Raw genomic sequence first — 87,264 nt, 5'->3', positions numbered from 1 at the left:
CCACACATGGTGCGGTTGTCAGTTTCATAGTGTTTCGGTGGTCATAGCGTAGGGGAAACGCCCGGTTACATTCCGAACCCGGAAGCTAAGCCTTATAGCGCCGATGGTACTGCAGGGGGGACCCTGTGGGAGAGTAGGACGCCGCCGAACTCCTTTTAGAGCTCTGGCTCTTGGGCATACAGCCCGAGGGCCAGAGCTTTTTTGCGTTGAGGTAAGGTCGGGGGCATCGTCGACACATTTCCCCACAGGAGGATCCCGGGTGGAGGTCCAGGAGACGCGGGTGCAGACAGACCGCGTCCTCACCATCCCGAACATGCTCAGCATGGCACGGCTCGTTGGCGTTCCCCTGTTCCTGTGGCTGATCCTCAGGCCGGAGTTCGGGGGCCCGAAGAGCGACGGGTGGGCGCTGCTGGTGCTGGCCTTCAGCGGCGTCACCGACTACCTGGACGGCAAGCTCGCGCGGCGGTGGAACCAGGTCAGCAGTCTCGGCCGGCTCCTCGACCCGGCCGCTGACCGCCTCTACATCCTCTCGACCCTCGTCGGTCTCACCTGGCGTGAGATCCTGCCGCTCTGGCTGACCGGCATACTCCTGGCTCGTGAGCTGGTGCTCCTGGTGATGGTGGGGATCCTCAGACGGCACGGCTATCCGCCGCCTCAGGTGAACTTCCTGGGGAAGGCCGCCACGTTCAACCTGATGTACGCCTTCCCGCTGCTCCTGCTCAGTGACGGAAGTGGCTGGATCGCGTCACTCGCTGCTATTTTCGGCTGGGCGTTCGCCGGATGGGGTACAACCCTGTATTGGTGGGCAGGAGTGCTTTACGTGGTCCAAGTCCGCCGTCTGGTTCGTGCGGACGCTGTGGCCGATAGAACTCGCTGATTCGTACGCGCAACGTGGCGCGAGGACCCGCACTGCAGAAGTGCCGGTCGCTCCTGGCGGGTGAAGTCGGTCAGACCGTCGTCTCTTCGAGGAGGACGCTTCCGACATGAAGGCCGTCGTGATGGCCGGAGGCGAAGGCACCCGCCTTCGCCCCATGACCTCAAGCATGCCCAAGCCGCTCCTGCCGGTGGCCAACCGCCCGATCATGGAGCATGTTCTGCGGCTGCTCAAAAGGCATGGGCTCAACGAAACTGTTGTGACTGTCCAGTTCCTTGCGTCACTGGTCAAGAACTACTTCGGTGACGGCGAGGAGCTCGGAATGGAGCTCACCTATGCCAATGAGGAGAAGCCCCTCGGTACCGCCGGGAGCGTCAAGAACGCCGAGGAGGCACTGAAGGACGACGCCTTCCTCGTCATCTCCGGCGATGCCCTCACCGACTTCGACCTCACCGAGCTGATCAATTTCCACAAGGAAAAGGGTGCCCTGGTCACGGTCTGCCTGACCCGGGTCCCCAATCCACTGGAATTCGGCATCACCATCGTGGACGAGGAAGGAAAGGTCGAGCGCTTCCTCGAGAAGCCGACCTGGGGGCAGGTCTTTTCCGACACGGTGAACACCGGCATCTATGTGATGGAGCCCGAGGTCTTCGACTACGTCGAGGCCGACGTTCCTGTGGACTGGTCCGGTGATGTCTTCCCGCAGCTGATGAAGGAGGGCAAGCCTGTCTACGGCTATGTCGCCGAGGGCTACTGGGAAGACGTCGGCACGCACGAGAGCTATGTGAAGGCGCAGGCCGATGTCCTGGAGGGCAAGGTCGACGTCGACATCGACGGCTTCGAGATCTCCCCGGGCGTGTGGGTGGCCGAGGGCGCCGAGGTGCACCCCGACGCAGTCCTGCGCGGGCCGCTCTACATCGGCGACTACGCCAAGGTCGAGTCCGGCGCGGAGATCCGTGAACACACTGTCGTCGGTTCCAACGTCGTGGTGAAGAGCGGTGCCTTCCTGCACAAGGCCGTCGTGCACGACAACGTGTACGTCGGGCCCCACAGCAACCTGCGGGGATGTGTCGTCGGCAAGAACACCGACATCATGCGGGCCGCGCGCATCGAGGACGGCGCCGTCATCGGTGACGAGTGCCTGATCGGTGAGGAATCGATCGTCCAGGGCAATGTGCGGGTCTATCCGTTCAAGACCATCGAGGCCGGCGCGTTCGTCAACACCTCGGTCATCTGGGAGTCCAGGGGCCAGGCCCATCTCTTCGGGGCCCGGGGAGTCTCGGGGATCCTGAACGTCGAGATCACTCCGGAACTGGCGGTGCGGCTGGCCGGCGCGTACGCGACGACGCTCAAGAAGGGCTCGACCGTCACCACGGCCCGCGACCACTCCCGAGGCGCCCGTGCGCTGAAGCGGGCGGTCATCTCCGCTCTGCAGGCCAGCGCCATCGATGTACGGGACCTGGAGAACGTACCGCTGCCCGTGGCGCGGCAGCAGACCGCGCGGGGCAGTGCGGGCGGCATCATGATCCGGACCACGCCCGGAGTGCCGGACTCCGTCGACATCATGTTCTTCGACGGACAGGGCGCCGATCTGTCGCAGGGCAGCCAGCGGAAGCTGGACCGTGTCTTCGCACGGCAGGAGTACCGGCGCGCCTTCCCCGGCGAGATCGGTGATCTCCATTTCCCGGCGAGCGTCTTCGACTCGTACACCGGGTCGCTGTTGCGCAACGTCGACATCACCGGGATCGCGGAATCCGGGCTCAAGGTGGTCGTCGACGCGTCCAACGGCAGTGCCGGCCTCGTCCTGCCGAGCCTGCTGGGCAAGCTGGGTGTCGACTCCCTGACCATCAATCCCGGGCTCGACGAGTCCAGGCCGACCGAGACGGCCGACATGCGGCGCTCGGGTCTGGTCCGGCTCGGAGAGATCGTGGCGTCCTCCGGAGCCGCCTTCGGTGTCCGGTTCGACCCCGTCGGCGAGCGGCTGTCCCTGGTCGACGAGAAGGGACGGATCGTCGAGGACGACCGGGCGCTGCTCGTGATGCTCGACCTCATCGCCTCCGAGCGGCGCAGCGGCCGTGTCGCCCTGCCGGTGACCACCACCAGGATCGCCGAGCAGGTTGCGGCGTATCACGGCACGCAGGTCGAGTGGACGACCACCTCGCCCGACGACCTCACGCGCGTGGGCGGCGAGGAGGGAACGATCTTCGGCGGTGACGGCAAGGGCGGCTTCATCGTTCCGGAGTTCAGCAGTGTCTACGACGGCACAGCGGCCTTCGTACGGCTCATCGGGCTGGTGGCCCGCACCCAGCTCACGCTCAGCCAGATCGACGCGCGCATCCCGCGGGCGCATGTGCTGAAGCGCGATCTGGCGACCCCGTGGGCGGTCAAGGGGCTGGTGATGCGGCGCGTCGTCGAGGCGGCCGGAGACCGCTCCGTGGACACCACCGACGGCGTGCGTGTGGTGGAGGCCGACGGCCGCTGGGTGATGGTGCTGCCCGACCCGGCCGAGGCGGTCACCCATCTGTGGGCCGAGGGCCCCGACGACGCCTCCGCGCAGGCCCTCCTCGACGAGTGGTCGGCGGTCGTGGACAGCGCGGGAAGGTAGGTCCGCGGCTGCGGACGGCAGACCGGGCGGTACGCGTGCGTGCCGGACAGTTCCCAGCGGGTCCTGTCCGGCACGCCGGTAGGGCCGTTTCGGAGGTAGTGTCCGCGGCGTGCGACGATGTGCGGCATGCCGCAGCAACCCCCCGTTCGGAGCACACCCGCGCGGCCCGCGCGCCCGGACGCCTCCATGTCGTTGCTCACCAACGTCATGGATCACAGCCTCGACGACGGATACGCCGAGGCCGCCGCGCGGAAGAAGTCCAACGGGGACGGTGGCATGCCCAAGACCCTCAGAGCGAGGCTCGGTCTCGCCGGGGGGCTGGTGCTGGCCGCGCTGATCGTGACCGTCGGTGCCGCGCAGGCCCGGGTCGAGGCTCCCGTCGTCGCCAAGGAGCGCGAGGAGCTGATCGACCGGATCAATCGCGAGACCGAGGCCGCGGACAGGCTCGAGGACGCCGTCGACGAGCTGCGCGCGGATGTGAGCGCACGGCAGCGCGAAGCGCTCCGGGACAGCGGCGAAGGCGACCGGTCCACCCTGGTGGGTATCCTGTCCGGCGCCACCGCGGTCCACGGGCCCGGTGTGCGGCTGGTGGTGGACGACGCCGAGGACGCCGGCGGGGGCGGCGACGGTGACGCGCGGTCGGCCTCCGGCTTCTCCGACACCGGGCGGGTCCGCGACCGCGACATGCAGCGTGTGGTCAACGGCCTGTGGGAAGCCGGCGCCGAGGCCGTTTCCATCAATGGACAGCGACTGACCGCCCTGTCGGCGATCAGAGCCGCCGGGGACGCGATACTGGTCGACAACAGGCCGCTGGTGCCGCCGTACACGGTGCTGGCGGTGGGGGACGGCGGGCGGATGAGTGACGGGTTCCAGAACGGCGCGGACGGGCTGTATCTGCATGCCCTGCAGGAGAACTACGGCATCCGGACGGCCATCTCCACAGAGGACGACATCCGGCTGCCCGCCGCACCGAGCGTGATCGTACGTACCGCACAGCCGATAACCGAGAAGGGCACATCGTGATCGCCGTACTGGGCCTCGTCGTGGGAGTCGTGGCCGGACTGTTGGTCCGGCCCGAGGTTCCGGCGGTCGTCGAGCCTTATCTGCCGATCGCCGTCGTCGCGGCGCTCGACGCCGTGTTCGGAGGGCTCCGGGCCATGCTCGACGGGATCTTCGACGACAAGGTCTTCGTGGTCTCCTTCCTGTCGAACGTCGTCGTGGCCGCCCTGATCGTGTTCCTCGGTGACAAGCTCGGCGTCGGGGCCCAGCTGTCCACCGGAGTCGTGGTCGTCCTCGGCATCCGCATCTTCTCCAACGCCGCGGCGATCCGCCGGCACGTGTTCCGGGCGTGAGGCCGATGAATGAGCGCGAGTACGAGTACGACGGGTCCACGCGTCCGGCGGTGCCCCCGCCCGGTACCGCTCCCGTGGTCCGGCCCACCTCCGGGCTGCGCAGGGAACTGCCCGCGGAGGTACCCGCGAGCGTTCCCCCGGCCGTGGAGCAGGACAGCCCGCGGGAACCTGCCGGGCCCGCGCTGACCGGGCGGCAGCGGCTGGTGAAGGGGTTGTGGCCACCGCGGCTGACCCGGGCCCAACTCATCGTCGCCCTGCTGCTGTTCGGTCTCGGCTTCGGCCTGGCCGTCCAGGTGGCCTCCAACAGCGAGGCCGACAGCGCGCTGCGCGGGGCACGGCAGGAGGATCTGGTGCGCATCCTCGATGAACTCGATGACCGCACAGAGCGTCTTGAAGACGAGAAGCAAGATCTGGAGAAGCAGCGCGACGAGCTGGAGAACAGCTCCGACCAGGCCGAAGAGGCCCGGAAGCAGACGATCGAGAAGGAACGTCAACTCGGTGTCCTGGCGGGCACCGTGGCCGCGCAGGGGCCCGGCATCACGATGACCATCGAGGACACGAAGGGGACGGTCGAGGCGAACATGCTGCTCGACGCCATCCAGGAGCTGCGGGCGGCCGGTGCCGAGGCGATCCAGGTGAACGGTGTACGGGTGGTCGCGGGCACCTATCTCACGGAGTCCGGGGACGGCGTCGACGTGGACGGGAACAAGATCACCGCGCCCTATCGTTTCAAGGTCATCGGCAAGCCGCAGGACCTCGAGCCGGCGCTCAACATCCCCGGAGGCGTGGTGCAGACTCTCGAGAAGGAACAGGCCACCGTTACCGTGGAGCGGTCCACCAAGATCGTCGTGGATGCCTTGCGGGCGGCGAAGCGGCCTGACTACGCTCGGTCGTCCTCCCGGTGAACCGGGGGTGCATGGGGGCCGTCCGGCGAGGGCATGAGGTTGCGGGGGGTCGGCGCACCGAATGGGTGGTGCGTGGTGGAAACTGTCTGGCGGAGGCGGACGTTGTGAAGATGTCCGGGTCGGCCAATGTGTTCAGTCAGGGTTCGTCCTGCCCCACGGGCGGGTCTGTTTCGGTCAAGGGGAATCGCCCGTGAAGTTGTTTGGGAAGTTGTTCGGCAAGAGCGCGCGGCGAGGGGACGGCGACAACGCGACCGCTCGCCATCGCGCACAGCCTGACGCGGAAGGTCAGCGTCCGCTGTTCCGGGACCAAGTGGGTCAGGGCGCGCCGTCCGTTGACCCCGCACAGTCGGGCGGCATAGGTTTCGGGCAACCGTCGACCTCAGGTACGGGTGGTGGGTACTCCGACCCGTACGCGTCCCCAGCCCCAGGTGGGCAGCCGCGGCAGGAGGATCCGTCCATGTCGGCCCTGGTATGTACGAGGTGCGGTAACCGCAACGCGGAGAACAGCCGCTTCTGCTCCAACTGTGGCGCGCCGCTGAAGCCCGGAGTGGCGCCGGAGCGCCCCTCGGAGACGACGTCCACGATCTCGATCTCCGGTCTCGAGGCGTACGACGCCGAGGCCACCGGCCAGACGCAGATGCCGACGCTCTCTCCCGAGGCGCAGGCGGCCGTCGACGCCCTGCCCGTGGGGTCCGCGCTCCTGGTCGTGCGCCGTGGCCCCAACTCGGGCAGCCGTTTCCTGCTGGACGGCGATCTGACGACGGCGGGGCGTCACCCGCAGAGCGACATCTTCCTGGACGACGTGACGGTCTCCCGCCGGCATGTCGAGTTCCGCCGCAGTCCGGACGGCTCGTTCACGGTCGCCGACGTCGGCAGCCTGAACGGCACCTACGTCAACCGGGAGCGGATCGACCAGGTTGCCGTGTCCAACGGTGACGAGGTGCAGATCGGCAAGTACCGGCTGGTCTTCTACGCGAGCCAGCGGGGCTACTGACGGCCCCGGCTCCGGCCGGGGGACCACAGGGAAGGTCCATGCTTCAGACACCGAGCGGTGGTGCCGGCGACGGCACCGCCGCCGCGGACACCGGACTGATGAGCATCGGCGCGGTGCTGAGCGTGCTGCGTGAGGAGTTCCCCGAGGTCACCATCTCCAAGATCCGCTTTCTGGAGTCGGAAGGGCTGATCGAGCCGCAGCGGACCCCCTCCGGGTACCGCAAGTTCAGTGCCGGGGACGTCGAGCGCCTCGGCCATGTCCTGAGGATGCAGCGGGACCACTATCTGCCGCTCAAGGTGATCCGGGAGCATCTGGCGGCCATGGAGCGCGGCGAGGCCGTCCCGTTGCCGGCGCTGAGCCGGCCGGGGGACGGCGAGGCCGCTCGTGAGACCGTCGCCGACGGGCCCGTGCCGGCCCGGATCGGCCGCTGCCAGCTGCTCGCCGCCGCCGGTGTCGGCGAACCGGAACTCGCCGAGTGGGAGTCGTACGGTCTGCTGGCCCAGGTGGAGGACGGGGTGTACGACGCCGAGGCGGTGACCGTCGCCGGGCTCATCTCCGAGCTGGGGCGGTTCGGGATCGAGCCACGGCATCTCAGGGCGATGAAGGCCGCCGCCGACCGGGAGGCCGGTCTGGTGGACCAGGTGGTCGCCCCGCTGCGACGCCACCGGAACCCGCAGACCAGGGCGCATGCCGAGGCCCGTACCAAGGAACTGGCCGGTCTCGCGGTGAGGCTGCACGCGGCGCTGGTGCAGTCGGCACTAGGGGTGCGGCTGCCCTGAGCGCGGGGTCCACGGAGCCGGATCGGCCACCTGATCGCTGCCCGACTACCCAAACGTCCCGGGCACGGCCTAGGGTTGCTGTGTGAACGAGCTCGATGTCGTAGGTGTCCGGGTCGAGATGCCCTCCAACCAACCGATCGTGCTGTTGCGTGAAGTGGGCGGCGACCGCTACCTCCCTATCTGGATCGGACCGGGGGAGGCGACGGCCATCGCCTTCGCCCAGCAGGGCATGGCGCCGGCACGGCCGCTGACCCACGACCTGTTCAAGGACGTGCTGGAAGCCGTCGGACAGGAGCTCACGGAAGTGCGCATCACCGACCTGCGCGAGGGTGTCTTCTACGCGGAGCTGGTCTTCGCCAGCGGGGTCGAGGTGAGTGCCCGCCCTTCCGACGCCATAGCGCTGGCACTGCGCACGGGCACGCCGATCTTCGGCAGTGACACGGTGCTCGACGACGCCGGGATCGCCATTCCGGACGAGCAGGAGGACGAGGTGGAGAAGTTCCGCGAGTTCCTCGACCAGATCTCGCCTGAGGACTTCGGAACCAGCAACCAGTGAGGCCGCGAGTGCCGCGGCGTCGGCCGGACTCAGGGCCCGCGCGGCAGGCATTCGGCTAGCCTTACCCCGCGACGGGGCACGGGAAACCACTCTTAGGGTGATTATCACTCGGCGTGCCGAGTGTGGCGATCGTTGACGCACCCTTGGTGACTGCCTACCGTCGGGGAGGCAGGTCAAGGACGGAGGTCGGCGTGAGAAGCAGCGGCGACGGTACGGCTGGGGGTGCCCCCGGACACGGGTTCGCGGCGGGCGGGCCGTATCCTCCTCAGAGCTCCCGGCTCCGCCCGGGCGGGGGGTATCCCGTGCACGGCGGGGCGGTCGAGCGCGCGCCGCAGCGGCCGGCGGCTGTGCCGGGCGGCGGAGGGGCGGCGGCCATGGCGTCCGAGGAGATCGGTTACCGGGGGCCCACGGCCTGCGCCGCAGCCGGCATCACCTACCGGCAGCTCGACTACTGGGCCCGCACGGGACTGGTCGAGCCGAGTGTGCGACCTGCCCATGGATCCGGGACACAGCGGCTGTACAGCTTCCGCGATGTCGTCGTTCTGAAGATCGTCAAGCGGTTCCTGGACACCGGGGTGTCCCTGCAGAACATCCGCACCGCCGTACAGCATCTGCGGGAGCGTGGCTTCGGCGACCTGGAGCGCATGACGCTGATGAGCGACGGCGCCACGGTGTACGAGTGCACCACGTCCGACGAGGTGCACGCCCTGCTCCAGGGCGGCCAGGGCGTCTTCGGTATCGCCGTGGGCGTGGTGTGGCGGGACGTCGAGAGCGCGCTGTCGCAGTTGCACGGGGAGCGCGTCGACACGGGGGAGACCCTGGTCGGTCACAATCCGATGGACGAGCTGGCCCGGCGCCGGAACAAGGCCGTCTGAGACCGTCCGAAGCTGCCGGGGCCCTTCCGGAGCCCTCCGGGGAGGGCGTTGTCAGTGGCGTAGGGCAGCATCGGAGTGTGAGGTCCGCGCCCACCATCCTGCATCTCGACATGGATGCCTTCTTCGCCTCGGTGGAGCAGGCGTCCAAGCCGAGCCTGCGCGGGAAGGCCGTGATCGTGGGCGGGCTCGGACCGCGCGGTGTGGTCGCCACGGCCTCGTACGAGGCCCGGGTCTTCGGGGTCCATTCCGCGATGCCCATGGCGCAGGCCCGGAGACTCGCGCCGAACGCCGCGTACCTGGTGCCGAGGTTCGCCTTCTACCGGTCCATCAGCGAGCAGGTGATGGGGTTGCTGCGGTCCCTGTCACCGCTGGTGGAACCGCTGAGTCTGGACGAGGCCTTCGTCGACCTGGAGGCCGGTGGTGCCGCCTGGGACGACCGGTCGGCCCGCCTGGCCGGGACGAAGCTCCGCGCGGACATCCGGGCGGTCACGGCGCTCACCGGATCGGTGGGGCTGGCCGCCTCCAAGATGCTGGCGAAGATCGCGTCGGAGCAGGCGAAGCCGGACGGACTGGTGGTGATCGAGCCGGGCACGGAGCGGGCGTTGCTGGGACCGCTGTCCGTCCGGACCCTGCCCGGTGTGGGCCCCGCGACCGGTGATCATCTGCGCCGGGCGGGTATCCACACGGTCGGGGAACTCGCCGAGGCGGGAGAGGACGAACTCGTACGGCTGCTGGGCAGGGCCCATGGGCACGCGCTGTTCGCGATGGCGCTGGCGCGGGACGAGCGGCCCGTGGTGGCCGAGCGGGAGACGAAGTCGGTGTCGGTGGAGGACACCTACGACGTGGACATCCACGACCGGGTGCGGGTCGCCACGGAGGTGCGGCGGCTCGCCGAGCGGTGTGTGCGCAGACTGCGGGGGGCGGGACTGTCCGGGCGGACCATCGTGCTCAAGGTGCGGCGGTACGACTTCTCCACCCTCACCCGGTCCGAGACCCTGCGCGGACCCACGGACGATCCCGCGGTGGTGCGGGAAGCCGCGGCACGGTTGCTGGACTCGGTGGACACCACGGGTGGCGTGCGGCTGCTCGGGGTGGGGGTCAGCGGACTGGCCGACTACACGCAGGAGGACCTGTTCGCGCAGGCGGCGGGCATGGACGAGGAGGCGTCCGCCTCCGAGGAACCCGAGGCCTCGTTCCCGGCGCGGGACCGTACGCCTCCCGAGCGGCGCTGGCCCGCGGGACACGACGTACGGCACGCCACGCACGGTCACGGCTGGGTGCAGGGCAGCGGACTGGGCCGGGTCACCGTGCGTTTCGAGACACCCGGCTCGGCGCCGGGCCGGGTGAAGACCTTCCGTATCGACGACCCGGCCCTGGAACCGGTGGATCCGCTGCCGCTGGTGTCACGAGGACCGGGGGAGGACGAGGGAGCGAAGGCCGACGGAGGGACGGGGGCGGAGAGCCGGTGAGCGGGCGCCGGGGTCAGACCGGCTTGTCCGGGCTCGCGAGCCTGCCGAAGTCGCGGTCCTTCAGGGGAGGAGGCGCGGCGATGTCCAGACCGTAGTGGTGGTAGAGCTGGAGCTCCTGCTCGGGGGACAGATGGCGGCCCACGCCGAAGTCGGGTGCGTCCTTGATCAGAGTTCGTTCGAACGGTACGTGGAGGGCGCCGTCGATCAGTTCGCTGGGCTCCAGGGGGACGAAGGCGTCCCTGCTGAACAGGCCGGTGCGTATCGCCGCCCACTCCGGTACGCCGGTGGCGTCGTCGAGGTAGACCTCGTCGATGGTGCCGATCCGGGTTCCGTTGCGGTCGAACGCCTTGCGGCCGATCAGGTGGCGCGGATCGATGTCGGTCTGCACGGGCCCTCCACAGGTCGCAAACTCATTCGTCAACACCACAAAACGGCACAATCGGCGGTGCGGCCACTCGAAGACCGGTGCTGTGCTCGCTGGTACGCTGGCAATCGGCCGCTGATCCCGTGCGGGAGAGTCCTCCAGGCAGCACCGGAGGCGCCGAAGGAGCAAATCCTCCCCGGAATCTCTCAGGCACACGTACCGCACGGACGAGGTCACTCTGGAAAGCAGGGCGGGTGTCGACGGCTTCCGCTCTCACCGACGGTGAAAGCCGGACCGCCCCCGGGCGCTCCGGTGAAGCTCTCAGGTTGAGATGACAGAGGGGGAGGCCGTCCGGGCACCTGCACCGTGGTGCCCCTCGAAGGTCGTCGGACCAGGAGGCCTCCTCAATGACCGCCCCTCGCACCCCGCTCTCCGAGCTCGAACGGGGAATCCCCTTCGAGCAGCGCCACATCGGCCCCGACCACGAGGCGCGGGCCAAGATGCTCGCCCAGGTCGGTTACGGCTCGCTCGACGAGCTGACGGCCGCCGCCGTGCCGGACGTGATCAAGAACGCCGAAGCGCTGGATCTGCCCGATGCGCGGAGCGAGGCCGACGTACTGGCCGAGCTGCGTTCGCTGGCCGACCGCAACGAGGTGCTCGGTTCCATGATCGGGCTCGGCTACTACGGCACCTTCACCCCGCCCGTCATCCTGCGCAACGTGATGGAGAACCCCGCCTGGTACACGGCCTACACGCCGTACCAGCCGGAGATCTCCCAGGGCCGGCTCGAGGCGCTGCTGAACTTCCAGACCGTCGTCGCCGAGCTCACCGGCCTGCCGACCTCCGGTGCCTCCCTGCTGGACGAGGGCACCGCCGCCGCCGAGGCGATGGCGCTGTCGCGGCGCATGGGCAGGAACAAGAAGGGCCTGTTCCTGGTCGACGCGGACGCGCTGCCGCAGACCATCGCGGTGATCGAGACGCGCGCCGAGCCGACCGGAGTCGAGGTCGTCGTCGCCGATCTGAGCGACGGCATCCCCGCCGGGCTCGCCGAGCGCGAGATCAACGGCGTACTGATCCAGTACCCGGGCGCCTCCGGTGCCGTACGGGACATCAAGCCGCTCATCGACCAGGCGCACGGGCTCGGCGCGCTCGTCACCGTCGCCGCCGACCTGCTCGCCCTCACCCTGCTCAAGTCCCCGGGTGAGCTGGGCGCGGACATCGCGGTCGGCACCACCCAGCGCTTCGGCGTACCCATGGGCTTCGGCGGGCCGCACGCGGGCTACATGGCCGTGCAGGAGAAGATGGCGCGCAGCCTGCCCGGGCGGCTCGTCGGCGTCTCCGTCGACGCGGACGGTCACAAGGCCTACCGCCTCGCCCTGCAGACCCGTGAGCAGCACATCCGCCGCGAGAAGGCCACCAGCAACATCTGCACCGCCCAGGTGCTGCTCGCCGTCATGGCTGGCATGTACGCCGTCTACCACGGCCCCGAGGGCCTGCGGGTCATCGCCCGGCGCACGCACCGGTACGCCACCGTCCTCGCGGAGGGGCTGCGCGCCGGGGGAGCCGAGATCGTGCACGGCTCCTACTTCGACACGCTGACCGTCCGCGTCGCCGGGCGCGCCGACCAGGTCGTCGCCGCCGCCCGTGACCACGGCGTCAACCTGCGTCTCGTCGACGCCGACCATGTCTCGATCGCCTGCGACGAGACCACCACCAGGGCGCAGCTCGCCGCGGTGTGGAGCGCCTTCGGTGTCGAGGGTGACGTCGAAGCCCTGGACGCGGCCGCGCGGGACACGCTGCCGGACGCCCTGCTGCGCAACGACGAGTACCTGACGCACCCCGTCTTCCAGCAGCACCGTTCCGAAACCGCGATGCTGCGCTACCTGCGCCGCCTGGCCGACCGCGACTACGCGCTGGACCGGGGCATGATCCCGCTGGGCTCCTGCACCATGAAGCTCAACGCCACCACGGAGATGGAGCCGGTCACCTGGCCCGAGTTCGGGCAGCTGCACCCCTTCGTGCCGGCCGAGCAGGCGCAGGGCTACCTGACGCTCATCCGTGAGCTGGAGGAACGTCTCGCCGAGGTCACCGGCTACGACAAGGTGTCGCTCCAGCCCAACGCCGGTTCTCAGGGCGAGCTGGCCGGGCTGCTCGCCGTCCGCGGCTACCACCGGGCCAACGGCGACGAGCAGCGCACCGTCTGCCTGATCCCGTCCTCCGCGCACGGCACCAACGCCGCGAGCGCGGTGATGGCCGGCATGAAGGTCGTCGTAGTCAAGACCTCCGACGACGGCGAGGTGGACGTCGACGACCTGCGGGCCAAGATCGGGCAGTACCGCGACCAGCTGGCGGTGCTGATGATCACGTATCCCTCGACGCACGGTGTGTTCGAGGAGCATGTCGCCGACATCTGCGCCGAGGTGCACGAGGCCGGCGGCCAGGTCTACGTCGACGGCGCCAACCTCAACGCCCTGGTGGGGCTCGCCAAGCCCGGCCACTTCGGCGGTGACGTCTCGCACCTGAACCTGCACAAGACCTTCTGCATCCCGCACGGCGGCGGCGGTCCCGGGGTCGGCCCGGTCGGCGTGCGGGCGCACCTGGCGCCCTACCTGCCGAACCACCCGCTCCAGCCGGAGGCCGGTCCGGAGACCGGCGTCGGGCCCATCTCGGCGGCGCCGTGGGGTTCGGCGGGCATCCTGCCCATCTCCTGGGCGTACGTCCGGCTCATGGGCGGTGAGGGCCTCAAGCGGGCCACTCAGGTGGCCGTGCTCAGCGCCAACTACATCGCCAAGCGCCTCGAGCCGCACTACCCGGTGCTCTACACCGGCCCCGGCGGCCTGGTCGCGCACGAGTGCATCATCGATCTGCGCCCGCTGACCAAGGCGACCGGCGTCAGCGTGGACGACGTGGCGAAGCGGCTGATCGACTACGGCTTCCACGCGCCGACGATGTCCTTCCCGGTGGCCGGCACGCTGATGATCGAGCCGACCGAGTCCGAGGACCTGGCCGAACTCGACCGGTTCTGCGAGACGATGATCGCGATCCGCGCGGAGATCGAGAAGGTCGGCTCCGGCGAGTGGCCCGCGGACGACAACCCGCTCCGCAACGCTCCGCACACCGCCGCCGCCCTCGGCGGGGAGTGGGACCACCCGTACGACCGCGAGGAGGCCGTCTTCCCGGCCGGTGTGAGCGCCGCCGACAAGTACTGGCCTCCGGTGCGCCGTGTCGACCAGGCCTACGGCGACCGGAACCTGGTCTGCTCCTGCCCGCCGCTGGACGCGTACGAGGACTGATCCCTGAGCGAAGGGCCCGCTCCGGCGCCGGAGCGGGCCCTTCGCCGTCCGCGGCGGCCATACCGGGGACGCTTGCCCCGGGGGGTGTGTTCCTTCTCGTACCGCGCACCCACCAGGCCTTCTCAGGTGAGGTCGATATGGACGTTTGTCGATTTGACCCGTGCGATGGCCTCCACGCCGACCTCCAGGCCGAGTTCCTCGACGGCCTCGCGGGTGAGCAGGGAGACGAGACGGTGCGGACCGGCCTGGATCTCGACCTGGGCGGCGACATCGCCGAGCTTGATCGCCGTGACGATGCCGGGAAAGGCGTTGCGGGCGGAGGTGTACGGGGTGTCCTCGTCGGTGCTGCCCGTCTTGGCGAGTTCGACGGAGAACGCGGCGAGATCCCGGCCGTCGATGAGCCGCCGTCCGCCGTCGTCGCGGTGGGTGGCGACCCGCCCCGCGTCCGCCCAGCGGCGGGCGGTGTCCGGGCTCACTCCGAGCAGCCTCGCTGCCTGGCCGATCGTGTAGGACTGCATGCCGGTCACGATAAGGCGCGGGCAGGCCGCGGGTGCCGCTGGGCAGGGACCGCGGTCCGCTTTCGCGGGTGAGGCGGAGCGCCGTACGGACCGCGAGGTGGCCCGTGCAGACCGGGCGCGGTCACGCCTTCACGTGGGGCGGACTACGGTGAGTGACGCGCGCCGGACGCGCGTCGGGGCCGGTTCGCGGAGGATCCTGCGGTCCGGCCCCTGTTTTGCCCCGGCGGCCCGTTCCGCCCGGTCGTGCTCAGGCGGTGGTCAGGCTGGCGCCCCGGGGGCGCTGCGGGGCGATGACCCTGCCGTCGGGCAGGAGTTCACCGGTGTCCTCGAAGAGCACGACACCGTTGCACAGCAGGCTCCAGCCCTGCTCCGGGTGGTGCGCCACGAGACGGGCGGATTCCCGGTCGGCGGAGTCGGCTGAGCGGCACGGTGGCTGGTGCTGGCACATGGATGGGATCTCTCGCTCGGTGGTGACCGTTGAGTCGGCTGTCGATGCAGTTCCGCGGCGTGAAGCCTCGTTCATGACCGTCCCCCGTTGTGATAAGTCGGTCGGAAACCAGTGTTGCCCCACGGACGACGATCCGCAGGGATTTCGCGGCACCGTTCCTCATAGGTTGAGGACGCGTCACCCGCGCGGACGGTTCATCTCAACTGCACTGTCAATTCGGGTGGTTCGCCGTGGCCGAATGGGGCTAGTCCGCATGCGCGGACCCCGCCGCCCGGGGTGCCGGGCGGCGGGGTCCGCGAGGGTCTGTCAGGCCGGTGAGCCGAGCAGACGGGTCGGGGTGGCCCGATGCGTCAGCACCGGGAGCAGGTCGGTGACCCGGTGCGCGCGGTGGGCGGCGATACCGGGCGGAGCCGGGGCGAGCGGGACGAGCAGATCGGTGGCGGCCGGGTGGGCGGTGGCACCGTCCGCGGTGGGATCACCGTGCAGCCAGAGCGCCAGCATGTAGAGGCCGGGCACCGACAGCAGCCGTGGCTGGTACGGCTGTGCCATGGCCTCGGCCTGGCGCAGTGCCAGCTCGGTGGACGCGATGTACGGGCCCTCGAAGAAGCGGGAGAAGGTCCAGCCGTCGGCGGTGAGCACGGTGTCCGCGGCGGCCACGGCACGGTCGCCGGTGCGGATCAGGAAACGCCAGCCGGCCAGTCGGGTCGCGGTGCCGCCGTCGGCGGTGACCCGGTCCAGCACGTGCACGGGAAGGGGGAGTTCGGGTGAGGCGGGTCCCTGGACGCCGAGCAGCGAGGGAGTTCGCGCCTCACGGACCGCGGTCGGTGAGGAGAGCGCGGTCAGGACGGAACGCAGTGCGGACGCGGGAGCCGGGGGGACATGCAGCGGCATGGTGGGTCGCCTCTCATTCGAAGGCACAGTGGCGCGAGGGCGGGGCGTGGCGGGGCGGACGGCGCTGTCAGCTCGCGAAGGTCAGAGAGGCAGGGGCCAGGGGTCTGGGCGCGAGAGGTGGGGGCGAGCACTGCGGCACGCCACCTCCCGGCTGGATCGCTCGACCGTGGGCGCCAACCTTCTGCCTTGTGGGCGAAGTTTATACGACACGTGTTCAGGCTATGTTTCGTCTAGCCGTTTCCGGTCCGGTCGGCAAGAGCATTCCTGGCCGTTGAAAAGCGGGAATAATCCCGATTCCGGACCGGGTGCACCTCGATGACCTCGGACAATGCCCGCGAAGCGGTCGGCCAATTGTCGTCGGCGTTTTTCACGAGTTCGCAACCGGCGTGCCACACGCTTCCGCGCCATGCCCCGTGAATGTGCCACTGGTCACTATCGACCAGACTAGCGGCCGAAGGGCCCGTCCGGGACGTTATCGATCGCATCCGCGGGGCATCCTCCCTTGTGGACCGGGACCCCGGCGGCCGAGATCGGTCCGCCCATCCGAGGAGGGACACTTCGATGGGGGAGAAGGTGATGGCAGGCCGCTTCGACCTGTCCGACCGCCAGCGGTACCGCGAGAAGCTCCGCAGTTGCCTGACGGGGCTGGAGCGACTGCTGGCGGAGAAGCGGTTCGACCGCCCCAGGAACCTCATGGGGCTGGAGATCGAATTGAATCTCACGGGCGCCGACGGCATGCCGAGAATGTTGAATGCGCAAGTCCTCGAACGGATCGCCAGCCGGGACTTCCAGACAGAACTCGCCATGTTCAATCTGGAAGTGAACATTGCTCCTCATCGATTGAGCGGGCGGGTATTCGACCGCCTCGACGAGGAACTGCGCACCTCGCTCGCCTATGCCGACCGGAAAGCCGGTGAGGTGGACGCGGGGATCGTGATGATCGGCATCCTGCCGACGCTGGACCGGGACGACCTGGTCTCCTCGAACCTTTCCGACGTCGACCGTTACGCATTGCTCAACGACCAGATCGTGGCCGCGCGCGGTGAGGACTTCACCCTCGACATCGACGGGGTGGAACGCCTGAGCTGCACCTCGAAGTCCATCGCTCCCGAAGCCGCCTGCACCTCGGTGCAACTGCATCTCCAGGTCACCCCGGAGCGCTTCGCCGGGGTGTGGAACGCGGCGCAGGCCGTCGCCGCCGCGCAGATCGCCGTCGGCGCCAACTCGCCGTTCCTGTTCGGCCGCGAACTGTGGCGCGAGTCCCGGCCTCCGCTGTTCCAGCAGTCCACCGACACCCGCCCACCCGAGCTGCAGGCGCAGGGAGTGCGGCCGCGCACCTGGTTCGGGGAGCGCTGGGTCACGTCGGCATTCGACCTCTTCGAGGAGAATCTGCGCTACTACCCGGCCCTGCTGCCCCTGTGCGACGACGAGGACCCGCTCGAGGTGCTGGACCGGGGCGGCATCCCCTCACTCGCCGAACTCGTCCTGCACAACGGCACCGTCTACCGCTGGAACCGCCCCGTCTACGGCATCGCCGACGGCGTTCCCCACCTGCGCGTGGAGAACCGTGTGCTGCCCGCCGGGCCCACCGTCACCGATGTCCTCGCCAACGCCGCCTTCTACTACGGAGTCGTCCGCGCCCTCGCCGAGGACAGCCGCCCGGTGTGGACCCGGCTGCCCTTCGAGGCCGCCGCCGCCAACTTCGACGCCGCTTGCAGGTACGGCATCGACGCCCGTCTCACCTGGCCCCGGCGCGGTCGTCTCGGCGGTCTGGGCGAGGTGGACGCGGTCACCCTGGTCCGGGACGAACTGCTGCCGCTCGCCGAGGCCGGACTGGACGCGTGGGGGATCGAGCCCGCCGACCGCGACCTGTACCTCGGTGTGATCGAGGAGCGGTGCCGCCGCCGGGTGAACGGAGCGAGCTGGCAGGCCGCCACCTTCCACCGGGCCGTCGACTCGGGCCTGGGGCGCGACGCAGCCCTGGCCGCCACCACCCGCCGCTACCGTGAGCTGACGCAACAGGGAGAGCCCGTGCACACCTGGCCGGTGGGACTGCCGGAACCGGCGCCCCTGGGCTGACCCGCGCGGCATCCCCCCGGCCTGGTCCACAGCCGCTGCCCTCATACTGATCGGACCGATCGGTGATGTGGAGGCAGGTGTGCAGGCGGAGGCGGGCCCGGGGGACGATTCCCTTCCTGAGCGGAGGCTGTCGCGGACGACGCTCCGCAACGAGACACTGCTGGTGCTCGCGCTGTCCCTCGGCGCGAGCGCGGTGTCGGCGCTGATCAGCTTTGTCGGCTCGGTCACCAGGCCGGGTGGGCTGAAGGACCAGGCGGCCACCCTGAACGCCTCGGCAGCGCCGGGCCGCCCCTGGCTGGACCTGGCCTGGCAGCTCTTCGGGATCACCACGGCGCTCGTCCCCGTCGCGCTGGTCGCCCACTTCCTGCTCCGCGAGGGTGTCGGGCTGCGTGTCCTCGGCTTCGACCGCACCCGTCCCTGGTTCGACCTCGGCCGCGGAGCGGCGGTCGCGGCGGTCATCGGAAGCAGCGGCATCGCGTTCTACCTGGCTGTCCGCGGGCTCGGCTTCAACCTCACGGTGGTGCCGGAGGCGCTTCCCGAGGTGTGGTGGAAGTACCCCGTGCTGATCCTCTCGGCGCTGCAGAACTCGATCGTCGAAGAGGTCATCGTCCTCGGCTATCTGCTGCGCCGTCTCAACCAGCTGGGCTGGTCCCCGGGCGCCGCGATGGCGGGCAGTTCCCTGCTGCGCGGCTCCTACCACCTCTACCAGGGCATCGGCGGCTTCATCGGGAACGTGGTCATGGGCATCGTGTTCGTCCACCTCTACCGGCGCTGGGGCCGTGTCGGACCGCTGGTGGCCGCGCACACGCTGCTCGACATCGGGGCGTTCGTGGGATACGCGCTGCTGGCCGGCAAGGTGGACTGGCTGCCGACGGCGTGAGACGGAAAAAAGGGGGGCGTACGGCTGACCGTACGCCCTCTCTGCCGTGCCCGGGTCAGACCAGCAGGTCACCCTCGATGACGGTCACGGCCCGTCCGCCCAGCAGGGTGCGCCCGCCGCGGACCTCGGTGCGGACCCGGCCGGAGCGGGGCGAGGCCTGGAGGCCGGTGAGTACGGAGCGGCCGAGACGCTCGGACCAGTAGGGGGCCAGCGCGGTGTGCGCACTGCCGGTGACCGGGTCCTCGTCGATGCCGACGTTCGGGAAGAAGCAGCGGGAGACGAAGTCGTAGCCGCGGGCGGGGTGCTCGGCGCGCGCGGTGACGATGACGCCGCGCTCGGAGAACGCGGCCAGTGCCCTGAGATCGGGCCGCAGGGCGTGCACGGTCCGCTCGTCGTCGACCTCGACCAGCAGGTCCCCGATGTCCGGGCCGGTGTCGAAGGCCGTGAGCGGCCGGGCGCCGAGCGCTTCGGCGACGCCCTCGGGGACGGCTGCCGCGGTGAGCGGTGCGGTGGGGAAGTCCAGGGTGACGACGCCGTCCTCGCCGGGGGTGGCGATCAGCACGCCGCTGCGGGTGGCGAACCGTACCGGGCCCCTGTGCGCGCCGGTGGTGTGCAGGACATGCGCGGTGGCCAGGGTCGCATGGCCGCACATCGCGACCTCGGTCGCGGGGGTGAACCAGCGCAGTGCCCAGTCGGCGTCGCCGCCACCGGGGAGTGGGTGGGCGAAGGCGGTCTCGGCGTGGTTGACCTCCAGGGCGATGTTCTGCAGCCGGTCGTCGTCCGGGAAGGCGTCGAGGAGCAGTACCCCGGCGGGGTTGCCGGTGAAGGGCCGGTCGGTGAAGGCGTCGACGATTCGCATGCGCATGTCCCGACCGTACGGGCTGCGTGGTGGCGCGGGCCAAGGCCAATTCCCGGGTGCCGGCCCGGTCGTGGGGAGCGGCGGCCGGTGCGGCAGGGGTTGGCAGAGAGAGGCTTCCGATATATCGTTGAAGCATCGCGACAGATCAACGATGGAATGGAGTGGTTGCGATGCGCACCCATGGATACGAGCACGAGCACGGGCACCGTCACGGTGGGCCGCGCGGCGCCCGGGGCGACTTCGAGCGGCTGCGTGCCGCCTTCGGTCCCTTCGGGCCGGGGGGCCAGAGTGGTCCCGGCGGTCCCTTCGGCCCCGGATTCGGACACGGCGGCCCCTGGGGCGGACGAGGGCGCGGCGGGCCGAGGGGGAGGGCGCGGCGCGGTGACGTCCGAGCCTCGATCCTGGCTCTGCTGAAGGACCGTCCCATGCACGGCTACGAGATGATCCAGGAGATCGCCGAGCGCAGCGGCGGGGCGTGGAAGCCCAGCCCCGGATCGGTGTACCCCACCCTTCAGCTGCTGGAGGACGAGGGCCTGATCGTCAGCGCGTCGGAGGGCGGCAAGAAGCTGTTCTCCCTCACCGAGGCCGGCCGCACGGCGGCCGGGGAAGGCCCGGAGGCTCCGTGGGAGGAGGCATCCCGCGGGGTCGACTGGGAGGCCCTGGGCGAGATCCGGCAGGCCGGCTTCGGACTGATGGAAGCCTTCGGCCAGGTCTGGAAGACCGGTAGCCAGGAGCAGCGTGAGAAGGCGCTCGCCGTCATCAACGAGACCCGGAAGAAGCTGTATCTGATCCTCGCCGACGAGGACTGACACGGCGGTCGGGACCGGCCGGAGGGCGTGCGCAAGAGGGCGCGCGCCCTTCGGCGTGAAACGCCCTGATCTCGTTCGCAAGGAGGAGATTCCGGCCGGGGGTGTCCCCTTCCCGTGGGACGCGAAGATGCTTCCCGCCGGGGATGTCCGAGGGGCGCGGGACTGATGAGGTGGGCAGGTGCAACCCCGTATCCCCCGGCAGCAGGGCCGCGAGCAGCGGACGCAGGGCATTCACCGCGCGGACGGTGATGCCGGGCTCAGCGCCGAGCTGGCATCGGTGGTCGACGGTGCCCGTCGCAGGGCGGTCCGGGACGGCGACCGCCAGATCGACACCGCCCATCTCCTGCACTCGCTGCTGGAATCCGACGCCGAGGTGAGGGCCGCCGTCGGCGAGGGCACCCGGATCGCGCGGCTGCTCGGCTATCTCGTCCAGCGGAGCATCGGCTACGGCCTGCGCTGGCAGGGCTCGGTGGAGGACTCCGGAGGCGTCCTGGTGGTGACGGCGACCGCGGGCTTCTCGCCTCTGGCGGCGAGCTGTATGGAGTACGCCCGCGAACGCGCCCTCCGGGCCGGCGCGGGCGTGGCGTGCGGTACGGACCTGCTCGCGGCGATCGTCGCGGACCCGCAGGCGCGCGCCGTCGAAGTGCTCCGGCGTGCCGGAATCGACCACCATGAGTTGTTCATCCGGCTCGAGACGCCGTCCAGTCGGTGAGACAGGTGTCATAGGGGATGACGCTCCTGTCCGCGCCTGCCATCATGTGCCGGTGCCTACCTCTGTCAGTACTCGGAACCACCAGGGAAGGGGCGTCGGGCTCGGGCTCGCGCTGCTGTCCGCCGTGGCCTTCGGGGGATCCGGTGTGGCGGCCAAGCCGCTGATCGAAGCGGGCCTCGACCCGCTCCACGTCGTATGGCTGCGGGTGGCGGGCGCGGCACTCGTCATGCTGCCGCTGGCGGTGCGGCACCGGGGGCTGATCCGCCGCAGGCCGGGACTGCTCGCCGGGTTCGGCCTGTTCGCCGTGGCCGGCGTCCAGGCCTGCTACTTCGCCGCGATCTCCCGCATCCCCGTCGGTGTCGCCCTGCTGGTCGAGTATCTGGCGCCCGCGCTCGTGCTCGGCTGGGTGCGGTTCGTGCAGCGGCGGCCGGTGACCCGCGCCGCCGCGGTCGGCGTGTTCCTGGCCGTGGGCGGGCTCGCCTGTGTCGTGGAGGTGTGGTCGGGCCTCGGCTTCGACGTCCTCGGACTGCTGCTGGCGCTCGGCGCAGCCTGCTGTCAGGTCGGCTACTTCGTCCTGTCCGACCAGGGCAGCGACGGTGCGGAGGCCCCCGACCCGCTCGGCGTGATCGCCTACGGGCTGCTGGTCGGCGCCGCCGTCCTGACCGTTGTCGCCCGTCCCTGGTCCATGGACTGGTCGGTGCTCACCGGACAGGCGGAGATGGACGGTACTCCGGTCGCCGCCCTCGTCCTGCTGGGCTGGATCGTTCTGATCGCGACGGTCGCCGCGTACATCACCGGCGTGGTGTCGGTGCGCCGGCTCTCGCCGCAGGTCGCCGGTGTGGTGGCTTGTCTGGAGGCGGTCATCGCCACGGTCCTCGCGTGGGTCCTGCTCGGCGAGCATCTGTCGGCGCCGCAGATCGTGGGCGGCGCGGTCGTGCTCACGGGTGCCTTCATCGCCCAGTCCTCGGCTCCGGCGAAGGGCTCCGGGAAGCCGGTGGCCGGCAGCGGGCCCGAACGGGAGTTGTCCACGCCGGGAACCACCGCCTAAAGTGCTGATCATGCATGCGCGCGCACTCGTTCTTCCGCCTCCGGCCGCCTGAGGCGGGCCCTCCGGTACATCCGCCCGGCCGGTCGCCGGGCGTAACGGTGCTGCCCGCAGACGAAGTCCGCGGATCCCGCCGCCCCGGCCCCGGCCGGGACTGATCCGGGATCCCTTCCCGAACTTCCGCGCCCACGCCGCTGCGTGAGGTGCGTGTATCTGCGGAGAGAACACGTGTCGAATGCCGTCTCCGGCCTGCCCGTCGGGCGAGGCCTCCTTTATCTGATCGTCGCCGGTGCCGCCTGGGGCACCGCGGGCGCGGGCGCGTCGCTGGTCTATCTGACCAGCGACATGGGGCCCGTCTCCCTGTCCTTCTGGCGCTGTGCGCTCGGGCTCGTGCTGCTGCTCGCCGCCCGGTCGCTGGCGCGGCGCGCGCGGAGCACCGCCCTCGAGCCGCTCGGCCGACGGGTGCTGCGGGCCGGTGCCACTGGGATCGGGCTCGCCGTCTTCCAGACCGCCTACTTCGCTGCCGTCTCCGCCACCGGACTCGCCGTGGCCACCGTCGTCACCCTCGGTGCCGGACCCGTGCTGATCGCACTCGGTGCCCGGCTGACCCTGGGGGAGCGGCTGGGGCGCGGCGGAGCGGCGGCCGTCGTGGGCGCGCTCGCCGGACTCGTCGTGCTCGTCCTCGGCGGAGGGGAGGCGACGGTGGACCCGTGGGGTGTCCTGCTCGCTCTGCTGTCCGCGTCCGGATACTCGGTGATGACCCTGCTCACCCGCTGGTGGGGACGCGACGGCGCGGTGGACTCGTCCCGTGCGACCGTGGGGGCGTTCGCCGTCACCAGCCTGGTGCTGCTGCCGTTCGCGGCGGTCGAGGGACTGATGCCGCACAGCGACGTGCCCGGCGTGCTGCTGTGCCTCGTGGTGTACGTCGCCTCCGTCCCGACGGCGCTCGCGTACGGCCTCTACTTCGCCGGTGCCGCCGTCGTGCGGTCGGCCACCGTTTCCGTGATCATGCTGCTGGAACCGGTGAGCGCGGCGGTGCTCGCGGTGACCCTGCTCGGTGAGCGGCTGACCGCGGCGACGCTGGCCGGCACCTTGCTGCTGCTGGGCTCGGTCGCGGGGCTCGCGGTGGGCGAGGCGCGGGGTGCGCGGACCCGCAAGGGTGAGCAGGCGGCCGTACCCGTGTGACGGGGCGTGCCCTCCCCGGCCGGGAGGGCACGCGGTTCAGCCGGGTCGCCGGCGCAGGACGTGCGCGCGTGCCGCCGCGTCGCGCGCGCCGTCCCGGTCCGCCAGCCCGGCCGCGATCCGGTCGCGCACCGCCTCCGACCGCTTGCCCGCGTACTTGAACTTGGCCCGCACACCCGTCACTTCGAGCCGGAGGCCGCGGATGCCGGACAGCAGCCGTCCGTACGGTGCCTTGCCCACCGCCGCCCGCGCGGAGCCGCCCTCCGGCTGGAAGTGGCCCGTCTGCCGGTTCAGTAGCGCGGCCTTCTCCGCCGGGTCGTCCACGATGTGGGCGCGGCAGCGCAGCTGGACGGCGGCGTAAAGACTGGTCGGGACGCCGTGCTCCGGCGGGGTGCCGGGCTCGGCCTGCCAGGGACCGGGGACGAACACGTAGTCGTCGACCACGCTCAGCAGGACGTCCGGATTCGCCTCGAGCGCGTGCCAGAGGGGGTTGGGCCGGGCCAGGTGGGTGACCGCCTCGCCCGCGTCGTAGGCGAAGTGCAAGGGCTGCACGTACGGAGGTTCGCCCGGTGGGCCGTTGACCGCGAGCTGGCCGAAGTCGTGTGTGGCCAGCCACCGCTGCCACTCGTCGTCGGCGCGGGGCGCGTCCCAGGGGTGGATCAGCATCACCGGGCCGCCAGATAGCCGGGCAGTTCGGTGCCGGGCGCCAGGCCCGGGTCGGCGAGCGGGGTGCCGTACCCCTTGTTCAGCGGGACGACGCCGGCCCAGTGGGGGAGGGAGAGGTCCTCGGGCTCGTCGTTGACCCCGCCCGTGCGGAGCTTGGCGGAGACCTCGGCCAGTTCGAGACGGATCACCGCGGTGGCGGCCAGCTCCTTCTTGTCGGCAGGCCGGGAGTCGGCGGCGCGGCCCGGTACGACATGGTCGACCAGGGCGTCGAGTGCCTGCCGCTTCTCCTCGGGGTCGGTCACGTCGTACGCGAGGCCGTGCACCACCACGGAGCGGTAGTTGATGGAGTGGTGGAAGGCCGAGCGGGCCAGCACCAGCCCGTCGACGTGGGTGACGGTCAGACAGACCGGGAGGCCGGTGCCGGCGCGACCGGCCGCGCGCAGCGGGCGCGATCCGGTGGAGCCGTGGACGTAGAGGACGTCACCGATCCGGCCGTACAGCGTGGGCAGGACCACCGGCGCGCCGTCGCGGACGAAGCCGAGATGGCAGACGTAGCCCTCGTCGAGTATCGCGTGCACCAGTTCCTTGTCGTACGCCGCGCGGTCGGGGGAGCGGGTGGGGACCGTGCGCTCGGTGGGGGGATAGGTGTCGGCGAGCCGTCGCCGCGGTGGCGGGGTCCCCTGCATGGCGCTCTCCTTTGTACTAGTGCATAATTGGGTTTGTGCTAGGAGAGTATCGGATCAGTGGGCGGCGTGCGGCGGAGATTTCGTCGAGCATCGAGCGGGCGGTGGGCGAAGGGGAGCTCAGGCCGGGTGAACCGCTGCCTCCCATAAGGGAGTTGGCGGAAGGGCTCGAGGTGAACCCGAACACCGTCGCGGCCGCGTACCGGATCCTGCGGGAGCGGGGTGTCATTGAGACCTCGGGCCGACGGGGCAGCCGGGTGCGGCCCAAGCCGGCCACCACGGCACGCGACCTCATGCGGGTGGAGGTCCCGGAGGGTGTGCGGGACGTCTCCGAGGGCAATCCGGACCCGGCGCTGCTGCCGGCGCTCGCCGGGGCGTTCGCGGCGGCGGCCGGGCGGGGCGACCGGGAGCCGGTGCTCTACGGGCATGCTCCGGTGGAGCCGGAGCTGGCGCGTCTGGCCAGGGCCGGGCTGGACGCCGACGGGGTGCCTGAAGGCCCCGTGGTCGTGGCGTCCGGCTCCCTGGACGCCATCGAGCGGGTGCTGGCGGCACATCTCAGACCCGGGGACGCGGTCGCCGTGGAGGACCCCGGCTGGGGGAGTCTGCTGGACCTGGTCCCGGCACTGGGGCTGCGGACCGTCCCCGTCGGCGTCGACGACGAAGGGCCGCTCCCCGACGACGTACGGACGGCACTGGCGGACGGTGCGCACGCCCTGATCGTCACCGACCGTGCGCAGAACCCGACCGGGGCGGCGCTGAGCGAGGCACGTGCGCGTGCCCTGCGGTCGGTGCTCGCCGATCGTCCGGAGACCCTGCTGATCGAGGACGACCACGGGCACCACATCGTCGACCTCCCCCTCCACCCCCTCGCCGGGACCACCCGGAACTGGGCCTTCGTACGCTCGGCAGCCAAGGCGTACGGTCCCGATCTGCGGCTGGCGGTGCTCACCGGGGACCCGGTCACCCTCGACCGGGTGCGCGGGCGGCAGCGGCTCGGGCCTGGCTGGGTCAGCCTGATCGTGCAGCGCGCGGTGGCGCGGCTGTGGAGCCAGGGCGCGGTGGATCCGGCGGCCGTGGCGGAGCGCTACGGGCGGCGCCGGGACGCGCTGATCGGGGCGCTGGCCCGGCGCGGGACCGCGGCGCACGGGCGCAGCGGAATGAACGTGTGGGTACCGGTCCCGGACGAGACCGGCGCCGTCGCCCGGCTGCTGCACGCCGGCTGGGCGGTGGCGCCCGGAGCCCGTTTCCGGATGAACGCGCCGCCGGGTGTCCGCGTCACCGTCTCGACACTCACCGACCACGAGATCGAGCCCCTGGCCGATGCGATCGCCGCAGCGGTCGGCCGTGCCGGTCCGTCGCGGACGTACGTCTGAGGCGTGGGGAGGCGCCTCCCACACGGCCCCGTCCGAGCCCGAGAGGCCCCTGCGCGCGGGAACCCCTGGGGCGCCGATGTCCTCCTCCGTCGCGCAGCCGACCGCACCGGACCCCGCTCACCGGCGACCGCGGCAGCCGTCGATTTCCTCGGACGTGATCAGCCGAAGGGCCCCGGAATCCGCCCGGGGCGGGGGCGGGGGCGGTCGGCTGCGGGCGAGGCGTCGGCGCCGGCAGGCCCGGCCGCCGGGCGGTGCCGGTGGCGTCGCACTGGCGTGGGCGATCCCTGGTGACACCGGGCGCTGCCGGGGAACCGGACGAGCGTTGGTGAAGGGGACCCCGGCGTCGATGGCGCACCGGGACGGACATGCGTCCGGGCGTGGGGTGATGGGGCTGGTGCGGTTGTCGAGGTCGGCCGGGTCGTGCCGCTGCCCTCTTCCCGGCCCCGGCGCCGGAAGGGGGTGCCGCCGCCGTGTCTACGCCTGCCGCTTCGGCCTCACCTGGGTCAGGGCCGCGCCCGCCAGGACGATCGCCGCGCCCACCGGTGTCGACCAGGTCAGGGTCTCGCCGAGGAGGACGATGCCGGCCGCGGCGGCGATCACCGGGACGAAGTAGGTGACCATCTGGCCGGTCGTGGGGCCGACCTCGGCGACCAGGCCGTACTGGATGAGTACCGCCAGACCCGTGCCCAGCGTGCCCAGCGCGGCGATCGCCAGCAGCGGCCCGACGGCGAATGCGGTCGGGAGCGTGGTGAACAGCGGCGTCACCACGGCAAGTTGGACCGTGGCGAGCAGCAGCTGGCCGCCGGTCAGGGACAGGTTCGAGTGGCTGTTGCCTGCGAGGGTGCGACGGACGTAGATCCAGCCGACCGGATAGCTCAGCGAGGCCAGCAGCGCGAGCGCGGTGCCCCGGGCGTCCAGGCCCTGGAAACCCTGCCAGGCGCCCAGCACGGTCAGCACCCCGAGGAAGCCGAGGCCGAGCCCCGCCACCCGCACCCGGGTCGGCCGGTCCTCGGACAGGGCCACCAGCGACAGCGCCATGCCCCACAGCGGCGAGGTCGCGTTGCAGATGCCGGCCAGTGTGGACGGGATGGTCAGCTCCGCGAAGGCGAACAGCGAGAACGGCAGGGCGTTCAGCAGGAACCCGGCGACCGCGAGATGACCCCAGGTACGCGCACCGCGCGGCAGCCGCTCCCGCCGTACCGCCATGGCGACGGCGAGCACGGCGGTCCCGAAGGCCAGCCGCCCGAGGGTGACCTGGAACGGGGCGTATCCCTGGGTGCCGACCTTGATGAGGAGGAAGCTGAAGCCCCAGATCAGGGACAGCGCGCCGAAACGCAGCCGCCAGTCCAGACGGGGACGGGTGTGCTCCGGGGCGGGGTCCACCGGGCCCGGTGGGACGGTGGTCGCGGTGACGCTGCTCATGGACGCAACGATGCGGTACACCTATCTCGTAGGACAATCGAGATTTCGCACGCGGTATCTCGTAGCATCACTTACATGTTGAACCTGGAGCGTCTGCGCACCCTCGACGCACTTGCCCGACACGGCTCGGTCAGCAGGGCGGCCGAAGGGCTGCACATCACGACCTCGGCCGTCTCGCAGCAGATGTCCAAGCTGGAGCGCGAGGTCGGCCAGCAACTGCTGGCCAAGAACGGACGCGGGGTCCGGCTGACCGACGCGGGCCGGCTGCTGGCCGAACACGCCGCGCGGATCCTGTCCCAGGTGGAGCTGGCACAGTCCGATCTGGAGGCGCAGCGCGGTCAGGTCGCCGGTGAGCTGCGGGTCTCGGCGTTCCCGACCGCCGCGCGAGGGCTGTTCCCGGTCGCGCTCGCGGATCTGCGCGAACGGCATCCCGCGCTGCGCGTGCGCTCCCGCGAACTGGAACCGGAGCACGGCATCCGGGGCGTGGTGCGCGGAGATCTCGATCTCGCCGTCGTGCTCGACTGGTACAACAAGCCGATGCCGCTGCCCGACGGTCTCGTCAAGGCGCTGCTGCTCGACGACCCGGCCGATGTGGCGCTTCCGGCCGGCCACCGGCTGGCCGGACGCGAGGAGGTGGACCTCGCCGAGTTCGCCGAGGACGAGTGGATCACCTGGGGCGAGGGTGAGTTCTGCCACGAATGGCTGATGTTCACGCTGCGCTCCAAGGGCATCGAGCCGATCGTCGGCCACCGCGCGGCCGAGAGCCATACCCAGCTCGGCCTGGTCGCGGCGGGGCTCGGCGTCTGCATCGCCCCGCTGATGGGCCGCAACCCGCTGCCCGAGGGGGTGGTGACCGTCCCGCTCCGGCAGCGTGTGCGACGGCACGTCTTCGTGGTCTGGCGCGCGGACGCGGACCGCCGCCCATCCATCCGGGCGGCCGTGCGGGCACTGCGGGCGGCGGGGGAGCGCGTGGGCGTGACCGGCGAGCACCCCTAGCTAGGGCTGGGGCGGCGTCGTCAGCTTTCTGAAGTCCCAGGACACGATCTTCTCGGGCGTCAGGCGCAGCCAGGCGTGCCTGCCGTCGTGGGGCATCTCGTCCAGGCCGAAGTTCTTGCGGGCGAACAGCGTCTCGGGAACGTCGAGTTCCGCGCGCAGCTCACCGGTACGCGGGATCTCGCCCACGAACTCCACCCGCCCGGACAACTCCGCGCCGCGCAGTTCGTCGTACTCCTCCCCCGTGTCGACCACGATCGCCACCCGGGGGTCCCGCCGCAGATCCACCCACCGCTTGCTGCGGACCACGGAGTAGAGCCACAGCGAGGTGCCGTCCCAGGTGAACCAGAGCGTGCTGACGTGCGGAGCTCCGTCGACGGACACCGTGGCGACCCGGCAGGTGCGCTGGACGGTGAGGAAGTCGTCCAGCTCGCCGGGCGTCATCATGATCTTCCGGCCCCGGCGCTGCGTGGCGGTCATACGGTCCCTTCTTCTCTCATGTCGTACCCGGCGCGGCCGGCTCAGGCGAGGGTGATCGAGTCCCCGCTGACGGTGATCTCCACCGCGGGCAGCGGTTCGGTCGCCGGGCCGCCCTTCACACTGCCGTCGGCGATGGAGAAGTTGCTGTTGTGACAGGGACAGTTGATGACTCCGTCGGCGACGCTCTTCACCGCGCACCCCTGGTGGGTGCAGGTCGCCGAGAACGCCTTGAACTCGCCCGCCGTCGGCTGGGTGACGACCACCTTGCGGTCGGCGAAGACCTTGCCCCCGCCCTCGGGGATGTCGGCGGTCGTGGCGAGCGGCACGGAACCGGAGTCCGCGGAGGAGTCCGCGGAGGAGCCCGCGGAGTCCGGCGCGTCGTCGGACCCGCCGCACGCGGTCAGCGCGACGGCGAGGCCGGCCGCTCCGGCCGCCGCCACGACAGTTCGACGGGCGGGTCCCGATGCGGAGTGAAGCGATGTGGTCATGCCGGTGTGTCCCTTCCGGGGCGGACGGTCGATCTGGCAAAAGGTACGGTCAGCGGGCCCACGCTGTTCAGGCAGTACCGAGAGCTTGGCGTGCGCGCGGTCGGACGGGTGTAAATCACAGCTGTCGTTTCACTGTCGGGCGCCGCGGTCACCGGCCGGGCCGTCCAAGACGTGCGACGACACGCCAGTAGCCTGGGGCGATGCTCAAGGAAGTCACCGCGACCCGTTTCATCGCGCCGCTGCGCGAGGGCGGTTCGCTGCCGGGACTGATCGAGGCCGACGACCTCAGAACCTACGTCCTGAAGTTCACCGGTGCCGGGCAGGGCCGCAAGACGCTGGTCGCCGAGGTGGTCTGCGGGGAGCTCGCCCGCCGGCTGGGGCTGAGGGTGCCGAGGCTGGTCACGGTCGAGCTCGATCCCGTGCTGGGGCTCGGGGAGCCCGAGCAGGAGGTGCAGCAGCTGCTGAAGTCCAGCGGCGGCACCAACCTCGGCATGGACTTCCTCTCCGGCGCCCTCGGCTTCGATCCGCTCGCCTTCGGGGTGAGCCCCGAGGAGGCCGGGCGGATCGTCTGGTTCGACGCGCTGGTGAACAATGTCGACCGCTCCTGGCGCAACCCCAACATGCTCCGCAGCCACGGCGAACTGTGGCTCATCGACCACGGCGCGACCATGATCTGGCACCACCACTGGCCCGGTGCCGCCGTCTCCGCGGCCCGGCCCTACGATGCCTCCGACCACGCGCTGAACACCTTCGCGCCGGATGTCGCGGCCGCCGCGGCGGAGCTCGCACCGCGCGTCACCGAGGAACTGCTGGCCGAGGTCACCGCGGAGATCCCCGACGTCTGGCTGGCCGGCGAGCCGGGCTTCGACACGCCCGACGATCTCCGGCTGGCCTACGCACGGCCGCTGCTCGCCCGGGCGGCCACCGTCCACCGGCACATGCACGGCCTTCAGGGGGACCAGTGAGCGACCGGCACGTCTTCGAGTACGCGCTCCTGAGGGTCGTACCCCGCGTCGAACGCGGTGAGTGCGTCAACGCGGGGGTGCTCGTGTACTGCCGTCCGAAGTCCTTCGTCGCGGCCCGCACCCATCTCGACGAGGCACGGTTGCTGGCCCTCGACCCCACCGTGGACCTGCCCGGTGTACGGGCGGCGCTGCGCGCGGTCGAGGGCGTCTGCGCGGGCGGGGACGCTGCGGGCCAGGCGGCGGGGGACGACGCAGGACGGCGCTTCCGCTGGCTGATCGCGCCCCGGTCCACCATGGTCCAGCCCGGCCCCGTGCACACCGGGCTCACCACCGATCCGGCGGTGGAGACCGAGCGGCTGCTCGACCTGCTCGTGCGCTGACCCCGGCCGCGGGGAACCCGCGGTCGCCCACGCGCACCACCCACGGTCGCCCACGGACCGTCAGGAGCGGCGGCGCTTCACCAGCTGCCCTGCCGCGAGTACGGCGCCGGCCACGAACGTGGCTCCGACGCCCAGGTCCCAGGCGCTCGGGCGGGAGTCCGAGGAACCGCCCAGCCCGCCTTGGACACCGCGCGTCGGTGCGGCGGAGGCGGGAGTCGTGGACGCCGTGGGTGCGCTGGTGGGGGCCGAAGGCGTGCGGGTGGGGGTCGCCGGAGCGGAGGTGGCAGTCGCCGTCCGGGTGGGCGAAGCGGACGTCGGCGACGGTGACGGTGGCCTGCCCGACGCGGATGCGGACGGGGCGGGCCGGAAGGTGGACGAGGTGAGACCGCGCCGGGGAAGCGCCTCGCAGGCCACGCCGTCGTCCGGACCCGGGTCCTCGTCGAGCCGATGCGGATCACTCGGGTCCAGGTCGAAGAAGGTCTGCGCGTCCTCCTGGTAGGTGAAGTCGCTGCAGTCCAGATCCTGGGCGTGAGCGGTGTCGGCCAACGGCACGATCGCGGCGAGCGCGATCAGCGTGCCTATGGCACGGGTGCGACGACGCATGGGGTGCCTCCTTCCGGTCACGGGTGGCTCGCGCTTCGACGTTAGGAGCCGCCCGGCGCGGGGGCGCGCGGCGCTGGGCCGATCGGGTGCTTCGCGCGCACGCCGGTACGGCACACGCCGGCTCATGGCGACCCGCGGCCGGGGAGGTCCCCGCGCGGGGAATGGATCACACACGCACGGTGTGCCGTTGACACCGGGTGCCAGGGCTTCTAGCGTCACGTCTGCTGAAGGTACTAAGCGGTCGCTCATTGAACTGAGTCCGGCCGCAGGAGCCGCATCCCAAGGGCGAGGAGAAGCAGCAATGTCCACCACTGAGCAGCGGGTCGCGGTCGTCACCGGCGCCGCACGCGGCATCGGCGCCGCCACCGCCGTACGACTGGCCGCGGAAGGCCGCGCGGTCGCCGTGATCGACCTCGACGAGGCCGCCTGCAAGGACACCGTCGAGAAGATCACCGCAGCCGGTGGCAAGGCCCTCGCGGTCGGCTGCGACGTCTCCGACGAGGCGCAGGTCGAGGCCGCCGTCGCGCGGATCGCCGAGGAACTCGGCGCGCCGACCATCCTGGTCAACAACGCGGGCGTGCTGCGCGACAACCTGCTGTTCAAGATGAGCGTCGCCGACTGGGACACCGTCATGAACGTGCATCTGCGCGGCGCCTTCCTGATGTCGAAGGCGTGTCAGAAGCACATGGTCGACGCCGGATTCGGACGGATCGTCAACCTGTCCTCCTCGTCCGCGCTCGGCAACCGGGGCCAGGTCAACTACTCCGCGGCCAAGGCCGGTCTGCAGGGCTTCACCAAGACCCTCGCCAAGGAACTCGGCAAGTTCGGCGTCACCGCCAACTCCGTCGCCCCCGGCTTCATCGCCACGGAGATGACCAAGGCCACCGCGGACCGTGTCGGCATGGGATTCGAGGACTTCAAGGCCGCCGCCGCCACCCAGATCCCGGTCGCCCGCGTCGGCGAGCCCGAGGACATCGCCAACGCGATCGCCTTCTTCACGGGTGAGGCAGCCGGCTTCGTCTCCGGCCAGGTTCTGTACGTCGCCGGCGGACCGCTCGACTAGGAAGACCGGGAACATGACTGCTGTGGAACTTTCGGGCAAGGTCGCCCTGATCACCGGCGCCAGCCGCGGCATCGGCTACGGCGTCGCCGAGGCGTTCGTCGCGCGCGGCGACCGGGTCTGCCTCACCGGCCGGGGCGAGGACGCCCTCAAGGAGGCCGTCGAGAAGCTCGGCCCGGACCGGGCCGTGTACATCGCGGGCAAGGCGCACGACGAGGCCCACCAGACCGCCGCCGTCGAGCGCGTCATGGAGGCCTTCGGCCGCGTCGACTACCTGGTCAACAACGCCGGCACCAACCCGGTGTTCGGGCCGATCGCCGACCTCGACCTGAACGTGGCGCGCAAGGTGTTCGAGACCAATGTGATCTCGGCGCTGGGCTTCGCGCAGAAGACCTGGCACGCCTGGCAGAAGGACAACGGCGGCGCGATCGTCAACATCGCCTCCGTGGCCGGCCTCGCACCCTCGCCGTTCATCGCGGCCTACGGAGTCAGCAAGGCCGCGCTGATCAACCTGACCCAGCAGCTGGCACACGAGTTCGCTCCCGCGGTGCGGGTCAACGCCATCGCCCCGGCCGTGGTGAAGACCAAGTTCGCGCAGGCGCTGTACGAGGGCCGGGAGGCGGAGGCCGCCGCCGGATACCCGCTGGGCCGGCTCGGTGTGCCGTCCGACATCGGCGGCGCCGCCGCCTTCCTCACCTCCGACCAGTCGGACTGGGTCACCGGCCAGACCCTGGTGGTCGACGGCGGCATCTTCCTGAACGCTGGCGTGGCCTGACCCCGGTCCTCCCGCGCCCACACGCGCGCGGGAGGTGCCTGAACCGTCCCGACACGGGCGCCCGTTGACGAAAACGGCGCCCGTGTCGGCGCATCCGGGCCGCGACGGGGAGTGACAACGTAGTCATCAAGAGTTGATCTCAAGGGTCACACGGGGGAGGGTCAACCGGCGTGTCACTGCGGTATGGTCTGCCGACCCATGGCATGGCAGATCTAGGAGCGTGCGCGTGTTCAACCGGAACCGATGCCTGCGGCGGGTGGCGGCCATCGCGTCCATATCGTCCCTGGTGACCGGATGCGGCCTGTTGTCGCCCGGCAGCCCGGACGACGAGGGACCCATCGTCGTGGGAACAACCAGCTCGCCCAGCACGCTGGATCCTGCCGCCTCCTGGGACAGCTCCTGGGAGCTGTTCCGCAACATCTACCAGACACTGCTGAGCTACCCCGTCGGTGCGAGTACGCCGCAGCCGGACGCCGCGGAGAGCTGCGAGTTCTCCGACACCTCCAACCAGGTGTTCCGGTGCGAACTGCGGGAGGGGCTGAAGTTCTCCGACGGCAGCGCGCTCGACGCCCAGGCGGTCAAGTACTCGATCGACCGGATCCGGAAGATCAACGTCAACGGCGGTCCGGCCGGTCTGCTGGGAAGCCTCGAACGGGTCCAGGCGCCCAACGAGCGTGAGGTCGTCTTCTACCTCAACAAGCCGGACGCCACCTTCCCCTTCGTGCTCGCCACCCCCGCGATGTCGATCGTCGACCCGGAATCCTACCCGGCGGACGCGCTGCGCGAGAACTCCGGCATCGTCGGTTCTGGGCCGTACTCCCTGAAGTCGTACGAGGAGGGCAAGGAGGCCCGGCTCGTCCGCAACGACCGCTACCAGGGCTTTGCCGAACGGAAGAACAGCGCGGTGACCGTCCGCTACTTCCAGGAATCCGCCAAGATGGTCAAGGCGCTGCGCGACAAGGAGATCGACCTGACATACCGCGGGCTGTCCGCGGGCGATGTCATCGAATTCCAGGGCAGGGTCTCCAAGGAGGAGGAGATCCAGCTCATCGAGGGCAGCGGAACCGACATCAGCTACCTGGTGTTCAACCCGAAGGACCCGTGGGCCGGCAAGAAGAAGGTGCGCCAGGCCATCGCGCAGATCGTCGACCGCGCGGCGATCGCGCACAAGGTCTACAGGGACACCGTCGACCCGCTGTACTCCATGGTCCCCAAGGGGCTGACCGGGCACACCACCGGCTTCTTCGACGACTACGGCGAGCCCAGCGTCGCCAAGGCCCGGGAGATCCTTACCGACGCGGGCATCACCGAGCCGGTCCCGCTCACGCTCTGGTACACCACGGATCGCTACGGCTCCGAGACAAGGCTGGAGTTCAAGGAGCTCGAGCGCCAGCTGGAGGCGTCGAAGCTGTTCGACATCACGCTCAAGAGCCGCCCGTGGAAGACCTATGTCGAGGGCTACCAGAAGGGCGAGTACCCGGTGTTCGGGCGTGGCTGGTTCCCCGACTTCCCGGACGCGGACAACTTCATCGCCCCGTTCGTCGGAAAGCAGAACGCGCTCGGCACGCCCTACGAGGCAAACAAGATCACGAACGATCTGCTGCCCAGCTCGCGCCGGGAGAGCGACCGTGCCAACGTGGTGAGGCAGTTCGAGGAGGCCCAGGAGATTCTCGTCGACGACGCGCGGCTGCTGCCGCTGTGGCAGGGCCGGCAGTACGTGGCGGCGAGCCGGGAGGTCGGGGGAGCGGAGCGTTCGCTGGACCCGTCCACGATCATGATGCTGTGGCAGCTGTCCCGGAAGACCAGCTGGTAGGGCCGGGAACACCCGGCCGCGGGGCCGGTTGTCAGTGGTCGCCTGTAGGTTTCGTGACCTGGAAGTGACCGCAGACGTAAGGACATTGACGTGACCGACATCGCCATGCTGCCCGAGTCCTGGCGCGGGGTTCTGGGCGACGAACTGCAGCAGCCCTACTTCAAGGAGCTGACCGAGTTCGTCGAGGAGGAGCGGGCGAAGGGTCCCGTCTATCCGCCCCGCGAGGAGGTCTTCGCCGCGCTCGACGCCACGCCGTACGACAAGGTGAAGGTCCTGGTCCTCGGCCAGGACCCCTACCACGGCGAGGGCCAGGGGCACGGCCTGTGCTTCTCGGTCCGGCCGGGTGTCAAGGTCCCGCCGTCGCTGCGGAACATCTACAAGGAGATGCACGCCGAGCTGGGCACGCCCGTGCCGGACAACGGTTATCTGATGCCGTGGGCCGAGCAGGGCGTGCTGCTGCTCAACGCGGTGCTCACGGTGCGCGCCGGTGAGGCCAACTCGCACAAGGGGCGGGGCTGGGAGAAGTTCACCGACGCGGTCATCCGCGCGGTCGCCGGCCGCCCCGACCCGGCGGTCTTCGTGCTGTGGGGGAACTACGCTCAGAAGAAGCTGCCGCTGATCGACGAGAGCCGGCACGTGGTGGTCAAGGGGGCGCACCCCTCGCCGCTGTCGGCGAAGAAGTTCTTCGGCTCCCGTCCGTTCACCCAGATCAACGAGGCGGTGGCCGCGCAGGGCCACGAGCCGATCGACTGGTCCGTCCCGTCCCTGGGCTGACGTCGGCCCGCCGGGTGCGGACCGCTTCGCCGGACCCCGCACCCGGCCCGCCCCCACGTCTGCGGAGCGCCCTGTCCGGTATGACCCCTGCCGGCGGTTAGCGTCGGTGGCGACAGCCGGCGAGCGGTGCGGAGGACGTGGTGGCGGAGCGACGGGAGCAGGCGGCGCCGGACGCCGTACTGACGCGGATCGGTCAGGGCGTGATGCTGCACCACGCGGGGGACCGTGAGGAGGCGCGCCACCGCTTCCTCGGTCTGTGGGCGGAGATCGGCGAGCACGGCGACCCGCTGCACCGCTGCACCCTCGCGCACTACCTGGCCGACACCCAGGACGACCCCGGGGACGAACTGGCCTGGGACCTGCGGGCCCTGACGGCGGCGGAGGAGGTCCCGGACCACCTGGCCGGCGCTGATGAGGGGTCCCTCGCGGTGCGCTCCCTCTACCCGTCGCTGCATCTGAATCTCGCCGCCGACTATGCCCGCCTCGGCCGGCCCGACGCCGCCCGCAGCCACCTCCGCCGGGCCCGGGGCGCGGCCCGCGCCCTCACCGGCGACCGGTACGGCGAGAGCGTCCGGGCCGCCATCCGGCGGCTGGAGATCCGGCTGGACGAGGACGGTACGCCCGGCGGCCGGGTACCGCCGGGACAGCATTCCTAGGACACCTGGGCGGACCGTCCGGCACCTGTGCTGCCGGGCAGCGGCGGCCGCAGGCCGCACCCGTGTCGTGCCGTTCGCCGGTGCCGCCGGGGTCTCCTCAGCGGCCGTAGGTGTCCTGGCAGATGGCCGCCTGCGGACTGTCCGCGGGCCAGCCGCCGTACTCCCTGCCCAGGGCGCAGAGGTCCGCCTGGCCGCCGGTTCCGGGGCGCATCGACGCCGCCGCGTCGGGGAGTTCCACCGACGGGTGCCGCGTGGGAACCGGGTTGTCCGGCTCGGGGCGGGGGGCACGCGTCTGCCCGTTCCGTCCGTCGGCGGGCGTGTCCCGGTCCGGTGCGGTCGTGGGGGCGGCGCGGTGCGACGGAGACGCGGGCGTCTTCGGGGACCGGGGCGTGCCGACCATCTCCAGCGCCTCACTCGCCGGTGCCTGCACGATCTGCGTCTCGTTCCCCCCTACCGGGCGTGGCCCGAACCCCGGGGACGTCGTCGCCGGGCCGGGTGCGAGGGGACGCTGGACCGTCACACAGCCCGGGAGGGCCAGGACCGCCACGGTCACCAGAAGCGTTGCTGTGGTCGTCGTTCGATGCACCCGTGCCACTCTGCTGGCTCCGGCCGCCCCGGAGGGGGCGGACAGGCACAGCATGCCCCGCACGAGTGATGTCCCGCCCCGTACGGAGGCCCCGTCGGTGTGGCGGGTGACGTCAGTCGCCGGTGGCGCCGTCGATCCGCTCGCGGATCAGATCGGCGTGGCCGTTGTGCCGAGCGTACTCCTCGATCAGGTGGGTGTAGATCCAGCGCAGGGTGTACGGATCGTCGCTGAAGCGGTGGCGGCCCCGGGACGGATCGTCCAGGGCGAAGCCGGCCGCGCTGCGCCGAGCGGCGGCGATCTCGGCCTGCCAGGTGGTGTACGCCTGCTGCCAGGTGTCGCCCTCGGACAGATGGAACTCGCCGTCCGGGTCGGCCTCGCTGTAGTAGAGGGGCCCCGCGTCCTCGTCCGCGAGCACCCTGCGGAACCAGCCGCGCTCCACCTCCGACATGTGCCGCACCAGGCCCATCAGGGACAGCTTCGAGGGCGGCACCGAAGCGATACGCACCTGCTCGTCGGTCAACCCCTCGCACTTATGGGCGAGGGTGCTGCGGTGGTAGTCCAGCCAGCCCTCCAGCATGGTCCGCTCGTCCGCGTCGGTGGCAGGTTCACTGCGCTCGGTCGCCATGCCGTCATCCTTGCCCGGCACTGATCCACTCCACCAGGGCTTTTCACACGGAGCGGACCGGTGGGAGTTCCCGCCGGTCGGAGCGCACCTCGGCGAGGCTCGTCCCGCGCGTACCGAGGGAACCGCCATGCGGGGAGAACACCGGGCCGTCCCTCTGTCCGCCCGCCTGCTCGAGCGGAGCCGGGAGCCGGCGAGGCCGTATGCTCGCAGCGGACGACGGCGAGCAATGGCTAGAGGGGAACACCGCGTGAAGGTCGGCTGCATCGGACTCGGTGACATCGCGCAGAAGGCCTATCTCCCGGTGCTGGCCGGACTGCCCGGAGTCGAACTGCACGTGCAGACCCGCACCCCCGCGACCCTCGACCGGGTCGCCGACGGCCTCCACCTCCCGGCGGACCGGCGCCACCCGGATCTCGGCTCACTGCTCGCCCGGAACCTCGACGCGGCCTTCGTGCACGCGCCGACGGAGGTCCACCCGCAGATCGTGACCCGGCTCCTCGAGGCGGGCGTACCGACGTACGTCGACAAACCGCTCGCCTACGAACTCGCCGACTCCGAGCGGCTGGTGACCCTTGCCGAGGAGCGGGGCACCAGCCTCGCCGTCGGCTTCAACCGCCGCTTCGCCCCCGGCTACGCGCAGTGTGCCGACCACCCGCGCGAGCTGATCCTGATGCAGAAGAACCGCGTCGGGCTGCCGGAGGACCCGCGCACGATGATCCTCGACGACTTCATCCACGTCGTGGACACCCTGCGCTTCCTCGTGCCCGGCCAGGTCGACGACGTGACCGTGCGCGCCCGCACCGACGGCGGGCTGCTGCAGCACGTGGTGCTCCAGCTCGCCGGGGACGGCTTCACCGCGCTCGGCGTGATGAACCGCCTCAGCGGTTCGGCCGAGGAGATCCTGGAGGTCTCCGGGCAGGACACCAAGCGTCAGGTCGTCAATCTCGCGGAGGTGATCGACCACAAGGGGCAGCCGACCGTACGGCGGCGCGGGGACTGGGTGCCGGTGGCGCGCCAGCGCGGCATCGAGCAGGCGGTGCTCGCCTTCCTGGACGCCGTGCGGGCGGGCAAGGTCCTCAGTGCCCGGGACGCGCTGATGACCCATGAGCTGTGCGAACGGGTGGTACGAGCGATCCACGAGCGCTCCGCCTGAGACGCACCGTTTCGGTGACACCCCACGCCGCGAGGATCAGCAGCGCCGCGTACGGCGGCCAGTCGCCGAAGCGCACGTAGAGCGTGGTGCCGGACGCCAGCGGCACCTCGTACACCTGCGCGGCCACGGTGTCCGTGCCGAGCCACCGGCCGACCCGCCCGCCGTCCGGCCCGTACACGGCGGAGACGCCCGTCAGGGTCGCGTGCACCATCGGGCGGCCGGTCTCGGCGGCGCGCAGCGCGGCGAGCGAGGCGTGCTGCTCGGGCGCCCAGCTCTGCTGGAACGTCGACGTGGAGGACTGGGCGAGCAGCACATCGGCGCCGTCCTGGGCGAGATGCCTGCTCATGTCGGGGAACGCCGACTCGAAACACACCATCGGACCGATCCGCAGCCCGCCCCCCGCGTCCATCACCACCTGCTCGGAGCCCCGCCTGCGGTCCTCACCGGCCGCCTTGCCGACGGAGGTCACCCAGCCCAGCAGGGAGCGCGCCGGGATGTACTCGCCGAACGGAACCAGCCGCATCTTGTCGTACCGGTCTCCGGTCGGACCTTCCGGGCCGATCAGCACCGAGCTCTTGTAGATGCCGGGTTTGTCCGAACGCCGGGCGTCCACGTTGACCAGGATCGGGGCCCCCGTCTCGCGGGACAGCGCGGTCAGCCGCCGCCCGAGGTCGGGCCGGTCCCCGAGGTCGAAGCCGACACTGCTCTCGCCCCAGACGACCAGGCCGACGTCCTGCCCGGCCAGGTCGCGCGTGAGCTGCTCCTCGCGGTCGAAACGCCGGTCGGCGCTGTCCCGGCCGGCGACGACGCCCGGCTGCACGAGTGCGATCCGGACCCGGTCGCCGGTGTCCGGGCGTGGTGCCCAGACCCAGGCGGCGGAGGTGACGGCGGCCGTGGCGACCAGCCCGGCCAAGGCGGGCAGCCGGGCCTGCCGGATCGCGACCAGCACGGCCAGGGCGACGTTGAGCGCCACCACCAGGAAGCTCGGCAGCCACACCCCGCCCACCGACGCCAGCCGCAGCGCGGCCGGCACGTCCCACTGGCTCGCGCCGAGCACCCCCCAGGGGCCGCCGAGTCCCTGCCAGGAACGGATCAGCTCGATGGCCAGCCACCCCGACGGCACCACGAGGAGCGCGGCCGCGACCCGCCCCCGGGACGGCACCCCGCCCAGCAGCCGCCGCACCAGCCATCCCCACGGCGCCCACAGCGCGCCCAGCAGGGCGGCGATGACGAACGTGAACACATGCAGGTTCGGCAGCAGCCAGTGATGCATGGCCAGCATGAAGCCGAACCCGCCCCACCAGCCGTCGAAGGCCGCCCGTCTTCCCGCCGGCGCGGTCCGGGCCAGCAGAATCCATGGGACCAGGGCGACGTAGGCGAACCACCACAGGGACGGGGCGGGAAACGCCAGGACGGGCAGGGCGCCCGCGACCGCGGCGGCGGTCGAGCGGCGCCAGGGGGAGGCGAGCCAGTCGCCGAGCGTCTTCATAGGCGCCTCCCTACCCCGTGGTGCCTCCAGTGTGCGTCCCGGACGTGATCCGGAACAGTTCACGCCGGATCAGTTGATCACAGGGGCCGCCGCCCGCCGGTCGGGAACACGGCGCCATTTCTCCCGTACGACGACCTCACTCAGCCGCCAGCCGTCGTCGGTGCGCACCATCGAGAACGCGTACCTTCCGCCGCACAGGAGGTCCGGCGCGGCGGACACGCCCTCCGGGCCGGTGCCGACCATGGGGTTCATATAGTCGGCCCGCACCTGGGCCGTGTCGCCGCGGTCCTGCTCCAGGATCCCGAACCGCACCCGCCGGTTGACGATCAGATGCTGCTGTACGGGATACATGGCGAAGCTCTCCGCGAGCCACCCGGCCACCGCCCCGGCACTCCCCTCGATACCGCCGGCCGAGCGGTAGTCCGCCCGCCCCTCCGCCGTGAACAGCCCTCGGAACGCCTCCCAGTCACCGTCCTCCACGGCGATCGCGTACTCGGTGACGAGCCCGTCCAGGGCCAGCCGGTCCCTCACGGTCGCGAGCTCCACACGCTGGGTCATCGGCTCAGTGTTGGCCATGGAACGGGCGACGCCAAGAGGCGTGCGCCGATATTCACTGGCGTGCGACCGTGCCGCGGCCGAGCCTGTAGCCCGTGAACAGACAGCCGGCCGATCAGCGCCCCGACGAGCGCGCCGCCCTCCAGCTCCCGGACGCGACCCCGATCCTGCACCTGTCCCGCGTCACGCACGGCACCGACGACCGCCCGCTGATCCTCGAAGAACTGCGGGTCAGTGCGGACCGTGCCGAGTTTGCCTACCGGATCACCGCCGACAAGCAGCCCGCCCGACGCCGCAAAGCATGAGGGACGAGGAGCATCGGTCGAAACCGCCTTCACTTCCTCAAGGGCGCGCCTACGGCGCGCCGGGCCGCCCGGCCGCCCCGGCCGGGCGTGCGGCGTGGCCGCCGGTCCCGTCCGATCGCCGAGCGCCCCACACCGCAGCCCGCCCAAGGAACCGAGGCGTCGACGAGCAATCGTGGGCCGGGGCGTAGTCGGCCGGGGGTCGCCGGCCTCCGAGACTTTAGGCAGCTCCCATGGGGCGAGCCTCGAAGAACAGGGGGCCCATCGGGCACATACGCGGGCAGCACCAGTGCCTGCCCGATTCGCCGGGCGAGCGTAGGGCCCCCTGTTCACTCGCCCCATGGCAGCTACCGCCCAAAGTCTCTCCGGCAGGCGACGTGCCCACGCGCGCCGCTCACCGGCGAGAAGGCCCCTCATGCCGCACCACTGCTACCGTCTGCGAGCCCTTCCAGGAGCCCGGCGAGCAGCTCAGCAGCTTCCGGCCGGCCCGCCAACCGCACGACCCCGCGCCCATCCCCGTCCGTCGAGGCGACCGCCCGCACGGCGGACAGCTCGAAGCCCACCCCGAGAAGCGCACGGTTCAACCGGTCGGCAGCCTCACGCGCCGTGCGCCAGCCCGATACATAGTCGACTCCCGGCACCCACAGGCCGTAGTCCTCCCCTGCGACATCATCAAGACCATCGCTGAGCCAGCTCTCACCCGAGCCAGTCACCTTGCCCACCTCTGTCCGATCCAGGTAACGAGACGTCACTTCTGTTGGGACCGGGGCAAGCACGCAGCACGGCGGCCCCGGTACCATCAGGCACCGGGGACCGCCGTGTTCCCAGCCGGGCCACCCTTCGCTTTCCAGGGCTGATGGGGTGGCCCGGTCTCGGTTTGTGGTTGTCAGGCGCGGCCCTCCGGCCGGGAGGGGAGCTCTCGGAAGTCCGGAGGAGCCGCGCCCTGGCCGGAGGGGTCAAGTTCCGGCCGGTTACCGGGCCGCCGCCCGCTCCCGATCGCGAAGGAGCGAAACCAGGGCAGCGGCCCGGAGATCATCAGTGCGGTACTGGCTTCGCTTCGCCGTTCAGATCAAAGCGGGCCCAGACCGTCTTCCCGCCGCGCTCCTCCGGCGTCCACCAGACCGCCGCCGCCAGGCGCTGAGCAATGAGCAGCCCCCGACCGCTGTCGGGCAGCACCGCTTCAGGCAACTCTCCGAGCAGTCCCGAGGAGAACACCTCTCCCACCGGAAGCAGCGGAGGAGTCGAGTCCTCGTCGGCGACACCGACGAACAGCCACTTCGGCCACAGCTTGAAGATCAGGTCGATGCGCCGACAGCCACCGGGGGTGGACAGATGCCGGTCCGGTACGGCGTGGTTCACCACATTGCCGACCAGTTCCGAGACAACCAGCCGAGCATCATCCACAACCTCACCGGCGCCCGCACCCCGGAGGAACACGGCCGTCATGTAGCGCGCGACACGCGCCGTGTCACTGAACTCGGCGAACAGCGTCAACGACAGGAAGTGCCCGTCCGAGTACGGCTCCGGCGTCGCGAACCAGTGCGCATACGCGTCCAGTTCACCCGCCAACCGTTCGGTCTTCCCCGCATCCATCACTTCCCCTTCCGAGACCCCGGGGCCCTCGTGGCACCGCTTGCTGCACACACGCCAGTACACGGCGAAGCAGGCGTCACCGGGAGCGTTCACCAGGGGGTTCACGTGAACACCGGCAAAGGCAAAGGGGGTTCATCAATGAACCCCCAAGGCTGATACTGCTGTGACACGATGAACACTCGCCGTCATTCTCGGGTTGGCAGGGGAGCATGAGCCGAGAGCCGAACGCGCAGTTGATCGCCGTCATGGAACAGGCCAAGGTCTCGAACAAGGGCCTTGCGAAGCGCATGAAGGACACCGCCACCGCACGCGGTATCAACCTTGGAACCACGCACGTATCCGTGCAGCGATGGCGAGACGGCGCAGGCATCCAGCCCCAGACAGCGGCGATCATGGCGGACGTACTGAGCGCCAAACTCGGCCGCCGTATCACGCCCGGCAATCTCGGGTTCTTCGACCACGCGCAGCCCGCCGCCCACAGCCAGTCGGCTACCCGAGCACCGTTCCCGAAGTGCTCTCCACGCTGGGCAGCCTTGCAGAAGAGAACGTCGGGACCCCCGTCGACGACCGGCTGATCGTTGCGGACGGTGACCTCAGCTCCGCAGTCCTCTCATGGATGATCGCGCGCCCCGACGGCATTCAAGCCGACCGTGCCGGACGCCAACGGGTCGGCATGCGCGACGTACGCGCGATCAGGGACGCCGCAGGCATGTTCATGCAACTCGACTTCAAGTACGGCGGGGGCCACGGCCACAAGGCGTTACGCCACTACTTCCGCCACGAAGTCCTGCCCCTGCTGGACGCCAGTTACAGCGAGAAGGTGGGCACCGCCATATTCGGCGCCGCCGCAGAGGTCTCCCAGCTCCTGGCGTGGACCGCGTACGACACCGGGAACCACCGACTCGCCCACCGCTACCTGTCGTCCACACTCCGTCTGACCCAAGTCATCGACGACCGCATGTTCGGCGCCCGAATCCTCGGCAACCTCAGCCACCAGGCGAACTACCTCGGCAACCACGCCCAAGCCATCCAGCTCGCCCGCGCCGCCGTCGAGGGAGCCAAAGGTCGAGCCACCCCACGCGCCATGTCCAACTATTGGGCCATGGAAGCCCGCGCCCTCTCCAACGCAGGCGAGAAGGCCGGCGCGGCCTGCGCCATGAACGAGGCGGAACGCCACTTCGAGCACGCCGACAGCGCCGACGACCCGGCATGGCTGAGCTACTTCGACGAGGCGGAACTCACGGGCGAGTTCTGCCACTGCTTCCGCGATCTGCGGATGCGCCGGGAAGCAGTCGCGCAGGCACAGCGCGCCGTCGACAGCACCGACCCGGCATACGCCCGTACCCTGGGTTTCTGCCGCATGGTGCTCGCCCAGAGCCAGCTCATAAACGGCGACTTGAAAGCCGCGGTCACCACCGCGAGTCTCGCAGTAGACGGTGGGGACTCCCTCCAGTCCTCCCGCTTCCAGCGCTACGTGACCGACTTCCAGGCCGAGGTGAGCACACACGCGGCCCACCCCGCCGTAGTCGCGTTCAACGAGAAGGTGAGCGAGGCACTCGCCCGTCTGGACGACGACGAGTAGTGACTACCACGGCCGCCAGTCCCGAGGCGCGTCATCGTTGCGCAAGGCCGCGATGCGTCGGCGGTACTCAGCAGCCGTCCTCTCGTCCTCCCGTACGTTCTGCATGAGCCACGTCGTCATGCCGAACTCCTGGAGCCGACGCAGCGTGTCGTAGCCGGGCCAGTCGTACAGGTCTCGTCCGTACGCCCGCACGAAGTCGGCGTACTGCTCGTCGGTCTGCCACCCAAGACTGTGATGCTCCGTGGCAGTGACCATCAGATCCCACTCCGGGTGGTCGAAGCAGAACGCCTCAAAGTCGATCAGGATGACCTGTCCTTGATCGTCCACCATGAGGTTCTGTACGTGAGCATCACCATGGACAGGCCCCTTGGGAGTCTCGAAGCTCAGCTCTTCGAACTGATCACGCAACTCACGCCAGCGCTTCCGCAGGAAGACCCGGTCATCCTCCGGAATCGGCGCCCGACCGATCCGCAGCTCTTGCTTACCGAAGGGATCGAACGAGGGGAACTCCACCCCGGCCGGCAACGTCATCGAGTGCAGATCCCGAAGGATGCCGCCCAACTCCCCATACGTCGCCTTGCGGTCACCCTCACGGATGAGATGCCAGAAGGTCACCGGGTGACCGTCGACCAAGAGCGGCTGTTCCAGATCGTCGAGGATGCGTGCCCCGGGGAAGCCCTCACCCGCCAACCACCGCGACACGGCCACCTCGGTACGCGCCTTGGACAGCCACTCCTCACCCCGAGCCACCCGCACGACCACAGGCACCGATGCCAGACGAAACAGAGCGTTCTCCCCGAATCGGATCAGCTCAGCCTCCTCGTTATCCAGCCTCGCCACCCGGCACGCGGCACTCATCACCCGCGCAGCCCTCTCCGACGTGAACCCCTCTTCCGATCGAGCAGCGTCAACCGACATGCCCGTACCAGCTCCCCTAGTCGCGCGCCATCAACTAGCGCACGCCCACGGGTGACCAACCCGACGCACGCCAGACACGACCACGACCGTACCCGGGACAAGCCGCGTGTACGAGAGTGACCTGAGCTATCGGTTATTCAGATCCGAGGAAGTCCTCATGGGATTCGTATATATTGTCTTTCGAAATGCTGTTCTTGTGGCCGCAGTCTGTGCACTTCCAGGTGTATTTGCTGTCATCGAAGCCGGACTGATTATTCAGGTGCTCGTGGCACCGGTCGCAAAACCAATCGACTTCCGGAAATCTTCCGCTCACTGCTGTAACTCCTTCTGGTTAGTGACCTTCGACTACCCCATAGAGGACTTCCTCTTGGCTGTGTCGAGGTTAGTGCTCCCAATCAGCAACGATCGGCGGAAACAGTACATCATGCCAGGGGCGTACCCATTCCTGAAGGTACCGCACATCGCTTGAAGAAGGCACCGGCAGCGCTTCCTCCAAGCGTACGAGTGAAGGCATTACAGCGGCGTCTCCGATGAGCAGCGCCTCACCTGAGGAAAGCATAGGAAGCGACTGCGTTAACGGCCCGAGAGAGTCAGGAATTAGTCGCTTCACATAGTTCTGATCCTCAGGGTTCGTCAACCGCATTGCAAGGAAATTACTGCATTGGGAGAAGATTGTCTCGGAGATCTCTGACGGCCTTTGGCTGACAATTGCGGCCGTGATGCCGTACTTGCGGCCCTCTTTAGCGATCCGCTCAATCGCCTTACGGGCTGCGTTATATTTCGCCGGTCCACCCTTCGGGACGTATTTATGCGCCTCCTCGTACACCACCAAAAGCGGGGTATCCGTTCGCATTTCGGGATGCGTCTTCTTGTAGTAATATGCATAGTCGAAGAGAAGTCGAGAAATGAGTGAAACGGTGATACTCAAGACCTCAAACGGGACGCCACTGAGGTCGATCACGGTGACATTGGATGTGGAGTCAGTTGTGTAACCAGTGAACTGTCTCAGAGTCTCCTCAAGAGTTGTTTCTTTCGCTCGCTGTCCCATCAAGAAATCAAGCCTGCGGTCGTTGAAGCGATTCTCCAGGCGAGTGAGAAAATTATCCAGCTTCCCGTGCAATTGCCCCTGCTTCGGGCCACGGGCCCCGTCGATCATCTCCTCGTTCTTGTCGCGGACTGCCGTCAATACGTCCTCGAAATCAAACCGAAGAGGCGAATCGTAGTGGATGCGCTCCCTCAGCTTCTCTTCGCCATCGAAATGTGCTCGCCGACTGTCGGTTACGGCGCGCTTTAAGACGGCGACTTGGTTATGCGACTGCTCCTCACTACTCTCGATCAAAAGATCCTGTAGTTCTTCGGAATCCAGCAACCAGAAGGGTAGTGTGAGCTGATGAACATTTAGAAAGTTCGCATCGGGAAAAGCGGTTTGATATTCACAGTGAATGTCGAAAATTACAATATGTGTATTGTTGAGCTGGTAGTCCCCATGCTGGGAATCTCTCATGCCAGTTGCGGTTTGGATGATCCTGGCCATCGCATGCGACTTTCCAGATCCAGTGGAACCAACAATCGCGAGGTGCCGGTTAAAGAACTTGTCCCCGTCAACCGGGACATCCACGTGACGCTCGTGCGCTAGCCGAGCAAACAGGAATTTCTTTTCATCCGGAACGGTGTCATATACCTTTTGGACCTCGCTGCGCGTCGCTACTTCAACCGATTTAGGAGGGATAGCGATGCTTCCTCCACCCCGCTCGAAGTTGCCGTCTGTGTCGAGGAATCCGAGAGGTGAAGCTTCCAGAATGTACACCCGCTGGTACTCCGAAGGGCCCGATCCATTCCCTGAAGCAACGGGCTTTAGTTCGATCGAGAAGTTTTCAATGATGGCAATGATGGAACAATCGGCACTGTCAAATACTCGCAAATAAGAGCCGACCTTGAGAGGATCTCCCTCGGAAAGCTCCTTGATATCAGTGACAGCGATTTTGATGCGGTCGGGGTAAACCCCTACAACCTCAGCGCTTGACACCGCTACCCCCACTCTTGAAGACTTCACGCAGATCAGAAGGTGACTGGACGATCACATGCCGCACCCTGGCATCACGGAATGGATTCCCCGTTGGTTCAGTGAGGTAGAAGTCATGCACTTCGTTCATTTTCACATGGCCGACCAGTTGCTCCAGAATTGCGGAATCGACCAGCTTGATTCCGTGGCCAGGAAGGCGCGGGGAAACAAGGCTTTGGATGTTAAACTCTGCACCACCGTAGTCAAACCCATCATGGAAGTGCACTCTTTGCTGCCAAAGAGCATACTTAATCGAGATCAATCCAATTGGGCCGCGGAAACATACATATGGTGCCGGCGACTCGCCGGCGAAGTATCGACGCTGGAGACATCCCGCGACGTCGACTAGGTCCAGCGGGTGAGTCTGATCGTCGCATTCAACGATGATAAGTCGTTCTCGAGGTGGCACATGTGCGGTGGTGCTCTTGTACTCCTCGCGAACCAGTCTCAAATACTTTTCGTGGCCACAAACCTGAGCGTAACTGGCCTCGAAGACGGCCGTGCGAGCCTGATGTACTAGATCTCTCAGGTCGCGAAGAGTGATGCTCCGCTTCCCTGGTGGCCGTTTCAAGATGACATCACGCAGGTATCCATGGATTACCGCATGCCAGCAAAGGGCTTCCGCTTCACTCCGTGCCCGAAGCGTTCGCTTCGATGATCAAGAACTGAACTGAATTGTGACACGAAGTCCGGTGCAAAAATCACCTCGAAAGATTTCGTGAACCAATCCTTGATGTCATTACTGTAGTCGTCAGAAGATTTCCCGAGTGCGGTTTCTAGCTCCTCCTTGCTGATTCGCAATGTCTCGCCAGGGGTCCGATCGGGAAAATGTCCGTAAAGTGCGAATCTCACTGTATTGTCAGCGGCAAACTGGCTCATCATTTGTCGCACCGCTGGCGCGATCCGCGAAAGACTATACGAGGTGCTTCTGTGTTTGACCTGGATATGGAAGGTGCGAACACCAATATCCTGTGCGCCTTCGATCTCGACGGCTACACCGGGGTTCGTCAGAACTTGCAGCAATGATGCATCGAACTGAAAAGCGAAGCCCTTGATGGCGTGGTGTCCCCCATCAGAGGACCATGTCTTGCTGCCCAGCGCCGTACACCCCTCCCAGCATCCCGGCATCGTCCCGGGGCGGGTGGAGCATTGTGGGCCACCGTGACGTATGTTGCCAACCGTCCGACATGGTACGCGTGGTGGCAGACCGGTGCTGTCGTTTTGATGACTCAAGGCTTCGAGTGAGAGGGCGACACGAGGTCGCATTGATCAGAGTCCACTACCACCGGGGTAAAAGGTCTGTGAACGCGGCTTGACTTGGATCATCAAGCCGCGTTGACAGCCCCTTGCCCGTCACCGACGTCGAAGAGCGAGGACCGGAGGGCGAGCGGATGGGCCCTGTCGTGCTGCCCGGTAGCTGTCTCCGACCGTGCGTTAGCCTCTCGATCCATGTCCGACCTGCCCGACCACTCCAGTGCGATCATCGACGCGATAGTCGATCACGTCGGTCGCTCGACGCTTCCCTTCCAGCGAGCTCACCGGGAGGAACAACACGCGACGGCCTTCTGGTTCAACGAACTGGTGGAGACGACCTCCGAAGGCGAGGTCATCCGGCAGTACCTCGTGACCGCCAGTGAGCCGGCGCGAGTCGAGTTGGCTGAGTTCACCCTGCGCCCAGCACTGTGCGCACCCGTGATGAGCGCTGAGAAGCTGATGATGCTCGACTTCGCGGAGGGGTGGACTCATCTCGGCGATCCGGGGGTGGCGGTCATGCCCTCCAACGGGCTGCACGCGCACGGCGCCCGCAAGGGCTGGCGCTGGACAACCGACGAGATCACCGACGGCATCGCAGCCACGGAACAGGACATCGCCGGCCTCGGTGTGTCGCCGGTCCCGGCCTATCTGCTGGGTCACGTCAATGACGGGGACGGTTTCCGAGAGCAGGCTGTCGTGATCGGCCGGATCACACGCTCAGGCGACGGCGGCATCCGGTGGATCGGAGACGTGCCACAAGGGTGCGTGGGCGCACCGGTGTTCATTGGCGCGCCCTTCGGCGAGGACAGTTTCAAGCTGGTGTGCATCGGAGTGGCACTACCCGCCGACGGCCACAACGCCATTGCCGCCTTCGACCGCATCCGCGCCGCCTTGAAAGCCTTCCCGCCGAACAGCACGTCAGCCCCTGATGGGGCGGGAACCGGTCCTCGGACAGGAGAGCAGAAGCGGCGCTGGTGGCAGCGACGCAGCTGACGCCGCCCGGCACCGCCGGACCTCGAACAGCCTGAACACCGCTCGACGGATGGGGTTGTGAACGTGGCTTGACATGGATCACCAAGCCGCGTTCGCAGACGTCATCCATGCTGTTGGGTGCGGCCTGACAGCTGCCGATGTGTTGCTCGCCTCGCGGGTGGGGTGGGCAACGGTCCTGCGGTGGGAGATCATCCAGTACGAGATGCGTCCCGGCAGTCATGTGCTCCCGTGTGCCACCGGGAGATGCCGGCCTCCCTGTCCGGACCGCCGGTCAGGGGCGCAGATGGGCCAGTAGTTCGTCACCGGTGGGGTAGGGCTGTTCCTGGGGGAGGAGTTGGGCAGCGGAGTCCGGCTCGCCGCGACTGACGAGCGCACGGATTTCGCGGGCGAGCGGGGTTACGTCACTGATGGACACGATCCACTCGTCCGCGTAACGCGACGATGCCTCGCCCGAGAGCCCCAGTTGCAGCGAGCGGTAAGGCAAGGGACGCAGGTTCAGGTCGCGTTCGGGATCCCACTGGACGCGGGCCGGTGCGCGCTTGAGGTCACGCTGCCAGGTACTGCGATCGGAATGCAGACCGCGGACGTAACTCGACAGGCAGGAGTGACGCAGCGCCCAGTCGAAGCCGTCGCGATCGATCTCGACGGCAAGAACGGTCTCCTGCCCGGCGCTCGTGCCCCAGTTGGAGCGGTACATCATCCACAGGAAGCTGGGCTTGATCCACGTCATGCGGTCAGGCTTCCACGCGGCGGGAAAGCGGCCGTCGCGGATGGCGGGCATTCCGATTTCAGGGGAGTACGCCTGGTAGACGGTGATGGTGGATGCCGTGTGGAGCGCGCGGATCACGCGTTGCGGTTCTTCCATGGCGTACAGCGTGGGCTCGGCCGGCTCAGGGGGCCACCGGTTTTCGACAGTTGCTCGCCGCGACGGGGCACATCAGGTGCACGTCTCCGGAGGAGTCCGGATGCTTGGACACTGCCCTACGAAATGGTCTGTGAACGCGCCTTGACATGGGTCATCAGACAGCGTTGACAGACCACTGCACGTGGGCCGGGAACGGGGAGCCGCTCCGGCTCTCACTAGCTGTTTCTCAACCGTGGGGCGTTCGATGACGGCCCGTACGGCGTCCTGGATCAGGTGACGGAGCCTTGGTGCGGGCACGGGAAACGGGGCCTTGTTCATAGCGTGTCGGTTGTCTAGGCCAGCCACGCGAGGAACAAAGCCCCGTCATGCCGAACGCTATCGTCGTCCTGCCCGATCGTCCGCTTCCCGACCTGCGGTTCGCCGCGGAGTGTGACTGTCTCGCGCACCTGTACGGCAATGCCGGCGATCGGCCGATGCGGGTCCGCTTCTACGCGACGGACCTGACGGACGAGGAATGGCAGGTCATCCGGCAGGTGATGCCTCTGCCGGGCTGGCTGCTGGGCCGCGGGGGTAACCCGGAGGGGTTCTGCCACCGGGAAATGCTGGATGCCGTCCGGTACCTCGTCGACAACGGGAACAAGTGGCGGGCGATGCCGGCCGACTTCCCTCCCTGGCAGGCCGTCTACGCCTTCCAGCGCCGCTGGCAGACGGACGAGCTCCTGGACGTGCTCCACGACCGGCTGCGTGAGCAGGTGCGGATGGTGGGGGGCCGCGACGATCCGGAGCCGACTGCGGCAATCATCGACTCCCAGTCCCTGAAGGGCGCCTCCACACTGGTCGGAGGCCGGCGCGGATACGACGCGGGCAAGCAGGTCTCGGGCGCCAAGCGCCACATCGCGGTGGACTGCCTCGGTCTGCTGCTGGTGGTGATGGTCACCGCCGCCGACCTCCAGGACCGCGACGCAGGAGTGAACCTCCTGGACCGGATGCGCGCGCGTTTCACGAAGGTGCGCATGGTGTGGGCCGACAGCGGCTACGCGGGCGCCCTGGTGGACTGGGCCCTGCACAAACTGGCCCTGAACGTTGAGATCACCCGCCGCACCGACGACAAGGCGGGCTTCGTCGTGGTGCCCAGACGATGGGTCGTCGAAAGGACTTTCGCGTGGCTGGTGAACTGCCGCCGTCTGGTGCGCGACTACGAACGCACCGCCGCCGCACACGAGAGCCACGTGAAGTGGGCCATGGTCACCCTCATGACCCGCCGCCTGGCCGCCGCGGGCGTCATGCCGCCCCGGTGAACTCCCGGCCGTCCACGCTGACCAGCCACTCCTGCCGCACAAGCCGCTTGAGCTGACCGCGCACACCCTCCATCCGGGTGCGGCTCGCGCCCTCACCGAACAGCGCCCGGGCCACCTCGCGGGTCCTCACCGGCCCCGGCGCACCCCGCACGAACTCGACGATCTTCTCGTAAAGGCCGGGCAGCCCGGCAACGTCACCGCTCTCGCTCCGGTGCGGCACATACCGCGGCCTGCCCTCCGGCTCACTCCCGGCGCCAGGACCGTCGTCCACCGCAGCAACCGGCGTGGTCTCGCCGGCCGGCACCACCAGGCCGCGGGAAGCGGCCGCCCTACCGGCGCCACCGCGCACTTCCTGTTCGACCTCGTCCCAGATCTCGCTGCCGATACGCCACCGGACAATCTCCGCGTCCACCTGCGCCACTTCCTCCTGCAACGCGGCGATCCGCTCCCGCAGCTCGACGGCACGGGCCTCGAACGCACACAGTCGGCGCTTCAGGACGGCAGCAGGCGTGGGCACGAGGGCACCTCCGGACTCGAGAGTGAAGACCTCGCCACCCTGCACCCCGAACTGCGGTGATCACAAACAGCAAAACTGCAGCTCAAACACCTGATTGGTTGGACAACAGCTAGTCAGAGGCCGGCTGGGTGGCTGGAAAGCCAATCTGTGTGCTGGTCACGCACACGGTCACGCTCCGCAGGCGTGGCAAGGATGACGTCCGCGCCGCCGTCGTAGGGGTGGTGGATGCGTCGCAGTTCCGTGTCGGCAACGAAGACTTCGACGAGTGCCTCGTCCGCGGCGGCTCGCAACAGCCCGTCGAGGCAGTTGCGGTTCCACCGGCGCCGGTCGGCGTACAGACGTGTGTGGGTGTGGAACTCCGGGTCGGGGTCGTCCTGCTCCGACTCTGTCCACCAGCGGATTCCGTCGGGATGCAGAGTCTGTCGTGGCGTCGGGTAGCCCGCGGGCCCGGTCGGTGTGTTCGACCAGTCCATGGTCACCACGAACACGTCCGTGCCCGCGAACAACTCGTCGAGGATTGCGTTGTACCGATCCAGCATGACCGCGTACTCGTCCTCGGACTCCGGGTAGCGCTTCGAGTCGGGAAGGCTGTGGAAGCGCACCCAGCGATCCGCGTACCTAGTGCGAAACGTGTGAGCGACGGGAGGGCCCGACGGATGGCGTTCCCTCCACAAAGCCGCCAGGAACTCAGGGTCGATGGCGGAACCCCCCTTGGCCGGAGCCACACCGATCGGACAGGAAGCACCGGTCCCGCCGTGGCCCGTTGATGTTGCGGTCAAGATACTGCTGGTGGTAGCCGTCCGCCGTGCGGAACGTACAGCCCACCAAACGGGGCACGCGTTTTCCCCGATCATTGTCGATGCAGTCTGTGAACGAGGCTTGACGTGAGTCATCAAGCCGCGTTCACAGCCTTTGGGGCCCGCCGGAGTCCCATCCGTCTTGGCGGAGGCCAGACGGCGACCGGGCATGAGAGACTCGGCGATCAGCTTGCCGAGCCGGAAGGGTCGCTTGCCGTGTCGGACGTCACGCCGTTGCCGGTACATCTCGATCAAGTGGTGGAGGGACTCGCGGGGAACCCTGCGCTACCGCCCGAGCTCGTCCGTCGCCTGTTCGCCCACCGCAAGGGTTTTGGGAGCGTTGCCCAGCGCCCGGACCTGACCGACGACATGATCGCCGAGATCATCGCCGTCGACGACCCTTGGCTCATGCACTCGCTCGCGCTCAACCGCAGCCTCCCGCATGCCTTTCGGATGACGTTGGCCGAGCACTCGGATGCGGCGGTACGCGCGGCATTGGTGGTCGGCGCGGGCGGTGCACCACGAGAGCTGTTTGAGCGGCTGCTCGGCGACCCCGACCTGCGGGTGCGTGAGTCCCTGGCGGAAAGCGATCACGTGCCGGCGGATCTGCGCGCCCGGCTGGCGGCCGACCCGGACCCGAAGATCCGGGTGACAGTTGCCCAGTGGTGGACGCAGGCTCCGGAACCGGTGCGTCGGCTCCTGTTGACGGATCCTGAGGACGCGGTGCGCGCAGGAGCCTGCGCGACCTACTATCGACAGCTTCCCCATCCTGTCCCGCCTGCCGACCTGCTCCCGGCGCTGCTGGCCGACCCGGTCACGCGGGCGGGGGCGGTGCGGCACTGCACGCTGGATGCCGATACGGCCTGTTGGCTGGCCCAGGATCCGAACGACGACGTGCGCCAGGAACTCGCGGAGCACCCCGACCTCCCGCCGCCGCTGCGCGACATTCTCGCCGAGGATCCCAGCCCGCTGGTCGCTCTCAGCATCTTCGCCCGTCAGGACACTCCAACCTCGACCCGCGCCGCGATCCACGCACAGATCGTGTCCGGGGAACGCCAGGGGAACTGGCTCACCGATCTGCACGTTCTGGACGACGACGCTCTTGAACGGCAGCTCATCAATGATTTGGCGTGTTTACAGCTCCAGACACTGCGTCTGCCGTGGATCACCGCTGACCCCTTGCCCTACGTGGACTCGCCCTACGTCTGCTTCCGTGCCTCCGCCGCGCTGTCCGACGGCCTCCCTGCGCCAGTCGTGGCCCGGCTACTCGACGACGACGAGAGCAGCGTCCGCACGGCGATGGCCCTGCATGCCCGGGACCGGATCGACCCCGCCATCGCCGAACGCATCGAGCGCAGCTACCGCCCGGTGAAGAAGACCCAGTGGCGTCCGGCCGATGCCTTCCTCCTCCCGGCGGACGTCCTTCGGCGTTTGGCATCCGATCCCGACCCGAGGATGCGGCAGCTGGCCCCGCGAGACCCCGACCTGCCGGTGGAACTCGTCCGCCGCCTTGCCGCGGATCCTGAGGAAGGGGTGCGTCGCGCGATCGCGGCCCATCCCCGGCTTCCGACCTGCGACCTCACGAAGCTGCTCGCCGACTCATCGGAATCGGTCGCTGCCGCCGCAGCCGCCAATCCCAACCTGCCACCCCAACACATGCACCAGCTCCTCGCCTTGGCAGGCCTGTGACGCAAGCGCGCCATACCGCCGATGGACCATCGTCGAAAGGTCTGTGAGCAAGACTTGACATGGATCAAGCCGTCCTTCCTGTGGATGATGTACCGCTGCGGGTGGGGCACCAAGCACAACCAGGAGATCGTGCTGGCCGTGGAGATCAGCCGGGTGGGGTTCGGGTGGGCGTTGCGGAACGCGTGTCTGTCGCACTACGTCCCCGCACTGCACGGTGACGCGGCGGCCTGGAAGCGGCAGTTGCGGCAGGCGCCCGCGCGGGTGCAGTGGGACCCGGAGCGGGATCTGTGTCTCAACCCACTGCCGTACCGCTCGCTCCAGCTGGGGCTCGCCGGGGAGGCGGCCGTGCGGTACGCCGACGAGTGGATCGTGGGCGTCGAGGACGTGACGCCGCTCGCCACCGAGATCCATGCCCTGGTGCGTGCGGGGGACCTCGAGCGTGCGGCCGGGATGGTGCCCGAGGAGCGTTCCCTTCAGCTCGACGACGAAGTGCTCGCGCATCTGCGAGCCTGAGGATCTTCGTCTCGGGTTCTTCACCAGGAGGTACTCATGAAGCGTTTGGTCACGGTGGTCACCGGTGGCAGCCGGGGGATCGGGGCCGCGATCTGCCTGCGGCTCGCGGGGGAGGGGCACGACGTGGTGGTGAACTACGTCCGTGACGCCGCTGCCGCCGAGTCGGTGGCGGAGGGGGTTCGGGCGGCGGGGGCGCGGGCCGTGACCGTGCGCGCGGACACGGCCGTCGAGGCGGACGCCGAGCGGCTCTTCGAGGTGGCGGAGCGGGAACTCGGGCCGGTGACGGGGCTGGTGAACAACGCGGCGGTGACCGGGCCGCTGGGACGGTTCACCGAGGCCGACACCGGCACCCTGCGGCGCGTCGTCGACGTCAACCTGATGGGGACGCTGCTGTGTTCGCGGCGGGCGGCGCAGCTGATGGTTCCCCGGGGCGAGGGCGTCATCGTGAACATCTCGTCGGGCGCCGCGACGCTGGGCAGCCCGAACGAGTACGTGCACTACGCGGCGACCAAGGCCGCCGTCGACACCCTGACCCTCGGCCTGGCCAAGGAGCTCGGACCGGACGGCATCCGGGTCAACGCGGTCGCGCCGGGCGTCGTCGACACGGAGATGCACGCCGCCATGGGCGCCCCGGACCGTGCCCGTCAGGTCGCCGGGTCGGTTCCGCTGCGGCGTGCCGGACATCCCGAGGAGATCGCGGCCGCCGTGGCATGGCTGATGTCGCCGGACGCCTCGTACACCACGGGGGCGGTACTGCGGGTGGCGGGCGGGCGCTGAGGCACCCGGTGCCGCGGGGGACGAGTCAGACCGCTTGGACGACCCGGCCGCGGATCGCCGCCGCCCACTCGACCACCAGCAACTCGTACTCCGCCCGTTCCTGGGCGGACAGGGAGCCGCCCGCGCGCAGCCACAGGGCGCGGATCTGCTCGTTGACCTCGGCGGCGGACCGCACGGGACCAGGGGTCGTTAAATCGGGGGACATGCGGACAAGCCTAGGGCCACGGACTGACAGTGCGCTACCGGACGGCTACCCGACCCGTATGTGTTCGGTCACGTGCCCCGGTCACCTTCCCGCGGTCCGGGCTCAGCCCGCGGACTCCGCTGCGTGCGAGCTGAGCGCGCCCATCGAGACCAGAACGATGATCACGACTCCGAGCGCGATGCGGTACCAGACGAACGGCATGAAGCTCTTGGTCGAGATGAACTTCATGAACCAGTTCAAGCGTCGAGGTGCTGAGCGGCTTTGATCTGCTGTTTCCACCACTTTTCAAGATCGAAATAGGGGGCGGTGGGAGATGGCAGGCACATTCCAGAGCTCTCCCTCGCTGGCCACGAAGCGCAGCCACCTGGTTTGCAGCGAATCGGCAATCTCCTGCTCCATGGTCAGGGGAACGCGCTAGGGTCTGTTGTGAAAGTGCTGGTCACAGCCACTCGTTGATGGCTGCGACCAGCACGGTCGCTTCGTAGCGGACGGCGAGTTTGTCGTACCGAGTGGCCACGGCCCGATGGCGCTTGAGCCGGTTGATCCCGCATTCGACCGCGTGCCGCTGCTTGTAGTCGTCCTTGTCGAACTTCGGCGGCCGTCCGCCGCGCGAGCCGCGCTTGAGGCGGTTGCGGACCCGGTCCGCCGGAACCGGGATGGTGGCTTTGATCCCGCGTCTGCGCAGGTAGGAGCGGTTGCTGCGGGAGTCGTACGCCTTGTCGGCCCGGACCCGGTCCGGACGCCTGCGGGGCCTGCCGAGCCCCAGCCTCGGCACTCGGATGGCTTCCAGGACCGGCTCGAACTGCGGGGAGTCGCCCCGCTGCCCGGCCGTGATCACTATCGACAAGGGCTTCTGCCCCTGCTCGACCGCGAGGTGGATCTTGCTGGTCAGTCCGCCGCGGGAGCGTCCGAGGCCGTGGTCGGCCGGCTCGACGAAGATCCCGCCGGGCGGCTCCTTCTGGAGGTCCCCTTTTTCGCCGCTCCGGCGGCGTGCTGGTGGGCCCGGCAGACGGTGGAGTCGACGTTGACCTCCCAGGTAATCAGGCCCTTCGCGTCCGCCTCGGCCTGGAGCTGCGTGAGGATCCGCGCCCAGGTGCCATCCCGCTGCCAGCGCCGGAACAGGTCATAGACCCGGTCCCACGGCCCATAACGTTCGGGCACGTCCCGCCACGGAGCACCGGTCCGGGTCCGCCACCGTATGCCGTCTATCAGCTGCCGCCGCGTCCACACCTGCGGCCGGCCCGGCTTGATGCCCGTCGGCAGCAGAGGCTCAAGCCGGGCCCACTGGCCGTTCGTCAGATCCCCACGTCCCACAGGACGTGATCATCACCGAACAAGATCCACTTTCGCAACAGACCCTAGTAGAGACCTCCCACGCCGGCGACCTCGTGGCCCATGCGGGTCTCCACGGCGATGCGACTGTGTCGATCTTCGTCCAACCACTCCTTGCCGCCGTGACGAAGCAGGTACAGCCGCTTCCCGGCGTACGCGGTCGCAGGGACCTCCGGAAGGTGACGGCGGGAGGTGACCAGCTGGGGCTGCCCCAGGCGAACCCTCTCGAACTCCTCGGAGGCTGGTCGACCGCGCGAGACCGGCTGCCAGTAGGAGTAGCTGAGGCCAGCGCGGACAGCACGGCGCGCGCCTCGGCCGTCTGCTCCACACTCGCCGTCGGCGGTGGCTGGGGCAGCCGCGTCTCGGCGGAGCGGTGCCGGGCACGACGGCGACCGACCGCCCAGAGCCGCTGGCGGACCACCCGGTACACCCAGGCGTCGGGCGCTTCGTAGGCACGCAGCCGCTCCCAGCGGCGGAATGCCTCCGCGTATCCCTCCTGGACGGTATGCGCGGTGCGCAAGTTGAACGGTCTTGAGTCCCCGCTCAGTTCCAAGCGGCGAGCAGGTCTTCCGGGATGAGGGTGGTGATTCCTTCCGCGGTGCAGCCGCTGCGGGCGACCGCGAGCAGGGGGGTGTCGTCGTCGGCCCCGGGAAGCTGGGAGCGGTGGGTGATCAGGCGGGCCAGGTCGCGCTGGTCGAAGGGCTTGTTCTCAAGCCATTTGATGGATCCCGCGAAGGTGATCTTCTTTGCGATGGGGGAGCGGTCGGCGCCGATGAGGTCGATCTCCGGGTCGTTGGTGCGGGTCCAGTAGCCTCCGACGACGCCGGTGCCCTCGGGGAGCCAGTCGTCGGCCAGGCGCCAGAGGGCTTCGCGGATGACGGGTTCGATGGCGCGCCCGCGCCAGGATGTCCAGCTCGTTCGGATGGAGTCGAGAACGCGGTCGCCGCGGCCGCGTTCGACGGCGGGGATGCCGGGGCCGATAAAGGAGAGCCAGAACCGCAGGTAGGGGTCGTCGATGCGGTAGCGCGTCTCGCGGCTCGGCTTGGTGGACAGGGGGAGTTCGGCGGCGACCATGCGGCGGCCGGTGAGGAGTTCCAGGGAGCGTTTGACGGAGCCTGGGTGGAGGCCGCCGGCGGCTCGGCCGATGAGCGTGAAGGTGCGTTCGCCGTGGCCGATGGCGCTGAGGACGGTGCGGGCTTGCGCTTCGGTGGGGAATTCGGCGGCCAGGGTGCGTTCGCCGCTGACGAGGAGTGCGGAGGTGGGCCGGGTGAGGGCCTGTTCGAGGTAGTCCCACAGGCCGGCGCCGTGGGGCCATTCCTCGAGGATCAAGGGAAGGCCGCCCGTGATGAGGTGAGCGTCGAAGGCGTCGGCCGGGGCCAGGTCGAGTATGGAGGCGACGTCGTGGGGGGTGAGAGCGGGGACGACCATCTCAGTGCCGCGCTGATAGAAAGGGCGTCCGTAGGTGTTGAGCTGTTCCATCATGGCGATGTCCGAACCGATGAGGATCAGCAGGACCGGGAGCTTGGACAGGGTCCGGTCGAAGGTCTTTTGCAAGGCTCCCTCGAAGCTGGCGTCCTCACGCACGAGATAGGGCATCTCATCGAGTACGACAATGCTGGGTGCGTCGGAGGGCAGAGCGGTGGCGAGCAGGCTTAGGGCCGCATCCCAGCTCTGTGGTGTGGCGAAGTCCGAGAAGCGGCTGGCGTCAGGCAGGGCGGACGCGGCCAATTCGGCGGTGAAGCCCGCCAGGTCCTCGTCTCGGGAGCCGCCGATGGCGGTGAAGAAGACGTGCGGAAGCTCTGCTCGTTCCAGGAACTCTTCTACGAGCCGCGACTTGCCTACCCTTCGGCGCCCGCGGATCAGGATGGCGCGGCCCGGTCGTCCGCCTCTGCTGCCCGCCTGCACCGTGCGCAGCAGGTCTCGCAAGAGGCCGAGTTCGGTCCGGCGCCCGATGAAACCGTTCACGATGCACTCTCCTCGATGTGACTACCTTCAATGATACTCTCATTGATGAGAGTAATACCCCTGTCCGGTGCCTCTGCCGGTGCGATACCCACGCACTACGGCGGGCCAGCTCGGAGTGGGATGGCTCGCCGGACATCGGCCGACTGGGCGGCCAGCTCGAGTCCTCGAGCTCGGGGAGGAGTATGGAGAGGCGGCGGAGGTCATCACTGGCGCCCTCGGTGCCAACCCGCTCAAGGGCAACAGTCACAGGTGGCAGGACGTCGAGAAGGAGCTCAAGGAGCTCAGCGACGTCATTGTGACCGCCGTGCTGGCACTGGCCACGAGCAGCCCGGACCCGGAGAAGGCCCTCGCCGACCGTGTCTAGGCCCTCCTGGATCGCCTCGGCCTGAGCTGACCCGCTCCACCCTCTGTACGGAAGGGCCCGCACGGCTTGCCGTGCGGGCCCTTCCGTGTCAGTACGCCCGGCATGGGCGATCGCTTGGAGGTGAGAGTCCTCTGGGGGAAGCGGTGGTGCTAACCCCGAGCCGGAGGCAAGGGCGTCATCGTGAGGTGGGGTCTGAAGGAAGCCCGAGGCGAGACCTGGGCACCGAGGAACACGAACCGCGTATGAGGCGCGTTGGTCGGGTGAGCCTGCTGACGAAGGTGAAGCCCGTCACCACCAAGAAGGCCAGGGCGTAACGCGGCGGCGGTCCAGGGACAGTGGTCGTTCTTATCCGGGGAGATCTGTCCGGGTGTCGGTTGTGCTGAGTTGTCGCCGCGCCGACGGTCCGTGCCGGAAGGTGCGGGCTGACCGGGCAGAAGTCAGCAGAGGTCGTAGTACCAGCCGGGATGAGCCGCAGGGCGGCGGGCTGGGAAGGGCCGAACATTCAGTGGAACGGATGATGTGGTGCCTGCTCGCGCCGGTCACATGGACCGCAGTAAACCCGTCTCGGCGGGCCCGCAGGGGGAGGAGCCGGTGCATACGGCGGTGCCTCGTGCGGGGCGCAGTGGCCGGTCGGCGCACTCCACGGAGGACATTCACCGCGATCAGGAACTGTCCTTGTGGGAGTTGATGCTCTCGAAGGAGAACCTGCTCGCGGCGCTCAATCGCGTTGAGACCAACCGGGGTGCCCCTGGGGTGGACGGCGTGACCACGGCCGAGCTTCGGCCATGGATCGCGGTGCACTGGCCCAAGGTCCGGGCTGAACTCGACGCGGGCACTTACCGGCCGGCGCCGGCCCGTCAGGTGATCATCGGCAAGCCTGGCGGCGGCGAGCGGATGCTGGGAGTGCCGCGGGTGCTGGACCGCTTGATCCAGCAGGCAATCGCGCAAGTGCTCGTGCCCATCTTCGACCCTGGCTTTTCGGGGTCGTCCTTCGGGTTCCGTCCCGGCCGGTCCGCCCACCAGGCGGTCCGGGTCGCGCGGCGGGCGGTCGAGGACGGCAACCGGTGGATCGTGGACCTCGATCTGGACCGGTTCTTCGACCGGGTCCAGCACGACGTCCTGATGGCGCGGGTCGCGCGCAGGGTCCGTGACCACAGGGTCTTGAAGCTGATCCGCAGGTATCTGGAAGCCGGGATCATGGTGGACGGTGTGAAGATGCCGAGCGCGGAAGGAACCCCGCAGGGCTCCCCGCTCTCGCCCGTCTTATCGAACATCATGCTCGACGACCTGGACCGGGAGCTGTTCAAGCGTGGTCACCGGTTCGTCCGTTACGCTGACGATGTGCGCATCTTCGTGCGGAGCAGGCGAGCCGCCATGAGGGTGCTCGACTCGGTCACGGCCGTGGTTGAGCAGCGGTTGAAACTGAAGGTCAACCGGGCCAAGTCGAAGGTGGTCCCAGCTCATGTCATGACGATGCTGGGGTTCGGCTTCTATGCCCGGGGCGGCAGGGTCTGGATCCGGATCGACCGGAAGGTGCTGGCGCGCTGGAAGGACCGCATCCGGGAACTGACCTCGCGCAAGTGGAGCATCGCGATGGACGAACGCATCGCGAAGATCAACCGCTTCACGACTGGATGGATGGGCTACTTCCAGCTCGCGGACAGCCCACGGGTGTTCAGCGATCTGGACGAGTGGTTCCGCCGCAGGATGCGGCAGATCCGCTGGAAGTAATGGAAGCGTCCCAGGACCCGCCAGACCATGCTGCGAAAGCTCGGGATCAACGAGCAGTTGTCCCGTGAATGGGGCGGCAGCAGCAAGGGCTACTGGCGAGTCGCGGGATCTCCCGTCCTCGCGCGGGCTCTGCCCAACGCCTACTGGAGTGACCTGGGCCTGAGGATGCTCAAGCCGACCTGGCAACGGTTGAGATCAGCTGGATGAACCGCCGGATGCGTGGCCCGCATGTCCGGTGGTGTGGGAGGAGGGCCGGGCAACCCGGCCCTCCTACCCGATTCCCTTGCTTTGCGGACGCACACGCCCTAGGGGGAGTGCGTCCCGCCTCCCAGGTGGGAGACAAGTGGGAGATGATCATGGCGTGGTGCTGCAATCAGGTGCTAGGAAACGCTAGATAGCGCTACCTGTGCGGCCCTGGTTCAGCCGCCGGATTCGGCCGCATGAGGACTCAGCACACCCACGCTGACCAGCACAATGATGACGATGCCGAGTGCGATGCGGTACCAGACGAACGGCATGAACGACTTGGTGCTGATGAATTTCATGAACCAGGCGATCACCGCGTATCCGACCGCGAAGGCGATGACCGTCGCGAAGAGCGTCGGACCCCAGGAGACATGCCCGCCCTCCGTCGCGTCCTTCAGTTCGAACAGGCCGGAGGCCAGCACCGCGGGGATGGCGAGCAGGAAGGAGTAGCGGGCCGCGGCCTCGCGCCGGTAGCCCATGAACAGACCGCCGCTGATGGTGGCGCCGGAACGGGAAACGCCCGGGACGAGCGCCATGGCCTGGCAGATGCCGTAGATCAGGCCGTCCTTGACGGTCAGGTCCGAGAGTTCCTTGCGCTGTTTGGCCACGCGGTGCCGGCCGCCGCTCTCGTCCCGCGCCGCGAGACGGTCGGCGACACCGAGCACGATGCCCATGCCGATGAGCATCGCCGCGGTGATCCGCAGATCACGGAACGGGCCCTCGATCTGGTCCTTGAGGGTCACCCCGAGCACACCGATCGGGATCGAGCCGACGATGACCAGCCAGCCCATGCGGGCATCCTGGTCCCGGCGCATCTCCTTGTCCGTCAGGGAGCGGGTCCAGGCCGACAGGATCCGCCCGATGTCCTTGCGGAAGTAGATCAGCACCGCGGCCTCCGTGCCGATCTGGGTGATCGCGGTGAAGGCCGCGCCCGGGTCCTCCCAACCGGAGAAGGCGGCGGTCAGCCGCAGATGCGCGCTGGAGGAGACGGGCAGGAACTCGGTCAGCCCCTGGACGAGTCCGAGGATGAGGGATTCAAACCAAGACATGAGGCAGCGGAGTCCAAGTGCCGATCGTGAACGGGCGAAAGGGCACACCACACCGCCGTGTGCGGTGATCGATGATCAGGCGCGCCGAGGGGGAAGCGTAGCGCCCCAAGATGAACCCCCGGTGGAAGAGGACTTAAGGCCCGGCGCCGGCGGGGAAACGGCGCGGGCCGCCGTCGGGCCGCCCACTGCCGCATCCGGGGACGGTGCGGCGAGGTCGGCCTCTCGTACCGTGCCTCGTCGCCGCGGGCTCGGCAGGTGACGAACGGGACCGAGCCGGGGCCGTAACGGTGTGCGGTGCGCGGCGGGCGAGCACCGGCGGCGGGCGGCCGTTCCGTCGCGGATGGTGGCCCCCACGTTGCCGGGTTTCGCGGATGGTGGCCCCCACGTTGCCGGGTTGTCCCCGGGTGCCGTCCGCGCCGGGTGGACTCCGCACGCGGTCCGGTTCACCAGGCGGCCGATCGGCTGTCCGCCCGCGGCCCTCGCCGCTCGTCGCAGGGCGGAGCGAGGCCGTCGCCGCTGGTCACCCGGATGGGCGCCCTGCCGGGCGGGGCGGTCGCCCCGGACCTACGTTCAATCCGATCCCAGACACCTTTCACCATGCCTGGAGCGGCCTCGACGTCCTGACCGCACAGGCCGAAAGACGAGTCGAGAGTGAGGTACCTGCCGATGCGCAGGAAGCCGATAGCCATGCTCGGTCTGCTGGCTCTGGCCGCGGGCGCCGCCGGCTGCGGTGTCAGCGGCCACACGTCCGCCACCGGGACCGAGCCGAGACCGCAGGCCGCCCCGCAGTCCGACCTCGGGGCGAACGCCTTCTACGACTACCCCGCCCAGACCCTCATCGACAGGGCGGCGCCGGGTGAGATCCTCAAGACGCAGAAGATTCCCCTGCCGGCGTCGTCCCTGCTGGGAACCGCCGTCTCCCGGGCGGAACGCATCATGTACCGCACCGCGGACGAGCACGGCAGGCCCGTCGCGGCGACGGGGTTCCTGCTGTTCCCCAAGACGGCGCCCAAGGACAAGGACGGCTGGCCGCTGATCTCATGGGCGCACGGTTCCACGGGAGCAGGGCCCGAATGCGCGCCGTCGCGGTCCGTGAGTACGGCCGATGTGGCTCCCCTGCTGGCGAAGTGGCTGAGGGAGGGGTTCGCCGTCGTCGCCGCCGACTATCCCGGCCTGGGCCCGAACGGCAAGTTCCACGAGTTCATCCACCTGCGCGCGGAGGGCCGCTCCGTCGCCCACGCGGCGCTGGCGGCGCGCAACGCCGACCCCAAGGCGGTGAGCAGGAAGTGGTTCGCCGTGGGTATCTCCCAGGGAGGTCAGGCCGCCTTGGGAGCCGGTGAACAGGCGGCCGAGGCGAAAGGCATGCGCTTCCTCGGCACCGCGGCCTTCGCTCCCGCCGCTCACCACGCCGCCGCGCTGAGGAACGCGGCGGCGAAACAGTCGAGCGGCGCATCCCTTGAAGGGCTGCGCGGACTTCTCGCCTACATCGCTGCCGGCGCACACGCCTACGACCCGAAGAAGTTCCCGTACCAGGACCTGCTCTCTCCAGGGCTCGCCGAGGCAATGGCCGAACCGGCCGTGCGCAACCTCTGCTTGAACCAGATCGACGCGTACTTCTCGCTCTTCGCGCCGGAGAAGACGTCCGGCACCCTCAACCCGGACTGGGAGAAGGAGAATCCGGAGCTCACGAAGTTCCTGGACTCCATGAACCCGGCGCAGACGACGTCGTCCGGCCCGGTACTGGTGCTGCAGGGCGAGAACGATGCGGTCGTGACGCCGGAGAGCACCAGGCGCCTGATCACCGAACTGTGCGCCAAGGAGGACGTCGTCGACTGGAAGACGTTTCCCGGCGTCGACCACGTCGGCGTGGCGGTCGCCGGCCTGCAGGATCTCGGCACGTGGATGAAGGGTCGGCTGAAGGACACCCCGCCCACGAACCGCTGCCGGCCCGCCGGATCCTCCCGGAGCCAGGGCAAGTGACGTGCAGGCGCCCGCATGCCCGGGCGCCCGGGCATGCGGGCGCCCGCACCCGTCTCATCGGCCGCGCAGCCGGTGCCGCTTGCGCCACGCCACCACCGCGCCCGCCAGCCCCGGTACGGTGATGCAGGCCAGCGCGATCAGAAAGGCCGGGGACGTCGGCGCGGAGGCGCGGGCGCCGGCCACGACGTAGGCGGCCGTGTTCGGCATCGAGCCGAGCGCCGTCGCCAGCAGAAAGGGCAGCAGGCCCATACGGGAGACCGCGGCGCAGTAGTTCGTGGCGGCGAACGGGATACCCGGGAACAGCCGGGCCGCCAGCATCGAGCGGAATCCGTGCCGGCTCAGCTGGTGGTCCGCGGCCTTGAGCCAGCGACCGCGCACCAGGGGACGCAGAGCCTCCTGGCCGAGCGCCCGCCCCAGACAGAAGGCCAGCCCGGCGCCCAGCACCGTGCCGCCCAGCGCCGCGACCACACCCAGCTCGGAGGCGAACAGCGCACCCGCGGCGAGGTTCAGCAGCGGGCGTGGCACGAACGCCACCGTGCACACCCCGTAGGCCACCGCGTACGCGACGATCGCCAGCGCCCCGCCGAGCCGGTCAGGCCAGCCGTCGGTGAGCAGCCGTTGCGGTTCGAGGACCAGCATCGCCGCCGCCGCGGAGGCGAGCAGGACGACCAGCAGGGACAGCCGCGACCAGGGCGACAGCAGGACTCTGGCGCACCGGGCGGTGAGACCAGGGGCAGGCAGGACGGGCGCGGCCGTGGGGACGGCCACCGAGAGATCGGTCGCGGCGGCCCGGGGAGAGACCGCGGCGGTGCCCCCAGAGCGGGTGGTGGCATCGAGCATCCGGTGACACTAACCGACAAATATGTGTGATCGCCGTAGTGTTCGTCTCATGCGCGTCACAGGAGACGGGACAGCGGCGGCCGCACCGCGTGCACCGCGCAGCCCGCTCGCCGACACGGTGCTGGACCGGCTCACGGCCTGCTACGGGCCGGCGGCCGACCCGGAGCGCGCCCCGGTCATGCGGGCGTACATGAAGGACGTCGCGCCCTTCCTGGGCCTGACCACCCCCATCCGCCGCGCGCTCTCCCGCACGGTCGTGGCGGGACTGCCCCGGCCCGGCGAGGCCGACTGCGCCGCCGTCGCCCTGCGCTGCTGGGAGCTGCCCGAGCGCGAGTACCACTACTTCGCCGTGGACTACCTGCGCCGCCATGTACGGCACTGCTCCTCCGGCTTTCTGCCGGTCACCCGGCACCTCATCACCACGGTCCCCTGGTGGGACACCGTCGACCTGCTCGCCGCGCACGTCGTCGGGGCACTGGTCGCCGCCGACCCGGGGCTCGCCGCCGACATGGACGAGTGGATCGGCGACGACGACATGTGGCCGGTCCGCGCCGCCCTGCTCCACCAGCTGCGCTACCGGGAACGCACCGACACGGAACGTCTCTTCGGCTACTGCCTGCGCCAGTCGGGGCACCAGGACTTCTTCATCCGCAAGGCCATCGGCTGGTGCCTGCGCGAATACGCCAAGACCGACCCGGACGCCGTACGGACCTTCCTCGCGCGCGAACGGGGACGGTTCGCGCCGCTGTCGGTGCGGGAGGCGCTGAGGAACATCGGGGAGCGGCCGCCCCCGGCCCGGCGGTCCGGCGCGTAAAACCATTCGACGCGAGGCGGGTTGTCGGCAAGGATCGACATCATGTTCCGGTACGCCTTCCACTTCGCAGCATCCGCGGTCGCGGATGCCCCGAAGGCTGCCGTTCCCGCCTTCCTCGCCGCAGTCGACGGCGCCCGAAGCTGACCCTCCCCGGATCGTCCGGCGGACCCCCCAGGGGGAGGGTCGGCCAGGTCCCTGGGGTCCCCGTCCCGGCCGCGCGCCGATCCGCCGCGCCCGGGGCCGTCACGCGTCACCACGCGTCACCACCGAGAGGCTTTCGAGGTACCGCCATGTCCAAGACGGCGTACGTCCGCACCAAACCGCATCTGAACATCGGCACGATGGGCCATGTCGACCACGGCAAGACCACCCTGACCGCCGCCATCACCAAGGTCCTCGCCGAGCGCGGTTCCGGCAGCTACGTGCCGTTCGACCGTATCGACCGGGCCCCGGAGGAGGCCGCCCGCGGCATCACCATCAACATCGCGCACGTCGAGTACGAGACCGACACCCGGCACTACGCGCACGTCGACATGCCCGGCCACGCCGACTACATCAAGAACATGGTGACCGGCGCCGCGCAGCTCGACGGGGCGATCCTCGTCGTCTCCGCGCTGGACGGGATCATGCCGCAGACCGCCGAGCACGTCCTGCTCGCCCGTCAGGTGGGCGTCGACCACATCGTCGTCGCCCTCAACAAGGCCGACGCGGGCGACGAGGAGCTGACCGACCTGGTCGAGCTGGAGGTCCGCGATCTGCTCTCCGCGCACGGCTACGGCGGCGAGTCCGCGCCTGTCGTACGGGTCTCCGGACTGAAGGCGCTGGAGGGCGACCCGCGCTGGACGGCGTCGATCGACGCGCTGCTCGACGCGGTGGACACGTACGTGCCCATGCCCGAACGGTATCTGGACGCGCCGTTCCTGCTGCCGGTGGAGAACGTGCTCACCATCACCGGCCGGGGCACCGTCGTGACCGGGGCGGTGGAGCGCGGCACGGTCCGGGTCGGCGACCGGGTCGAGGTGCTCGGAGCGGAGGTGGAGACGGTGGTGACCGGCCTGGAGACCTTCGGCAAGCCCATGGAGGAGGCGCAGGCCGGGGACAACGTGGCGCTGCTGCTGCGCGGGGTGCCCCGGGACGCGGTACGGCGCGGGCACGTGGTGGCCGCCCCGGGCAGCGTGGCGCCGAGCCGGCACTTCACGGCGCGGGTGTACGTGCTGTCGGCCCGCGAGGGCGGCCGTACGACACCGGTGTCGAGCGGGTACCGCCCGCAGTTCTACATCCGCACGGCGGATGTCGTGGGCGACGTCGGCCTCGGTGACGTGGCGGTGGCGCGGCCCGGGGACACGGTCACCATGACCGTCGAGCTGGGACGCGACGTGCCGCTGGAGGCCGGGCTCGGATTCGCGATCCGCGAGGGCGGCCGCACGGTCGGGGCCGGCACGGTGACATCGGTCGGCTGAGCCGCGGCCGGCTGCCCGCCCCCTCGTCACAGGGGGCGGGCAGCCGTGCGCGCGGGTGACGGGGACAATGGAGCGGTGAGCGAGCCCATCCCCGTGACCCGTGCCGTCGGTCACGGCACCGCCAAGCTGATGCCCGACGTCGACCGGGAGCGGGCCTGGCTGCTCACCGTCGACGGGGCGCCACAGTCGTACGTCGACCTGGACGAGCCGACGCACCTGGAGTTCGAGTACGCCCGGCGCCTCGGGCACGTCCTGGACGTCGCCGCCGAGCCGGGCGTCCGCCTGGACGCCGTGCACCTCGGCGGCGGTGCGCTCACCCTGCCCCGCTATCTGGCCGCCACCCGGCCCGGCTCCCGGCAGCACGTCGTGGAGGTCGACGAAAAACTCCTGGAGCTGGTCACCGACGAACTGCCCCTGCCCCCCGGCGCCGGCGTCACCCTGCACACGGCCGACGCCCGCGCGTGGCTGGAGGCGGCCCCCGACGACAGCGCGGACGTCCTGGTCGCCGACGTCTTCGGCGGCTCACGGGTGCCGGCGCATCTGACCTCCGTCGCCTACGTCGGTGAGGCCGCGCGTGTCCTGCGGCCCGGTGGGGTCTACCTCGCCAACCTCCCGGACGCCGCCCCGTTCGCCTTCCTGCGCTCCCAGCTGGCCACGCTGGGGACGCGGTTCGAGGAACTGGCGCTGATCGCCGAGCCGGGGGTGCTGCGCGGCCGGCGCTTCGGCAACGCGGTCCTGGCCGGGGCCCATCGTCCCCTGGACATCGCCGCACTGGCCCGCGCCACCGCCGCCGACGTCTTCCCGGCCCGGGTGGAACACGGCGCCGCCCTGCGGGACTTCATCGGCGGCGCGCGCCCGGTGAGGGACGAGGACGCGGTACCGTCGCCCGTGCCGCCCGAAGGGGCGTTCGGGATCGGCTGACGTCCGGCCGTGCTTCGGGAGTCCGCGCGGGCGTGCGCCTGATGCGGGGTGTGGCCGCCGCGGTCTTGCGCGTGCCATCCGCGGGGTGCCGAGGCGTGGTCCGGGCATGGTGCGGCGGACGGGGCGTGTCCGGCGGGGGGTGCCGTTGTGTCGCCCGGTCCGGGATGGGACGTGTGACGTGTGCGGGCTCGGGCCGTCGGGGCCGCGCGCCCGGACGGCGTGTCCGGCGGGGGTGAGGAGTGTGGTGTCGCCCGGTCCCGGATGGAGCGTGTGGGCGTGTCCGGGGCGCAGGGGCCGCGCGGCGGCGGCGACCACCCGGAGGGATGTCCCCTGCCCGGCCCTGTCGATCGTTCCGCCGGACGTCGGCGTCCACCGGCATTCGCACCGCGGCGGCGCGGACGGCGTTCAGTCGTGGGACGCCGGCCCGAGCTCCCGTACGGAGTGTTCCGCGTCCCTCGGCGCGGGAAGCGCGGCCGTGACGTGGTGCGTCCGGCGGCGCAGATTGCGGACGTCCGGGACGCACAGGACCGCCGCGGTGACGACCACCACCAGCACGGCGCAGCCCCACAGCGCCTCCGGGCGGCCGAACGCCGTCTCCGCCGGGCCCGCCAGCGCCATCGCCGCCGGTACCAGCGCGACCGAGCCGAACCAGTCGTACGCCGAGACCCGTGACAGTTTCTCCTCGGGGATCTCCTGGTGCAGCGCGGTCATCCAGGAGACGCCGAACACCTCGACGGACACACCGGTGAGGAACATCACCGCGCACAGCACCCCGACCGGTGCCGGCACGGCGAGTGCGGCGGACGGCAGGGCCAGCGGGAACACGCACAGGGTGCCGACGAGCAGCAGACGGCGCGGCTGCCAGCGGGTCATCAGCAGCGCGCCCACCACGGTGCCCCCGCCGAAGAAGGCCAGCGCCACACCCCACGGCGCGGCGCCGCCCAGATGGTCCCGGGCGACCAGCGGTCCGTAGACCGCGTCGGCCGCGCCGACGACCGCGTTGGCAAGGGAGAACTGGACCACGATGCCCCACAGCCAGGGCCGGCCGATGACCTCCCGCCAGCCCTCCTTCAGGTCGGCGGCCATGCCGCCGCCCGGGGCGCGCGCCGGTATGTGTCCCACATCGAGGAACGCCCGCAGCGCCGCCGCCACCGCGAAGGCCGCCGCGTCCGCCGCCAGTACCCAGCCGGGCCCGATCGCGGCCACCATCGCACCACCGAGCGCGGCTCCGCCAAGGGTCGCTCCGTGCATCGCCATCCGGAACACCGCGAACGCCCGGCCGGCCTGCTCGCCGTTCACCGAGGACAGCAGCATGCCCTCGGCCGCCGGGTTGAAGAACGCCTGACCGGTGCCGCCGAGCGCGCTGAGCAGCATCATCTGCCACAGCCGGGCCTCGCCCGCCAGGACCAGCGCCGCGAACGCGGCCTGCGAGACACAGTTCAGGACGTTGGCCGCGACCATCACCCGGTGCCGCGGCAGCCGGTCCGCGACGGCACCGCCGATCAGCAGGAACAGCACCAGCGGCAGCGTGCGCGCGGCGGCCACCAGACCCACGTCGCCGCCGTCGCCGCCCGCGCCCAGTACGGCGAAGGCGGCGGCGATCAGCGCGCCGTGGCTGCCCAGGTTGGTCACCACGGCGGCGGCGGTCAGCAGGGAGTAATTGCGGCCGGCCCAGACGGGACGGCGGCGGAGCACGGCGGCCGGCACCCCGTGACTATCGCCGGGCAGGGGCCCGCTTGCCAAATGCGCCGCAGGCCCCCTGGCCTGCTACGCCCCCGCCGGGGGTTCCTCGGTGAGGCGCACGGTGCTGAGGATCTTCTGCACGGTCGCCTCCGGGATCTCCTCCTTGACGCCCTTGGCGCCGTACAGGTTCCAGGTGACGAAGTCACCGGCGCCGTTCTTGAACCCGAAGGTGATCGCCTTGCCGTCGCTCTCGCACTTGCCCTTCTGGGGCGTGTTCACCGAATACGCCGAGGCGACGTGACCCTTGAGGCCCGACGCGGTGGTGTAGGCCTTCGGCTTCACCTGCTTGATGCTCTTCTTGTCGGGCTGGGTGTACCCGCCGAAGACCCACCACGGCACCCGGGTCTCGGCCGCCTCCTGCGTGTCCTTGGCGCCGTTCTCACCGCGGGTTCCGGCGGTGGCGAGGGCGGTGTCCTCCTCGCGGCCGTCCTTGTTGTCGTCGGTGGTGCACCACTTCGACTTCAGGTACGCCGGGGCGGTGACGGTGGTGCGGTCCCATTCACCGTCCTCCTTCTCCCACTCGAAGCCGACGCTGGTGCCGGGAGTCTCGATCTCCCAGTCGGCGGGGACGTCGAACTCGGTGCCGAAGCGCGTGTTGACGACGACCTGCCAGCCAGGAATGGTCGCCTTCTCCTCCTCGCCGCCGCGCGGGTTGCCGCCCGAGGCGGAGGCGCTCGGCTCCGTGGAGGTCTCCTTGGACGCGGTCGCGCTCGGCTTGGCGTCCTTCTTGCCGTCGGCCTCGTCGCCCTTGTCACCGCCGAGCACCAGGAACCCGGTGACACCCGCGGCCACGACCACGGCCGTCGCCGCCACGATCGCCACCAGCTTCGTCCGGTTACCGCCACCACCGCCCTGCGGCGGCTGAGGCATGCCCACCGTGGTCGGATCGCCCCACTGCTGCTGGTAGGGGTTCGGCTGCTGGTAGCCGGGCTGCTGATACGGATTCGGCTGCTGGTACCCCGGCTGCTGGTACGGATTGTTCGACTGCGGGTTCTGCTCGCCCCCGGGCGGCTGCTGTCCTGGCCACATGGACAGCAACACTAACCGCGCCCCGACACGATTGGGTCACTGCCCTTTGACAGGGACGTAGCAACCGGCGGCCGGGCCGTGGTGACCCTGCGCCCGTTCACCGCCTCCGCGATCCCCGGCGGTCCGGGCCGTCACCGCACCGGACGAGGGCCGCCCCCGAGGTCTCCGAGCCAATCGCCCTCTGCCGCGAGGTCGGCCCGCGCTGGTCGCCGGCACGCCCGCCGGCGCGAGCCGGCGCGAGGCACGCCGGGGATGCGCGGTGCTGAACCCGTGCGACGGCCGTCGCCCGGACACCGCGCCCCGACAGTTGGCCCCCGGCCCCGGCCCCGTTACGCGGTGCGGCGGTCGTCCCTCACAGGCCGGCGCCGTACGGGCCGTAGAGGTCCAGCAGCCGCACCCGCGCGGCGATCAGGCGGTGCGCCACCACGTCGCCGACCCACCGGGCGAGGTCCCGGCCCATCTCGGGATCCTCCTCGTACAGCGCGAGCACGGCCGCAGCGTCGAACTCGTAGGCCCGTACCGGTGTCGCCGCCTCGGCGCCCAGTTGCCACACGTGCGGGGAGAACAGCCAGGACCAGCCGACGAGTTCGTTGTGCCCGAGGCGCTCGATCACCGCCGCCCGCCGTCCGGGTACCCGCATGTCGAGTTCGACGGTGCCGGTGCGGATCACCCAGAAGCGGTCCGCGCGGCCACCCTCCTCGAACAGCCGGGCCCCTTGGGGGAAGGACACCTCATGGGCGGTCTGCATGAGCCGGGCCCGGTGCTCGGAGGGCAGGGCGCGCGGCATGCTGGGGGACGGGGGAGCGAACATGGCGGGCCTCCCGGAGGGGGTGCTTGCGGGCTGCGGTTGTCCCTCCAGCGTTGCCCCGCCCGCCGCTCCCTGCCATGGGCCGGACGGCCCATACTTCGGGGTGGCTCCCACCCCCGCCCCCTCGCCCGGCGTCCCGTGGCCGGTCCCCCGAGGTTTCTCCGCCGCCGTCGAAGCGGTCCGGTGAGGCGGGCGGGGACCTGTGGCCCTTCCGCCGGGGCCGCTTCCGGGTGAGAATCGTGGTGATCATTTCGACACCCAGGAGGTGCCGCACCATGACCCGCGCCATCACAGTCGGACTGGACGGTTCGCCGGAGAGCCGGGCCGCCGCCGAGTGGGCCGCCCGAGAAGCGGGACTGCGCGCTCTGCCGCTGCGGCTGCTCCATGTCCGCAGGCCCGGCCCCGTGCCGGAAGCAGTCCCGGCCGACAGTTGGATGAGCATGCCGCACGAGACCGCCGAAGGGTTGCGACTGCGCCACCCTGGTGTCGAGATCAGCCACGAGCAGATCGACGGCAAGCCGTACGAGGTGCTGATCAAGGCCGCCGAGGACGCCGAACTGCTGGTGCTCGGCTCCCGGGGGCTCGGCGCCCTCGGTGGGTTCCTGGTCGGCTCGGTCGGACTTGTCGTCGTGGCCGGGGCCGAACAGCCCGTCGTCCTGGTCCGGGCCGGCGAGCAGGCCGCCGACGAACACGAACCCGACCCCGCGGGGATTCCGTCCGCCGCCACGCGCTACCGGCCCGTGCTGCTCGGTCTGGACGCGGACCGGCCCCGTGAGCCGGTCATCGAGTTCGCCTTCGCCGAGGCGCGGCGGCGCGACACCGCTCTGCGCGTCGTGCACGGCTGGGCCCTGCCGCCGTACTACGTCTACGGCCTCGCGGCCGCTCCGGACGTTTATCACGACATCGCCCGGGAGCAGGCCGGGAATCTGACACAGGTCCTTGCCCCCTGGCGCGAGAAGTACCCCGAGGTGGAGGTCGTCGAGGAGTCCTTCGGCGGCAGCCCGTCCGTCCGCCTGGTGGAGGCTTCCGCGGAGTCCTCGCTGGTGGTCGTCGGCCGCCGCATCCGCCGCAACCCGCTCGGCGCGCACATCGGGGCCATCGCCCACGCGGTGATGCACCACGGCGCCGCGCCGGTCGCCGTCGTCGCCCACGACTGAGTGACAGCGCCGGGGGACACGGGTGGTCGTGGCCGGCGACGACACGCCCCGGCGACGGATCGCGCACGCGTGGCCTCCGGTGGCCGGATCCAGCCGGAGCGGACCGGAGGACCCGGTACCCCGGACGGTCCCCGCCGCCACACGAGCGGCGGGTTCCGCCGCGGCCGGGACCGGCCGGTGTCCGGCCGCGCCCGGCCGGTTCCGCACGCGATCCGTGGTGCCGCGGCGAAACCCGGCCGGCCGGGATGCGCGTCGTGGCCGGCCGGGAGGCGGGCGGTGCCCGAACCCTGCCGGTCCCCGTCGGGTGACGGACAGCGGCGGCGACCGGGCCGGGCCCGCTCCGGCAAGCACGACCGGATCCGGTCACCGCGGTCGGCGATACCGGCACCCCACCCGCCGGTCGGCGACACCGGTACCGCACCCGCCGGTCGGCGCACAGCAGTCGTTCGTGCCGGGGTACTCCAGCCCCACCCTCCGTCCGTCCCTGCGCCCGTGCCTCACCACCCGTCCCGGCGCACCGAGGGGGCCACATGCGCCATTCCGCCGTGCGAGAGGTATCGACGCCCGGAAAACTGGTACCCCGCCTCTGACGCCCGCCTCCCGGGGTGTGGCCCGTCGCCCTCCCCGCCGACACCGCCGGCCGCCCGGGCCGGCCTTTCACGGAGTCATCCATGCCTGAGGACCGCGACATCCGGACCGTACTGAGTGACGAGGAACTGCGCACCCTGGACGCCCACTGGCGGGCCGCCAACTACCTCTCGGCGGGCCAGATCTACCTCCTGGCGAACCCGCTGCTCACCGAGCCCCTGCGGCCCGAGCACATCAAGCCCAGGCTGCTCGGGCACTGGGGCACCTCACCCGGGCTGAACCTCGTGTACACCCACCTCAACCGGGTGATCGCGGCCCGCGGACTGGAGGCGCTGTGCGTCTGGGGGCCGGGCCACGGCGGCCCTTCCGTGCTGGCCAATTCCTGGCTGGAGGGAAGCTACAGCGAGACCTACCCGGATGTCGGCCGGGACGCGGCGGGTATGGCACGCCTGTTCCGGCAGTTCTCCTTCCCCGGTGGTGTGCCCAGCCATGTCGCCCCCGAGGTCCCCGGCTCCATCCACGAGGGCGGTGAGCTCGGCTACTCCCTGGCCCACGCCTACGGCGCCGCCCTCGACAACCCCGGCCTCCTGGTCGCCTGTGTGATCGGTGACGGCGAGGCGGAGACCGGGCCGCTGGCCGCGTCCTGGCACTCCGGCAAGTTCCTCGACCCGGTGCACGACGGAGCCGTCCTGCCGATCCTGCATCTCAACGGCTACAAGATCGCCAACCCGACCGTTCTGGCCCGCCTGCCCGAGCCCGAACTCGACGAGCTGCTGCGCGGCTACGGCCATGAGCCCCTCCACGTGAGCGGCAGCGAGCCCGCCGACGTCCACCGCGCGATGGCGCACGCCCTGGACACCGCCCTGGACCGCATCGCCGAGGCACAGCGCGCCGCCCGCGAGGACGGCGTGACCGAGCGTCCGCGCTGGCCTCTCATCGTGCTGCGTACCCCGAAGGGCTGGACCGGTCCCGCTGTGGTGGACGGGAAGCCGGTGGAGGGCACCTGGCGCGCCCACCAGGTTCCGCTCTCCGGCGTCCGCGAGAACCCCGAGCACCTGCGGCAGCTGGAGGCGTGGCTGAAGTCGTACCGGCCCGAGGAACTGTTCGACGGCGAGGGCCGGCCCGTCGCGGACGTCCTCGCCCCTCTCCCCGAGGGCACGCGGCGCCTCGGCTCCACCCCGCACGCCAACGGCGGACTGCTGGTGCGCGAACTGCCCATGCCGTCCCTCGACGAATTTGCCGTCCCCGTCGACAAGCCCGGCATGACCCTCCACGAGCCCACCCGGGTCCTCGGCGACCTCCTGGAACGGGTCATGCGGGACACCGCGGGCCGGCGGGACTTCCGGCTCGTGGGGCCCGACGAGACCGCCTCCAACCGGCTCCAGGCCGTCTACGGCGCCAGTGGCAAGGCCTGGCAGGCCGCCACCCTCGACGTCGACGAGCATCTCGACCGGCACGGCCGGGTGATGGAGATCCTCTCCGAACACGTCTGCCAGGGCTGGCTCGAGGGCTATCTGCTCACGGGCCGGCACGGACTGTTCTCCTGCTACGAGGCGTTCGTGCACATCGTCGACTCCATGGTCAACCAGCACATCAAGTGGCTGAAGACCTCTCGCGAGCTGCCCTGGCGTGCTCCGGTCGCCTCGCTCAACTACCTGCTCACCTCGCATGTGTGGCGCCAGGACCACAACGGCTTCTCCCACCAGGACCCCGGTTTCGTCGACCATGTGCTCAACAAGAGCCCCGAGGTCGTACGGGTCTATCTGCCGCCGGACGCCAACACCCTGCTGTCGGTCGCGGACCACGCCCTGCGCAGCCGTGACTACGTCAACGTGATCGTGGCGGGTAAACAGCCCTGCTACGACTGGCTGTCGATGGACGAGGCACGCGCCCACTGCGCACGGGGCGCCGGCGTCTGGGAATGGGCGGGCTCCGAGAACGGCGGCGAACCCGATGTCGTCCTGGCCTGCGCCGGTGACGTACCCACCCAGGAGGTGCTGGCCGCGGCGCAGTTGCTGCGCCGGCAGCTGCCGGAGCTCGCGGTCCGTGTGGTGAACGTCGTGGACATCGCCCGGCTGATGCCCCACGGGGAGCATCCGCACGGGATGACCGACTTCGAGTACGACGGCCTGTTCACCGCGGACAAGCCGGTGATCTTCGCCTATCACGGCTATCCCTGGCTGATCCACCGCCTGGCCTACCGCCGCAACGGCCACCAGCACCTGCATGTGCGCGGCTACAAGGAGTCCGGAACCACGACCACACCGTTCGACATGGTGGTGCGCAACGATCTCGACCGCTACCGGCTGGTGATGGACGTCATCGACCGTGTCCCCGGGCTCGCCGTGCGCGCCGCCGCCGTACGGCAGCGGATGGCCGACGCGCGCAGCAGGCACCACGCGTGGATCCGTGAGCACGGAACCGACCTGCCCGAGGTGGCGGAGTGGAGCTGGAACGCCTGAGCGGCGGGCACGGCACTGCGAACCGGCAGGGCCTTCCCGGTGCGCCGTCGTCCGGCGCACCGGGAACGAACACCGCACCGGCCGGCGCGATCCCGGCCCCGGCGGCCAGGGTTTCCCACCACCCGCGGCCCCCGCCGCCCTCAGGCCCCGTGCTCGTCCCGGTGAGCCTTCGCCAGTTCCGCGTACAGCGTGCCGTTGAGCGTGAGCCCCTGGCGCTCCTCCTCCGTCAGCTCCCGCCGGACCTTCGCCGGCACCCCGGCGACCAGCGACCCCGGCGGCACCTCCATCCCCTGCGGCACGAGCGCCTGAGCGGCCACCAGCGACCCCGCCCCGATCACGGCGCCGTTCAGCACCGTCGCTCCCATTCCGATCAGACAGTCGTCGCCCACCGTCGCCCCGTGCACCACGGCGTTGTGCCCGATCGACACCCGCTCACCCACGCTGACCGGGAACCCGGGATCGGCGTGCAACGTGCAGTTGTCCTGCACGTTGCTGCTCGCGCCGACGGAGATCCGCTCCACGTCACCGCGCAGCACCGCGCCGTACCAGACACTCGCCCCGGCGCGGAGGGTCACGTCCCCGATCACGGAAGCCGTGGGTGCCACGAAGGCGTCCGGATCCACCTGCGGCTCCTTGCCGCCGATGCCGGTGATCAGCGCGCGGTGCGTCATCGCCTTCTCCTCCACGAACGTCGTAGACACCACGCACCGTACGCCACCCGGTGGGGTGAAGATCACAGGGGCGCCGACCCGTCGGACCGGCACCCGCCGACTACGGTGAGCGGGTGCCGAAGCGCAAGAACACGTTCTCGTCCTGGCCGCGCCGCCTCGCTCAGCGCGCGGTCCACGCGGGCTGGGCCTGGGCGCAGCGCACGGGCTCGGTCACCGCCGAACACCCCGGCCGCTTCCGCTTCGCCGCCATGGGAACAGGTACCAGGCTCGCCTTTCCGCTCGGCACGGTGTTCGGCGAACCCTGGATCCGGATCGGCGCGCACTGCATCGTCGGTGAGCAGGTCACCCTCACCGCCGGTCTGATGCCCGGCCTCGACCTCGGTCCCGAGCCGATCCTGCGCATCGGTGACGGGGTCGTCCTGGGCCGCGGCAGCCATGTCATCGCGGACACGACCGTCACCATCGGCAGTGACTGCTACTTCGGGCCCTATGTGTACGTCACCTCCACCAACCACTCCTACGACGACCCGCACGAGCCCATCGGCAAGCAGTGGCCCCGGATGGAGCCGGTGGAGATCGGCCCCGGCTGCTGGATCGGCACCGGCGCGGTGATCCTGCCGGGCGCGCGGGTCGGGCGGAACGTGGTGGTGGCCGCGGGCGCGGTCGTCCGGGGCACGGTGCCCGACCATGCCGTGGTCGCGGGCGCCCCGGCCCGGGTCGTACGCCGCTGGACCCCCGCCGACGGCTGGCAGCCGCCCCTGCGCACCCCGCCGCCCGTGCCGATTCCGGAGAACGTCACCCCGGAGCAGTTGCGGGCGCTGTCGCTGCTGGACGAGGAGAGCGTGACCCGGCTCGCGGAACTGGACCAGGCCGGCCCGGCGCGGCTCGCGGAACTGGAGCCCGGAAGCTGAGCCTGCCCGGGCCCCGGCAGGCCGGTACCAGGGCGAAGAGTGCCGGCACGCCGAGCCGCGCAGTACAGTGCGATGGACGACCGGGTGCATTACACCGTAGTCGAGTCAAGTCAACGGAACTCTGTCATTCGACATGGTGAACCGAAGGACGGGATGTGTCGGACCTCGAGCTGCTGACCCGGTCGCTGGCGCGCAACGTCAGGCGCTGGCGCACCGAGCGCGGCTTCACGCTCGACACGCTCGCCGCGCGGGCGGGGGTCAGCCGCGGCATGCTCATCCAGATCGAGCAGGCCCGCACCAACCCGAGCCTCGGGACCGTCGTCAAGATCGGTGACGCGCTCGGCGTCAGCATCCCCACCCTGCTCGACTACGAGCAGGGCCCCACGGTCCGTATCGTCCCGGCGGAGCAGGCCGTACGGCTGTGGCACACCGAAGGCGGCAGCTTCAGCCGGCTGCTCGCCGGCGCGGAGGCCCCGGGACCGCTGGAGATGTGGGACTGGCGGCTGATGCCGGGCGAGAGCAGCGACTCCGATCCGCACCCCGCCGGCACGGTCGAACTCGTCCACGTCACCTCGGGTGAGCTGACCCTCACCGTCGACGGGGCCGAGCACCGGGTGCCGGCCGGTGCCAGCGCCTCCTTCGAGGCGAGCACGCCGCACACCTACGGCAACCAGGGCGCCGCGCCGATGGAGATGATCATGACCGTGTCGGTGCCGCCCGTGCGCTGAGACGCCCCCGCCCTGTCCGTGGGGCGGTTGTTACGGTGCGGCCATGCGCGCACCCATCGGAGACTTCGACCACGCCACCCCGGCCACCGAGTGCCTCGACGAGCTCACAGGACCGGTCGCCGCAGCGGTCCGCGCCTGGAGCGGCGGCGTACCCGCCGACCGGATCCTCTACGTCGACACGGACCCGCGCTGGGCCGACACCGCCGTCTTCGTCGAGCACTACGGCCGGGACCTGCTGGAACGATCGGCGAACTGCGTGGTGGTGGCGGGCAGACGCGGCGGCGGGACCACGCTCGCCGCGTGTGTCGTGCTGTCCACCACCCGGCTCGACGTCAACGGCGTCGTACGCCGTCACCTCGGCGCTCGCAAGGCATCCTTCGCCCCGATGGACACGGCGACGGGGGAGACCGGCATGGAGTACGGCGGCATCACCCCCGTCGGACTTCCCGACGGGTGGCCGGTGCTGGTCGACGCGGCCGTCCTGGATCTGCCGTACGTACTGGTCGGCAGTGGGCGGCGGCGCGGCAAGTTGCTGGTGCCGGGCAAGGCGTTCGCGCAGCTGCCGGGAGCGGTCGTACTGGAAGGGCTCGGGACCGCCTGAGGGGTCGTACGGCAAGAGTCCGGGGCGGCCCGCGGCGTCAGCTCACCGCGTGGTGGGCCAGCGGCAGATGCGGATCCGCCGCTCCCGGCAGAGGCTCCGGGTCGGCGTGGATCAGGGCCGCGGTCAGCCGGGGGACGGCGTGCAGCAACGCGTGCTCGGCGTCGACCGCGATGCGATGCGCCTCGCGCACCGTGGTCTCGCCGTCCACCACGACCGCCACCTCGGCGCGCAGCCGGTGACCGATCCAGCGCAGCCGCAGCTCACCCACCCCGCGAACCCCCGGAACCCGCGTCAGTGCCCGCTCGGCCCGGTCCACCAGCACCGGGTCCACGGCGTCCATCACCCGCCGCAGCACCTCCCGCGCGGCGTCCCGCAGCACCAGCGCGATCGCCGCCGTGATCGCCAGTCCCACCACGGGGTCTGCGTAACGCCACCCCAGCGCCGCGCCACCGGCACTCAGCAGCACGGCAAGCGAGGTGAACCCGTCCGTCCGGGCGTGCAGCCCGTCGGCCACGAGGGCGGCCGAGCCGATGGCGCGTCCGACGCGGATGCGGTAGCGGGCCACCCACTCGTTGCCCGCGAACCCGACCAGCGCCGCGGCCGCGACCGCGGGGAGGTGTTCGACGGGGCGCGGGTCCAGCAGCCGGCCGAACGCGGTCCAGCCGGCGAAGGCCGCGGACGCGGCGATCGTCAGCACGATCACGATGCCGGCCAGATCCTCCGCCCGCCCGTAGCCGTAGGTGAAACGACGGGTGGCCGCGCGTCGCCCCAGCAGGAAGGCTATCCCCAGCGGCACCGCGGTGAGCGCGTCGGCGGCGTTGTGCACCGTATCGCCGAGCAGTGCCACCGAGCCGGAGACGATCACCACGGCCGCCTGCGCCAGCGCCGTCGCGCCGAGCACCGCCAGCGAGATCCACAGCGCGCGCATGCCCCGGGCGGAGGACTCCAGGGCGGAGTCGAGCTTGTCCGCGCTCTCGTGGGAGTGCGGGGTGAGGAGATGCGCGAGGCGATGGTGCGGAGAAGTCCGGTGGCGCGGGTGACCGTGGTGCGGGTGACCGTGGAGATGAGGGTGGTCGTGCTGGTGCGGATCGTCGTGGTGGTGCCGGTCGCTCACGAGCGTCCCCTTCCGGTGCGGGCGGTGGACGGGAGGGCGCCCACCGAGCCATTATGTGCATATGAGCGCACGCATGCACCTGTCACCTGCGCACGATGCGCATCCGCACCCTCCGGGCGAGGAGCAGTTCGCGCTCGCGGCGGAGCTTCTCGCGCTGCTGGGCGACCGCACCCGGCTGACCCTGCTGCACGCCCTGAGCGGTGGTGAGGCCGATGTCACCACGCTCACCGACGCCTGCGGGGCGGCACGGCCGGCGGTCAGCCAGCACCTGGCGAGGCTCCGTCTGGCCGGGCTGGTGGACACCCGCAAGGAAGGTCGCCGGGTGGTCTACTCCCTGCGCGACGGCCATCTGCGGAGACTGGTGGACGAGGCGCTGAACGTGGCCGACCACCGGATCGGCGCCCGGCCCCCGCACGACTGACGGGTCCCCGCCTCAGTACCGCGCGGCCGTGCCCAGGTACTGCTCCGCGAACGACGCGGCGGCGGTGGGGGAGGAGAACAGGCGGCGCAGCCGGGCGAGCGTGGTGCCCGCGCGGAACGGGTCTCCCGCCGCGCTGCCGTGGTACAGCTCGGCGAGCCACTGCGAGAACTCCTGGTAGTCCCACACGCGCCGCAGACAGCCCTCGGAGTAGCCGGCCAGCGCGCTGTCGTCGCCCTCGGTGAGCCGCGCGACCAGGGAGTCGCCGAGCAGGAACGCGTCGTGCAGGGCGAGGTTCAGCCCCTTGGCGGCGATCGGCGCGACCAGGTGTGCCGCGTCCCCGGCCAGGAACAGCCGCCCGAACGCCATCGGTTCGGTGACATAGTCGTGCATGTCCAGGACGCGCTTCTCGATCAGCCGCCCCTCGACCGGTGGGGGCGCCCCCGCCGCGCCGAGCCGGCGCCGCAGTGCCGTCCAGACCCGCTCGTGCGACCAGTTCGCCGGGTCGTCACCGGGCGGGCACTGGAGGTAATAGCGGGTCACCTCGGGGCTGCGGGGCATCTGACCGGCGAAGCCGTCCGGATGGCAGCCGAACAGGACGCAGTCGGCGGACGGTGCCGCCTCGGCGAGCAGGGCCAGCCAGCCGATCCCGTAGTCGTGCCGCGCGACGCGGGCCCGACCCGGCACGACGGAGGCTCTGGTCACCCCGCGGGCCCCGTCGCAGCCCGCGACGAACTCACAGGCCACGACCTCCCGTCGGCCGCTCTCGGGGCAGATGTACGACACCGACGGACGGTCGCCGTCCAGATGGTGCAGGCGCACGTCCCGCACGCCGAACCGTATCCGTCCGCCCCGCACGTCCGCGTACTCGTGCACCAGATCCGTCACCAGCAACGGCTGGGGATACACCCAGTGATGGCTTCCCGTCAGCTCCTGGTACGAGAACCGGTACCGCTCCCCGGCGAAACGGAACTCGCACGCGGTGTGCAGCTCGGCCCGTTCCAGCAGGTTCCCCGCGAGCCCCCGCCGCTCCAGACCGCGGACCGCCCACTCCTCGATCACCCCGGCCCGGGGCCGCCGTTCGATGAACTCCCGGGACTCGGTCTCCAGAACCAGACAGTCCAGGCCGGCCGCCCGCAGGATGGCACCGACGGTGAGCCCGGCGGGTCCGGCCCCCACGACCACGACCGGTAAGCGTTGCGGGGCAAGGGAATGGGCGTTCGGGGAACTCTGCGTCATCGCGCCATTATGGCGGCGTGACGCTAACGGACCAGGCCCGGACCGAGCCGGGGTATCTCGATCGCGGGGCAGCGGTCCATCACCATCTCCAGGCCGGCCGCGCGGGTCCGCTCGTAGGCTGCCTCGTCGATGACGTCGAGCTGGAACCACACCGCCCCGGCGCCCTTGGCCACCGCCTCGTCCGCGACGGCACCCGCCAGATCGCTGTTGACAAACACATCCACCACGTCCACCTCGAAGGGGATGTCCGCGAGGGAGGCGTAGCCCTGCTCGCCGTGCACGGTCTCCGCCTTCGGATGCACCGGCACCACCCGCTTGCCGAACCGCTGGAGCACCTGGGCGACGCCGTACGCCGCACGCTGCCGGTTCGACGACAGGCCCACCACGGCCCAGGTGTCACCGAGCCCGGTGAGGATCTTGCGGACCGTCGCTTCGTCGCCGTACACCGTCGGCCTCCCGGGAGTCGTGAGCCGTAAGTCGTGAGGGGTGAGCTTGGGTGGTGGTTCGTGGTTCGTGGTTCGTAGGTCGTGGGTCGTGCAAGAGCCACCCCCGGGACAACGAAGGGGAACACGCGGTGATTCCCGGTGCCGCCCGCGGCTCCGGGGGCGGCGGACTGTACCGGCAGCCGGACCACCCGGCGCGGGGATTCGAGTACGCCGCACCGAAAAGCGTCCCGGATACCTGCGTACGCCCGCTCGCGCGCCTACGCTCACCTCGTGCTGCGCATCACCGACGCCCGAACCGGCCAGCTTGTGGACGCCGCCCCCACCCGGCGGGGCCTGACCCGTGTGGAGGCCCACACCGACGGGCTCGACCCGACGAACCTGCGCGTGCTGCTCGTCGCCGACCTGCTCGTCCGCGCCCTGGAACTCGGCGGCACGCCCGTGTGGGCGCTGCTCACGGGGGAGCGGCAGCAGGCGGAGCTCCGCGCGGCCGGCGCGGCCCTGGGGGTCCGTCCCTTCGAGGAAGGCCGGAGCTCCGGCACCGGCCTGGGCGAGGCTCAGGTGCTGCATGTGGTGAGCGAGGGCGGCGAGACCCCCGACGGGATGCGTGTCGGCGTGGCGCCGGTGCGCCGGGAAGCATCCGACCCACTGGACGGCACCGACCCCGCCGTCCTGCGCCTCGCCCTGCTCGCGCATCCCAGGAACGAGACCATGACGGTCGGCCCGGCCACCCTCGGCGACGCCGGCGACACCCTCGGCCGCTGGCGCCGCGCGGTCGCGGCCTGGGCGCACCGGCCCTCCCGGCCCGTCCCCGACCCGGTGCGCGCGGACCTGCGCGGCGCGTGGGAGGACGATCTGGACACGGTCCGGGTGCTGAGCGTCCTCCACGCGGTGGAGAAGGACCCGGACCTGGCGGACGGCGCCCGCTTCGAGACCTACGCCTACGCCGACCGTCTGCTCGGCCTGGACCTCACCCGCGACCTGGGAACCCTGGCATGATCGAACGCCCCGGCGCGGGACCGCTGCGCCGCCTGGTCGTCCTGCGTCACGCCAAGTCCGCCCGGCCGGAGGGCGTCCCCGACCACGAACGCCCCCTCGCCGCACGCGGCCGCGCGGATGCGGCCGCCGCCGGACACGCGCTCGCCGAGGCGGACTGCCTGCCCGGCCTCGCGCTGTGCTCCACCGCCGTACGCGCCCGCGCGACCTGGGAACTGGCCGCCGCGCAGTGGGGCACACCCCCACCGGTCCGCCACGACCCGCGCCTGTACCACGGTGACGTCCCCGGACTGCTGGCCGTGATCCACGACGTACCGGCCGAGGTGGAGACCCTGCTGCTGGTCGGCCACAACCCGGGCCTTGAAGACCTCGTCCTGACCCTGGCCGGCGACGGCCTGGACGACACGCTGGAGCGCGTCCGCGCCAAGTTCCCCACGTCCGCGATCGCCGTCCTGTCCTGGCGCGGCGCCGCGTGGCGGGACCTCACCGCCCGTACCGCCCTGCTGACCTCGCTGACCGTCCCCCGGGGCGGGAAGCGGTAGCCGCGACGGCACCCCCGCGCGGCGGCGCATTAGGCTGGCCGGATGCAGGACGAGTACCGCACCGTCGCCCGCGCGGGTGTGCACGAGACCGAGATCAACCGCTCCCGTTTCCTGTGCGCCCTCGCCCCGGCGGCCACCGAGCGCGAGGCGCAGGACTTCATCGCCGCCGTCCGCAAGGAGCACGCCGACGCCACCCACAACTGCTTCGCCTACGTCATCGGCGCCGACGCCTCCACCCAGAAGGCGAGTGACGACGGCGAGCCCGGCGGCACCGCCGGTGTCCCCATGCTCCAGATGCTGCTGCGCCGCGACATGAGGTATGTCGTCGCCGTCGTCACCCGCTACTACGGCGGTGTCAAGCTCGGCGCGGGCGGTCTCATCCGCGCGTACGGCGGCGCCGTCGGCGAGGCCCTCGACACGCTCGGCACGATCACCCGGCGCCGCTTCCGGCTGGCCACGGTGACCGTCGACCACCAACGGGCCGGGAAGGTCCAGAACGACCTGCGCGCCACCGGACGCGAGGTGCGCGACGTGCGGTACGACGAGGAGGTCACGATCGCGATCGGCCTCCCGGACGCCGACGTGCCCGCCTTCCGCGCCTGGCTCGCCGACGCGACCGCGGGGACTGCCGGATTCGAGCTGGGCGGGGAGGCGTACGGGGACGCGTGACCCGCACGCATCTCGCTGCTTTCGCCGCATAACGGGCACAAGTGGACAGGGTCGTGACGGAGTGATACGGGAGTGACCGCCCGTGCTGTCGGACCCGGCGTTACACTGCGGGAATCATGGGGCTGCTGCACACATTTTCACGGTGCCGCCTGTCATGGGTTTCGCTGATTTAGCAAAGGTGCAGGTCAGGCGGGTGTCGCATCCTCAATGAAGGGCTCGTCGGTGGTGCCGGTCCTGGTTCGGTGCTGACTTGTGGGCACCGCTTGTCATCCCAGGTGACCTCTTGCGTGCTGGGTGCGTGCTGGGTCCTATGGAGGCTACCGAACCCGGAACGGTTCGCCAGTACTGCTCCGGTCGCGCCCTCCCGACATCGTCGAACCGCCGTGACCTGCACTGAGGAGATCACCGCGACTTTCCGATCGCCCTGGCCCAGTACGGTGTCAGGTTCCCTGTTCCACCCAGACGATCTCGTCGTAGCGGTCCACTGTCGTGTCGGTCTGGTGGATCAGCCAGAAGAACTCGAAGCAGTTGTCGTTGTGTATGTTGCCGAAGAGTTTCCAGACGGAGACCTTCCGGAGCACCTCGTCGTCGAAACTCCAGTCCCAGTCGTCCCCGAGATCGACCAGGTCCAACTCCGGAGGATCCTGGGGGGTCCTGAGCAACGAGCCGCCGAGTTGCAGGGAGCTGTCGGAGGGCGCGTAGTCGTTGCCCAGCAACTCCATCGGCCCGACGCACCGCCGGTACTCCGCCATCGCCTCTTCGAGGGCCGGGTGCATTTCCTTGGGATGCAGGTCCTCGGAGTGCGCCCACCACTCGGGATGGGTCCACGCGGCGTAGCCGTGGAGGTCTCCGTCGTACTCCAACTCCCATTCCGGCAGTAGGCGATCGGCGGGCTCCGGAGACCACCGCGGCGAACACCCGGTGGCCATCAACAAGGATCCGGTGTCGGGTAGTCCGAGCCCGAGGTCCAGGTGCTGATGCGGCAGAGCGGCACATTCGAGGACGATCTTCGTATCGTACTCCCCCTTCCAGCGCCCGACCCTCTTGCCCACCTTGTCCTTGTTGATGACCACGCACGGCCGGAGACACCGCAGAATCTCCTCGACGGCGCCCGGTGAGACCCCGTTGGCACGCGCCAGTTCCATGAATTCCCGGTTGCTCAGCATGCGGCACATCCTGGCACGCCCCACTGACAACCGAGCGCACAACTCTTCCCATGACAGGGCCCCTTGAAGTGTTCGGCATGCGAAGCCCCGGTGTGCCGTCCCTCATGCCGAAGTCCGCCTCCACCGAGACGACCACACCGAACCGGCCGCGGGCGAGCGCACCCCGCGCCTCGACAGGTGCCGTGACGGCCGCTTCCCGCAGTGGCCGGCGACCGCGGAGCGGGTACTCGTCGCCCCGGCCGGGGCGACGGATCGAGGTCGCACATACGGGGCACGGTCTTCTCTGACCCTCGACAGGGTCGACAGCACCGGATGAAGTCCGGGGTGTCGCAGTCGGGCGGCGGCAGCCAGGGGAGTCCGGCATCGGGCGGCGGGTCCGTCTGCTTGACCTCGGCATCCCCCCGGGGCTCCACAGGGGACGACCGGTCGGGCACGTCGGCCCGGCCCCACCGGGCGGACGTCGTCATCACCGCGGCGCGCGGTCGAGCGGGAGGCGGATGGGAAATCGATCGTGATGTCGCCGCTACGGCGCTCAGGGAGCCGTCCGGCCGAGGACCGTGACGCTCGCTCGACGCTCCGAGGTCTCGCGTTCGGCCCGCCATGACGGGAAGGGCGGTTTGGCCTGCTATTGATCCGAAACGGTTTGGGTCTGGGTCGTTGGTGGGGTGTGAGCGATCTGGTGGGGGATGCGAGGCATCTGTCGCCGTCGGCGCAGGAGGCCCTGCGGCTGCGGGCGGTGGCCGCGTTGGTGGCGGGGCGGGACCGTGAGGACGTGGCGGCGGTGTTCGGGGCAACGTCGCTTCCTAAGCGGCTTTTTGTAGCTCGGTGTTGATCTCCTTCTCGGGGTCGAGGCGGTGGATGTGGATGTCGTGGGTGACGCGGCT

General features: G+C 70.0%; 85 protein-coding genes, 1 rRNA gene, 3 pseudogenes and 1 riboswitch. Of the genes and pseudogenes, 51 read left to right on the top strand and 38 right to left on the bottom strand.

Features of this window, described 5'->3' with window-relative positions:
* The first annotated feature begins 33 nt into the window (after positions 1 to 33).
* The 11 genes from rrf (at position 34) to ACIF9R_RS31290 (ending at position 10,409) form a co-directional block, all read left to right on the top strand.
* A 5S ribosomal RNA gene (gene rrf, locus ACIF9R_RS31340) occupies positions 34 to 150 on the top strand.
* 109 nt (positions 151 to 259) lie between these two features.
* On the top strand, positions 260 to 877 hold the full coding sequence (locus ACIF9R_RS31335) for a CDP-alcohol phosphatidyltransferase family protein (RefSeq protein ID WP_399985782.1): 618 nt from the start codon (positions 260 to 262) through the stop codon (positions 875 to 877).
* A 106-nt stretch (positions 878 to 983) separates the two neighbouring features.
* The gene (locus ACIF9R_RS31330) at positions 984 to 3,479 is read left to right on the top strand and encodes a sugar phosphate nucleotidyltransferase (protein WP_399985781.1); all 2,496 of its coding nucleotides are present in this window, start codon (positions 984 to 986) and stop codon (positions 3,477 to 3,479) included.
* Between the two features lie 126 nt (positions 3,480 to 3,605).
* On the top strand, positions 3,606 to 4,502 hold the full coding sequence (locus tag ACIF9R_RS31325; protein ID WP_399985780.1) for a DUF881 domain-containing protein: 897 nt from the start codon (positions 3,606 to 3,608) through the stop codon (positions 4,500 to 4,502).
* Positions 4,499 to 4,831: a small basic family protein gene (locus tag ACIF9R_RS31320; RefSeq protein ID WP_003988855.1), complete on the top strand. Its 333-nt coding sequence runs from the start codon at positions 4,499 to 4,501 to the stop codon at positions 4,829 to 4,831. The genes ACIF9R_RS31325 and ACIF9R_RS31320 overlap by 4 nt, the downstream gene beginning before the upstream one ends.
* Before the next feature lie 5 nt (positions 4,832 to 4,836).
* A complete protein-coding gene (locus ACIF9R_RS31315) occupies positions 4,837 to 5,736 on the top strand; it encodes a DUF881 domain-containing protein (protein ID WP_399985779.1) in 900 nt (299 codons plus the stop codon).
* Between the two features lie 61 nt (positions 5,737 to 5,797).
* The gene (locus tag ACIF9R_RS31310) at positions 5,798 to 6,730 is read left to right on the top strand and encodes an FHA domain-containing protein (protein WP_399985778.1); all 933 of its coding nucleotides are present in this window, start codon (positions 5,798 to 5,800) and stop codon (positions 6,728 to 6,730) included.
* Positions 6,731 to 6,768: 38 nt separating this feature from the next.
* Complete coding sequence (locus ACIF9R_RS31305) at positions 6,769 to 7,509, top strand: MerR family transcriptional regulator (protein WP_399985777.1); 741 nt, start codon at positions 6,769 to 6,771, stop codon at positions 7,507 to 7,509.
* An 82-nt stretch (positions 7,510 to 7,591) separates the two neighbouring features.
* Positions 7,592 to 8,065 (top strand): bifunctional nuclease family protein, encoded by a 474-nt coding sequence (locus tag ACIF9R_RS31300; RefSeq protein WP_055634823.1) that lies wholly within the window; start codon positions 7,592 to 7,594, stop codon positions 8,063 to 8,065.
* A gap of 191 nt (positions 8,066 to 8,256) precedes the next feature.
* Entirely contained in the window at positions 8,257 to 8,940 is a 684-nt protein-coding gene (locus ACIF9R_RS31295) for a MerR family transcriptional regulator (RefSeq protein ID WP_399985776.1), read from the top strand.
* Positions 8,941 to 9,017: 77 nt separating this feature from the next.
* The gene (locus ACIF9R_RS31290) at positions 9,018 to 10,409 is read left to right on the top strand and encodes a DNA polymerase IV (protein ID WP_399985775.1); all 1,392 of its coding nucleotides are present in this window, start codon (positions 9,018 to 9,020) and stop codon (positions 10,407 to 10,409) included.
* Positions 10,410 to 10,422: 13 nt separating this feature from the next.
* Here the strand turns inward: ACIF9R_RS31290 and ACIF9R_RS31285 are convergent, their stop codons facing one another.
* Entirely contained in the window at positions 10,423 to 10,797 is a 375-nt protein-coding gene (locus ACIF9R_RS31285) for a PRC-barrel domain-containing protein (RefSeq protein WP_399985774.1), read from the bottom strand.
* Between the two features lie 112 nt (positions 10,798 to 10,909).
* A riboswitch (glycine riboswitch) is annotated at positions 10,910 to 11,005 on the top strand.
* Between the two features lie 175 nt (positions 11,006 to 11,180).
* Between ACIF9R_RS31285 and gcvP the strand changes: the two genes are divergently transcribed.
* A complete protein-coding gene (gene gcvP / locus ACIF9R_RS31280; RefSeq protein WP_399985773.1) occupies positions 11,181 to 14,066 on the top strand; it encodes an aminomethyl-transferring glycine dehydrogenase in 2,886 nt (961 codons plus the stop codon).
* Positions 14,067 to 14,188: 122 nt separating this feature from the next.
* Here gcvP and ACIF9R_RS31275 read toward each other — a convergent pair whose 3' ends face one another.
* The 3 genes from ACIF9R_RS31275 to ACIF9R_RS31265 all read right to left on the bottom strand — a co-directional run bounded on the left by ACIF9R_RS31275 (position 14,189) and on the right by ACIF9R_RS31265 (position 15,923).
* Entirely contained in the window at positions 14,189 to 14,584 is a 396-nt protein-coding gene (locus tag ACIF9R_RS31275) for a molybdopterin-binding protein (RefSeq protein WP_399985772.1), read from the bottom strand.
* A gap of 247 nt (positions 14,585 to 14,831) precedes the next feature.
* Positions 14,832 to 15,032 carry a DUF5999 family protein gene (locus ACIF9R_RS31270; RefSeq protein WP_399985771.1) on the bottom strand — a complete coding sequence of 67 codons (201 nt, stop codon included), beginning with the start codon at positions 15,030 to 15,032 and terminating at the stop codon, positions 14,832 to 14,834.
* A gap of 306 nt (positions 15,033 to 15,338) precedes the next feature.
* Complete coding sequence (locus tag ACIF9R_RS31265) at positions 15,339 to 15,923, bottom strand: hypothetical protein (protein ID WP_399985770.1); 585 nt, start codon at positions 15,921 to 15,923, stop codon at positions 15,339 to 15,341.
* A 561-nt stretch (positions 15,924 to 16,484) separates the two neighbouring features.
* On the opposite strand from ACIF9R_RS31265, the gene ACIF9R_RS31260 reads away from it, so the two are divergent.
* Both ACIF9R_RS31260 and ACIF9R_RS31255 read left to right on the top strand, forming a co-directional pair.
* Complete coding sequence (locus ACIF9R_RS31260; protein WP_399985769.1) at positions 16,485 to 18,002, top strand: glutamate-cysteine ligase family protein; 1,518 nt, start codon at positions 16,485 to 16,487, stop codon at positions 18,000 to 18,002.
* A 79-nt stretch (positions 18,003 to 18,081) separates the two neighbouring features.
* The gene (locus tag ACIF9R_RS31255; RefSeq protein WP_399985768.1) at positions 18,082 to 18,882 is read left to right on the top strand and encodes a CPBP family intramembrane glutamic endopeptidase; all 801 of its coding nucleotides are present in this window, start codon (positions 18,082 to 18,084) and stop codon (positions 18,880 to 18,882) included.
* Between the two features lie 55 nt (positions 18,883 to 18,937).
* On the opposite strand, the gene ACIF9R_RS31250 is transcribed toward ACIF9R_RS31255, so the two are convergent.
* Positions 18,938 to 19,747 carry a PhzF family phenazine biosynthesis protein gene (locus ACIF9R_RS31250; protein ID WP_399985767.1) on the bottom strand — a complete coding sequence of 270 codons (810 nt, stop codon included), beginning with the start codon at positions 19,745 to 19,747 and terminating at the stop codon, positions 18,938 to 18,940.
* 164 nt (positions 19,748 to 19,911) lie between these two features.
* On the opposite strand from ACIF9R_RS31250, the gene ACIF9R_RS31245 reads away from it, so the two are divergent.
* The 4 genes from ACIF9R_RS31245 (at position 19,912) to ACIF9R_RS31230 (ending at position 23,492) form a co-directional block, all read left to right on the top strand.
* Complete coding sequence (locus ACIF9R_RS31245) at positions 19,912 to 20,550, top strand: PadR family transcriptional regulator (protein WP_399985766.1); 639 nt, start codon at positions 19,912 to 19,914, stop codon at positions 20,548 to 20,550.
* 178 nt (positions 20,551 to 20,728) lie between these two features.
* Positions 20,729 to 21,262, top strand: a complete 534-nt coding sequence (locus ACIF9R_RS31240; RefSeq protein ID WP_399985765.1) for a Clp protease N-terminal domain-containing protein — start codon at positions 20,729 to 20,731, stop codon at positions 21,260 to 21,262.
* 46 nt (positions 21,263 to 21,308) lie between these two features.
* Complete coding sequence (locus ACIF9R_RS31235) at positions 21,309 to 22,310, top strand: EamA family transporter (protein ID WP_399985764.1); 1,002 nt, start codon at positions 21,309 to 21,311, stop codon at positions 22,308 to 22,310.
* A gap of 225 nt (positions 22,311 to 22,535) precedes the next feature.
* On the top strand, positions 22,536 to 23,492 hold the full coding sequence (locus tag ACIF9R_RS31230; RefSeq protein ID WP_399985763.1) for a DMT family transporter: 957 nt from the start codon (positions 22,536 to 22,538) through the stop codon (positions 23,490 to 23,492).
* Between the two features lie 36 nt (positions 23,493 to 23,528).
* On the opposite strand, the gene ACIF9R_RS31225 is transcribed toward ACIF9R_RS31230, so the two are convergent.
* Together ACIF9R_RS31225 and ACIF9R_RS31220 are read right to left on the bottom strand one after the other, a co-directional pair.
* Positions 23,529 to 24,155, bottom strand: a complete 627-nt coding sequence (locus ACIF9R_RS31225) for an FMN-binding negative transcriptional regulator (RefSeq protein WP_399985762.1) — start codon at positions 24,153 to 24,155, stop codon at positions 23,529 to 23,531.
* Positions 24,155 to 24,841, bottom strand: a complete 687-nt coding sequence (locus ACIF9R_RS31220; protein ID WP_399985761.1) for a pyridoxamine 5'-phosphate oxidase family protein — start codon at positions 24,839 to 24,841, stop codon at positions 24,155 to 24,157. The genes ACIF9R_RS31225 and ACIF9R_RS31220 overlap by 1 nt, the downstream gene beginning before the upstream one ends.
* 35 nt (positions 24,842 to 24,876) lie before the next feature.
* On the opposite strand from ACIF9R_RS31220, the gene ACIF9R_RS31215 reads away from it, so the two are divergent.
* Complete coding sequence (locus tag ACIF9R_RS31215) at positions 24,877 to 26,211, top strand: aminotransferase class I/II-fold pyridoxal phosphate-dependent enzyme (protein ID WP_399985760.1); 1,335 nt, start codon at positions 24,877 to 24,879, stop codon at positions 26,209 to 26,211.
* A 474-nt stretch (positions 26,212 to 26,685) separates the two neighbouring features.
* On the opposite strand, the gene ACIF9R_RS31210 is transcribed toward ACIF9R_RS31215, so the two are convergent.
* Entirely contained in the window at positions 26,686 to 27,633 is a 948-nt protein-coding gene (locus ACIF9R_RS31210; protein WP_399985759.1) for a DMT family transporter, read from the bottom strand.
* 75 nt (positions 27,634 to 27,708) lie between these two features.
* Here ACIF9R_RS31210 and ACIF9R_RS31205 point away from each other — a divergent pair, with 75 nt between their 5' ends.
* Positions 27,709 to 28,629: a LysR family transcriptional regulator gene (locus tag ACIF9R_RS31205; protein WP_399985758.1), complete on the top strand. Its 921-nt coding sequence runs from the start codon at positions 27,709 to 27,711 to the stop codon at positions 28,627 to 28,629.
* Here the strand turns inward: ACIF9R_RS31205 and ACIF9R_RS31200 are convergent, their stop codons facing one another.
* Positions 28,630 to 29,106 carry a pyridoxamine 5'-phosphate oxidase family protein gene (locus ACIF9R_RS31200; RefSeq protein WP_399985757.1) on the bottom strand — a complete coding sequence of 159 codons (477 nt, stop codon included), beginning with the start codon at positions 29,104 to 29,106 and terminating at the stop codon, positions 28,630 to 28,632.
* A gap of 41 nt (positions 29,107 to 29,147) precedes the next feature.
* Positions 29,148 to 29,594 carry a Rieske (2Fe-2S) protein gene (locus ACIF9R_RS31195; RefSeq protein WP_399985756.1) on the bottom strand — a complete coding sequence of 149 codons (447 nt, stop codon included), beginning with the start codon at positions 29,592 to 29,594 and terminating at the stop codon, positions 29,148 to 29,150.
* 200 nt (positions 29,595 to 29,794) lie between these two features.
* Here ACIF9R_RS31195 and ACIF9R_RS31190 point away from each other — a divergent pair, with 200 nt between their 5' ends.
* Together ACIF9R_RS31190 and ACIF9R_RS31185 are read left to right on the top strand one after the other, a co-directional pair.
* Positions 29,795 to 30,559, top strand: a complete 765-nt coding sequence (locus ACIF9R_RS31190; RefSeq protein WP_399985755.1) for a HipA family kinase — start codon at positions 29,795 to 29,797, stop codon at positions 30,557 to 30,559.
* Positions 30,556 to 30,939, top strand: coding sequence for a DUF3037 domain-containing protein (locus ACIF9R_RS31185; RefSeq protein WP_399985754.1), 384 nt, complete (start codon positions 30,556 to 30,558; stop codon positions 30,937 to 30,939). The genes ACIF9R_RS31190 and ACIF9R_RS31185 overlap by 4 nt, the downstream gene beginning before the upstream one ends.
* 60 nt (positions 30,940 to 30,999) lie before the next feature.
* On the opposite strand, the gene ACIF9R_RS31180 is transcribed toward ACIF9R_RS31185, so the two are convergent.
* Entirely contained in the window at positions 31,000 to 31,542 is a 543-nt protein-coding gene (locus ACIF9R_RS31180) for an excalibur calcium-binding protein (RefSeq protein WP_399985753.1), read from the bottom strand.
* A gap of 301 nt (positions 31,543 to 31,843) precedes the next feature.
* Between ACIF9R_RS31180 and fabG the strand changes: the two genes are divergently transcribed.
* The 5 genes from fabG (at position 31,844) to ACIF9R_RS31155 (ending at position 36,620) form a co-directional block, all read left to right on the top strand.
* On the top strand, positions 31,844 to 32,605 hold the full coding sequence (gene fabG / locus ACIF9R_RS31175) for a 3-oxoacyl-ACP reductase FabG (protein ID WP_399985752.1): 762 nt from the start codon (positions 31,844 to 31,846) through the stop codon (positions 32,603 to 32,605).
* A 13-nt stretch (positions 32,606 to 32,618) separates the two neighbouring features.
* Positions 32,619 to 33,377, top strand: coding sequence for an SDR family oxidoreductase (locus ACIF9R_RS31170; protein WP_399985751.1), 759 nt, complete (start codon positions 32,619 to 32,621; stop codon positions 33,375 to 33,377).
* A 226-nt stretch (positions 33,378 to 33,603) separates the two neighbouring features.
* Positions 33,604 to 35,190, top strand: a complete 1,587-nt coding sequence (locus tag ACIF9R_RS31165; protein WP_399985750.1) for an ABC transporter substrate-binding protein — start codon at positions 33,604 to 33,606, stop codon at positions 35,188 to 35,190.
* A 90-nt stretch (positions 35,191 to 35,280) separates the two neighbouring features.
* On the top strand, positions 35,281 to 35,964 hold the full coding sequence (ung, locus tag ACIF9R_RS31160) for a uracil-DNA glycosylase (RefSeq protein WP_399985749.1): 684 nt from the start codon (positions 35,281 to 35,283) through the stop codon (positions 35,962 to 35,964).
* Between the two features lie 140 nt (positions 35,965 to 36,104).
* Entirely contained in the window at positions 36,105 to 36,620 is a 516-nt protein-coding gene (locus tag ACIF9R_RS31155; RefSeq protein ID WP_399985748.1) for a hypothetical protein, read from the top strand.
* Between the two features lie 97 nt (positions 36,621 to 36,717).
* On the opposite strand, the gene ACIF9R_RS31150 is transcribed toward ACIF9R_RS31155, so the two are convergent.
* Positions 36,718 to 37,206: a hypothetical protein gene (locus ACIF9R_RS31150; protein WP_399985747.1), complete on the bottom strand. Its 489-nt coding sequence runs from the start codon at positions 37,204 to 37,206 to the stop codon at positions 36,718 to 36,720.
* A 112-nt stretch (positions 37,207 to 37,318) separates the two neighbouring features.
* Positions 37,319 to 37,831 carry a DinB family protein gene (locus ACIF9R_RS31145; RefSeq protein ID WP_399985746.1) on the bottom strand — a complete coding sequence of 171 codons (513 nt, stop codon included), beginning with the start codon at positions 37,829 to 37,831 and terminating at the stop codon, positions 37,319 to 37,321.
* 247 nt (positions 37,832 to 38,078) lie between these two features.
* Between ACIF9R_RS31145 and ACIF9R_RS31140 the strand changes: the two genes are divergently transcribed.
* On the top strand, positions 38,079 to 38,984 hold the full coding sequence (locus tag ACIF9R_RS31140; protein ID WP_399985784.1) for a Gfo/Idh/MocA family protein: 906 nt from the start codon (positions 38,079 to 38,081) through the stop codon (positions 38,982 to 38,984).
* Here the strand turns inward: ACIF9R_RS31140 and lnt are convergent.
* Both lnt and ACIF9R_RS31130 read right to left on the bottom strand, forming a co-directional pair.
* Complete coding sequence (gene lnt / locus ACIF9R_RS31135; RefSeq protein WP_399985745.1) at positions 38,908 to 40,473, bottom strand: apolipoprotein N-acyltransferase; 1,566 nt, start codon at positions 40,471 to 40,473, stop codon at positions 38,908 to 38,910. The genes ACIF9R_RS31140 and lnt overlap by 77 nt on opposite strands.
* Before the next feature lie 69 nt (positions 40,474 to 40,542).
* Positions 40,543 to 41,031, bottom strand: a complete 489-nt coding sequence (locus ACIF9R_RS31130) for a nuclear transport factor 2 family protein (protein ID WP_399985744.1) — start codon at positions 41,029 to 41,031, stop codon at positions 40,543 to 40,545.
* Positions 41,032 to 41,150: 119 nt separating this feature from the next.
* Here ACIF9R_RS31130 and ACIF9R_RS31125 point away from each other — a divergent pair.
* A pseudogene (locus ACIF9R_RS31125) lies at positions 41,151 to 41,333 on the top strand (GntR family transcriptional regulator); the annotation flags it as partial.
* A gap of 410 nt (positions 41,334 to 41,743) precedes the next feature.
* On the opposite strand, the gene ACIF9R_RS31120 reads toward ACIF9R_RS31125, so the two are convergent.
* Both ACIF9R_RS31120 and ACIF9R_RS31115 read right to left on the bottom strand, forming a co-directional pair.
* A complete protein-coding gene (locus ACIF9R_RS31120) occupies positions 41,744 to 42,043 on the bottom strand; it encodes a hypothetical protein (RefSeq protein ID WP_399985743.1) in 300 nt (99 codons plus the stop codon).
* Between the two features lie 322 nt (positions 42,044 to 42,365).
* Positions 42,366 to 42,923, bottom strand: a complete 558-nt coding sequence (locus ACIF9R_RS31115) for an ATP-binding protein (RefSeq protein ID WP_399985742.1) — start codon at positions 42,921 to 42,923, stop codon at positions 42,366 to 42,368.
* 209 nt (positions 42,924 to 43,132) lie between these two features.
* Here ACIF9R_RS31115 and ACIF9R_RS31110 point away from each other — a divergent pair.
* Positions 43,133 to 44,505, top strand: a pseudogene (locus ACIF9R_RS31110) (sporulation protein).
* Between the two features lie 3 nt (positions 44,506 to 44,508).
* On the opposite strand, the gene ACIF9R_RS31105 reads toward ACIF9R_RS31110, so the two are convergent.
* The 4 genes from ACIF9R_RS31105 to ACIF9R_RS31090 form a co-directional block, all read right to left on the bottom strand.
* Positions 44,509 to 45,423: a phosphotransferase enzyme family protein gene (locus ACIF9R_RS31105; RefSeq protein WP_399985741.1), complete on the bottom strand. Its 915-nt coding sequence runs from the start codon at positions 45,421 to 45,423 to the stop codon at positions 44,509 to 44,511.
* A 382-nt stretch (positions 45,424 to 45,805) separates the two neighbouring features.
* Positions 45,806 to 47,449, bottom strand: a complete 1,644-nt coding sequence (locus ACIF9R_RS31100; protein ID WP_399985740.1) for an ATP-binding protein — start codon at positions 47,447 to 47,449, stop codon at positions 45,806 to 45,808.
* Entirely contained in the window at positions 47,436 to 47,711 is a 276-nt protein-coding gene (locus tag ACIF9R_RS31095) for a hypothetical protein (RefSeq protein ID WP_399985739.1), read from the bottom strand. The genes ACIF9R_RS31100 and ACIF9R_RS31095 overlap by 14 nt, the downstream gene beginning before the upstream one ends.
* Positions 47,712 to 48,082: 371 nt before the next feature.
* A complete protein-coding gene (locus ACIF9R_RS31090; RefSeq protein WP_399985738.1) occupies positions 48,083 to 48,508 on the bottom strand; it encodes a hypothetical protein in 426 nt (141 codons plus the stop codon).
* 426 nt (positions 48,509 to 48,934) lie between these two features.
* Here ACIF9R_RS31090 and ACIF9R_RS31085 point away from each other — a divergent pair, with 426 nt between their 5' ends.
* Positions 48,935 to 49,732 carry a hypothetical protein gene (locus tag ACIF9R_RS31085; RefSeq protein WP_399985737.1) on the top strand — a complete coding sequence of 266 codons (798 nt, stop codon included), beginning with the start codon at positions 48,935 to 48,937 and terminating at the stop codon, positions 49,730 to 49,732.
* A 271-nt stretch (positions 49,733 to 50,003) separates the two neighbouring features.
* On the opposite strand, the gene ACIF9R_RS31080 is transcribed toward ACIF9R_RS31085, so the two are convergent.
* A complete protein-coding gene (locus ACIF9R_RS31080; RefSeq protein WP_399985736.1) occupies positions 50,004 to 50,597 on the bottom strand; it encodes a DUF4291 domain-containing protein in 594 nt (197 codons plus the stop codon).
* 365 nt (positions 50,598 to 50,962) lie between these two features.
* Between ACIF9R_RS31080 and ACIF9R_RS31075 the strand changes: the two genes are divergently transcribed.
* Positions 50,963 to 51,895: an IS5 family transposase gene (locus ACIF9R_RS31075; RefSeq protein WP_399985735.1), complete on the top strand. Its 933-nt coding sequence runs from the start codon at positions 50,963 to 50,965 to the stop codon at positions 51,893 to 51,895.
* Here the strand turns inward: ACIF9R_RS31075 and ACIF9R_RS31070 are convergent.
* Together ACIF9R_RS31070 and ACIF9R_RS31065 are read right to left on the bottom strand one after the other, a co-directional pair.
* Positions 51,879 to 52,412: a hypothetical protein gene (locus ACIF9R_RS31070; protein WP_399985734.1), complete on the bottom strand. Its 534-nt coding sequence runs from the start codon at positions 52,410 to 52,412 to the stop codon at positions 51,879 to 51,881. The genes ACIF9R_RS31075 and ACIF9R_RS31070 overlap by 17 nt on opposite strands.
* A gap of 113 nt (positions 52,413 to 52,525) precedes the next feature.
* Positions 52,526 to 53,014, bottom strand: coding sequence for a hypothetical protein (locus tag ACIF9R_RS31065; protein WP_399985733.1), 489 nt, complete (start codon positions 53,012 to 53,014; stop codon positions 52,526 to 52,528).
* Between the two features lie 411 nt (positions 53,015 to 53,425).
* On the opposite strand from ACIF9R_RS31065, the gene ACIF9R_RS31060 reads away from it, so the two are divergent.
* The 3 genes from ACIF9R_RS31060 to ACIF9R_RS31050 are packed head-to-tail and all read left to right on the top strand — an operon-like array spanning position 53,426 to position 56,188.
* Positions 53,426 to 54,898 (top strand): hypothetical protein, encoded by a 1,473-nt coding sequence (locus ACIF9R_RS31060; RefSeq protein ID WP_399985732.1) that lies wholly within the window; start codon positions 53,426 to 53,428, stop codon positions 54,896 to 54,898.
* Positions 54,899 to 54,919: 21 nt separating this feature from the next.
* Positions 54,920 to 55,411, top strand: a complete 492-nt coding sequence (locus ACIF9R_RS31055) for a DUF4291 domain-containing protein (RefSeq protein WP_399985731.1) — start codon at positions 54,920 to 54,922, stop codon at positions 55,409 to 55,411.
* A gap of 36 nt (positions 55,412 to 55,447) precedes the next feature.
* Positions 55,448 to 56,188 carry an SDR family NAD(P)-dependent oxidoreductase gene (locus ACIF9R_RS31050; RefSeq protein WP_399985730.1) on the top strand — a complete coding sequence of 247 codons (741 nt, stop codon included), beginning with the start codon at positions 55,448 to 55,450 and terminating at the stop codon, positions 56,186 to 56,188.
* Between the two features lie 25 nt (positions 56,189 to 56,213).
* Here ACIF9R_RS31050 and ACIF9R_RS31045 read toward each other — a convergent pair whose 3' ends face one another.
* The 4 genes and pseudogenes from ACIF9R_RS31045 to ACIF9R_RS31030 form a co-directional block, all read right to left on the bottom strand.
* Positions 56,214 to 56,393, bottom strand: a complete 180-nt coding sequence (locus ACIF9R_RS31045; RefSeq protein WP_399985729.1) for a hypothetical protein — start codon at positions 56,391 to 56,393, stop codon at positions 56,214 to 56,216.
* Between the two features lie 102 nt (positions 56,394 to 56,495).
* A pseudogene (locus ACIF9R_RS31040) lies at positions 56,496 to 56,627 on the bottom strand (undecaprenyl-diphosphatase); the annotation flags it as partial.
* Between the two features lie 205 nt (positions 56,628 to 56,832).
* A protein-coding gene (locus ACIF9R_RS31035; protein ID WP_233436093.1) for an IS5 family transposase occupies positions 56,833 to 57,707 on the bottom strand; the annotation gives its coding sequence in 2 pieces (ribosomal slippage) (positions 56,833 to 57,314 and positions 57,314 to 57,707; 876 coding nt in all).
* Between the two features lie 561 nt (positions 57,708 to 58,268).
* The gene (locus ACIF9R_RS31030; protein ID WP_399985728.1) at positions 58,269 to 59,690 is read right to left on the bottom strand and encodes an ATP-binding protein; all 1,422 of its coding nucleotides are present in this window, start codon (positions 59,688 to 59,690) and stop codon (positions 58,269 to 58,271) included.
* A gap of 79 nt (positions 59,691 to 59,769) precedes the next feature.
* Here ACIF9R_RS31030 and ACIF9R_RS31025 point away from each other — a divergent pair, with 79 nt between their 5' ends.
* The 3 genes from ACIF9R_RS31025 to ACIF9R_RS31015 all read left to right on the top strand — a co-directional run bounded on the left by ACIF9R_RS31025 (position 59,770) and on the right by ACIF9R_RS31015 (position 61,992).
* Positions 59,770 to 60,054 carry a MazG-like family protein gene (locus tag ACIF9R_RS31025; protein ID WP_399985727.1) on the top strand — a complete coding sequence of 95 codons (285 nt, stop codon included), beginning with the start codon at positions 59,770 to 59,772 and terminating at the stop codon, positions 60,052 to 60,054.
* A gap of 591 nt (positions 60,055 to 60,645) precedes the next feature.
* On the top strand, positions 60,646 to 61,785 hold the full coding sequence (gene ltrA / locus ACIF9R_RS31020; RefSeq protein ID WP_399985726.1) for a group II intron reverse transcriptase/maturase: 1,140 nt from the start codon (positions 60,646 to 60,648) through the stop codon (positions 61,783 to 61,785).
* 27 nt (positions 61,786 to 61,812) lie between these two features.
* A complete protein-coding gene (locus ACIF9R_RS31015; protein ID WP_399985725.1) occupies positions 61,813 to 61,992 on the top strand; it encodes a hypothetical protein in 180 nt (59 codons plus the stop codon).
* 212 nt (positions 61,993 to 62,204) lie between these two features.
* Here ACIF9R_RS31015 and ACIF9R_RS31010 read toward each other — a convergent pair whose 3' ends face one another.
* Positions 62,205 to 63,080 (bottom strand): undecaprenyl-diphosphate phosphatase, encoded by an 876-nt coding sequence (locus ACIF9R_RS31010; RefSeq protein WP_399985724.1) that lies wholly within the window; start codon positions 63,078 to 63,080, stop codon positions 62,205 to 62,207.
* A 666-nt stretch (positions 63,081 to 63,746) separates the two neighbouring features.
* Here ACIF9R_RS31010 and ACIF9R_RS31005 point away from each other — a divergent pair.
* On the top strand, positions 63,747 to 65,060 hold the full coding sequence (locus tag ACIF9R_RS31005) for an alpha/beta hydrolase family protein (protein ID WP_399985723.1): 1,314 nt from the start codon (positions 63,747 to 63,749) through the stop codon (positions 65,058 to 65,060).
* A 54-nt stretch (positions 65,061 to 65,114) separates the two neighbouring features.
* On the opposite strand, the gene ACIF9R_RS31000 is transcribed toward ACIF9R_RS31005, so the two are convergent.
* Positions 65,115 to 65,900: a TVP38/TMEM64 family protein gene (locus tag ACIF9R_RS31000; protein WP_399985722.1), complete on the bottom strand. Its 786-nt coding sequence runs from the start codon at positions 65,898 to 65,900 to the stop codon at positions 65,115 to 65,117.
* 49 nt (positions 65,901 to 65,949) lie between these two features.
* Between ACIF9R_RS31000 and ACIF9R_RS30995 the strand changes: the two genes are divergently transcribed.
* The 3 genes from ACIF9R_RS30995 to ACIF9R_RS30985 all read left to right on the top strand — a co-directional run bounded on the left by ACIF9R_RS30995 (position 65,950) and on the right by ACIF9R_RS30985 (position 69,095).
* Positions 65,950 to 66,714 carry a DNA alkylation repair protein gene (locus ACIF9R_RS30995; protein WP_399985721.1) on the top strand — a complete coding sequence of 255 codons (765 nt, stop codon included), beginning with the start codon at positions 65,950 to 65,952 and terminating at the stop codon, positions 66,712 to 66,714.
* Between the two features lie 290 nt (positions 66,715 to 67,004).
* Entirely contained in the window at positions 67,005 to 68,174 is a 1,170-nt protein-coding gene (gene tuf, locus ACIF9R_RS30990) for an elongation factor Tu (RefSeq protein ID WP_399985720.1), read from the top strand.
* Positions 68,175 to 68,249: 75 nt separating this feature from the next.
* Positions 68,250 to 69,095 (top strand): spermidine synthase, encoded by an 846-nt coding sequence (locus tag ACIF9R_RS30985; protein WP_399985719.1) that lies wholly within the window; start codon positions 68,250 to 68,252, stop codon positions 69,093 to 69,095.
* Between the two features lie 405 nt (positions 69,096 to 69,500).
* Here the strand turns inward: ACIF9R_RS30985 and ACIF9R_RS30980 are convergent, their stop codons facing one another.
* From ACIF9R_RS30980 to ACIF9R_RS30970, 3 genes are all read right to left on the bottom strand, one after another.
* Entirely contained in the window at positions 69,501 to 70,838 is a 1,338-nt protein-coding gene (locus ACIF9R_RS30980; RefSeq protein ID WP_399985718.1) for an MFS transporter, read from the bottom strand.
* 24 nt (positions 70,839 to 70,862) lie between these two features.
* On the bottom strand, positions 70,863 to 71,867 hold the full coding sequence (locus tag ACIF9R_RS30975) for a hypothetical protein (protein ID WP_399985717.1): 1,005 nt from the start codon (positions 71,865 to 71,867) through the stop codon (positions 70,863 to 70,865).
* A 352-nt stretch (positions 71,868 to 72,219) separates the two neighbouring features.
* Positions 72,220 to 72,678 (bottom strand): Crp/Fnr family transcriptional regulator, encoded by a 459-nt coding sequence (locus tag ACIF9R_RS30970; protein ID WP_399985716.1) that lies wholly within the window; start codon positions 72,676 to 72,678, stop codon positions 72,220 to 72,222.
* A gap of 272 nt (positions 72,679 to 72,950) precedes the next feature.
* Between ACIF9R_RS30970 and ACIF9R_RS30965 the strand changes: the two genes are divergently transcribed.
* Positions 72,951 to 73,832, top strand: a complete 882-nt coding sequence (locus ACIF9R_RS30965; protein ID WP_399985715.1) for a universal stress protein — start codon at positions 72,951 to 72,953, stop codon at positions 73,830 to 73,832.
* A 671-nt stretch (positions 73,833 to 74,503) separates the two neighbouring features.
* Positions 74,504 to 76,882: a phosphoketolase gene (locus tag ACIF9R_RS30960; protein ID WP_399985714.1), complete on the top strand. Its 2,379-nt coding sequence runs from the start codon at positions 74,504 to 74,506 to the stop codon at positions 76,880 to 76,882.
* A 140-nt stretch (positions 76,883 to 77,022) separates the two neighbouring features.
* Here ACIF9R_RS30960 and ACIF9R_RS30955 read toward each other — a convergent pair whose 3' ends face one another.
* Positions 77,023 to 77,553, bottom strand: a complete 531-nt coding sequence (locus ACIF9R_RS30955; RefSeq protein WP_399985783.1) for a gamma carbonic anhydrase family protein — start codon at positions 77,551 to 77,553, stop codon at positions 77,023 to 77,025.
* A gap of 113 nt (positions 77,554 to 77,666) precedes the next feature.
* Between ACIF9R_RS30955 and ACIF9R_RS30950 the strand changes: the two genes are divergently transcribed.
* The 3 genes from ACIF9R_RS30950 to ACIF9R_RS30940 all read left to right on the top strand — a co-directional run bounded on the left by ACIF9R_RS30950 (position 77,667) and on the right by ACIF9R_RS30940 (position 79,793).
* On the top strand, positions 77,667 to 78,464 hold the full coding sequence (locus ACIF9R_RS30950) for an acyltransferase (protein ID WP_399985713.1): 798 nt from the start codon (positions 77,667 to 77,669) through the stop codon (positions 78,462 to 78,464).
* A gap of 155 nt (positions 78,465 to 78,619) precedes the next feature.
* Entirely contained in the window at positions 78,620 to 79,192 is a 573-nt protein-coding gene (locus tag ACIF9R_RS30945) for a helix-turn-helix domain-containing protein (protein WP_399985712.1), read from the top strand.
* A gap of 43 nt (positions 79,193 to 79,235) precedes the next feature.
* Positions 79,236 to 79,793 carry a YbaK/EbsC family protein gene (locus ACIF9R_RS30940; protein WP_399985711.1) on the top strand — a complete coding sequence of 186 codons (558 nt, stop codon included), beginning with the start codon at positions 79,236 to 79,238 and terminating at the stop codon, positions 79,791 to 79,793.
* A gap of 37 nt (positions 79,794 to 79,830) precedes the next feature.
* Here ACIF9R_RS30940 and ACIF9R_RS30935 read toward each other — a convergent pair whose 3' ends face one another.
* Positions 79,831 to 80,907, bottom strand: a complete 1,077-nt coding sequence (locus ACIF9R_RS30935; RefSeq protein ID WP_399985710.1) for a cation diffusion facilitator family transporter — start codon at positions 80,905 to 80,907, stop codon at positions 79,831 to 79,833.
* Positions 80,908 to 80,968: 61 nt separating this feature from the next.
* Here ACIF9R_RS30935 and ACIF9R_RS30930 point away from each other — a divergent pair, with 61 nt between their 5' ends.
* Positions 80,969 to 81,328 (top strand): ArsR/SmtB family transcription factor, encoded by a 360-nt coding sequence (locus ACIF9R_RS30930; protein WP_399985709.1) that lies wholly within the window; start codon positions 80,969 to 80,971, stop codon positions 81,326 to 81,328.
* A 12-nt stretch (positions 81,329 to 81,340) separates the two neighbouring features.
* Here ACIF9R_RS30930 and ACIF9R_RS30925 read toward each other — a convergent pair whose 3' ends face one another.
* Positions 81,341 to 82,564, bottom strand: a complete 1,224-nt coding sequence (locus tag ACIF9R_RS30925; RefSeq protein ID WP_399985708.1) for a 4-hydroxybenzoate 3-monooxygenase — start codon at positions 82,562 to 82,564, stop codon at positions 81,341 to 81,343.
* Between the two features lie 23 nt (positions 82,565 to 82,587).
* Positions 82,588 to 83,010 (bottom strand): CoA-binding protein, encoded by a 423-nt coding sequence (locus ACIF9R_RS30920; protein WP_399985707.1) that lies wholly within the window; start codon positions 83,008 to 83,010, stop codon positions 82,588 to 82,590.
* A 270-nt stretch (positions 83,011 to 83,280) separates the two neighbouring features.
* Here ACIF9R_RS30920 and ACIF9R_RS30915 point away from each other — a divergent pair, with 270 nt between their 5' ends.
* The 3 genes from ACIF9R_RS30915 to ACIF9R_RS30905 are packed head-to-tail and all read left to right on the top strand — an operon-like array spanning position 83,281 to position 85,214.
* Positions 83,281 to 84,006, top strand: coding sequence for a hypothetical protein (locus tag ACIF9R_RS30915; protein ID WP_399985706.1), 726 nt, complete (start codon positions 83,281 to 83,283; stop codon positions 84,004 to 84,006).
* Positions 84,003 to 84,545, top strand: a complete 543-nt coding sequence (locus tag ACIF9R_RS30910; RefSeq protein WP_399985705.1) for a SixA phosphatase family protein — start codon at positions 84,003 to 84,005, stop codon at positions 84,543 to 84,545. The genes ACIF9R_RS30915 and ACIF9R_RS30910 overlap by 4 nt, the downstream gene beginning before the upstream one ends.
* 42 nt (positions 84,546 to 84,587) lie before the next feature.
* Positions 84,588 to 85,214: a YigZ family protein gene (locus ACIF9R_RS30905; protein WP_399985704.1), complete on the top strand. Its 627-nt coding sequence runs from the start codon at positions 84,588 to 84,590 to the stop codon at positions 85,212 to 85,214.
* Between the two features lie 440 nt (positions 85,215 to 85,654).
* On the opposite strand, the gene ACIF9R_RS30900 is transcribed toward ACIF9R_RS30905, so the two are convergent.
* Positions 85,655 to 86,380, bottom strand: a complete 726-nt coding sequence (locus tag ACIF9R_RS30900) for a hypothetical protein (RefSeq protein WP_399985703.1) — start codon at positions 86,378 to 86,380, stop codon at positions 85,655 to 85,657.
* Between the last annotated feature and the right edge of the window lie 884 nt (positions 86,381 to 87,264).

Source organism: Streptomyces sp. NPDC086080, assembly GCF_044540255.1.
Taxonomy (GTDB): Bacteria; Actinomycetota; Actinomycetes; order Streptomycetales; family Streptomycetaceae; genus Streptomyces.
Note: the sequence above shows the minus strand (reverse complement) of the source record. Positions and strands in the feature narration are given on the sequence as shown.

Excerpts from the sequence above, each read along its gene's own strand:
- ACIF9R_RS31330 (WP_399985781.1), top strand. The coding sequence starts at position 984 with ATGAAGGCCGTCGTGATGGCCGGAGGCGAAGGCACCCGCCTTCGCCCC.
- ACIF9R_RS31325 (WP_399985780.1), top strand. The coding sequence starts at position 3,606 with ATGCCGCAGCAACCCCCCGTTCGGAGCACACCCGCGCGGCCCGCGCGC.
- ACIF9R_RS31315 (WP_399985779.1), top strand. The coding sequence starts at position 4,837 with ATGAATGAGCGCGAGTACGAGTACGACGGGTCCACGCGTCCGGCGGTG.
- ACIF9R_RS31310 (WP_399985778.1), top strand. The coding sequence starts at position 5,798 with ATGGGTGGTGCGTGGTGGAAACTGTCTGGCGGAGGCGGACGTTGTGAA.
- ACIF9R_RS31305 (WP_399985777.1), top strand. The coding sequence starts at position 6,769 with ATGCTTCAGACACCGAGCGGTGGTGCCGGCGACGGCACCGCCGCCGCG.
- gcvP (WP_399985773.1), top strand. The coding sequence starts at position 11,181 with ATGACCGCCCCTCGCACCCCGCTCTCCGAGCTCGAACGGGGAATCCCC.
- ACIF9R_RS31275 (WP_399985772.1), bottom strand. The coding sequence starts at position 14,584 with ATGCAGTCCTACACGATCGGCCAGGCAGCGAGGCTGCTCGGAGTGAGC.
- ACIF9R_RS31270 (WP_399985771.1), bottom strand. The coding sequence starts at position 15,032 with ATGTGCCAGCACCAGCCACCGTGCCGCTCAGCCGACTCCGCCGACCGG.
- ACIF9R_RS31265 (WP_399985770.1), bottom strand. The coding sequence starts at position 15,923 with ATGCCGCTGCATGTCCCCCCGGCTCCCGCGTCCGCACTGCGTTCCGTC.
- ACIF9R_RS31260 (WP_399985769.1), top strand. The coding sequence starts at position 16,485 with ATGGGGGAGAAGGTGATGGCAGGCCGCTTCGACCTGTCCGACCGCCAG.
- ACIF9R_RS31250 (WP_399985767.1), bottom strand. The coding sequence starts at position 19,747 with ATGCGCATGCGAATCGTCGACGCCTTCACCGACCGGCCCTTCACCGGC.
- ACIF9R_RS31245 (WP_399985766.1), top strand. The coding sequence starts at position 19,912 with ATGCGCACCCATGGATACGAGCACGAGCACGGGCACCGTCACGGTGGG.
- ACIF9R_RS31225 (WP_399985762.1), bottom strand. The coding sequence starts at position 24,155 with ATGCTGATCCACCCCTGGGACGCGCCCCGCGCCGACGACGAGTGGCAG.
- ACIF9R_RS31220 (WP_399985761.1), bottom strand. The coding sequence starts at position 24,841 with ATGCAGGGGACCCCGCCACCGCGGCGACGGCTCGCCGACACCTATCCC.
- ACIF9R_RS31210 (WP_399985759.1), bottom strand. The coding sequence starts at position 27,633 with ATGAGCAGCGTCACCGCGACCACCGTCCCACCGGGCCCGGTGGACCCC.
- ACIF9R_RS31205 (WP_399985758.1), top strand. The coding sequence starts at position 27,709 with ATGTTGAACCTGGAGCGTCTGCGCACCCTCGACGCACTTGCCCGACAC.
- ACIF9R_RS31200 (WP_399985757.1), bottom strand. The coding sequence starts at position 29,106 with ATGACCGCCACGCAGCGCCGGGGCCGGAAGATCATGATGACGCCCGGC.
- ACIF9R_RS31195 (WP_399985756.1), bottom strand. The coding sequence starts at position 29,594 with ATGACCACATCGCTTCACTCCGCATCGGGACCCGCCCGTCGAACTGTC.
- ACIF9R_RS31190 (WP_399985755.1), top strand. The coding sequence starts at position 29,795 with ATGCTCAAGGAAGTCACCGCGACCCGTTTCATCGCGCCGCTGCGCGAG.
- ACIF9R_RS31180 (WP_399985753.1), bottom strand. The coding sequence starts at position 31,542 with ATGCGTCGTCGCACCCGTGCCATAGGCACGCTGATCGCGCTCGCCGCG.
- fabG (WP_399985752.1), top strand. The coding sequence starts at position 31,844 with ATGTCCACCACTGAGCAGCGGGTCGCGGTCGTCACCGGCGCCGCACGC.
- ACIF9R_RS31170 (WP_399985751.1), top strand. The coding sequence starts at position 32,619 with ATGACTGCTGTGGAACTTTCGGGCAAGGTCGCCCTGATCACCGGCGCC.
- ACIF9R_RS31145 (WP_399985746.1), bottom strand. The coding sequence starts at position 37,831 with ATGGCGACCGAGCGCAGTGAACCTGCCACCGACGCGGACGAGCGGACC.
- lnt (WP_399985745.1), bottom strand. The coding sequence starts at position 40,473 with ATGAAGACGCTCGGCGACTGGCTCGCCTCCCCCTGGCGCCGCTCGACC.
- ACIF9R_RS31130 (WP_399985744.1), bottom strand. The coding sequence starts at position 41,031 with ATGACCCAGCGTGTGGAGCTCGCGACCGTGAGGGACCGGCTGGCCCTG.
- ACIF9R_RS31115 (WP_399985742.1), bottom strand. The coding sequence starts at position 42,923 with ATGGATGCGGGGAAGACCGAACGGTTGGCGGGTGAACTGGACGCGTAT.
- ACIF9R_RS31105 (WP_399985741.1), bottom strand. The coding sequence starts at position 45,423 with ATGTCGGTTGACGCTGCTCGATCGGAAGAGGGGTTCACGTCGGAGAGG.
- ACIF9R_RS31085 (WP_399985737.1), top strand. The coding sequence starts at position 48,935 with ATGTCCGACCTGCCCGACCACTCCAGTGCGATCATCGACGCGATAGTC.
- ACIF9R_RS31080 (WP_399985736.1), bottom strand. The coding sequence starts at position 50,597 with ATGGAAGAACCGCAACGCGTGATCCGCGCGCTCCACACGGCATCCACC.
- ACIF9R_RS31075 (WP_399985735.1), top strand. The coding sequence starts at position 50,963 with ATGCCGAACGCTATCGTCGTCCTGCCCGATCGTCCGCTTCCCGACCTG.
- ACIF9R_RS31055 (WP_399985731.1), top strand. The coding sequence starts at position 54,920 with ATGGACCATCGTCGAAAGGTCTGTGAGCAAGACTTGACATGGATCAAG.
- ACIF9R_RS31050 (WP_399985730.1), top strand. The coding sequence starts at position 55,448 with ATGAAGCGTTTGGTCACGGTGGTCACCGGTGGCAGCCGGGGGATCGGG.
- ACIF9R_RS31045 (WP_399985729.1), bottom strand. The coding sequence starts at position 56,393 with ATGTCCCCCGATTTAACGACCCCTGGTCCCGTGCGGTCCGCCGCCGAG.
- ACIF9R_RS31015 (WP_399985725.1), top strand. The coding sequence starts at position 61,813 with ATGCTGCGAAAGCTCGGGATCAACGAGCAGTTGTCCCGTGAATGGGGC.
- ACIF9R_RS31010 (WP_399985724.1), bottom strand. The coding sequence starts at position 63,080 with ATGTCTTGGTTTGAATCCCTCATCCTCGGACTCGTCCAGGGGCTGACC.
- ACIF9R_RS31005 (WP_399985723.1), top strand. The coding sequence starts at position 63,747 with ATGCGCAGGAAGCCGATAGCCATGCTCGGTCTGCTGGCTCTGGCCGCG.
- ACIF9R_RS31000 (WP_399985722.1), bottom strand. The coding sequence starts at position 65,900 with ATGCTCGATGCCACCACCCGCTCTGGGGGCACCGCCGCGGTCTCTCCC.
- ACIF9R_RS30995 (WP_399985721.1), top strand. The coding sequence starts at position 65,950 with ATGCGCGTCACAGGAGACGGGACAGCGGCGGCCGCACCGCGTGCACCG.
- tuf (WP_399985720.1), top strand. The coding sequence starts at position 67,005 with ATGTCCAAGACGGCGTACGTCCGCACCAAACCGCATCTGAACATCGGC.
- ACIF9R_RS30975 (WP_399985717.1), bottom strand. The coding sequence starts at position 71,867 with ATGTGGCCAGGACAGCAGCCGCCCGGGGGCGAGCAGAACCCGCAGTCG.
- ACIF9R_RS30970 (WP_399985716.1), bottom strand. The coding sequence starts at position 72,678 with ATGTTCGCTCCCCCGTCCCCCAGCATGCCGCGCGCCCTGCCCTCCGAG.
- ACIF9R_RS30965 (WP_399985715.1), top strand. The coding sequence starts at position 72,951 with ATGACCCGCGCCATCACAGTCGGACTGGACGGTTCGCCGGAGAGCCGG.
- ACIF9R_RS30960 (WP_399985714.1), top strand. The coding sequence starts at position 74,504 with ATGCCTGAGGACCGCGACATCCGGACCGTACTGAGTGACGAGGAACTG.
- ACIF9R_RS30955 (WP_399985783.1), bottom strand. The coding sequence starts at position 77,553 with ATGACGCACCGCGCGCTGATCACCGGCATCGGCGGCAAGGAGCCGCAG.
- ACIF9R_RS30940 (WP_399985711.1), top strand. The coding sequence starts at position 79,236 with ATGCGCGCACCCATCGGAGACTTCGACCACGCCACCCCGGCCACCGAG.
- ACIF9R_RS30930 (WP_399985709.1), top strand. The coding sequence starts at position 80,969 with ATGAGCGCACGCATGCACCTGTCACCTGCGCACGATGCGCATCCGCAC.
- ACIF9R_RS30925 (WP_399985708.1), bottom strand. The coding sequence starts at position 82,564 with ATGACGCAGAGTTCCCCGAACGCCCATTCCCTTGCCCCGCAACGCTTA.
- ACIF9R_RS30910 (WP_399985705.1), top strand. The coding sequence starts at position 84,003 with ATGATCGAACGCCCCGGCGCGGGACCGCTGCGCCGCCTGGTCGTCCTG.
- ACIF9R_RS30905 (WP_399985704.1), top strand. The coding sequence starts at position 84,588 with ATGCAGGACGAGTACCGCACCGTCGCCCGCGCGGGTGTGCACGAGACC.
- ACIF9R_RS30900 (WP_399985703.1), bottom strand. The coding sequence starts at position 86,380 with ATGCTGAGCAACCGGGAATTCATGGAACTGGCGCGTGCCAACGGGGTC.